The sequence below is a fragment of the Pusillimonas sp. genome, from assembly GCF_044464525.1.
Classification (GTDB): domain Bacteria; phylum Pseudomonadota; class Gammaproteobacteria; order Burkholderiales; family Burkholderiaceae_B; genus Pusillimonas.
Genome location: NZ_JBIQLE010000008.1, coordinates 1 through 115,343, shown reverse-complemented (window position 1 = coordinate 115,343; position 115,343 = coordinate 1). Strand labels below are relative to the sequence as shown.

Annotated in this window: 93 protein-coding genes and 3 tRNA genes (1 of these 96 running past the window's edge); 21 read left to right on the top strand and 75 right to left on the bottom strand. The window is 59.7% G+C overall.

Going from position 1 to position 115,343, the window contains the following annotated elements; all coding sequences use genetic code 11:
• The 7 genes from ACIY1O_RS06650 to ACIY1O_RS06620 form a co-directional block, all read right to left on the bottom strand.
• On the bottom strand, window positions 1-2,227 hold the start of the coding sequence (locus ACIY1O_RS06650) for a YadA-like family protein (protein ID WP_397474319.1). 3,893 nt of this gene lie to the left of the window's left edge; the window shows 2,227 of its 6,120 coding nt (coding positions 1-2,227); the start codon lies at window positions 2,225-2,227; its stop codon lies off the left edge, out of view.
• A gap of 97 nt (window positions 2,228-2,324) precedes the next feature.
• Window positions 2,325-3,116 (bottom strand): helix-turn-helix domain-containing protein, encoded by a 792-nt coding sequence (locus tag ACIY1O_RS06645; RefSeq protein WP_397474302.1) that lies wholly within the window; start codon window positions 3,114-3,116, stop codon window positions 2,325-2,327.
• A gap of 252 nt (window positions 3,117-3,368) precedes the next feature.
• The gene (locus ACIY1O_RS06640) at window positions 3,369-5,465 is read right to left on the bottom strand and encodes a site-2 protease family protein (RefSeq protein WP_397474318.1); all 2,097 of its coding nucleotides are present in this window, start codon (window positions 5,463-5,465) and stop codon (window positions 3,369-3,371) included.
• The gene (locus tag ACIY1O_RS06635) at window positions 5,465-7,078 is read right to left on the bottom strand and encodes an efflux RND transporter periplasmic adaptor subunit (RefSeq protein WP_397474301.1); all 1,614 of its coding nucleotides are present in this window, start codon (window positions 7,076-7,078) and stop codon (window positions 5,465-5,467) included. Before ACIY1O_RS06635 ends, ACIY1O_RS06640 begins: the two co-directional genes overlap by 1 nt.
• Before the next feature lie 28 nt (window positions 7,079-7,106).
• The gene (locus ACIY1O_RS06630) at window positions 7,107-7,988 is read right to left on the bottom strand and encodes an efflux RND transporter periplasmic adaptor subunit (RefSeq protein WP_397474300.1); all 882 of its coding nucleotides are present in this window, start codon (window positions 7,986-7,988) and stop codon (window positions 7,107-7,109) included.
• Window positions 7,985-9,595, bottom strand: coding sequence for a TolC family protein (locus ACIY1O_RS06625; RefSeq protein ID WP_397474299.1), 1,611 nt, complete (start codon window positions 9,593-9,595; stop codon window positions 7,985-7,987). The genes ACIY1O_RS06630 and ACIY1O_RS06625 overlap by 4 nt, the downstream gene beginning before the upstream one ends.
• Before the next feature lie 89 nt (window positions 9,596-9,684).
• Window positions 9,685-22,377 carry a cadherin-like domain-containing protein gene (locus tag ACIY1O_RS06620; protein WP_397474298.1) on the bottom strand — a complete coding sequence of 4,231 codons (12,693 nt, stop codon included), beginning with the start codon at window positions 22,375-22,377 and terminating at the stop codon, window positions 9,685-9,687.
• Between the two features lie 280 nt (window positions 22,378-22,657).
• On the opposite strand from ACIY1O_RS06620, the gene ACIY1O_RS06615 reads away from it, so the two are divergent.
• A tRNA-Ser gene (locus ACIY1O_RS06615) sits at window positions 22,658-22,747 on the top strand.
• A gap of 7 nt (window positions 22,748-22,754) precedes the next feature.
• Here the strand turns inward: ACIY1O_RS06615 and ACIY1O_RS06610 are convergent.
• Window positions 22,755-23,108, bottom strand: a complete 354-nt coding sequence (locus ACIY1O_RS06610; protein ID WP_397474297.1) for a hypothetical protein — start codon at window positions 23,106-23,108, stop codon at window positions 22,755-22,757.
• Window positions 23,109-23,111: 3 nt separating this feature from the next.
• On the opposite strand from ACIY1O_RS06610, the gene ACIY1O_RS06605 reads away from it, so the two are divergent.
• Window positions 23,112-23,199: transfer RNA gene (locus tag ACIY1O_RS06605), tRNA-Leu, on the top strand.
• Between the two features lie 291 nt (window positions 23,200-23,490).
• Here the strand turns inward: ACIY1O_RS06605 and ACIY1O_RS06600 are convergent.
• Complete coding sequence (locus tag ACIY1O_RS06600; RefSeq protein WP_397474317.1) at window positions 23,491-23,751, bottom strand: helix-turn-helix domain-containing protein; 261 nt, start codon at window positions 23,749-23,751, stop codon at window positions 23,491-23,493.
• A gap of 141 nt (window positions 23,752-23,892) precedes the next feature.
• Between ACIY1O_RS06600 and ACIY1O_RS06595 the strand changes: the two genes are divergently transcribed.
• The 3 genes from ACIY1O_RS06595 to ACIY1O_RS06585 all read left to right on the top strand — a co-directional run bounded on the left by ACIY1O_RS06595 (window position 23,893) and on the right by ACIY1O_RS06585 (window position 24,913).
• Window positions 23,893-24,072, top strand: coding sequence for a CsbD family protein (locus tag ACIY1O_RS06595; RefSeq protein ID WP_397474296.1), 180 nt, complete (start codon window positions 23,893-23,895; stop codon window positions 24,070-24,072).
• An 8-nt stretch (window positions 24,073-24,080) separates the two neighbouring features.
• Window positions 24,081-24,455 carry a hypothetical protein gene (locus ACIY1O_RS06590; protein ID WP_397474295.1) on the top strand — a complete coding sequence of 125 codons (375 nt, stop codon included), beginning with the start codon at window positions 24,081-24,083 and terminating at the stop codon, window positions 24,453-24,455.
• 119 nt (window positions 24,456-24,574) lie between these two features.
• Window positions 24,575-24,913: a hypothetical protein gene (locus ACIY1O_RS06585; protein ID WP_397474294.1), complete on the top strand. Its 339-nt coding sequence runs from the start codon at window positions 24,575-24,577 to the stop codon at window positions 24,911-24,913.
• A 164-nt stretch (window positions 24,914-25,077) separates the two neighbouring features.
• Here the strand turns inward: ACIY1O_RS06585 and bcsC are convergent, their stop codons facing one another.
• The 7 genes from bcsC to rpsO form a co-directional block, all read right to left on the bottom strand.
• Entirely contained in the window at window positions 25,078-28,563 is a 3,486-nt protein-coding gene (bcsC, locus tag ACIY1O_RS06580) for a cellulose synthase complex outer membrane protein BcsC (RefSeq protein ID WP_397474293.1), read from the bottom strand.
• Complete coding sequence (bcsZ, locus tag ACIY1O_RS06575) at window positions 28,560-29,633, bottom strand: cellulose synthase complex periplasmic endoglucanase BcsZ (RefSeq protein ID WP_397474292.1); 1,074 nt, start codon at window positions 29,631-29,633, stop codon at window positions 28,560-28,562. The genes bcsC and bcsZ (ACIY1O_RS06575) overlap by 4 nt, the downstream gene beginning before the upstream one ends.
• Before the next feature lie 28 nt (window positions 29,634-29,661).
• Window positions 29,662-31,863, bottom strand: a complete 2,202-nt coding sequence (bcsB, locus tag ACIY1O_RS06570; protein WP_397474291.1) for a cellulose biosynthesis cyclic di-GMP-binding regulatory protein BcsB — start codon at window positions 31,861-31,863, stop codon at window positions 29,662-29,664.
• 87 nt (window positions 31,864-31,950) lie between these two features.
• Complete coding sequence (gene bcsA / locus ACIY1O_RS06565; RefSeq protein WP_397474290.1) at window positions 31,951-34,557, bottom strand: UDP-forming cellulose synthase catalytic subunit; 2,607 nt, start codon at window positions 34,555-34,557, stop codon at window positions 31,951-31,953.
• 117 nt (window positions 34,558-34,674) lie between these two features.
• Window positions 34,675-36,312, bottom strand: coding sequence for a cellulose biosynthesis protein BcsG (gene bcsG, locus ACIY1O_RS06560; RefSeq protein WP_397474289.1), 1,638 nt, complete (start codon window positions 36,310-36,312; stop codon window positions 34,675-34,677).
• 294 nt (window positions 36,313-36,606) lie between these two features.
• Window positions 36,607-38,757, bottom strand: coding sequence for a polyribonucleotide nucleotidyltransferase (gene pnp, locus ACIY1O_RS06555; RefSeq protein ID WP_397474288.1), 2,151 nt, complete (start codon window positions 38,755-38,757; stop codon window positions 36,607-36,609).
• Between the two features lie 92 nt (window positions 38,758-38,849).
• Entirely contained in the window at window positions 38,850-39,119 is a 270-nt protein-coding gene (gene rpsO, locus ACIY1O_RS06550; RefSeq protein WP_017522651.1) for a 30S ribosomal protein S15, read from the bottom strand.
• 146 nt (window positions 39,120-39,265) lie between these two features.
• Here rpsO and ACIY1O_RS06545 point away from each other — a divergent pair, with 146 nt between their 5' ends.
• On the top strand, window positions 39,266-39,787 hold the full coding sequence (locus tag ACIY1O_RS06545; protein WP_397474287.1) for a hypothetical protein: 522 nt from the start codon (window positions 39,266-39,268) through the stop codon (window positions 39,785-39,787).
• A 42-nt stretch (window positions 39,788-39,829) separates the two neighbouring features.
• Here ACIY1O_RS06545 and pssA read toward each other — a convergent pair whose 3' ends face one another.
• The 5 genes from pssA to ACIY1O_RS06520 form a co-directional block, all read right to left on the bottom strand.
• Entirely contained in the window at window positions 39,830-40,672 is an 843-nt protein-coding gene (gene pssA / locus ACIY1O_RS06540) for a CDP-diacylglycerol--serine O-phosphatidyltransferase (protein WP_397474286.1), read from the bottom strand.
• A 25-nt stretch (window positions 40,673-40,697) separates the two neighbouring features.
• Window positions 40,698-41,372, bottom strand: coding sequence for a phosphatidylserine decarboxylase (locus ACIY1O_RS06535; RefSeq protein WP_397474285.1), 675 nt, complete (start codon window positions 41,370-41,372; stop codon window positions 40,698-40,700).
• Window positions 41,373-41,620: 248 nt separating this feature from the next.
• Window positions 41,621-42,637 (bottom strand): ketol-acid reductoisomerase, encoded by a 1,017-nt coding sequence (gene ilvC / locus ACIY1O_RS06530; RefSeq protein WP_397474284.1) that lies wholly within the window; start codon window positions 42,635-42,637, stop codon window positions 41,621-41,623.
• A 118-nt stretch (window positions 42,638-42,755) separates the two neighbouring features.
• Window positions 42,756-43,247, bottom strand: coding sequence for an acetolactate synthase small subunit (ilvN, locus tag ACIY1O_RS06525; RefSeq protein ID WP_397474283.1), 492 nt, complete (start codon window positions 43,245-43,247; stop codon window positions 42,756-42,758).
• A 16-nt stretch (window positions 43,248-43,263) separates the two neighbouring features.
• Window positions 43,264-44,985 carry an acetolactate synthase 3 catalytic subunit gene (locus ACIY1O_RS06520; protein ID WP_397474282.1) on the bottom strand — a complete coding sequence of 574 codons (1,722 nt, stop codon included), beginning with the start codon at window positions 44,983-44,985 and terminating at the stop codon, window positions 43,264-43,266.
• A 429-nt stretch (window positions 44,986-45,414) separates the two neighbouring features.
• On the opposite strand from ACIY1O_RS06520, the gene ACIY1O_RS06515 reads away from it, so the two are divergent.
• On the top strand, window positions 45,415-46,278 hold the full coding sequence (locus ACIY1O_RS06515; protein ID WP_397474281.1) for a polysaccharide deacetylase family protein: 864 nt from the start codon (window positions 45,415-45,417) through the stop codon (window positions 46,276-46,278).
• Between the two features lie 36 nt (window positions 46,279-46,314).
• Here ACIY1O_RS06515 and ACIY1O_RS06510 read toward each other — a convergent pair whose 3' ends face one another.
• Genes ACIY1O_RS06510 through bcsD form a run of 13 tightly spaced genes read right to left on the bottom strand, consistent with a single transcriptional unit; the run spans window position 46,315 to window position 66,341 of the window.
• Window positions 46,315-46,986, bottom strand: a complete 672-nt coding sequence (locus ACIY1O_RS06510) for an SGNH/GDSL hydrolase family protein (protein ID WP_397474280.1) — start codon at window positions 46,984-46,986, stop codon at window positions 46,315-46,317.
• Window positions 46,987-47,040: 54 nt separating this feature from the next.
• Window positions 47,041-48,273, bottom strand: coding sequence for an alginate O-acetyltransferase AlgX-related protein (locus ACIY1O_RS06505; protein WP_397474279.1), 1,233 nt, complete (start codon window positions 48,271-48,273; stop codon window positions 47,041-47,043).
• 10 nt (window positions 48,274-48,283) lie between these two features.
• A complete protein-coding gene (locus ACIY1O_RS06500; protein ID WP_397474278.1) occupies window positions 48,284-49,690 on the bottom strand; it encodes an MBOAT family O-acyltransferase in 1,407 nt (468 codons plus the stop codon).
• A 7-nt stretch (window positions 49,691-49,697) separates the two neighbouring features.
• On the bottom strand, window positions 49,698-50,369 hold the full coding sequence (locus ACIY1O_RS06495; protein ID WP_397474277.1) for a cell division protein FtsQ: 672 nt from the start codon (window positions 50,367-50,369) through the stop codon (window positions 49,698-49,700).
• Entirely contained in the window at window positions 50,366-52,642 is a 2,277-nt protein-coding gene (locus ACIY1O_RS06490; RefSeq protein ID WP_397474276.1) for a tetratricopeptide repeat protein, read from the bottom strand. The genes ACIY1O_RS06495 and ACIY1O_RS06490 overlap by 4 nt, the downstream gene beginning before the upstream one ends.
• Window positions 52,643-52,645: 3 nt before the next feature.
• The gene (locus ACIY1O_RS06485) at window positions 52,646-56,632 is read right to left on the bottom strand and encodes a cellulose synthase subunit BcsC-related outer membrane protein (protein ID WP_397474275.1); all 3,987 of its coding nucleotides are present in this window, start codon (window positions 56,630-56,632) and stop codon (window positions 52,646-52,648) included.
• Complete coding sequence (gene bcsZ / locus ACIY1O_RS06480) at window positions 56,611-57,780, bottom strand: cellulose synthase complex periplasmic endoglucanase BcsZ (RefSeq protein WP_397474274.1); 1,170 nt, start codon at window positions 57,778-57,780, stop codon at window positions 56,611-56,613. The genes ACIY1O_RS06485 and bcsZ (ACIY1O_RS06480) overlap by 22 nt, the downstream gene beginning before the upstream one ends.
• Before the next feature lie 46 nt (window positions 57,781-57,826).
• Window positions 57,827-60,160: a cellulose biosynthesis cyclic di-GMP-binding regulatory protein BcsB gene (bcsB, locus tag ACIY1O_RS06475; protein ID WP_397474273.1), complete on the bottom strand. Its 2,334-nt coding sequence runs from the start codon at window positions 60,158-60,160 to the stop codon at window positions 57,827-57,829.
• An 18-nt stretch (window positions 60,161-60,178) separates the two neighbouring features.
• Window positions 60,179-62,413, bottom strand: coding sequence for a cellulose biosynthesis cyclic di-GMP-binding regulatory protein BcsB (gene bcsB / locus ACIY1O_RS06470; RefSeq protein WP_397474272.1), 2,235 nt, complete (start codon window positions 62,411-62,413; stop codon window positions 60,179-60,181).
• On the bottom strand, window positions 62,410-64,593 hold the full coding sequence (gene bcsA / locus ACIY1O_RS06465) for a UDP-forming cellulose synthase catalytic subunit (protein WP_397474271.1): 2,184 nt from the start codon (window positions 64,591-64,593) through the stop codon (window positions 62,410-62,412). The genes bcsB (ACIY1O_RS06470) and bcsA (ACIY1O_RS06465) overlap by 4 nt, the downstream gene beginning before the upstream one ends.
• Window positions 64,590-65,357, bottom strand: coding sequence for a cellulose biosynthesis protein BcsQ (gene bcsQ, locus ACIY1O_RS06460; RefSeq protein ID WP_397474270.1), 768 nt, complete (start codon window positions 65,355-65,357; stop codon window positions 64,590-64,592). The genes bcsA (ACIY1O_RS06465) and bcsQ overlap by 4 nt, the downstream gene beginning before the upstream one ends.
• Window positions 65,354-65,812 carry a hypothetical protein gene (locus tag ACIY1O_RS06455; protein WP_397474269.1) on the bottom strand — a complete coding sequence of 153 codons (459 nt, stop codon included), beginning with the start codon at window positions 65,810-65,812 and terminating at the stop codon, window positions 65,354-65,356. Before ACIY1O_RS06455 ends, bcsQ begins: the two co-directional genes overlap by 4 nt.
• A 55-nt stretch (window positions 65,813-65,867) precedes the next feature.
• Entirely contained in the window at window positions 65,868-66,341 is a 474-nt protein-coding gene (gene bcsD, locus ACIY1O_RS06450; protein WP_397474268.1) for a cellulose biosynthesis protein BcsD, read from the bottom strand.
• A gap of 528 nt (window positions 66,342-66,869) precedes the next feature.
• Here bcsD and ACIY1O_RS06445 point away from each other — a divergent pair.
• Complete coding sequence (locus tag ACIY1O_RS06445; RefSeq protein WP_397474267.1) at window positions 66,870-69,125, top strand: FUSC family protein; 2,256 nt, start codon at window positions 66,870-66,872, stop codon at window positions 69,123-69,125.
• Here ACIY1O_RS06445 and ACIY1O_RS06440 read toward each other — a convergent pair.
• The 6 genes from ACIY1O_RS06440 to ACIY1O_RS06415 form a co-directional block, all read right to left on the bottom strand.
• Window positions 69,093-70,331, bottom strand: coding sequence for an MFS transporter (locus ACIY1O_RS06440; protein ID WP_397474266.1), 1,239 nt, complete (start codon window positions 70,329-70,331; stop codon window positions 69,093-69,095). The genes ACIY1O_RS06445 and ACIY1O_RS06440 overlap by 33 nt on opposite strands.
• 53 nt (window positions 70,332-70,384) lie before the next feature.
• Window positions 70,385-71,161 carry a peroxide stress protein YaaA gene (yaaA, locus tag ACIY1O_RS06435; RefSeq protein WP_397474265.1) on the bottom strand — a complete coding sequence of 259 codons (777 nt, stop codon included), beginning with the start codon at window positions 71,159-71,161 and terminating at the stop codon, window positions 70,385-70,387.
• 62 nt (window positions 71,162-71,223) lie between these two features.
• On the bottom strand, window positions 71,224-72,006 hold the full coding sequence (locus ACIY1O_RS06430) for a 3-hydroxybutyrate dehydrogenase (protein WP_397474264.1): 783 nt from the start codon (window positions 72,004-72,006) through the stop codon (window positions 71,224-71,226).
• Between the two features lie 134 nt (window positions 72,007-72,140).
• A complete protein-coding gene (locus tag ACIY1O_RS06425) occupies window positions 72,141-73,247 on the bottom strand; it encodes an acetamidase/formamidase family protein (RefSeq protein WP_397474263.1) in 1,107 nt (368 codons plus the stop codon).
• Window positions 73,248-73,520: 273 nt separating this feature from the next.
• Window positions 73,521-73,611 (bottom strand) — tRNA-Ser (locus ACIY1O_RS06420).
• 20 nt (window positions 73,612-73,631) lie between these two features.
• Window positions 73,632-75,158, bottom strand: a complete 1,527-nt coding sequence (locus tag ACIY1O_RS06415) for an MDR family MFS transporter (RefSeq protein WP_397474262.1) — start codon at window positions 75,156-75,158, stop codon at window positions 73,632-73,634.
• Between the two features lie 289 nt (window positions 75,159-75,447).
• Here ACIY1O_RS06415 and ACIY1O_RS06410 point away from each other — a divergent pair, with 289 nt between their 5' ends.
• A complete protein-coding gene (locus ACIY1O_RS06410; protein ID WP_397474261.1) occupies window positions 75,448-75,795 on the top strand; it encodes a hypothetical protein in 348 nt (115 codons plus the stop codon).
• Here the strand turns inward: ACIY1O_RS06410 and serS are convergent.
• The 4 genes from serS to ACIY1O_RS06390 form a co-directional block, all read right to left on the bottom strand.
• Window positions 75,792-77,135 (bottom strand): serine--tRNA ligase, encoded by a 1,344-nt coding sequence (gene serS / locus ACIY1O_RS06405; protein ID WP_397474260.1) that lies wholly within the window; start codon window positions 77,133-77,135, stop codon window positions 75,792-75,794. The two genes, ACIY1O_RS06410 and serS, sit on opposite strands and share 4 nt — an antisense overlap.
• Before the next feature lie 186 nt (window positions 77,136-77,321).
• A complete protein-coding gene (locus ACIY1O_RS06400) occupies window positions 77,322-78,635 on the bottom strand; it encodes a replication-associated recombination protein A (RefSeq protein ID WP_397474259.1) in 1,314 nt (437 codons plus the stop codon).
• A gap of 5 nt (window positions 78,636-78,640) precedes the next feature.
• Window positions 78,641-79,369: an outer membrane lipoprotein chaperone LolA gene (gene lolA, locus ACIY1O_RS06395; RefSeq protein WP_397474258.1), complete on the bottom strand. Its 729-nt coding sequence runs from the start codon at window positions 79,367-79,369 to the stop codon at window positions 78,641-78,643.
• Window positions 79,359-81,716, bottom strand: a complete 2,358-nt coding sequence (locus ACIY1O_RS06390) for a DNA translocase FtsK (protein WP_397474257.1) — start codon at window positions 81,714-81,716, stop codon at window positions 79,359-79,361. Before ACIY1O_RS06390 ends, lolA begins: the two co-directional genes overlap by 11 nt.
• Window positions 81,717-81,761: 45 nt before the next feature.
• Between ACIY1O_RS06390 and trxB the strand changes: the two genes are divergently transcribed.
• The 3 genes from trxB to ACIY1O_RS06375 all read left to right on the top strand — a co-directional run bounded on the left by trxB (window position 81,762) and on the right by ACIY1O_RS06375 (window position 84,944).
• The gene (trxB, locus tag ACIY1O_RS06385; protein ID WP_397474256.1) at window positions 81,762-82,721 is read left to right on the top strand and encodes a thioredoxin-disulfide reductase; all 960 of its coding nucleotides are present in this window, start codon (window positions 81,762-81,764) and stop codon (window positions 82,719-82,721) included.
• On the top strand, window positions 82,708-83,484 hold the full coding sequence (locus ACIY1O_RS06380) for a Smr/MutS family protein (RefSeq protein WP_397474255.1): 777 nt from the start codon (window positions 82,708-82,710) through the stop codon (window positions 83,482-83,484). Before trxB ends, ACIY1O_RS06380 begins: the two co-directional genes overlap by 14 nt.
• A 491-nt stretch (window positions 83,485-83,975) precedes the next feature.
• A complete protein-coding gene (locus ACIY1O_RS06375) occupies window positions 83,976-84,944 on the top strand; it encodes an alpha/beta hydrolase (RefSeq protein ID WP_397474254.1) in 969 nt (322 codons plus the stop codon).
• 45 nt (window positions 84,945-84,989) lie between these two features.
• Here the strand turns inward: ACIY1O_RS06375 and ACIY1O_RS06370 are convergent, their stop codons facing one another.
• Window positions 84,990-85,259 (bottom strand): acylphosphatase, encoded by a 270-nt coding sequence (locus tag ACIY1O_RS06370; protein WP_397474253.1) that lies wholly within the window; start codon window positions 85,257-85,259, stop codon window positions 84,990-84,992.
• Window positions 85,260-85,697: 438 nt separating this feature from the next.
• Between ACIY1O_RS06370 and ACIY1O_RS06365 the strand changes: the two genes are divergently transcribed.
• The 4 genes from ACIY1O_RS06365 to ACIY1O_RS06350 all read left to right on the top strand — a co-directional run bounded on the left by ACIY1O_RS06365 (window position 85,698) and on the right by ACIY1O_RS06350 (window position 87,929).
• A complete protein-coding gene (locus ACIY1O_RS06365) occupies window positions 85,698-86,219 on the top strand; it encodes a cytochrome b (protein WP_397474252.1) in 522 nt (173 codons plus the stop codon).
• A gap of 141 nt (window positions 86,220-86,360) precedes the next feature.
• A complete protein-coding gene (locus ACIY1O_RS06360) occupies window positions 86,361-87,047 on the top strand; it encodes a DUF502 domain-containing protein (RefSeq protein WP_397474251.1) in 687 nt (228 codons plus the stop codon).
• A gap of 84 nt (window positions 87,048-87,131) precedes the next feature.
• Window positions 87,132-87,443, top strand: a complete 312-nt coding sequence (locus ACIY1O_RS06355; RefSeq protein WP_397474250.1) for a DUF1488 family protein — start codon at window positions 87,132-87,134, stop codon at window positions 87,441-87,443.
• A 141-nt stretch (window positions 87,444-87,584) separates the two neighbouring features.
• Window positions 87,585-87,929, top strand: coding sequence for a DMT family transporter (locus tag ACIY1O_RS06350; RefSeq protein ID WP_397474249.1), 345 nt, complete (start codon window positions 87,585-87,587; stop codon window positions 87,927-87,929).
• A 126-nt stretch (window positions 87,930-88,055) separates the two neighbouring features.
• Here the strand turns inward: ACIY1O_RS06350 and ACIY1O_RS06345 are convergent, their stop codons facing one another.
• The 12 genes from ACIY1O_RS06345 to ACIY1O_RS06290 form a co-directional block, all read right to left on the bottom strand.
• Window positions 88,056-88,871: a siderophore-interacting protein gene (locus ACIY1O_RS06345; protein ID WP_397474248.1), complete on the bottom strand. Its 816-nt coding sequence runs from the start codon at window positions 88,869-88,871 to the stop codon at window positions 88,056-88,058.
• Window positions 88,872-88,998: 127 nt separating this feature from the next.
• On the bottom strand, window positions 88,999-89,586 hold the full coding sequence (locus ACIY1O_RS06340) for a PadR family transcriptional regulator (RefSeq protein ID WP_397474247.1): 588 nt from the start codon (window positions 89,584-89,586) through the stop codon (window positions 88,999-89,001).
• 76 nt (window positions 89,587-89,662) lie between these two features.
• Window positions 89,663-90,481 (bottom strand): ABC transporter ATP-binding protein, encoded by an 819-nt coding sequence (locus ACIY1O_RS06335; protein ID WP_397474246.1) that lies wholly within the window; start codon window positions 90,479-90,481, stop codon window positions 89,663-89,665.
• Window positions 90,482-90,495: 14 nt separating this feature from the next.
• Window positions 90,496-91,566, bottom strand: coding sequence for a FecCD family ABC transporter permease (locus tag ACIY1O_RS06330; RefSeq protein ID WP_397474245.1), 1,071 nt, complete (start codon window positions 91,564-91,566; stop codon window positions 90,496-90,498).
• 6 nt (window positions 91,567-91,572) lie between these two features.
• Complete coding sequence (locus ACIY1O_RS06325) at window positions 91,573-92,556, bottom strand: FecCD family ABC transporter permease (protein ID WP_397474244.1); 984 nt, start codon at window positions 92,554-92,556, stop codon at window positions 91,573-91,575.
• A 32-nt stretch (window positions 92,557-92,588) separates the two neighbouring features.
• Entirely contained in the window at window positions 92,589-93,545 is a 957-nt protein-coding gene (locus ACIY1O_RS06320; protein WP_397474243.1) for an ABC transporter substrate-binding protein, read from the bottom strand.
• 96 nt (window positions 93,546-93,641) lie between these two features.
• Complete coding sequence (gene tehB / locus ACIY1O_RS06315; RefSeq protein WP_397474242.1) at window positions 93,642-94,208, bottom strand: tellurite resistance methyltransferase TehB; 567 nt, start codon at window positions 94,206-94,208, stop codon at window positions 93,642-93,644.
• A gap of 278 nt (window positions 94,209-94,486) precedes the next feature.
• Window positions 94,487-95,818, bottom strand: a complete 1,332-nt coding sequence (locus ACIY1O_RS06310; RefSeq protein ID WP_397474241.1) for a TRAP transporter large permease — start codon at window positions 95,816-95,818, stop codon at window positions 94,487-94,489.
• Entirely contained in the window at window positions 95,815-96,333 is a 519-nt protein-coding gene (locus ACIY1O_RS06305; RefSeq protein ID WP_397474240.1) for a TRAP transporter small permease subunit, read from the bottom strand. Before ACIY1O_RS06305 ends, ACIY1O_RS06310 begins: the two co-directional genes overlap by 4 nt.
• Window positions 96,334-96,445: 112 nt before the next feature.
• Complete coding sequence (locus tag ACIY1O_RS06300; RefSeq protein ID WP_397474239.1) at window positions 96,446-97,510, bottom strand: TRAP transporter substrate-binding protein; 1,065 nt, start codon at window positions 97,508-97,510, stop codon at window positions 96,446-96,448.
• A 160-nt stretch (window positions 97,511-97,670) separates the two neighbouring features.
• The gene (locus ACIY1O_RS06295) at window positions 97,671-98,060 is read right to left on the bottom strand and encodes a RidA family protein (RefSeq protein WP_397474238.1); all 390 of its coding nucleotides are present in this window, start codon (window positions 98,058-98,060) and stop codon (window positions 97,671-97,673) included.
• A 32-nt stretch (window positions 98,061-98,092) separates the two neighbouring features.
• A complete protein-coding gene (locus tag ACIY1O_RS06290) occupies window positions 98,093-98,707 on the bottom strand; it encodes a DUF1989 domain-containing protein (protein WP_397474237.1) in 615 nt (204 codons plus the stop codon).
• Window positions 98,708-99,039: 332 nt separating this feature from the next.
• Between ACIY1O_RS06290 and ACIY1O_RS06285 the strand changes: the two genes are divergently transcribed.
• On the top strand, window positions 99,040-99,738 hold the full coding sequence (locus ACIY1O_RS06285; RefSeq protein ID WP_397474236.1) for a GntR family transcriptional regulator: 699 nt from the start codon (window positions 99,040-99,042) through the stop codon (window positions 99,736-99,738).
• Window positions 99,739-100,131: 393 nt separating this feature from the next.
• Here ACIY1O_RS06285 and ACIY1O_RS06280 read toward each other — a convergent pair whose 3' ends face one another.
• Entirely contained in the window at window positions 100,132-100,692 is a 561-nt protein-coding gene (locus ACIY1O_RS06280; RefSeq protein WP_397474235.1) for a hypothetical protein, read from the bottom strand.
• Between the two features lie 617 nt (window positions 100,693-101,309).
• Between ACIY1O_RS06280 and ACIY1O_RS06275 the strand changes: the two genes are divergently transcribed.
• Window positions 101,310-102,131 (top strand): DUF2569 family protein, encoded by an 822-nt coding sequence (locus ACIY1O_RS06275; RefSeq protein WP_397474234.1) that lies wholly within the window; start codon window positions 101,310-101,312, stop codon window positions 102,129-102,131.
• Window positions 102,132-102,183: 52 nt separating this feature from the next.
• A complete protein-coding gene (locus tag ACIY1O_RS06270) occupies window positions 102,184-103,017 on the top strand; it encodes a DUF7946 domain-containing protein (RefSeq protein WP_397474233.1) in 834 nt (277 codons plus the stop codon).
• A 177-nt stretch (window positions 103,018-103,194) separates the two neighbouring features.
• On the opposite strand, the gene ACIY1O_RS06265 is transcribed toward ACIY1O_RS06270, so the two are convergent.
• Window positions 103,195-105,582 (bottom strand): glycoside hydrolase family 24 protein, encoded by a 2,388-nt coding sequence (locus tag ACIY1O_RS06265; RefSeq protein WP_397474232.1) that lies wholly within the window; start codon window positions 105,580-105,582, stop codon window positions 103,195-103,197.
• Window positions 105,582-107,075, bottom strand: a complete 1,494-nt coding sequence (locus tag ACIY1O_RS06260; protein ID WP_397474231.1) for a hypothetical protein — start codon at window positions 107,073-107,075, stop codon at window positions 105,582-105,584. Before ACIY1O_RS06260 ends, ACIY1O_RS06265 begins: the two co-directional genes overlap by 1 nt.
• 105 nt (window positions 107,076-107,180) lie before the next feature.
• On the opposite strand from ACIY1O_RS06260, the gene ACIY1O_RS06255 reads away from it, so the two are divergent.
• Together ACIY1O_RS06255 and ACIY1O_RS06250 are read left to right on the top strand one after the other, a co-directional pair.
• Window positions 107,181-107,444 (top strand): Arc family DNA-binding protein, encoded by a 264-nt coding sequence (locus tag ACIY1O_RS06255; protein ID WP_397474230.1) that lies wholly within the window; start codon window positions 107,181-107,183, stop codon window positions 107,442-107,444.
• 105 nt (window positions 107,445-107,549) lie between these two features.
• A complete protein-coding gene (locus ACIY1O_RS06250) occupies window positions 107,550-108,047 on the top strand; it encodes a hypothetical protein (protein WP_397474229.1) in 498 nt (165 codons plus the stop codon).
• Between the two features lie 30 nt (window positions 108,048-108,077).
• Here ACIY1O_RS06250 and ACIY1O_RS06245 read toward each other — a convergent pair whose 3' ends face one another.
• The 15 genes from ACIY1O_RS06245 to ACIY1O_RS06175 form a co-directional block, all read right to left on the bottom strand.
• A complete protein-coding gene (locus tag ACIY1O_RS06245; protein WP_397474228.1) occupies window positions 108,078-108,308 on the bottom strand; it encodes a hypothetical protein in 231 nt (76 codons plus the stop codon).
• Between the two features lie 9 nt (window positions 108,309-108,317).
• On the bottom strand, window positions 108,318-108,659 hold the full coding sequence (locus tag ACIY1O_RS06240) for a single-stranded DNA-binding protein (protein WP_397474227.1): 342 nt from the start codon (window positions 108,657-108,659) through the stop codon (window positions 108,318-108,320).
• The gene (locus ACIY1O_RS06235) at window positions 108,652-108,951 is read right to left on the bottom strand and encodes a hypothetical protein (RefSeq protein ID WP_397474226.1); all 300 of its coding nucleotides are present in this window, start codon (window positions 108,949-108,951) and stop codon (window positions 108,652-108,654) included. The genes ACIY1O_RS06240 and ACIY1O_RS06235 overlap by 8 nt, the downstream gene beginning before the upstream one ends.
• Window positions 108,948-109,310, bottom strand: coding sequence for a hypothetical protein (locus ACIY1O_RS06230; RefSeq protein WP_397474225.1), 363 nt, complete (start codon window positions 109,308-109,310; stop codon window positions 108,948-108,950). Before ACIY1O_RS06230 ends, ACIY1O_RS06235 begins: the two co-directional genes overlap by 4 nt.
• On the bottom strand, window positions 109,307-111,091 hold the full coding sequence (locus ACIY1O_RS06225) for a DUF927 domain-containing protein (RefSeq protein ID WP_397474224.1): 1,785 nt from the start codon (window positions 111,089-111,091) through the stop codon (window positions 109,307-109,309). Before ACIY1O_RS06225 ends, ACIY1O_RS06230 begins: the two co-directional genes overlap by 4 nt.
• Window positions 111,088-112,038 (bottom strand): DUF7146 domain-containing protein, encoded by a 951-nt coding sequence (locus ACIY1O_RS06220; protein WP_397474223.1) that lies wholly within the window; start codon window positions 112,036-112,038, stop codon window positions 111,088-111,090. Before ACIY1O_RS06220 ends, ACIY1O_RS06225 begins: the two co-directional genes overlap by 4 nt.
• Window positions 112,031-112,300: a hypothetical protein gene (locus tag ACIY1O_RS06215; RefSeq protein WP_397474222.1), complete on the bottom strand. Its 270-nt coding sequence runs from the start codon at window positions 112,298-112,300 to the stop codon at window positions 112,031-112,033. The genes ACIY1O_RS06220 and ACIY1O_RS06215 overlap by 8 nt, the downstream gene beginning before the upstream one ends.
• A complete protein-coding gene (locus ACIY1O_RS06210) occupies window positions 112,297-112,524 on the bottom strand; it encodes a hypothetical protein (protein ID WP_397474221.1) in 228 nt (75 codons plus the stop codon). The genes ACIY1O_RS06215 and ACIY1O_RS06210 overlap by 4 nt, the downstream gene beginning before the upstream one ends.
• Window positions 112,521-112,847 (bottom strand): helix-turn-helix domain-containing protein, encoded by a 327-nt coding sequence (locus ACIY1O_RS06205; protein ID WP_397474220.1) that lies wholly within the window; start codon window positions 112,845-112,847, stop codon window positions 112,521-112,523. Before ACIY1O_RS06205 ends, ACIY1O_RS06210 begins: the two co-directional genes overlap by 4 nt.
• Window positions 112,847-113,143 (bottom strand): helix-turn-helix transcriptional regulator, encoded by a 297-nt coding sequence (locus tag ACIY1O_RS06200; RefSeq protein ID WP_397474219.1) that lies wholly within the window; start codon window positions 113,141-113,143, stop codon window positions 112,847-112,849. The genes ACIY1O_RS06205 and ACIY1O_RS06200 overlap by 1 nt, the downstream gene beginning before the upstream one ends.
• A gap of 131 nt (window positions 113,144-113,274) precedes the next feature.
• A complete protein-coding gene (locus ACIY1O_RS06195) occupies window positions 113,275-114,108 on the bottom strand; it encodes a hypothetical protein (RefSeq protein ID WP_397474218.1) in 834 nt (277 codons plus the stop codon).
• Between the two features lie 113 nt (window positions 114,109-114,221).
• On the bottom strand, window positions 114,222-114,500 hold the full coding sequence (locus ACIY1O_RS06190; RefSeq protein ID WP_397474217.1) for a hypothetical protein: 279 nt from the start codon (window positions 114,498-114,500) through the stop codon (window positions 114,222-114,224).
• The gene (locus tag ACIY1O_RS06185) at window positions 114,487-114,780 is read right to left on the bottom strand and encodes a hypothetical protein (RefSeq protein WP_397474216.1); all 294 of its coding nucleotides are present in this window, start codon (window positions 114,778-114,780) and stop codon (window positions 114,487-114,489) included. Before ACIY1O_RS06185 ends, ACIY1O_RS06190 begins: the two co-directional genes overlap by 14 nt.
• A gap of 2 nt (window positions 114,781-114,782) precedes the next feature.
• Window positions 114,783-115,073, bottom strand: coding sequence for a hypothetical protein (locus ACIY1O_RS06180; RefSeq protein ID WP_397474215.1), 291 nt, complete (start codon window positions 115,071-115,073; stop codon window positions 114,783-114,785).
• A gap of 78 nt (window positions 115,074-115,151) precedes the next feature.
• On the bottom strand, window positions 115,152-115,343 hold a 192-nt coding region (locus ACIY1O_RS06175; protein WP_397474214.1), incomplete at its 5' end, for a hypothetical protein.

The window sequence follows — 115,343 nt, the reverse complement described above, 5'->3', positions numbered from 1 at the left end:
CTGCCGTTGCTTCAGCTTTATCGCCTTGGGCAATGCCCCTGGCTGCATTAACAAGAGATTCCCTGCCGATGACAATGCCTTCGCGAGCCGTCGACTTGGACTCAGTGCCGATGACAATCGAGTTATGAACAACAGGGCCGTCCTGATCGTCCGACTCCGAATCGCGACCAATAACAATGGAGTTCAGCCCACGGCTTTGTACGTTCGTGCCAATGGCCACACCGCTTACGTCGCGTGCTTCCGTACGACTATTGCCAATCGTGGTCGTGTTAAGCGCCCATGATTTAACATCGTGACCCAGCGCAACTGAAGAAGCGCCGGCAGCGTCCACCTCTGATCCAATCGCCGACGAGTTGGTACCGGTAGAGGTAGCGTCCGGACCGATGGCAATTGAATAATCTGCAAGAGCACCATCGTTGTTTCTGTTTCCTTTCGACACGCCGCCATCGTTGGTGGAAACGTATTTGCTTTTGGCGTCGGCAATCTGCTCTGCAAAACTACCATCTACTTTTTCAGCCAGCTCGTCATAATCGATGGGACCGCCAAACTTTTCTGCGTCTTCTATTGCGGTCAGCAACTGACGCACGTTTACCGCGTCAGTCTCATTTGCGCCATCTTCCACATTGACGATACGTCGCGTAAACTCGCTTCCTGCCACACTGCTCCCCACAGAAACAGCAGTTCCGCCAACAAATTCACGACCAGTAAACGCGCTGAGTTTGGTCTCGTCAACGTCGCTGGCGACCGCGCGAGAGCCCGCGCCCAAAGCGACAAAGCTGCTGATCGCCGAAGCATTAGCACCGACAGCAACCCCTGAGGCCCCAGTGTTTGCGCCAAGTCCGAGCGCCACGCCATTGATTCCAGCGGCAGAAGCCAAATGACCAATGGCAATGCCATCGGTTCCCGCCCGAGAGTCTTGTCCGATGCCGATGGCTCGATCCACATTACCGGCAGACTGGTTTGCAAAAATACCAATGCTGATGTTGCTATCACCACTCAGAGCACTACCTGCTCTCTCACCAAAAGCAATATTGTCGTTGCCTTCAATGCTGCTGCCGGCCTGTTTTCCCATTGCCACGTTGCGCTGGCCGATCACGTATTGGCCAGCCCTATCGCCAATGGCAATATTATTGACTTGGTCGCCTGCGGTAACACCACCCGTACCCACGCCAGCGGCATTACCGATCGAGACATTATTGGCTGCCCCAGCCAGGGCGCCCTCGCCTAACGCAATGCCGTTGCCACCAGAGGCCATGGCGCCGTCACCCAAGGCTATGGCGCCAGCCCCCGAAGCCGTTGCTTTCCGGCCAATGGCTGTGCTTGCCACACCGCTGCTTGCGCTATCCTGCCCAATGGCAATGGCCGCAGTCGGATCACTTTGATCCGCCGGCTTCGACACTGTGGCGCGGTGACCCAACGCAATCGAGCTCGATCCGTCCGCAATGGCGCCGGCACCCGCAGCGAAGCTGTTATCTTCGAGTGCCTGTGCGCCGTCGCCGGCGGCAAAGCTGCTGTCGCCTTCGGCCACCGTATTGGGACCGATCGCGATGGATTCCTGGCCACTCGCTTGCGAGTCGGGCTCTTTGGAATTTGCGTGGAAATACCTTACTCCGCCCGCTCCCTCTTCAATAAAGAGGTTATGGATTTGCCGACCGGTGATGGCATCGGTGCTGGCCGCGCCAATGTCGCCGTCCGCCAGTCCGGTGATCTTGTTGTCACCCATGTTCAGCTCTGCGCCCACTGTGACACCCGAGCTTGACGCAACGAGAACGTCGCCGGCAACAGTCAGGCTGTTGGTCGTGATCGAAGTACCAAGATCGGCAACCTGGCCTTGAAGCGCATTAACGTTCGCATTCGTCGCGCTCAAGGCTGTTGTCGTTGCGATGTCCCTGGCGTTAAAAAGGGTGCCGCCAAGCGTAAGCTGGCTGGCGGACAACCCCCCAGTGACGGCCAAGCTTGACAAGCCGCTAATGCTGCCGCCGCTTCCAAAATCGATGCTTCCGCCCGGTGAGGTGAAAGTGATGGCGTTTCCGCCAGGACCGTCTTCCACAAGTACCTGCGCAATCGCGCTGCCCACGAAGAGCACACTCGAAGCAATCATCGCAGCCAACTTGCCTGCGGTACCCACTCGGCTCGAAGCCCGCTTGCCGCGCGCCTTTACGTTCTCTGCCACGGCAACAAAAGTACCGGTACTTTCGTTGTATATGCTTTTATAGGCTTTATTCATCATGTTCTCCGATGGGTGCTTAATCTAATCGGAGGCGAGTTTGATTGAACGCGATCAGCCTTGCTTTTTAATTCATACGTAAATCTTTGATTGAAAACTAATCAAAGTTTAAAGTTACCGAATTGACACTCCTTGACGCTCTGAGCGACGGGCTCTGTGCCCGGTACTGCACCGGAGTCAACCCAACCGCGCTTTTGAATGCCGTGGAAAAGTTCGCCGCGCTTGAGTAACCCACGTCGTGCGCGATCTGCGTCACAGGCAGCCGAGTCTTTGAAAGCAGGTCCTTCGCCTTGTCTATTTTGAACGCTCTCGTATAAGCGGATGCAGTCTTCTTGAAATGGGTCCGAAATGCCCGGTCTATATCTTTTTGCCCTCTGCCCACGAGAAGCGATAAATCGCTAAGGCTTGCGATTGACGCGGTGTGCTTTTCAAGATGCCAAAGGGCGTTTTTAAGAATCACCCGGTCTTCAACCGGATAAATACCCTCAAGATCATATTCGGGCTCGCGCTCCTCATAAGCGGCCGAATTCAAGTGGATCCGAACTCGAGCCTCAAGCTCTCTGCCCAAGAAGGGATAAATCAGATAATCGTTGGCTCCCGCTTCCAGCGCTGTGATTCCGCTTTCTCCACTGCCCTCGTCGACGATCACCAAAATGATCGTCTTGCCATAGATTTCTATGCTTTTTAATTGGCGGACGCTCTTGGCAATATCCAACTCGCCGTCAGCATTGTCTATCACGATCAGCCGGGGGCTGAACTTCAACTGCGGGGCCAGGAGTGAGGCAAGGTCGGAAAAAAACAAAAAATTGGTGGTGAGCGATTGCAAGTTCACAGTGCAACGCGAGATTCTCTCGGGCACCTTGCTGACTATGACAAATGAACCTTCCATATTTGTGGACTCAGATCTACCCAGAATGTGATTGCCGACGGCGCGGCAATAGCTGGCTGCCGCGCCCGGTCTTGCGTCACCCAGTCTGAACCAACTCTAACGCTCACACCTTTGGAACACACTCTGGAATATTTGAATTCACCGAAATAAAAACTGAAAGTTACATTATTGACAAGGCTTAACTTATGAACACGGTCAAAAATAATTGCATTCTTTTACTTTTTCTGGCGCATCAGTACTGACCACGACGAATCAGAAACCGCTTTCCCGTATCAGCACAGAGGCCACGCGCTGCGCGCCCTGCCACAACAGGCTGCGCCTCTCGCCCTCGATGGCCACGCGGCCACGCGTTTCGCGCAGGCCCGGCAAGGGCTCTTCCAGGCGCAGGCGCACCCGGTAGACGGCATCCACCGGCATGCCTTCCTGCTGGCCGGCCTGGGTGGGAATGGGCCCGCCGTGATTGCCATCAAGCATGACATGGGCCAGCCGCTGGCTACGCGCCGGGTCAATGAATTCCACTTGCGCCGCCACACCGCCGCTTTCACCGGAAAAATAAAACCGCGCTTGCGCGCCCGGCTGCAGGCGGGCGACGTCGCGCTGGTCGACATAGGCTTCCACCACCCATTCGCCCGCGTCCACCAGTACCCCCAGCGGCGTGCGCGCATCGACCCAACTGCCCGGGCCCAGCATGGGGTCGACATCCAGCCAGTCGCCGTCGAACGCGGCGCGCACACTCAGGCGGGCGCGCTCTTCATCAATGGCGGCCAGTTCGGCCCGCTGCTCGCCCAATTGCCGCAACAAGGCGCCGCGATGCGCCATGCCGGCGTCGTCGGCCATCAGCCCGGCCAGACGGCGCTCCAGGGCGTTGATGGCCGCGCTTATGCGTCGGCCGCGATCATTGAGCTCGGGTACCGTGAACACGGCCAGGTTCTGGCCGGCCGTTACCCGGGCCGGCTCCCGCAGGGCGGTTACCTGGGCCGGCATGGGCCCGAATACGATTTGCTGGCGCACGGGCTGCGCCACGGCCGGCGCGCGCACGTCCAGCTTCCAGGGCACGGCCAGCAGCAACAGCACCGCCAGCAACACGCCCCACAGCTTGGCCTTGCGGCTGCGGGCCACCTCGGGCCAACGTTCATGCCACACTTTCAGCTCCTGCCAGATTGGCCGCAATACAAACCATAGAATCTCCACCACCAGCAAAAAAATACCCAGCACCTTGAAGAACATGGCATACACCGCCCAGGCGATGCCCAGGAACACCACCAGCCGGTACAGCCAGGTCAGCAAGGCGAAAACGATCAGCGTGCGGCGCACGCGCGGCACGACCACTTCGGGATAGGGATCGGGCAGGCCCAGCACGCCGCGCCGCAGCCAAGTGCGCGCCATCGCGCCCGCACGCTCGTGCAGGTTCGGGTAGTTCAGCACGTCGGACAATATGAAATAGCCGTCGAAGCGCATGAAGGGGCTGACATTAAGCGCCAGCGACAGCACCCAGGCGGTGGTGGCCAGGTACAGCATCGACTGGCGCAGCATGCCGTCGTCCAGCACCGCCCAGGCCAGGGTCGCCATGCCGGCCAGCGCCAGCTCGACACTGACGCCCGCCACCGAAATGGCCAGCCGCTGCCGATGCGAGCGCAGCCGCCACGACTCGCCCGTGTCGGTATACAGCATGGGCCACAGCACCACGAAAGCCACCCCCATGTGGGCCACCCGCAGCCCCTGGCGCGTCGCCACCAGGGCGTGCCCCATTTCATGCAGGGTCTTGGACACCACCATGGCCAGCACGAAACCGGCGATGCCCGCCGGGCTGATCAGGTCCATCACGCTATGCGTGAAGCTGTCCCACTGCCGCATCACCAGCGCCAGGCCCAGCAGGGTCGCCATTATCAGCAATATCAGGGCGGTGCGGGTAAACAGCGGTTCGACCCACGGCAGCAGGCGGGCCAGGAAACGATGCGGGCGCACCAGCGGCACCCTCACGAACAGATAGTGGTGCAGCCACCATTTCCAGTGCCGCCAGCCCGGCGCGTTGGCCTGCTGCTTCAGCCGCTGCAAACCCTCGGGCGAGGGCCGCACCAGGCGGTTCTGCTCGAGAAACTCGGCGAACTCCAGGACATGGCCGGCATCCACCTGCAAGGTGGTGCGGGCCGCGATGTCGGCCGCGATCCGGGCGGGGTCTCCGGGCCAGCGCAGCAGGCATTCGTATTCGAACCAGCCCACGCGATAGAAGCGGTTGGTGACCGGGTCTTGGATAACCCAGCATGGCCCGCCGTCGCGGTCGGGCGCGGTTTCATATAAACGCAGGTCTTCCCGCAGCGGCAAAGGCGCCGGCGGCTGGCCGGGCATCATCACCAGCCCGTCCACTCGCGCGCGGCCGCCAATGGCCTGCGCATCAAGTAATAGGCCAGCACCACGCTTTCACCGTACAGCTTGGCGGTGCCGCGCAAACCGATGCGCGCCTGGCCCTGGCCCGCCTCATCGTCGTCGAACACGGCGCGCAAGCGATAGCTTGCAATGCCGTCGGGCGACTGCGTGGCCTGATAGCTGGTTTCAGTCAGGCGGCCCGACAAGGGCTCCAGCGGCCGCACCGTCAGGAACAGCTTTACCTCGGCGCCCGGCTCGAGCGACATGGCGTCCGCCACGGGCAGGTGGATCAGCATGCCGGGGTCTTGCGGATCGGCCAGCAGCATGATGCGCTCGCCGGTGCTTACCGGCCTTCCCAGCCAATCGTCCGGGTCGCTGAACACGGCCACGCCGTCTTCGTCGGCCGCCACGTTGACGCGGCTCAGTTGCGAACGCACGGCCTCCAGCTCGGCCCGCCGCTCGTGCGCGCGCCCGGTCAGCATGGCGATTTCACTTTGGCCGGCCGAGTCCTGGAACACGCGCTGCGACGCGGCGATCAGCTCGGCGTCGGCCACCGCCACCGATTCGCGCGCCACTTCGTAGCGGTTGCGCAAGGTGGTGTCGTCCAGGGAAAACAGCAGGTCGCCCGCCTTGACCGCCTGATTGGGGCGCACGTGCACCGTCTTGATCACGCCGTCCAGCGGCGCCGCCACGACGCGCGCATCCAGCGAGATGACTTCTGCGGGCGCCAGCACGGTCTGGCGTATGGGAATCAGGAAGGCCGCCACCAGCACGGCCAGCAGAATCAGGCGTGCGGGCTTGCCCCACGACTTCCAGCGGTCGACCCAGCGCCTGCGGCGACCCGCCCCGCCCAGCATTTCCCAGCAATAGCCCCAGCTTGCCGCCAGGCGCTCCAGCGCCTTCACCTGCCACTCGGCCGGAGGCGCCTCCAGCAAGAACACCACCCAGCCCAGCGCCCTGCCCGTCCTGGCCCGCAAAGGCATGACCAGCACGCCCTCTGTCCACCATTCGCGCCAGCCGTCCGCGACGGCGTCGGGCATGGGCACGGCTGGATCAGGCACGAACCAGCCCGGCTTTTCGGCCACCTGAGGCTGAAGCCAGGGCCAGGCGCGGCGCAGCCACACCAGATAGGGGCTGTCCTCGCTAGGCTTGGCAAGGCCCGACACCGTCATAAGACGGGCCGAGGGGCCTTCACCGCGCAGCACCAGGGCCTGGCGGAATCTAAACAAGCCATGGGTTTCGTTGGCGATGGAAAAGCCCAGCTCGGACACCGACTCGGCTGCCCGCGCCCGCGCCTCCAGGCCCGCCAGCACACTGTCCAGCGAAGGGCCTTTGGCCGCTGAAGTAGACCGGCGCGGCTCGGCGGCCGGCTGGCCAACTTTGGGCGAGGCGGCGGACGGACGGCCGCGTCTGGCCGGTGCGGCGGACGAGGCGCTGGATGCCGCCGCCATGGGCGACACGCCGGCCGCCTTCGACAGCACCGGAGCGGCGGGCTTGGAGGCGCCCGCCGGGCCCGAGCGGGCCGAGGCCCGCCCCGCTTTCACTACCATGCGGCGGTTTCCCGCCGGTGGAACGTCTTTCTTCTGTGCTTCGCTCATACCGCCTGCTTGGACACGGCCCGGCCCCTCAAGGCTGCTCTATGAAGCGGGCCACGCCGCTCATGCCGGGCAGAAGCTCGGGCGGCACGTCGGCCAGGATGGCTTCCAGTTCAATGGTCTGCGCCACGGCATCGACCCGCGCGTTGATGGCCGACACTTCGGCAAGATAGCTGCGGCCGGTTTCCATGATGTCGACCTCGATGGGCGACCCCACCTTCACGCTGCGCAGCAGGCGCGAGGGCACGTTCATGCGCAGCTTGAGCGGCCCTTCGCTGACCAGCTCAAGCAATGGCGCGCCCACGTTGACGCCCTGATGCCGCTTGACGTGCACCTTGACGATGCGGCCGTCGAACGGCGCCTCGATCTTGCAATGCGCCAGTTGCGCCTCGGCAACGCCGATGGCCGCGGCGCTTCGCTGCACGTCGATGCGAGCCAGGGTAACTTCGGTTTCGCCGGCCGCATCCAGCTTGCGCAGGCGCTGCTTGACGCCCAATGTTTCGCGCGCGGCGGCCGATTCGGCCTGCGCCATTTTCAGGCGGGCCTCGGTTTCGTCACAATCGAACCGCAGCAACAGGTCGCCCTCTTTGACCCGTGCTCCCAAACCGGCCTGCAGCTCGGCAATGCGCCCAACCACCTGCGCGGCCAGCGTGGTTTCCAGTTCGGGGCTCAAAAGCACCCGGATCGCGTTCGGGTCTTCCTCTACCCGGGAAGGCGCCGGGGCGGGCTCACCGGCCAAGGCGGCGTTCGGCAAAGCCGGCACCGGCGGCAAATCGCTTTGAGCGGGGCTTTGCGCGTGGGCCGCCGCGGCCAGTAACAAGCCGCCGCCCAGGGCAGCGGCTTGCAGCCAGGCCAGGGGCCGGCGAGCACGACGCGCCGGCTTATCGCCCCAGACCACTACCGCGTTCGTCATTGCGCTGCTTCCCGCATGCTGACGACGGCCTTCACCGGCAGGGCGGGAGCGGAGTCGTCGGCGGGTTCATCAGCCGGCAGGGCCGCCACAGACTCAGCGCCCATCACCTCGGCCCGCCATTGGCGGGTGGTGTCAGCGATGGAACGCGCCAAAGTCTCTACGTCGTGACCCTCGATCACCTCGGGCAGGACATCCAGGCCCACCGAGTTGTACAGCCGGCCCCAGGCGGCCTGGGCGTTGGAGTACGACGCGTAGCGCTGGTATTCGGCCAGCAGCGCGCGAGCCTCGGCGCGGATCACCTCCAGCTCGGATTGATAGCGGCTTTGGCTGGAAGCCTCGGCGTAATGCAGCAGTTGCTGGTCGACGCGGGCGCTTTCCTGGGCGAACTCAAGCTCGGCCAGCGACAAGCCGTAGCGCTGCACGCCAACGCGCACCTGGGTCAGCACCGCCATCGACAGGGCCATGCGGCGCATGTCGTCGGTCTGGTTCTGGAAATCGTGGGCGCGCTGCAAGGCCGGGAATTGCGCCAGGCGCAGAATATTCCACGACAAGCGCACACCGAAGTCGGCCCAGTTGGCGTTGTAGTTGTACTTGTTCGAATCGTAGTGCAGGCCGGCGTCGAAATTCAGGTTGGGGAACACCATCAGCTTGGCCGCCTTGATGTCATTCTCGGTAACCCGCTTGCGATACCACTCTTCCATGATCTCGGGGCGGCGTTGCAGCGCCAGGGTTTCCAGCGCCTGCAGGTTGGTGGGCACGGGCGGCAAGGCTTCCTCGGCCTCGTCGGCCAGCGTGTAGGGCGTGCCCGGTGCGATGGACATCAGCGCGCTTAGTTCGGCGCGCGACAGTTCCAGATCTTGGCGGCGCAGGGTAAGCAGGCTGACGGCATCAAGCAAAGCCCGCTGGTAAGCCAGCACTTCCTGGCGCGGCATCAGGCCGTCGCGCTCGATTTCCTTGGCGCGCACCAGCGCCTCGTTCACACGCTCGAGCAGGCCATCTACACGGCCCAGCAGCTTTTGCGCACCCAAGGCGCGCCAGTAGCTGTTGCGCACGTCCTGCAGCACGTTCTGCACCACCTTGCGGCGGCGCTCTTCGGCCATAAGGACCTGATCGGCTTTTTGCTGCGCGCGATAATACGACACGCCGAAATCCAGGATATTCCACGAAAGCGACAAATCGGCCAGGCGGCGGCTGCGCTCTTGCGAGGTGGAGGGGCGCAGGGTTTCAACGCGGTCCTCGATGCCGATGGAGCGGCCGCCCGAATCGTTGTTGCGGTTGACGTAGCCCGCGCTGGCCACCAGTTGCGGCAGCATCTCGTGGGTGGACACGTCGTGCAGGTTGCTCGCCAGGGCGTGCTCCATCAGCTTGAGCTTGTAGTCCAGGTTGTACTTCAGCGCGCGCGCCGCCGCCCCGTGAAAATCGATGGGCGCCGTAATGGGCTCTTGGTCGGCATACATCTGCACGCGGTCCTGCTCGACTCGCTCTTTGATCTCGTCGTCGGTAAACGGCTTGGGCTGAATAGCGCCGCAGCCCACCAAGGCCAGCGTCAGGCAGGACAGTGCCAATAGGCGCACGGGCGAGTTTTTGGCGATTTTCGTCACGGACATGGGCTTCTCTCTTTTCACTTTCTTGATGTTGTGTAAGGGTTGCAGCCGGCCTGCCTGGGCAGACGGCCTGGAGCTTTTCAACAAAAGGGTCATACGGTGCCCCCATCGATCGGGGCGCGCAAGGCGCTGGGCAGATGGCCGCTGCCGCTTTGCAACTGTGCGGTGAACGACGGCGCGCCAACCGGCATGGATTGTGCATCGTCGTCGAACGCCTCGCCATCGGGTGCCGCACCATCGGGTGCCGCCTCAAATACGATGTCGTTCGCAGCGGCGCCGGTGCTGGGCATGCTCGATAAGGCCGCCGACTCGGCAATCGCCTGATCGGATTCACCTTCAGTCTGCCCCCGGGCCGCTTGACCCGGATCGCCATCGGGCTGGTCCTGCGCCGACGGGTTGGCCTCTTCTTGCGCCTGGCGCATGGCCTCGCGCACCGAGGACGGCAGCGACGGCATCACCGGCGCATACAGCCCCGGCGTGGGCAAGCGGCCATCGCCGGTAAGGTGGGTGCGCGTTGGATGCCCCTCCACCTGGGCCGAGAAGTAGCGCGACTGCCACACCGATTCGCCCACCGCCTCCTGCACATAAAGAATGTGCTGCATGGCGACGCGCTGGCTGACCAGGCGCGCCTCAAGCAAGGCCAGCTCCACGTAATCGGTATTGCCGCCGCCCTGGCGCAAGTCGCTCCATGCGCGTATCTGCTGCGCCAACTGCACCTCGCGGTTCACGTACACGATGGGGTGGAAAGGCACATCCATGCGCGGCAGCTTGTTGAAGACGTCGCCATAGAAGAACACACTGGGCTCGCCCACGACACTGTTGCGAATCGGGTCGCGCACATCAGGCGCCGGCGTCCAACTGCTTGGGAAGCCCGGCGCCACCTCGCCCGGATTGTCGGGCATGACCTCGACCGTAACCGTGGTGGTCTCGGTGACCCCGCCGCTGGTAACGGTGTAGGTAAACGTATCCGTACCCGACATGCCCGAATCCGGCGTGTAGATGATCTTGCCATCCGGCGTGATTTCCACCTTGCCGAACTTGCCTTGAGTCACTTCCGTGATCTTGGCGTCGGGGTTGCTGAACTTGTCGTTCTCCAGCGGGTCGATGGTTACCGGCGTGCTGGACTCGGTCTTGGTGTGGTCGGGTATGGCGTCCACCACCGGCGTCACAGTGATGTCCAGCGTGGACTTCGCCTCACCGCCGGGATAGCCGTCGCTGACGGTATAGCCGATGGTGGGCACCTTACCGTTCCAGTCGGGCACCGGCACAAAGCGGTAGTTGCCGTCCTTGTCGATGGTGATGGTACCCACACCGGGAATATCGGCCGTTTCACCCGGCTTGTAGGTTTTACCCTCCACCGTGAACTCCGTCAGCTCGAACGGATGCTTGTCGCCATCCAGCATGCCGCCACCACCGGGCGTGCCGTCATTCGTTAGCACATTGCCCGTGGCCGGCGTGTCTTCAGGCACCGTCTTCACGTCCGCCTGCGGAACCGGCGGCACGTTGGTGACGTGGATCGTCACCGTCGTGGTCTCTGTCACGCCGCCGCTGGTGACCGTGTAGGTGTAGGTGTCCGTGCCCACGAACTTGTCGTTCGGCATGTAAGTGATGCTGCCGTCGGGGTTGACGGTGACCGTGCCGTTGGCCGGCCCGTCGCCGCCCTCTACCGTAACCACGGGGTTTTCACCCTCGAAGGTGTCGTTGCCGAGTACCGGCGTGGTTACTGGGTAGCCGGCGATGGTTGTGTCGGTGTCGGGGGTGATGTCCACCACCGGCGTGACGGTGATTTTCAGCACCGCGGTGTCTTCGCGGTCTACGCCGTCGTGGATGGTGTAGGTGATGTCGGGCACCTCGCCATGCCAGTCGGGCACCGGCACGAAAGTGTAGGAGCCGTCAGAGCCTATGGTGAGCTTGCCTTTGCCTTCGATGGTGACTTCGAGGGGCGTGGCGGGGTCGGTGGGAACCGTATAGGTTTCGGGCGTGCCGTCGCCGTTGGTGTCTACTTCGATCTTGGTCAGGGTGACGTCGTCGAGGTCTCCATCGCCATCGGCTTGGTCGCCGTCGCCTTCGCCGGTGATGACGTTACCGGAAACGGGGGTGTCTTCAGGCGTGACGCGAATGTCAGGCTGCGCGCCGGGAGGCGTGTTGCCCCAGATGGTGATTTTCAGCTCGGCGGTATGCGTGTCGCCATCGGCGTCGGTGATGGTGTAGTGGAAGGTATCGACTATGGACTCGCCGCCGAGCAGGTCGGCCACTGTCGTATTGGTGACGTTGAGGACGTAAGTGTAATCACCGTTGGCGTCCAGAACCAGCGTACCGAACTTGCCAGTGACGTTCGAGTCAATGCTGCCCGGCACCACCACATCGTCCAGGGCAGCGCCCGGCTCACGCGGCGCAACGCCTGTTACCGGACCGGAGGCCGAAGCGCCATCCGCACCGATCGTGTCATTAGTGTAGACATTGCCAGTGGCTTGGTTAACGATGCCTCCATCAGGAGGAGGAGGAGTGACGCCACGATGAATCTCTGCGTCGTCGTTACGGGCCTTGGGCGCGTCGTCGACGATCTTGATGTTCAGCGTCTTCGTATCACTATCTTTGCCAGGAGCGGCATCCTTATCTTGCGCCACGATCGTGAACGCATCAGACGTGTCATCACCGTCAACATCAGGCGCCGTCGTCAATGTATACGTGTAGCCCACCGTAATCGTGCCGTTGGCCGGGCTCGACGGATCCGTGTTCTGGCTAAAACCATTCAGCACCAGCGTACCGTACTGCGTCGTCAACATCACCGACGTCGTAGACAAGCCTTCCAACTCTAGCTGCGTCAACGTGCGAGTCGCCGAATTGCCATCCTTGTCCGTATAAACAATCGCCACCGCCTCAGTCGGGTCAACGCCATCCAGGGCCACAATCGTAAAGCTGGACTCAACCCGCAGATCGTCAGCACTATCAGGGGAGCCTGCCGTCGTACCACCCGGCAGAGCGCTCTCGAACACCACGTGATCGGTCACGTTGCCGTCCGGCGTCGTAGCGTCATGATCTTCCGGCACCGTCACCGTCACATCGTCGTCCGTGCCGGTAATCGTGATCGTCAACGTCGTCGTCGACTGGTCACCATCGCCATCCGTGATCGTGTAAGTGAAAGTCTCCGTCAGCGTCTCGCCCGCACTCAGGCCCTGCACCGCAAGATTGGTGTTATCCAGCGTATAGGTGTAATTGCCGTCCTTATCGATGGTGATCCCACCGTACGAGCCAGCAATGTCCGTATCCACGCCACCAACAGCCACATGCTCCGCCGGTGCGGTCAGCGTACCGAACTGGAAGCCCGTCACCTCGGCGCCGTCCGCACCCTTCGTGTCCCCGTCGCCGCCATCGGGCGTGCCAATCATCACGTTGCCGCCAACCGACGCCGCGCCTTCGGCAATCTCATTCTCGTCAGCCCGCGCTATGGGCGCGTCGTCAACGATCTTGATGTTCAGCGTCTTCGTATCACTGTCTTTGCCAGAATCGGCATCCTTATCTTGCGCCACGATCGTGAACGTATCCATCGTGTCCACACCGCCAACCTCGGGCGCCGTCGTCAGAGTGTACGTATAGCCAATCGTGATCAGGCCGTAATCGGGATCGCCCGATGGCTTCTGCTCGTAGCTATGCAGCACCAACTCGCCGTACTGAGTCGTGATCGCCACCGACGAGGTCTCGGTCAGCCCTTCCAACACCGTCCGGCTGATGGTTTCCGTAGCCGTGATCGGGTCGCCAGCACCGTCAAGGCCCGTCACGTAGGTGATCTGAATCGCCGCCGTATCATCCAGACCGTCCAAGGCCTCAACCGTAAAGCTGGACTCAACCCGCAGATCGTCAGCACTATCAGGGGAGCCTGCCGTCGTACCACCCGGCAGAGCGCTCTCGAACACCACGTGATCGGTCACGTTGCCGTCCGGCGTCGTAGCGTCATGATCTTCCGGCACCGTCACCGTCACATCGTCGTCCGTGCCGGTAATCGTGATCGTCAACGTCGTCGTCGACTGGTCACCATCGCCATCCGTGATCGTGTAAGTGAAAATCTCCGTCAGCGTCTGGCCCTCACTCAGGCCCTGAACCGCAAGATTGGTGTTATCCAAAGTGTAGGTATACGCCCCATCAGCACCAATGGTCAGCGAACCGTAATCGCCCACAATCGGCGAAGTCAAAACCGTATCGGAAACGTGCTCTTGGCCAGTCGGCAGCCCACCCTTCATGACTCCGGTCAATGTAGCGCCATCTGCTCCTTCGGTGTCTTCGGCATCACCAGTCGAACCGCCGGTCATCACATTGCCGCCTACCGACGCCCCGTCCTCCGCAATTGCATTGGTATCGGCTACAGCCGTGGGCGCATCATCAACGATGTAGACCCTCAAGATGCCACTCGTGCCCTTGTCGTTGACGTCAACGGCACGCAGCGTGATGTTGTCGCCCAGGCCCTCATCGAGCCCCTCCGGGGCGTTATTACCCGTCTTTGTCAGCTCGTAGGTATAGGTCAGGGTGATTTCCTGCGGAGCAGTGTCGTCGCCCTTATCGAAATCAACATTTGTTATCCGCAGAACGCCATACGCGGTATCGACCACAAGCGGGCTGGCCGGCGTTGCCCCTTGCAATTCGGCTAGGGTAAACGTCTTGGCATCCTCACCGCTGCCTATCTCCAGGGTCTTCAGGCCGGTCGATATGTTGACCTTGATTTCTCCGTTTTCATGGAACTCCTTATCGGTTGCCGCTTCGCTGCCGGTGGCATCAACCGTGCCCAGGCCCGACTCGTAAACCGTTGCGTGGCCGGTGCTGGCTGCATTACCAGGATCATCAGCACCGTTGTCATCCCTGGGCACAATGGTCAAGACTGGCGTATCGCCTGTGATGGTAATAACCAGCAACGCCGTATCCGTGCCTTCGGCCGCCCCCTCGACGCCGTCGCTTAAGGTGTACTCAAACCTTTCCACCAGCGATGCGCCATCGTCCAGGCCATAGACCTCGGGCTTGTCGGCATCCAGCACATAGGCATAGCTACCGTCTTTGAAGATGGTCAGCGTGCCGTACACACCTTCGATCTCGACCGAGTCTTCTGTGCCGAAATCAATCTTGGCTCCTGTAGGGTTTCCGTCCGCATCGGCACGTTGAATGCCCGTGACCTCTAGATCGCTGTCCACGTTATCGACGTCGCCGTCTTTACCCTGATTGCCGTAGCCTGCATCTGAAGCAGAGCTATCCGGCTGCAGACGATTGCCCGCGATCACGTTGCCTTTAACTTCGGCATGGGTATTGAGCATTTCATGCTCATCGTCCACTGCGTCCGGCGCATCGTTGACCGCAGTAATCGTAATGCTGCCTGTGATTTCAGCCTTCAGAGGGTCGGGGCCGCCCGAGTTGCCGCCTGCTTGTTCGTTGTCGCCGTCGTCAAGCTCTACAGTGAAATTCACCGTTGTTCTTGGCGTACCCGAAAGTATATTGGTCGGGTCATCGCTGTTATGGGTAAAGGTAATGGCCTCGAGGATTTTCTCGACTTGCTCCCGGGTTGCCGCCTCGGTCAGCGTAATGACCAGCTCTCCACTAGCAGAATCATATTCAACGCGCTCAACGGCCGCCGCGTAAGCAGCATTGTCAGGATCAAAAACGATTTCATCGCCGGTGATCCAATGCTCAAAAGCGACGGTAATCGAACCCGCGCCAAAGATATCGGCCGCGATGTCGCCAGTACCCAAGTCGGGATCACCTACCGTAACGCCCGCAAGTAGCGCCACGGGCTCAAACGCTGGTTCGTCTTCAGTTAGATCGTCTTTTTCTATGACGGTGATATTAATGCGGCCGCCGTCTTCTGCATCTTGATTGGATGAGCTCAGAGTGGGCCTGTCGTTGACTGGCGTGATCACAATACCAACCGTGCCGCTATCAGCGGACCAGGGGTGAGTGTCGCCCAAGACGCTGCTGATGTCTTGCACCCCGACCTGCTCATTCCAGGTTTCATCGGCGCCGCGCACGGTCAACCCGCCCGGAGTACCGTTGTAATTTTCAACCGGAACAAAACGAATTTGATGGTCACTGTCACTTACATCAAGCACGATGGCATTGCCGTTCCCCACATCGACCGGCACCGCGATCCAGTCAGCACCATTCAGCGTGTAATACCATGTGCCCTCATTGGCAGGGTCAGCGGCATTACCGACAATGGCGATGGCTGTAAGGTCTGTCGAGGCATCCTCGCCACCTGCCACCCCGCCTTCTTCTGCGTCGAGACTGACATCGTCCGTCGCATCGCTATAGGTCAGTTGGCCGGCAATCTGCCCGGCTGTCATGGCGGCGCTGTGCTCAACGTCCTCTTCGGCGTCGGCAAGCGTCGCCTCGCCGGTCAACGAAGGCGCATCATTGACGTTCTCAACTTCGATAACCAGATCGAGCGGATCGCTGAAACGGCTGGTATCGTCGAAGTCAATGCTGCCCTGGTCGTCGATGAATTTACCCGACACAACTAAATCGGGATCCGTAGTCGTGTCGTCGTCATTGTCGTTGGTTTCGATGAGGCGAACAGTCAGCTTGCCCGGGTCGCCGTGGAAGTCGGGTTTGGGGTTAAAGCGTATGCTGGCGTCGGCGGCCAGGACAAGTGCGCCGTTAGCGCCAAGATTAATAACCGTCCAATCTCCGTCAGGCAGTTTGTATTCCCATGTACCCTGACCTTCTATGGACTCGTCACCCACGACGATGACGCCCCAGAAGGTGTCCGGCTCGCTGGCCGCTTCATCGTCTGTTGGGTCGTCGTTATCCACCTCTATCAAGTCGTCATTGGCATCGGAAAAGCGATCCCCGAATAGGTTGGCTACCGTTTCGCCATTGTTGGCGGCGGTGTCCATATCCTCTTTCACGGACATTTCCACATCGGCGTCGGCCGCGCCCTCGGTGTCAGGGTTGACAAGGACGGGCTTGTCGTTGACCGGGTTGACGATGAAGGTCAGCTCGCGCGTGGTGATCAGTGCGTTGTTGATGGGGTTTTCGGGATCGTCTGGGTAGGCGAAACCAAAGTCTCCGACGTCTTGACCTTCCTCGATATCATCGGGATATTCATAATCCTCGAAAGCATCCTCTGCGGGCCTTGTGCCCTGGTTGCCGTTATCGTTGACTTCGATAACGACCTTGAAGCTGCCATGCCAATGTTCGGCGGGCAGACCATCAGTATCATCCGGCAGATTGATCACAATCTGATTGAGGCGGCTGTTGATTTCGGCCAGGGTGCCCGTTAGCGTTACCGTCTTGCTTTCATTTGCGACAAAGCCATCGGCAAGGTCACCGCCGGTACCACCGACGCTATGTATCGTAAAGTCTCCGTCCTGGGGCAGGCTAACCGTAATTGTCAGCTTGTCGTTGGGCAAGGCGTCGGAATCCGTTATGGTCAGGCCCGTAAGGGTAACCGTGCCCTGATCGTTTTCCGCTGCTTGTTCGATGTCTCCCCTGATGAAGGCCGGGTCGTTGATGGACGATACGAACAGTTCGCGGGTGTCGCTGACGACGTTGAAGACGTTGTAGCCTTCGTCCCCGGACACGGCAGTGCCCGGCGTTGTATCTTCTCCGGCCACCACACTATAGACCTGGAAATTGTCTGTATCGGGAATCGCTCCCAGATCGTCGCCATTGGGCTGGTTCTGCGTTCCTCCGTTGGCCTGAACAATATTATTATCTTCGCCGACCGTTACGCGCTTCAAGGAACCGTCGGTGTCGCGTATACGATCATCGACTATGATTTCCAGCAGCAGGTGCTGGTCGACGTTGGCGTTTTCAGCCTCGGTGAAAGCAACTTGCAAGCCGGCCAGGTAGGCGTTGATTTCTGCCAGGGTGCCGCGCAGGATCAGCGCGGAATGGGCTACATCGGGATCATAAGCCGACGCACCGGTCGAAACGCCGTTCGCTCCTGCTCCGGGCCTAAGCGCTTCCGCGCCGGAAGTCGCCTCGTTCAGCGATAAAAACTCAACGCCGAGTTCCGCATATCTATCCAAGCTCCAGGCATCGGCCGGAACGTATTTTCCGTCCACGACAATGGGCGCTCCGCTCTCGTCTCTGGCAACGTCCAGCAAACGCACAATGACCTGGATGGTGCCGTCTTCTTCATTTTCTTCGAGGCCGGCCTCCGTGACGTAATCATTGTCGCCATCCACGTCGCCGATGACGATGCCATCAATGGGAACGGCGCCGCTGCCGGCAACCCTGATCAGGCTGTCCTGCTCTGAACCATCCGGGCCGGCATCGACTGTCGGCGCGTCGTTGACGGGGATGATGGTTACGGCAAGTTCATGCGTAATGGACGCGTTGCCTCCGGCTGGGGGAATACCGAGATCCGAACCATTGTCCTCACCCTCAGGCGCCGCATCGGTCAGGGTGAATGTAAGCGTTACGTCGCCATTGGCCCCTTCATTCATGTCGTGGTTGGCGTCGGCGGGCGAGGTATAAAACAGGCCGCCGGTGAACATCCCATTCGCTTTGTGGCTATCGTTCAACAAAGCCTGGATATCGGACGCTCGCCCGGTCAATATCAACAAGCCTGAGCCGTTACCTTGCACGGAGACGGAACGCGGTACGTAATCGGAATCATCCGAACTACTGTCAATCGGCGTGATGCTGAAGTTAAGGGTTGAACCCGACTCCCCAATGTGCAGCGCACCTTGGCCAACACCCGCCTGGATGAATAGCTGCACTTCAGTATCGAAGGCTTCCGACTCTTTGTCGTACACCTTGAACGAGTCTTCACCATCGGGGTCAAACTCTATGCGCGTGCGCACGTCTTCATATACCGATGCCGCGGCGGGGGCTTCCAGTTCCGGCGCATCGTTGGTTCGGGATGACCACAGTTCGACGGTTCTGGAAACGATGTTGCCCCGGCTCGCAGCCTCCAGCCCCGCTACTGTCGTGGTCGCCGAAGACCAGTCGTACTCTGTATCAAGAATATCGACGGGATCGTCTCCGGGCGCGGTACCCTGGTTCACCCCGCCACCGTTGGCGCCGGCGGTCAAATCGCCATCGCTATCGCGCAAGCGGTCGTCGGCGATAACCTCAAGCGTATAGATGGCATTTTTGTCAGTATTAAACGCCACCGTCAGGCCCGCCAGGGCGGCGTTGACCTGCTCGCGGGTGCCTTGCAGCACGAGCAAGCCGTTCTCATCGACGTTATTCTTGAAGCCCCAGTTACCGTCGACAGAACCAGGTGTAGTGAAGTCATAGACGAATTCACTTCCCGGTACGACAACAGGGGTTTCACCGCTATCGTCTATGAGGCGCACCGTCACCTGGATGAAGTTTTCTTCGCCACGATCGAGTTGCGTCGCGCCCCCGGCTATCGTCCAATCGGTATCGCCGACGCTGACGCCCACAATTTTATTGACGCCATCGTCTCCGGTTTTTTGGGGAACGCTGGGCACGGCCACGGTGGGTGGATCGTTAGCGGGAGTGACACGGATCCAGAACTCGTTGCCCGTCTGCTCTTGATCGCCGTCGGATAGGGTGAACTTGAAATGGTCGTTATACGATTCGCTGGTCTCTGCTACATCGCGTCCCCGGTGGACATAAGTTACGAGGCCGGCGTCCACATCCGCTTGCGTGAACGAAGAGCCAACACCCAACTTCTTGCCGCTCAGCAAGATGTCGCCGTATTTGGTCGCCTGGGTGATCTTGTATTGAACCTGCCGGCTGGTGCTGTCGCTGTCGATAGCCTGCAATTCGGCCTTAGTGATAGCTACCTTCTGGCCTTCGTGGACAGTGACAGGATTATTCGCGGACTGATTGAGCCCAATATTGCTGTCCGAACCGTTGTACACATCCGGCGCATAGGGGTCGTCCAAATCAGGAGTCTGCGCAATAAGCGGCCCGTCGTTGACGTTGGTAATCTGGATATTGACCGTTGCCTCTTCTTCGGATTCGCCATTCCAACGATCTATGGCTTTGACAGTAATCGATGCACTGCGGTCTTCTGAACCATTATGCACAAAACGCAGGCCCGAAGCGCCGCCGTCGCTGGCGGTTTTAAGCAAGTTGGAATCGAGCGTGTCGCCGACCTGTAGTTCAACCCACGCCCCTTCGCCGTCATTGGCATCTGCGTCCCAATATTCCCAGGCGCCGGTGCCGGTAAGGCCAGTAATTTCGATCAATAGAGGGTTATCGTCGTCGTGGTCGACGGCAAAGTTGTCGACGCCGTCGCGCAGCACTTCGTCCTTATCCAGAACCGTGCCGGTAGAACCGTCTCCGCCTTCTGACCCCCACAACTCACTGTTGCTGGCGGCGTCGTCCGGGTCGGAAACCCCCAGCCATTGGTCGGTAATGTAGACTGTTTCGCCTTCTTTAATGACCAGGCCATCTGAACCGGTGACGACCGGCAGGTCGTTGGTAGGCGTGATGTAAAAGATGAACTCGGGGTTCCAGGTGCTTTGTTCCCAAGTATCGCCCGCACGCACCATGACGCCCGCCGACACCGTGAACAAGGCCGTGCTGGCGAACTTCTCGCTGTCGCCATCGTGCTTGAAGCGGATCTTGCCGTCGTTGAGGTCGGCCTGGGTAAAGGAGTCGTAATGGTTCAGCGTGCGCCAGTTGTCCTCGCCGATCTTTATTTGCAGTTCGCCGGCCTGGCTGGAACTGCCGCCCTCATTGGAAAACCCGCCAAACGTATAGACGACGTCCTCAGGCTCAACGCCCTTGGCTTCATAGGACAGATAAGGATCATCACCTTCGTGATCCGTTCCCCCCAAGATCACGAAACCACCCTCTACCAACTCGCCGTTACCGCTGCTGTCGCCGGGCTTGTGCCCTGCGTGCGTACTATCTTCGTTTTGTGGGTTGCGAACCAGACCGTCCCAATTGCGACCATCATTGCTCGGCATGTGGTTCGTCAGCTTGATGGTGAAATCGTGGTCTTTCAGCGGCGAGTTTTTATCAGCGGGATAGTCATATATGCCGCCGATGCGTTCATAGATTGAACCATCGGTATCCCAACGCATGGCATTGGTGCTGTCCACAACCTTGAATCTAAAGGTGTCGACATCACCCTCGCTCGCATTCGTGGTTTGTACGTAGCGAACGCGTCCTTTATCGATCTCGTACATGGACACCGACTCGCCGGCGGGCAGGTTGTACCAAGTGCCGCCGTTCTCAGTGCCGCCCTCCTCCGCTATCCAAAGCTGAAGATGGCCATGACTGAGGACGGTACTGTCGTAATCGACGATGAAACGGATGTTTCGATTATTGGTATCGACATCGCTCGCGCCTATCATTTCAGGCGTCAGTACAACGGCGTGGCCCGCTTCATTCGCTGCATCGGGAACAGCAGCCTCTAGGGTGGCCGCCGGATCCAGGATGGGGTCATCGTCAATTGGCAATACTGTTAGATCGACTATGCCGCTTTGGGTTACATGAGTGTCGGTGCCGCCGCCCTGGTCGGTGATGCTAACACCGAAGCTGTCGCTGGTCGCACCTTCATCGCCGATGATGCCGCCTGTTCGCTCGTAGCTTAAGCCGTCTTTTTCCGAGTATAGGAAAGTGAAGCCGGCTGTAATATCGGCCGCGGTAATCTCCTTTTCTACTACGGTCTGGGAGACGCCCTCGTCATTGGTGAAGGTACCCGTAAAATACAACTTGCCCCCGCCTGGCAACGACGTGATTCGAACAACAGAGTTTTCCAAGTCGTCGCCCGGGTCTCCGCCCGTGCTGCCGATAATGTATTGGCCTACATTGCCTGTGCCTTGGGCATTGCGGGGCTGGCCTTCATATACAACCCCGGAGCCGCCGATGCTTGGCGGCTGATTGACCGGGTCTATGTCCAACGTAATAACGGCAGTGTCGGACTCACCAATAGGCGTAGCGCCGTCATTGATGCGCAAAGTGAAGCTGTCCTGGGCGTTTTGTTGATCGGTGCCGCCGGCAGTATGAACATAGCGCAACTTGCCTTGTTCAATATCCTCTTGCGTAAAGATGGAGCCTTCGCCCAAGCGCACGTTATTTAGGGTCAGATAGCCGTGCGTCGGGCCTGTCTGCAAGCTGTAGATCAGTTGGCTGCTGTCTTGGGTTCCGATGACGACTTCCGGGTCGACGGGCTCGATGTCTGTAGCGGAAAATTCATACGTGTCACCTTCGGTAACGGTAACTGTAGCGTCAGCTAAGGTTGCCGGGTCGTTGCTGGGCGTGATGGTAATGGTACGCGTTGCAGTCGCATCACTATCGCCATTGAGCGTTGCCGTAACAACTACCGTCAAGGCGTCATTACCAAGCTCCACATCAGCAGGAGTAAAAACAAGGCTGTTCAGCCATTGCTCGACCTCCGCTGCCGTGCCTGTGTATTCCGTTGCAATCGACTCACCCGCTTTCAGCGAACCGGCTGCTTCATTGTCCAGGGAAACGGTTACAGTCACAGTGCCTTCACCGCTCAGTTTCCAGCCGTCTACGTTAACTGTGTCTATATTTACTGTACCGTCAACCTGCGAGATGGGCTCGGCCACGCTCAGTTCATCAGCGCTACCGTCAACGCTCACTGACACGTCGCCGGCAGACATCACCCCCACCGACATCGCCCCAAACAAGCTTTGCACCACCGCATCCTGCTGATCATCCTGGCTCTGCGGCACGTACTCGGGCACGTCGCCCGTATCGCCGTCAAACGCGTCCGCCCCCGCCACGGCGGCGGCGCCGTCGAATAGAATGCGGGTTTCGAGCGCCAGGCGGCTGTTGCGCGGGGCAAAGGCCTTTTTGGCTTCGGACGAGCGGGGGGAAGGACGCGAGCCGGCGAGCTTGGTCATATCGGGTACCTACGGGAAAAAATGGTGGACTACACAGATAGGGAAAGAGCTTTACTTTTCTCTGTTTTCGTGGTCACTCAAACCTGGACGAGTGTAACGTACACTGAAAACATTAAAAACATCGAATTACATTTTCAGGGCCTATAATCGTCGATCTCCTTACATTTTGACGGAGTTTCATTGCTTTCTTGACACTATTTGACGTTTATACGCACCTGCGGCCCACCCAGCGTTGTTGTATGACAAGTATGCCGCCATGCGTTAAACTGCCAAGCCTTGTGGAAGCGTGCCAGAGTGGTTGAATGGACCGGTCTTGAAAACCGGCGACGGGGCAACCCGTCCGTGAGTTCGAATCTCACCGCTTCCGCCACTGGTTTTTAGGTCTTCAGTTCTTGGCTCTTCCGGCCCTTCCCCGCTTCGGCAGGTCGATCACGGGGTAAGCGCTCCCCGTCAAAGAAGCCCTCAAGCGTCTTGAGTCCCTGTGCTCCGACGAAGAACTGCGCCTGATCGCCGAACGGCGCGAACAGGCGCTGGTCGATGCCGAAGACATGATTGATTATGCGGAACAGAAGGGGCTGGAGCGAGGGCTCGAGCAAGGATTGACACAAGGGCGGGTGCTTGATGCACGACGCATTGAGGATGTCTTTATTTGAAGATGTCTTTATCTCGACAGCCAGAAGCCGCGCGCTAGAAGCTGGTAATATGTCGCCTGCTTCAAAAGGCGCAAGCATATTGCCCGGGTGGTGGAATAGGTAGACACAAGGGACTTAAAATCCCTCGCTCATTGCGAGCGTACCGGTTCGATTCCGGTCCCGGGCACCAATTTGGAAGCCGTCCCTGCTTTTGTAGGGGCGGCTTTTTTACGATAATAGCTATCTATTTCCGATTCTGTGGCGGTTGATGCCAACTATGGGAAGCTTCTTGAACAGTCGCTTCCACTTGGTTATGCCGGGCGACGTGTCACTAACCTCGATTTCTTGCAGCAGGCGCTCGATCTGCGTTCCGCTCAGACCGCGCTCGGTATCGGCCAGCACACGACAGGCGACTTCAAGATGTTATGAGCTGAAAGGAGCAATCCGAGTCACCAATGCCTGTCTCCTTCGTCGTCAGGTATCAGATGATGGCCTGTAAGCCCTTGTCGGCGATGACATTGAGCAGCTTGAGGGCTGGCCCCGTGGGATGGGTATCGCCTTGCTCCCACTTGCGCACGGTCGAGGCCGACGTGTGCAAATGAAGAGCGAACACAGGTTGGCTGAACTTCAACGCTTCGCGCAGGCGCTTGATGTCGGCAGCGCTGAACTCCCGCACCGGCGGCGGGCAGATCGCGTCGAACTCGCGCATCGTTACATCGATTTTCGCATTTGAAGAAATCAACCCGCCACCGAGCGGGCCCGCGCCGGCCGGTTTCTTTTGTCTGCCAGGCACGCCACTTGCTATTCCCTAACCGAGCGATGCTCGAAGGCGGTCCTTAGGGTTACCCGGGCTTATCGCCAATTTCGAAAAGAAGGAATACGTATGGACAAGGATAAAGTCAAAGGCGCCGCAAAAGAGGTCAAAGGCACCGTAAAAGAAGCCGCAGGCAAGGTTAGCGGCAGCAAGCAAACCGAGCTCGAAGGCAAGGTCGAGAAAAATGTGGGTACCGCCCAGCGTAAGGTGGGTGAAGCCAAAGACGCAGTTCGCGACAAAGTAAAATAAGGAATCATATGTTGAACATCAAAAACCTGAAGTATTTAATCGCTATTGGCGCCACCCCCCTGCTGATGGCTTTCGCCGTCTCGGCGACTGCTAATCAGGTGATGACATCCGATCAAATCAGCGCCCAATACGATGCGGCAATGAAACACTGCGACAGCATGAGCGGGAATGAGAAGGATGTTTGCGAGCAGCAGGCAAAGTCTCAACGCGACTCTGCCAAGGCCGATGCCAAGGCCGGCAAGAAATCGGCCGAGGCACAGCATGATGCCGTAAAGGAAAAGCGCGACGCCGACTATGACGTCGCCAAGGAGAAATGCGATGCTCTGTCTGGCGACGCCAAAGATCAGTGCATTGCTGAAGCTAAAACCAAGTACGGAAAATAAGCCTAGCGTTTTCCCGCCCATGCAAGTCGGGCACGTTAACTGCTTGTCTAAGTGCTCCGGCTGCTGCTTCCGGCAGCGCTTTTCGGCGCAGCGTCAGCACAGCTCTTCAGGAGAGCACCATGAAGCACTTCATCACACTTTCGCTTGCCACGCTGGCTTTGGCGTGGACAGTGCCCGGGCTAGCGCAGCAAGTTAGTCCTGCGCCGGAAGCTGCTACAGGCAGCGCCACTCTTCCGGGCAGCAGTGCGGCTACGACGGGAATTACCGGCAATGACGGTAGCGGGGCCGACTCCGACGGCGCGGATAGCCGGTCGGACGACACCTCGACACCAGATTACGAAGAAAGGAAACCCACCGGGAAGGAAACCGGCGACAAAGATGACTTCAGCGGCAACGAAGGCACGGATACGGAAAGCGCCGGCACCGATCAAGGCACGTCTAATAAAGAAAAACGCTGACACGTCCAAGCAGGCACATGACTCTGGAGGCAGCGGCCAATCAGATAATTCGGCGCCCAGTACGGTCGGCCTGGCTCGGGCAGTTGATCGGCAGTATCCTCGTCCCCTAGTATTAGAAGGACACCGCGGTTCATCCCGAGAGCTACGATTTTCCCTCTCAGAGTTCACTTAAAATCCGCATACGGAATCATGGGGTTGGGTGCAAGCGGTAAATCTCCCTGCCACGGCTTGAAGGCATAGCGCAGGTACAGCATGAAACGGCTGGGCGAATAGTCTTTGCTGCGCCGGAAATCAATGCCGGCGCCCAATACCCAATGGTCGCTCAAGCGGCGTTCAACAAAGCCGGCCACGCGGTAGCCGGTGCCGGCGCTGCGGCTGGTGTCTGCTTCGCTGACACTTCGTGCAAATGATCGCGACACCGAACCCTCGAACAAGAATGACCAGTTAGATGTGCGTCGCGCATAGCTGATGGGCAGCGACACCGAGGTGTAGCGTTGAGGGCTGTAGTAACCCCCCTGCCCCAGCGAGTAATCGCCCAAGTCCTTGTTGTAGCGCCAATACATAAGGTTGACGCCCGCCGAAAGCATTTCGTTGTTCTTATTGATCAGGCGCCGATAATACCCGCCCATCAGGCGGGTTCTATGGTTGTCGGCTACATTTTTACCGGAGAGCCGATGGTGGCTGATGTCGGCCCATACCCCATTTTCCTCCCCCTGATCCCAGCTTAAGCTCAGCGACCCGCCGGTAGCCATGACGCCGCCCCATTCCACCCCGGTGGAAGGATCGCGCGCGCCGGCGAACGACAGCAGTGAATTTGACATGGGGCGCCGCGAGGCCGTCAGCCGCCAGCCGGTTGCCCCCAGCTTGCCGGCGTAGCTGACCCCTCCTGTCCAGTTCGTAACCGCGAAGCCCAAGGGGGTGGTTCCCAAGTCGAACGAAAGGCGGTCGCCGTGCCAGCCTATGGCCAGGCTGGTGCCGGTGGCTCGCTGTTTAAGGCCATTAGTGCAGGCGGGCGCAGGCTGCCAGCCTGCGGGCGTATTGGACGCCGCAAACGAACAACTGCCAAACTCGCCTCGATACACGCCGTCGGCATCCGTCTCTAAAGTGCCGGCATCCATGCGGACATGATCCGCCCGAAGAAAGCCCTTGCCCTGGAACAGCGGATAATTCAGTTGCACCATCGTGGTGTCTGCGTGCAGCCGCGACAAACCGGGCGTGCCGTCGCGACGCCACCAGCGATCATTGTGCACGGTAATAGTCGGGTTCCGGCGCTCGTATAGCTCGTGTGCCTCGCGGCGCACACCGCGCTCCAGCCAGCCGTCTTCATCGTTGGCGCGCATGGCACGTGTAAACGTCACGTCATCACGCTGAAACTGTAGCGCCTGGCGGGGAAGCATATCAGCATCGCTCATGGCCCGAGCATATAAATCCAGCGCCTGTTGCGGGTCTGAAGCCGTGGTAAGGCGCGCCAAATCACGATAAAGCAAGGGCTCGCGTTCGGTCCCCGCCATCTGGGCCGACCGCTGCTGCAAAACATCCCGCGCCCGATCGGTATCTCCCAGGGCAACCCATAAGTCGGCGACCCGTCTATGGACACCCGTGGATTCATTCTGAAAATCGAAGTCCGCCCGCGACAAAGCTGCTTGGACGGCCGCCGCCTTGCCTTGAGCCTGCCATACTTCCATTTGCCCAAGGCGCGCATCAAGGTTGGCGCCATCCATGCGCAAAACGGCGTTGTAGTTCGCCAGGGCTTTAGAGTAATCGCCATCATCGTACGACCAACGCGCAACATGCATGCGGGCGTTCGTGGAGTCGGGCCGCTCCTCAAGCAAGGCAATTGCGGCGGAAGCCTGGCCCGCCTCACGATACGCCGAGGCCCGGGCAATCAACTGCGTCTCGGCCACGCGCGCCTCCAGCTGCGTCATGCGGTCATCCCACGAGGTTCGCGGCACTGCCGCCAAGGTGTCCAAAGCGGCCTGTTCTTGTCCAACTGCGGCCAGCAACAAGCCATGTGCATAGTGGCTGCCAGACGCACCCTGGTTACGGCTCAGATGTGTCTCGAATGCACGCAGCCCTTCGTCTGCCCGCCCTTGTTCTCGCATGGCGCGCGCCAGGCCATAGCTTAGCCACGGGTCATCCGGGTCTAGTTGCTGAGCCTGCAGCAAGGCAGTTTCGGCATCCGCCCAACGCTGCTCTTCCGTCGCCCGGTCCGCCCGCAGCGTCAGCAGGCGCAGCGTCACTTGCGCATGCAAGTTCGCCAAGGCCGATGATCGGCCGGCGGGAATCTCTTCAAGCAAGGCAAGCGCTCTTTCAGGAGGCTGGTTTTCAAGGTATCTTGCCACTCCCCGCTGCACTACGCCAGAGTGCGGATCAAGCTGCAAGGCCTGCCGAAAATGACGCCAGGCCGCCTCGTCCTGGCCAAGCTCCGCCGCCGCGCCCGCCAGGCCAATAAGAGCAAAAGGGCTTTCAGGCTGAAGCGGCAACGCCTGTTGATATAGGCTTTTTGCACGCTTCCAGTTTCGCGCCTCTTCTGCCTGATTCGCCTCCTCGAGCAGCAGCCAGTATTGCGTGGAACGAATCAGGCTGACCCATCGATAGGTATGGTCGACGCGAGGCTCTTTGTCTTTGGCCAACTCAAAGTAATGCAGCGCCTGGCGACGGTTTCCAGTACGCAGATAAGCGACTCCGAGCGCACCCAGGTAATCCACATCATCAGGGTAGGCAGCCACCGCCTGTTGAAGGCGATGCAGGGCTTCGGCGCCCTTACCCGATTCAATCATATCAATGCCCTGCCTGCCCCCCTGCCAGGCAGGGTCGTTCAGTTTGGCATCGAACCGCGCCAGCTCGATTCGCCCCCGCGCGCCCGCGTCCAGGTCAGCATAGGTTCCGACAAAACCACGCCAAAGCTCACGACTCTCGGAACTGATCGGCAGGGTGGTCAGGTAATCGTATTCTCGATTGGCTGCGCTGCTGCGAAAGGCGTCCAACTTTGCGAGCTTGCGAAGATAACGGCGCGCTTCGTCAGGCCTTTCTTCGCTGAACAAAAGGTTGGCCACGGCGGTAAGCATCGGGCCATGGCTGGGATAAATCTCCAGCGACGCTTGCAACTGCTGTATGGCAGCCGCGCGGTGACCAGGCTGGCGGGCGTACAACTGCCAATATTCCAAAGCCAGGTCCGCCGTGGGGTATACACCCTCAAGCAGGGCATCGTATGCCTGAATGGCTTCGTCGACCCGCCCCACCGCCGAGTAAAGCCGCGCCTGTGTAAGTGCGGCAATGGCGTCGGGCTCGGTAAGCTTGACCAACACCCGGCCTGTACGGGCTTCCAACGATTGCGGGGCAAGGCGCTCTAATCTATCGCGCAAACGTTGCGCCTCTGCTTGCTGTTCCAGCCGTGTGGCGATGCGCAACCGGGCAAGTATGCCCTGAAGGTGGTTTTCGTGGATACGATCCAGCTTGTTGGCGGCATCGATCACGATATCGTCTCGATACAGGGTCTCGCCCAAACGTATCTGTTGCAGCAGCAGGGCCTCGCCGCTTTGCACAGCGCGGTTATCGTCCGCGGCCAACGACTGCGCCAGCACAATTGACGCAAAATTTGGCGCCCCAATCGCCAAAGACAGGCATAACCGCCAAGCAACATATCTCATGGACACCTCCGCCAGGCAGGTATGACATATCCATTCGCATCAAAAACGTAGCGCCGTTCATCCCAACCAATGCCAAACAAACGCAAGACACGGCTGTAGTAACCTGCTTCTGAAGCCGGCGCCACGGCCAACCGCAAACGTTGCTCCCGGCCGAACTCGGTGTCTGCAAAAAGCGGCAGCATGGCGGCCGAGAACCCAATGGGCCCCCCGGCAGACGCACTGCCGTCCAGAACATCGACCCGCTCGGCGGGCACGCCACCCACGTCCAGATATCGCAAGGCCTGCCGAAAATGCGCTTTCAGGCGTCGAGCGCCCACAGCCTCGTCGTGCAGCATTCCGGTCCACAAATACACCCTGATGGCGTTGTAGCTGCCTACTCGGCCTTCGGTGGTGGGCTCAATCTCGCCATGGTGCAGGTCGACCCAATCGGGCGCCAGGCCCAAGGGAGCCGTATCGATCAAAAACTCTACCGAGCTTTCAAGCAGCGGCCCCCAAAGCGAGTTGGGTTGTGCCTGACTCGCACGCGCCAGAAGCTGCGGCGGCACATAACTAGGATTGAGCCGCACACTGGTTTCGGAAAGAAAGCCGCGCTTGCCTGGAATCAGCGCAAGGCCGAACGGCGCTACCGCCCTTACCTCTTCTTTAGCGATGCGTTGCAGCATCAAGCTGCCCAGAACGGTATAACTATGCTCGTTCCATAGGCGGCCCGCTTCAAGCAATGCGTAGGCAATCCACAGATTGGAATCCGAAGCGGAATTCTCATCAAGCACTCCCCATTCGCCGTTGGCATTGCGCCCCCACAACCAGGCGGGCAGATGCGCCGTCAGGTCTCCTTGGGCAAGATGGCGCTCGGTCCAGCGCAGCAGCCGCCGGAACAATACTTGATCGTTATCGACCAGAGCAAAGAACAATGCGTAGCTCTGCCCTTCGGAAGTGGTAATTTCCCGGTCATCCGACAGGTCGACGACGCGCCCCTCTGGGCGGATGAGATCACGCTGGAAAGCGTGCCAGTCTTCCCACGCACCTGGATCGCATCGTGCGCAAGACGCGTTGCCCTGCAGCAGGGCCATTGTCAGCCCCGCCAATAGAATGCCTCGCCTAATCCACATGACGCAGGCGCCGACGCGCCACCCGGTAAAGGCCTATCCACAGCAAGACCGCTAATACGATGACCACCAGCAGCGAGCCCAGCGTCAGAGCCACGGGCTGATCGGAAAGGACAAACCAAACCTTCTGCCACCACGGCAGGTGGCCCACGTAATAGTGAGGGCCGACCATTTCAGAGGCCACGCCGGATTCCCGGATAAGCACCACCGAGCCTCGCATGGCCGCGCGCTTGCCCGAGTCGGCCAGGGCGTCGCGTAATAATTCGAAGTCTTCGTCGGTCGAACCCAGCAGCGCCACCACGCTGCGCTGCGGATAGTAGGCGGACTGCATACCCACCACAACCGCCATCGGAGCCAATGACTGAACCATGACACGGCTGGTGGCCTCCCGTTCGGGCAGCAAGCCGGCCAATTGGATGGCGCCGGCGGCAGTCGCACTTGTGTATCGTGCTTGGCGAGGCTGATGCAACGCCGCTTGCGCGTCAAGCAGCAGCAAACGCGCGTCGGGCCGGGCCCGCAGGTTTTCCGGCATCGAACCGATCAGCAGAAGGTCGGCATCTTCGGATTGCGCGACATTCCAGTCATGAACCACACGAACCCCCAGGGCGGGGTATCCGACCTGAGAACCGATGCCGGCCAGCATCTCAAACAAAGCCGTTGTCTGCGCCACACTGGGCCTGGGCGGCACGACCACGATGGTCTCGGAAAGATCGGCCATTTTGCTGAACGGAAACCCGCTGCCGGCAAAGCTTCGCAAATTCGGCATTTCCAGATAGTGATGAAACCCCGAAAAATCGATGGTCGACTGATCGTCGATGGCAGCGCGCACGTCGGTGTTCAGCACCGACTGGCATTGATCTCGCTGAGCACTGCCCACGCCACCAGCAAACGAGAAATCAAAACGAAGCTGGTTTTCTCCGCCAAGCTTCAAAGCGGGCATGACAATTCGTTCTTGGTCGCTGATGTTCTCGCTGCTTCGAATAGCCAGGCGCAAGCGGGTTGCCGCAGACGCGCTCTCTTCGGGCTGCAGCAGGTAACTGTCTACAAAACGCCCATTCAGGCTCAGGCTCAGGCGCGAATCGTCGGCGCTGCGGGGTGACGAATAGCGGTACCGTATCGCCGTGGGTATGCCGCTGTTCCTCCAGACGAAAAGATCAGGCGGAAGGTTCAAAGACACCAGAATCGGTTTGGGATACAAGCCGGACACATCAAGTTGCTCCGGATAGTCGAGCAATTCTGAAAAAGCGATGGGCCGGTCCACCGGCGCCCAGTTCGGCGCATCGTAGGGCTTGCGCGGAGCCATCTGCTGCATCTGCCCCACCCGCACGCTCTGCCCTCGGAATATCGTGTTGCCGACGGCCAAGGCCGATGCCGCGGCGACCAGATCATTGGTGTCGCGCCCCAGCACCAGCAGCATCTTCAGGTAGGCGCTATCGGGATGGCTGACCATATCCACGGTGGGCCCTTCAACCATCGGATAGTCGGAAAGAAAATGCGGGCGCGCATCGTTCGTGGCAAAGACCACGACGTGGGAATGGGGCAACGCATCGTAATGCACCGGAAACTGCGCGCGGCGCCATCTGGACAAACTTCCGAAATATGACGAAAGAATCGCCCCTGCCCGCAATTCGTTGGTTGAAGGGGCGGCCGCAAAAACGATGGGAATGCTCTGCGCCGTCATGTCTTGCGTGTCGAAGAACGGCTCGGGAAAATAAGCCAGATCGTTCACGACCGGCAGCATTTGCTGAACCAGTCGAATATGGGTTTCACGACTGATGTCCAGCCATAAGGCGCTGTGACTTTCGTCCTGACACACATCGGTGTAATGGCCGATGAACTCAAGCCGCACCCGATTGAATCTAGTCATGAAACGGGGGTCCAGGGCAATATTCTTTTGTTGCCGCACGCCCGGCTTCTCGGAGTCAAGTGGAATCACCCCCATCAGTTCGTCGTTCAAGTACACCCTCAGATGTGACATGCGGGGCAGCAGAACAGGTGACGGAGTAAAGACCAGGTTCAGTTCAGCAGCTTCAACAACGCGATCGCGACGCAACGTAAATTCGAGCGACTGGGTATTGCGTCGTCCCAACATTTGGAAAACGTCCCCGTATGCCAGGTCGGGCATATTCAGGACCTGGGTCGTGCGAGGTGAATTCTGATCCGCGGGGGCAAGCAAGGGCGATGCATTCGACATGCCGGCGCTTGTTTTCGCCGCTGTATCGCCGCAAGCTATTACCAAGCACAGCGCCGCGAGCCATTTGCAATATGAGTAATGCATGGTTCAGAGTCTCTTTTGATGCAGCAGTGGTGTGCGCGGCACGAATGACCACAACCACTTCATGACAAAGTGCGGGCCATTGACCAGACGCAAGAATAAGGAAGGCAAACTGGCAAGCATGCGCCAGTAGCCGCTAAGGCCAATGCGAGCAACCCCCAACCCGCTTTTCAAGGGTTGATCGGATAGATAGTTATGGCTGTTCACCCAGACGTCGCCACGCCCGAACGTGCAACGCAAGAACTCAATCTGTTGTCGAGGCGTTTGAAGGTCGAGTCCGACTCCCAGCTGTGTGCCTTTGCACGAGCTGACATGCGCGGGAAAACTGAACACTTTGTCTTTTTGTGTCAGTCGCACGAACACAGGCTCTCGCGGCGGGAGCTCATGCGGGTTTTGCAAACACACTCCGACTCCGCCACAGGAGAAATCCGTGAGCTTTCCAGGAAACTGCCGTCCATCCAAAGTTTGCAACGCGGCAGACATTGAGGCGGCCACCCTATGGCTCCGGCGAATCTGCCGGCTTTCGGCCGCCACCGCTATGGCGCCGCCCAGCAACACCAGGTTGTACAGGGTCCACAACATGGTCAACACCACGGTGCCGACTTCGGCTGAGGGGCCGGCCGACAGGCGCCAGATCCCGAAACCCAAGCCGCCGACATTTGCCACAGCCAGCACGATATATGGGCTTGCCATTTTCCAGTCGAAATACGGCCGTTCAATCAACCCGCCTTTCGCGGTGACGTTGAACGCTCCTTTTGAGGGCCAGAATAAGGCGACGGTGGTGGGCCTTGCTATGTACCACGACAATACCGTTTCGTAGATCTCGCCCCAGAAAGTACGCCGATATGCTCCTTGCATGCGAGAGTTCGCCACGCTTGCGTGCATCATATGAGGCAGGACAAACAGCACCACCATCAGCGCCGGGGCGTAAATTATGTAGGCGTGCGCCATCAAGAACGCCAAGGGCGCAACCAGGTAGATTAGACGGGGAATGCCGGCCAGGAAGTGCAGCATGGCATTGACATAGCACAGACGCTGCGCCACAGACAGACCAGGGCCGAACAGAGGATTATCCGTGCGAAATATCTGGATCATGCCCCGCGCCCAGCGTACGCGCTGGCCAATATGCGCGGACAGACTCTCAGTGGCAAGCCCGGCTGCCAGCGGAATACGCAAGTAAGCCGAGCGATAGCCGCGCCGATGCAGCCGCAAGGCCGTATGGGCGTCCTCGGTTACTGTCTGTACCGCAAAGCCGCCAATATCCTCCAGCGCGCTGCGGCGCAATACCGCGCAAGAGCCGCAAAAGAATGCTGCATTCCAAAGGTCGTTTCCGTCCTGAATCAGCCCGTAGAACAAGGTGTTCTCGTTCGGCTGCTTGCCGAAGTGATCAAGATTGCGCTCAAATGGATCTGGCGAGAAAAAATGATGGGGTGTCTGTACCAGGGCCAGCTTAGGGTCGACCAGGAACTCGCCCACCGTCATTTTCAGAAAAGATTGAGAAGGCACATGGTCGCAATCAAAAACGGCAATCAGCTCGCTATCGGTCACTTGCAACGAGTAATTCAAATTACCCGCCTTGGCGTGCTGTCGGTCGGGGCGCGCTATGTAGTTCACCCCCGCCATTCGCGCAAACTCCCTTACTTCAGGACGGTTCCCATCATCCAGCAAATGAATGCGCAGTTTGCCGACCGGCCAATCCATGCCGGCGGCGGCATAGACGGTTGGCCTTACAACAGCCAAGTCTTCGTTGTATGTGGGTATGAACACATCGACGGTGGGCCAGGTATTTTCAGCCGATGGCAATGGCTTCAACGTGCGCCGCAGCGGCCAGGCTGTTTGCAGGTAGCCCAGCACCAGCACTGTCCACGAATATGTTTCGGCTGCCAGAAGGGTGAGGCCGAAGATGGTGTCTTGCGGCGTGTTCCAGTGCAGCGTAGCGGTGTATCGCCACCAGATATAACGTCCTGACGCGACCAGCGAAAGCACGATAAGCACCAGAATCGCCAGACGGCCCGGAATACGCCTCATGATCAGCGCAACCGCAAACAACAAGGCGACGAACAAGGCCTGCGCATGGGGCTCCAAAGGCTGGGTCACCACCAGGGAAAAGAATACAAAGGTAAGCAATAGCACTGCTATTGCCACAGCACGACGCGGCAGCGGGCCAGGTCCGTCCAAGCCACGAATGTGATGTTGCATGAGGCGATGCAGGTGTGCCGATGCGCGTCTGGCGTTTCGCACGGCAAGCGCCCTCAGTATTCGAGCCCGGCGAAGCGCCCACCGATACACGCGGGGATGCGTCGTTTCGTGCCCGTCCAGGCGCAGCAGCAATAACGCACCGATCACCCACACAGCCTGAAAAAAATAACGCACTGGGTCCGCGAATTGATAAGGCCTCTGCTCAAGGTGGGCGAACCATGGCTTCGAGCGCCGGCGCCAGCGTTGCCACGCCTCGCCTTCCAAAGGAAAGAGTGCATGCGCCAAAGCGACCAGGCCAAGTACCGTGACGGCAACCAAGGCTCCCATTTGCCGCTCTCGACGCAAACGACTGTAGCGACGCTGGGCCATCGCGTACACATCTGGTGCGAGCAGCAAACGTAACCCCTGGCCCATGCCTTTCCCCTTGGTTATGCAAACCACAAACCCGCGCGGCTTGCTCTATTGCTCTATTGCTCTATTGCTCTATTGCTCTATTGCCTATTGCCTATGGCCTTGTTGCCTTGTTGCCCGTCATTGACGATATTGAATCCAGTCCCGCTGTCCAAGACGAACATACGGTATGCCGTTATGAGCCATCAGCACCGTGCCCGAGTTCTCTGACACGGACGGAGTCAATGGGAGGTCCGCCGTCAGGTCATCCCAGTCGACAGCCTCTTCAAATACAGGCCGCTGCACCAAACGCGCCAATAGCTCGGACAAGGCGAGATAGCTCGTGGCGCCCGAAACACGTCGGCCGCCGGGCTCCGCTTTTACTGGATGGCCGATCAGCTTCAAGCCGACTGGTATATGAGTAATGTTGGGTGTGGGAATCTCGCGCATGCCGGCGATCTGCATCACGTCGCCCTCCAGCGCAGCGCCGTGCTCGGGTATGAGTACGACAATGACACGCCGGCCGCTGCTTTCAAGTTGTTTTATGAAGTGATGCAGATCGTCCAGCAAAGCCTTGCCGCGAGCCGCATAGGGCGCAGAGCGTCCTCCCCCGTCCGCCGTGGCTTCGCGATTGCCATCGTGCAAGGTGACGGAGTTGTACAAAACCGCCGTGGGCGTCGCGCTCTGTTGCCGCGCCTGCCACCAGTATTTCAGTGTCTCCAGGTCGCCCCAGATAGGAGACCCATCGAAGGCCGTCCACCGGGGCTGCAGCGCTTCCGGTATGATCGGCGCGCCCAAGCTCGGATGTATCGACAGATCGCCAATGAAATCCTGAAACTTTCCATTGTGGTTCAGTACCGCCTCGGTCTGGAAACCCAGTTGCCTGAGATTTTCGAATAGATGGCATTGCGATGGCGAGCTGTCGTATAAGGCCGAATGTGAGGGTTGCCCGCAACTGGCTCTCAGCAGCCGCCGTACTGCGGGGCCGCTATATGAAGTTGCCGCGTTGAATTCGTCAAAAACGACATCCATGCTCTTGATCAGCGGATGCTGGTCAAGCTGTGCCGAGGACAGGTCAGACCACGACAGCGAGCAAATGCTCAAGAAAACAATGTCGAAATCGACTGTTTCGGCGGGAGTAGCGAACGCCGCGGTTCGTGTGGCCTCGGCCTCGTAAAAGGCAGACAAATCTGCGTTAAGCGTGTCTGTTATCGATTTTTTCGGTTCTGCGGGAACGGTCTGGATTGGTCCGTCGACAAGGGTGGTTCTTGCGTGCACGTCGATGCCGGTCGAATACTCTGCATGCAGGTTCTGCAGAAGCTCACGCCCTCCATAGCCGTCGGGAATTGCGCAAATTACCAGTGCACTCACGCTCAAGACAGTTACTCGTATCCATTGCGACAAAAACAGGCACGCGACAAGCACCAGGACTCCGGCACCGATCATGTTCCAATTAATGAAACGGTTCAACAGCTCTAGAAGATAGGGTGCGGAAAACTGCAGTACTTCAGGCTGCTCCAGCAGTCGGCGAAAAGGCGGAAGCCAAGAATCGTAATACAACAGCCCAATGCCGACGGGCACGGCCAAAACGTGGCGCAACCTGTGCAGCTTCAACGGCGGCAACGGCAAAAGCAGAATCGACGCAAATACCAGGTTGTAAAAGGCATGAAAGTTCGAATAGCCGGACCAAAACAAGATCAGCTTGGCAATAAAATAAACATTCCATAGCCCCAAACCACGCCAGTAGGTGCGTACGCCTGCATCGGAATCGCTTGTCATGTTTAAATTCCAGCAAATCAGACGACCAGGCCAAGGGCAACATCCCTCCGGTTAGACCAAAAGTAATTGAATCCGACAGTTTTCAACAATTATCAATAAAGCGGTAGCCGTATAGCTTAGGGAGTAGGTCGTAGGGCATAAGGCGTTCATCCAAAACGCCAAGGCCCCTAGACGTGGCAAAACAAAAACAACCCCTTTGGGCCAGGCCCAAAGGGGTTGTTTTTAAGGAAGCAAGCTGCGCAGGACCGTCGTGAAGGAACGACGGCCCTGAGCGGCCTTTTCAGCGCAAAGCGATCAGGCTTCGGGCGCAGCTACGGGCGCCGAAGTGGGCCCACCCTGTGCCTCAATGCCGCCGATCACCTTCATGGACAGGCGCAGACGGCCTTTGTCGTCAGCTTCAATAACCTTGATGCGCACCACCTGACCCACCTTCAAGACATCGTTGATGTTGTTGATGCGGTAGTTGGCGATCTCGGAAATGTGCAGCAAGCCGTCGCGACCGGGCAGCACCTGGACGATGGCGCCGAAATCCAGCAAACGCAGCACAGGGCCTTCGTACTCTTGGCCCACCTCGACGTCGGCGGTAAGTTCCTTGATGCGTCGCTCGGCGTCGCGAGCCTTGTCCAGGTCGGCGCTGGCGATGGTGATGAGGCCATCGTCGCCAATGTCGATCTGGGTGCCGGTTTCTTCGGTAAGGGCACGTATAGTGGCGCCGCCTTTGCCGATCACGTCACGGATCTTTTCGGGGTTGATCTTGACGGTTAGCATGCGGGGGGCGAACTCGGATAGCTCGGTGCGCGAGCCCTCGAGCGCCGTGCGCATCTCGTTCAGAATGTGCAGGCGGCCTTCGCGGGCCTGGGCCAGCGCAACTTGCATGATCTCTTTGGTGATGCCCTGAATCTTGATATCCATCTGCAGGGCGGTGATGCCGTTTTCAGTACCGGCAACCTTGAAATCCATGTCGCCCAGGTGATCTTCATCGCCCAAGATGTCGGTAAGCACTGCAAACTTGGCGCCTTCCTTGATAAGACCCATGGCCACACCGGCCACGTGATCCTTGATGGGCACGCCGGCGTCCATCATGGCCAGCGAGCTTCCGCAAACCGAAGCCATCGACGACGAGCCGTTCGACTCGGTGATTTCGGAAACGACACGAATGGTGTACTGGAAATCTTGGGGTTCGGGCAACAGCGCGATAAGCGCACGCTTGGCCAGGCGGCCATGGCCGATTTCGCGGCGCTTGGGCACACCAAAGCGACCGGTTTCACCGGTGGAGAACGGCGGAAAGTTATAGTGCAGCATGAAGCGATCGCGATACTCGCCCATGATGGAATCAATGATCTGCTCGTCTTGTTTTGTACCCAGCGTGGCTACCACCAAAGCTTGGGTTTCGCCACGGGTGAACAGGGCGCTGCCGTGCGCACGAGGCAGCACGCCCAAGCGGATGCTGATCGGGCGAACCGTGCGGGTATCGCGGCCGTCAATACGCGGCTCGCCGCTAAGAATCTGGCTGCGAACGATCTGCGATTCGATATCGAACAGGATGTTCTCGATCTCGACGTTGTCGGGAGCGGCTTCGCCACGCGCTGTGGCGTGCTCGAGCATCTTGGCCTTGACGTCGGTATAGACATCACGCAGTTGCGCCGTACGTTGCTGCTTCTGGCGAACACTGTAGGCCGCTTGCAGGCCTTCTTGCGCGGCGGCTTTTACAGCGGTGTGCAGGGCCTCGTTCTTGGGCGCGGGCTGCCAATCCCATTCGGGCTTGCCCGCTTCGGCAACCAATTCGTGGATGGCGTTGATGGCGGCCTGCATCTGCTCGTGGCCGAACACCACACCGCCCAGCATCACTTCTTCAGACAGCTCGTTCGCTTCCGACTCGACCATCAGCACGGCGGCCTCGGTTCCGGCCACGACCAAGTTCAGCTGCGATTCTTTAAGCTGGCTGGACAAGGGATTGAGCACGTACTCGCCGTTCAGGTAGCCGACCCGCGCGGCGCCGATGGGGCCGTTGAAGGGAATGCCCGAAATGGCCAGCGCAGCCGAGGCGCCGATCATGGCGGCGATATCGGAATCGATTTCAGGATCGACCGACACAGTATGGATGATGACCTGGACTTCGTTGTAGAAGCCCTCGGGGAACAGCGGGCGCAACGGACGATCGATTAGACGGGAGGTAAGCGTTTCTTTTTCGGAAGGCCTGCCTTCGCGCTTGAAGAAGCCGCCCGGAATTCGGCCGGCCGCGTAGGTTTTTTCAACGTAATCAACAGTAAGGGGGAAAAAATCTTGCCCTGGTTTGGCCTGCTTTGCCGCCACTACAGTGGCCAATACGACGGTGTCTCCGATCGAAGCCAGCACTGCGCCTGACGCTTGGCGCGCAATTTCGCCGGTTTCGAGAACCACCGTATGTTGACCATACTGAAAAGTTTTGGTCACTTTATTAAACATTACGGATTTTCCTTACAATAAAAAAACCGTGCACACGGCGACGATGGTCGCAGTGTGCACGGTCGTACATAGTGGGGTGCCTGCCCCGGGTATCACTTACGCAGACCGAGCTTTTCGATCAGAGCGCGATATGCGTCGGGGTTACGGCCTTTGAGGTAATCAAGCAACTTGCGGCGACGGCTGACCATGCGCAGCAACCCGCGGCGCGAATGATGGTCTTTCATGTGAGCTTTGAAGTGACCGGTAAGTTCGTTGATGCGCGCCGTAAGCAGGGCAACTTGCACTTCGGGGGAACCGGTATCGCCTTGAGCGCGCTGAAATTGCGCAACGATATCGGATTTTTTTATGTCAGCAACAGACATTTATAGCCTCGTAAACATGCGTCAGGGCCGAGGTGCCCGGACGTGATTGATTAACAATATACATTTGCATCGAAAGGGTCACAGCATGCCGTTGGAGCATGCGGTAATCTTACGATTCCAGCATTATAACGGATTTGGTGCACGTCATGATTCCTTCCTTCTTGCGCCGTGCCTGCCTGGCCGCCCTACTGCCCCTCGCCCTGCTTTATGGCTGCGCCTCGATGACCAGCGTACCGCCCGGCACACCGCTTGCGCAGGTTGAATCGCAGTTCGGCCGCCATAATTATTCATGCCCGCTGCCCGGCGGCGGCCAGCGGGTCATCTGGAGCCGCCAGCCCTTTGGCCAGTTCGCCTGGGGGGCCAACGTCGATGCTCAGGGACGAGTCGGCGAAGTTACTCAGTTACTCACCGATCAGCACTTTGCCGTACTAAGCCAGGGAAACTGGACAGACGAGCAGGTGCTGTGCGAGTTTGGCCCGCCCGCCGAAATCGACGCCGTGGGCTTGCCCTCGGTACGCCAGGTTGTATGGAGCTACCGCTACTTGCAAAGCGGCGTATGGAACTCGCTGATGTACGTATACATGGGCCCCGACGGCAAGCAAGTGACGCGCTTCCATCCCGGCCCCGACCCCATGCATGACCCCGACCGTTTCCTGCCTTTTTTCTAGTTCCACGTTCTTGCACGTGGGCTCTTTCGGGCGCCGTCGTTACTATGGACGGTGATCGGGGTCATCGCCACGTGTAGCATCGATGGTATGGGGCGCCGGATCGGCGCTTGCCGCAGCCTCGCCCGCGCCCTCTTGGCGCATGCGGCTTAGCTGACGCGCGCGCCGCCAGCGCCACAACATGATGCCCCAACCCGACAAGCCGTAGATCATGAACAGGCCGAACAGCATCAGCGGCGGGTCGCTTGATACGAAAACAAATACGGCCACCAGCACCAGCATCACCCAGAAGGGAACACTGTGGCCCAGAGCAAACGACTTGCCGCTGTAAAAAGGCGTGTTGGTGACCATGGCGATGCCCGCGTACACCGTGATGACGAACGCAAGCCATGAAATGGTGGCCGAACCGAACTGCAGGCGGTTGTCGATGGCCACCCAGATGAAGCCGGCCAGCAAGGCCGCCGCCGCCGGACTGGGCAGGCCCTGGAAGAAACGTTTGTCGACCACCGCGATATTGGTGTTGAATCGAGCAAGCCGCAATGCCGCCCCCACCACGTAGATGAAAGCCGCCAGCCAGCCCCAACGGCCAAGGTCTTGCAAAACCCACTGGTACATGACCAGCGCCGGGGCAATGCCGAAGGAGGTCATGTCGGAGAGTGAATCGTACTGTTCTCCAAACGCGGACTGGGTATTGGTAAGGCGCGCCACCCGGCCATCCATGCCATCGAAAATCATGGCCACGAAAATCGCAATGGCCGCGATCTCGAAGCGGCCGTTGATGGCTTGCACTACGGCATAGAAGCCGGCAAAGAGGTTTGCTGTGGTAAAGACGTTGGGGAGCAGATAAATACTGCGCCGGCGCCTGCTTTCTTCTGAAAAGTTTGGCATGTTGTCTTTCCTTCGCGCTGTGGGGTCAAGCGCCCGGATCGGATTCAATCGGCGGCAACTCGGCAAGAACCGTGCTGGTGGCACTTACCTTGTCACCGATGGCAACTCGGGGCCGCGAACCCATGGGCAGGTACACGTCAACCCTCGAGCCAAAACGAATAAAGCCGTAGCGCTGCCCATGATGCAGGACATCGCCGGCCTTGGCATAACAAAGAATGCGCTTGGCCACCAGGCCCGCCACCTGCACAGCGGTAACGATATGGCCTTGTTTGGTACGCAACACCATGGCGTTGCGTTCGTTTTCAAGCGAGGCCTTGTCCAGCGCCGCATTGAAGAACTTGCCGCCGAAATACTCAGTGGCCAGCACCTCGGCGTCGACCGGTGAGCGGTTCGAGTGGACATTGAATACGTTCATGAAAACGCTGATTTTAAGAGCATCGCGATTACCATGATACGGGTCTTGAGTTTCTTGCACGACCACGATGCGGCCGTCGGCCGGGCTAAGCACATTAAGCTCGCCGTCGGGGGCCACGCGGGCAGGGTCCCGAAAAAACTGCAACACGAAGATCGACAACAGCCACAACGGTACGCTGGCCCACCCGAACCAGAATGTGACAATGATCGAAATGATGACGATGCCTGCCAGGAACGGCCAGCCTTCGCGCGCAATGATGGGATGTGGATAAGAAGGTTTATTCATCGTGCTAAGAATAACTGAAAACACCGATAATACCCCCACGCTGCGCCTTCGGCTTGCTGCCCCCCGAGGGGGCTTTTTTACCTTGGGGCGGCCCGGCGGTGGTGATACCCCCACGCTGCGCCTTCGGCTTGCTGCCCCCCGAGGGGGCTTTTTTACCTTGGGGCGGCCCGGCGGTAAAAAAACACCCCGCACGGGCCGAAACATTGCTTCGGCGTGCAGGGTGTTTAAAGAACGATCGAAAATATCGATTAGTTCTTGCTCTGGTCGACGAGCTTGTTCGCGGCGATCCAGGGCATCATGCCGCGCAGTTGGCTGCCGACCTGCTCGATCTGCGACTCGGCGTTCAGGCGGCGACGCGACGTGATGCTGGGGGCGCCGGCGGCGTTTTCAAGGATGAAGTTCTTGGCATACTCGCCTGACTGAATGTCAGCCAGCACTTCGCGCATGGCTTTCTTGGTCTCGTCGGTGACAATGCGAGGGCCCGTCACGTACTCGCCATACTCGGCGTTGTTCGAGATGGAGTAGTTCATGTTTGCAATGCCGCCCTCGTAGATAAGGTCGACAATCAGTTTGAGCTCATGCAGACACTCGAAGTAGGCCATTTCGGGCGCATAGCCGGCGTCGACCAGGGTTTCGAAACCCGCCTTGATCAGCTCGACGGTACCGCCGCACAGCACGGCCTGCTCGCCGAACAGGTCAGTTTCGGTTTCTTCGCGGAAGTTGGTCTCGATGATGCCGGCGCGGCCGCCGCCGTTGGCCATGGCGTACGAGAGCGCCAGGTCGCGTGCCTTGCCGGACACGTCTTGATGGACGGCGATCAGGTGTGGCACGCCGCCGCCTTGGCTATAGGTGCCGCGAACGGTGTGGCCAGGCGCCTTCGGAGCCACCATGATGACGTCGACGTCGGCGCGGGGCTGGACCTGGCCGTAATGCACGTTGAAGCCGTGGGCGAAGGCCAGCGCTGCGCCGGGCTTCAAATTAGCCTCGACGTGATCGCGATACACCTTGGCAATGCTCTCGTCGGGCAACAGGATCATGACCACGTCGGCCGACTTGACGGCCTCTGCCACTTCCTGCACCTTCAGGCCGGCATTCTCGGCCTTGCTCCACGAAGCACCACCCTTGCGCAAGCCGACGGTAACGTTGACGCCCGACTCATGCAGGTTGAGTGCATGCGCATGACCCTGCGAACCGTAGCCGATGATGGCAACCGTCTTGCCCTTGATCAGGGACAGGTCGCAGTCTTTGTCGTAGAAAACTTTCATTGATAGTGCTCCAAACTAAGCAAATTTATAGTGGGCCGGACAAATCCGGCCCAGATTGGATGAATGAATCCGAGAATAGAGTTCGGGCTGTATACCGCCGCCGAACCCACGATTTTAATTACAATTTCAAAACGCGTTCGCCGCGGCCAATACCAGAGACGCCGGTACGCACGGTTTCAAGGATGGCGCTGCGGTCAAGCGCACCTAAAAATGCTTCGATTTTTCCCTGGTCGCCCGTAAGCTCGATGGTGTAGGCCTTGTCGGTCACGTCGATGATGCGGCCGCGGAAAATGTCGGCCATGCGCTTGAGCTCGTCGCGCTCTTTGCCCACCGCCCTTACCTTGACCATCATCAGCTCGCGCTCGATGTGCGCGCCTTCGGACAAGTCGACCACCTTGACCACGTCGATAAGGCGATTAAGGTGCTTGGTAATCTGTTCGATGACGTCTTCGGAACCTTCGGTGACGATCGTCATGCGCGAAAGTGTGGTGTCTTCGGTGGGCGCCACGGTAAGCGTTTCGATATTGTAGGCGCGCGCCGAAAACAGGCCGACCACGCGCGACAATGCGCCAGGCTCGTTCTCCAGAAGGATGGAAATCACATGTTTCATTGTTCTGTCCTTATCCTTATAGATCTTCAGCGCCGAGCAGCATTTCGGTTAGCCCGCGGCCGGCTTTGACCATGGGCCACACGTTCTCGGTCTGGTCGGTGATGAAGTCCAGAAACACCAGCCGGTCCTTGTGTTTGCCGAACGCCTCGCGCAAGGCGGGCTCGACATCGGCAGGATTCTCGATACGAAGCCCCACGTGGCCGTAGCTTTCGGCCAGCTTGACGAAGTCGGGCAGCGCGTCAACGTACGATTCTGAATACCGCGAACCGTAGTCGATCTGCTGCCATTGGCGCACCATGCCCAGGTAACGGTTGTTGAGGCACACAATCTTCGGCGACAGATGATATTGCTTGCAAGTAGAGAGCTCTTGGATGTTCATCTGTATGGAGCCTTCGCCGGTAATGACGGCCACATCGGCCTCCGGGTGGGCCATCTGCACACCCATCGCGTACGGCAGGCCCACGCCCATCGTGCCCAGGCCACCCGAATTGATCCAGCGGCGCGGCTGATTGAAGCGGTAATACTGGGCCGCCCACATTTGGTGCTGGCCCACGTCTGAGGTTACGAAGGCGTTGCCGCCGGTTACTTCCCACAGCTTCTCGACCACGTATTGAGGCTTGATGAGAGTGTCGGAACCTGCGTATTCAAGACATTTTTTCCCGCGCCATGTCTCGACCTGCTGCCACCACTTGGCCAAAGCGGCCTTGTTCGGCTCGGTTTCCACCGCCGCCTGCATGTACAGGGCGTTGAGATCTTGCAGCACGTCTTTGACATTGCCCACGATGGGCACGTCGACGCGCACGCGCTTGGAGATCGAAGACGGGTCGATATCAATGTGGATGATCTTGCGCTGGTTTTGCGCAAAGTGGCGCGGATTGCCAATGACCCGGTCGTCAAAGCGCGCACCCACGGCGACCAGTACGTCGCAGTTCTGCATGGCCATATTGGCCTCGTAGGTGCCGTGCATGCCGGGCATGCCGACAAAGCGAGCGTCATCGGCGGGAAAACCGCCCAGACCCATCAATGTGTTGGTGCAAGGCGCGCCCACCAGCTCGACAAGCTGACGCAGCTCTTCGGCCGCGTCGGACAAAATCACGCCGCCGCCCGAGTAGATCATGGGGCGCTCGGCCGCCAGCAGCATCTGGACGGCCTTCTTGATCTGACCGTGATGCCCCTTGACGACGGGCGTGTACGAACGCATCGACACTTCGCCCTTCTTGGCGGTGAATTTGTATTTGGCGACGGTGATGTCTTTGGGAATGTCGACCAGCACCGGGCCGGGCCGGCCTGTTTGCGCGATATAGAAAGCTCGGCGCATGGTTTCGGCCAGGTCCTTGATGTCGCGCACCAGGAAGTTGTGCTTGACGCAGGGGCGGGTGATGCCGACCGTGTCGCACTCCTGGAAGGCGTCAGAGCCGATTGCGGTCGTGGGCACCTGGCCGCTCAGGATGACCATGGGGATGGAATCCATGTAAGCGGTGGCGATGCCGGTAACGGCGTTGGTCAGCCCCGGGCCGCTGGTGACCAGGGCCACCCCGACCTTGTTCGACGAGCGCGAGTACGCGTCGGCGGCGTGCACAGCTGCCTGCTCGTGGCGAACGAGAATATGTTTGAATGAATCTTGTTGGTAGATAGCATCGTAGATGTACAGCACTGCGCCGCCAGGGTAGCCAAAAACGTGCTCCACTCCCTGTTCGGCCAGGCATCGTACGACGATGTCGGCGCCATTGATTTCCATGTTGTAGTCCTTTCGTAACCGGTACGGGAGCCTCGACTGGCCTAAACAGGCCCGAGCTGCGCCGGACGCGGCATGATGCTCTGAGGCTTGATGGTTCACGGAACCACTCCACCCAGATACCGTGCCGTACCGATGCCCACTCGTCGAAACACCGTACGAGCGTTCATGGTGAACGCAAGAGGTAGAAACGGATGCCACGGCGACACACGCTTGTGACGCGGCCCTTGGCTAAATGATAAAGGCGCAAAAAACGGGCGGATGGCCCGAACGATAGTGCCCATAGGACCGAGCTGAGGATAATACGCTCGGCCAAGTACACAACTTTACTGCATTGCACAAGACAAGGCAATCGGCCAGGCTCCCAAAAGCGGAAAATGTCGCGGCAAACCGACGAAGCGGTTCGAAGCCGGAACGTATAATTCCTAGACCATGACCTTCGCCCCTACACCCCGCCGCTCGCTGCACCGCGTAGGCTCCCTTTGGCTTGCCGGCGCCTTGCTGCTTGCCGCACAGGCCGGCGCGTGTTGGGCGCAAAGCATCGCCTTCACCTTCGACGACGGATTCGACGTCGCAAGCAGCGGGCCGAGGGCCGTGTCGGACAACGCGGCGATGCTCGACACACTGAAGCGGCACGCGGTGCGCGCCATACTCTTTCCGTCGGGGGTGGCCCTGGGCGATCCCGCCAATCTCGCCCTGGTGCGCGCCTGGGGCGAGAACGGCCATGCCATCGGCAATCACACCTACAGCCACGAAGCCTTGAGCCATTCGGACACGACGCAATACCTGGCCGACGTGCAGCGCGCCCACGATCTGCTGCGGGTCCTGCCCGGCTGGTGCCCAAGACTGCGCTTCCCCTACCTGGACGAAGGCGGCACCCCCGCCCAGCACGACCAGGTCATGGCATGGCTTGCCGGACACGGCTATGGCGTGGCAGCGACGACTGTCTCCATGCCTGACTGGCAATGGGAAAAGCAATACCTGAATCTGCTGCAAACAGGCACGCCCGCCCAGGCGGATGCGTTGCGGCAGGATTACGTCAGGCAGCTATTGGCGCAGGCGCGGGCGCAAGACAGCCGCTGGACGCAGCGGCTCAAGCGCAGCCCGGCCCACGTGCTTCTGCTGCATACCACCCAGTTGAACGCGGCCGCGCTGCCCGAACTGCTGCAAGAACTGAAAGCCGCCGGCTGGACCTTCATTGACCCATCGCAGGCGCTGGCGGATCCGATCTATCAGCGCAGCCATTCCGGTCCCGGCGGAACCACCCTTACGCTGCCCGTCCCAACCTGTCGTTGAACCCGGTGTTTCCACCGCCCAGGCCGTTCCGGCTTGTCATGGGGCCTTCTTTTTCTTGAGTTCCTCGATCATGGGCAACTGCGAGACCTCGCTCACGATGGCCTTGCTCCACGCCGCATAGCCGTCGGCCGCAAAGTGCTGCCCGTCGAACGTTCGCCATTGACCTGGATTGGCGAACTTGAGCGAGTCGATATACACGCAGGGATTGACGTTGGTGGACAGGAAGCGGCTGATCCGCTCGACCCGATCATCGCGCTTGTTGTATTTGCCGCCCGCGCGGCCATAGGCCGGCCCCACCCAGACGCAGGCGGCGCCGGCGCCGGCGATTTCCTTGGTCAGGCTGGACACCCCCTGCCAAGCCCAGGCCTTGGGAAAGGTCTCGTTGTCGTAAGAGCCCATCGTGTCGCCGATGATCAGGACCACCACATCGGGCTTGTCCGCGGCGATCAATTGCTTGATGGCCTGCGTCTGCATGCCCGACTTGTTGATGCTGGCCGGCTCCTTGCCCTTTTTCTCCTGGCCGCAATCCACCTGCCTGGGCTTGACCCAGTCGATGGCGCTCGCCCCGCAGGCGCCCACTGAATGCACGTAGGCCGCCCCCTGGGCGCTCAGGTCCGCATGAAGGGATTCAGGCAGTTCGTACAACATGTGGCTTTCGCCGATAACGAGAAAACTAAGGCCTGCCAATGCCGCTGCCGCCGATGCCATATCCGGTGCTCCTTGTCGTTGACGTATGGTTCCATACGGAATCGTTGAACTATATTAATCGATCGTTCGGTCGTTACGGGCAGGGGCCTTCAGCCCCTGCATCCATGCCTTCTCTTCCGGCGCGAGGGGCATCTGCAGGACGCGCTCGGGCATCTCCCAGATCACCAGCCGCGGCGGCGTCTCGCGAAACTCGGCAGACGCCAGGTAGGTTTTCGCCGCGCCCCAGAAGTCGCCGCCGTCCTGGGCGAAGCTGGGCACCGGCGTGCTCAAAGCCGCCTCCAGAAACGGCACAAAGGAAGACGTGCGCGAATACGAGGTGCCGATCAACGCCACCGTGGGCAGGCTGGCATCGCCGAACAAATCATCGGCGGCATCGCCCGCGGCGGCGGACGCCGAAGCATCATCGGAATGGGGCGACGCGCCCTGCTGATCCGGCGCCAGCGGGCTGAGTCGCACGGTCGCCACCCTGTCGGGAGGCGGCAACAGCGACGCAGGCAGCCAATCGACGCCAGCCAGCCGCAGCAGGTCGCCTTGCCGGTCGCGCGGCTCGCCCGGCTCGAGCCGGTATTGCTGATGAGGAGTCAGGGCCAGGCCGGCTTGGCGGACCACCCGAGCCAGGGCGTCCGCCGCGGCGCGCGCGCCGGCTTCGGTCCAATGCGTATCGATCGTGAGAAAAGGCTGGGCTTCGCCGCCGCGCTTGACCTCATCGAGCGCGGGCAGCAAGGCGGCCTGCGGGATGCCGTGCCGCGCCAGTCCCGCCTCCCATTGGCTGAGGCGATCGGCCGAGGAAACCGGCCGGTACAGCCCGCAAAGCTGCTCGTGCTGCACACGGCTTTTATCCGGCACGGTGGCCACCACCAGTTCGGCGCCCCGGCGGCGCAGCAGCTCGCGCACCAGCGCGACGGCCGCCAGGCGCTCCTGGGCGTTGCGCCCGGCATCAAGGTGGACCGCCAGCTCGTCATTCAGGAATAGCCACGGGTCGCAGCCGCGCCGCACGCGCGGCCCGAGCGAACCCGCCACCAGCCATGAAGCCGCTCTTTCGGCATCCGCAAGCGCAACGGGCAGCGGCGTCCGCGCCAGTTCGGCCGCCAGGCCCCGGGCCGTTTCGCCGCTCATGATCGAACTGCGCGTCCATGCGTCGGAAGCCAGGCTTATCCGGCCGGCCGCCATGCTCCATACGATCGACGCCGCGCCGGCAAGCATGGCGGCGATGAAGGCGCAGCCCGCCACGGCCCTGGCCACCCGCGAAGGCTGGTTGAACGATTGCACGGGATCAGCCAACGCCACATCGTTCTCCTTAGAATTGGAAGTACAGGAACGGCACCGCCTTGCGGCTCGCCACCAAGGCCATCGCGAACACGAAGCCGAACACGGGCCACAGGTCGGCGGCGGCCAGCACGCACACCGGCATGCGCCGCCGCACGGGCTCACGCAACAAGGGCGCCACGATGCAGGCAAGCCCCAGTCCTATCGCCGCCAGGTGAGAAGGCTGCAGCGCCACCCGCAGCGCGTCTCCGAGCGCCCAGCCGCGCAGCCCCAACTGCCCCAGGTACAACGACCATGCCGTGTCGAAATCCGCCGCGCGGAAAACCACCCACGCCATGCATACGAAGACCAGGGTGGCCGCCCTGGACGGCAGGGTGGGAACAGGCGGCAGCTCCGACCGGCTCCAGGCCCGCGCCACTGCCAGTGCCGCGCCATGCATCAGGCCCCACAACAGGAAATTCCAGTTGTCGCTACCATGCCACATGCCGGCGATGGCCATGGCAAGGACAAGGTTGACGTAGGTACGAACGGCGCCCCTGCGGTTGCCACCGAACGGGATGTAAAGGTAATCGCGTATCCAGGTGGACAGCGAAATATGCCAGCGCCGCCAGAAATCCTGAATACTGCGCGCCAGATACGGGTGATTGAAGTTCTCGGGAAAATGAAAGCCCAGCATCTGCCCCAGACCGATGGCCATGGCGCTGTAGCCCGCAAAATCGAAGAACAACTGCAAAGAATACGCCAGGCAGGCCAGCCAGGCATCGAGAAAGCTCGGCCCGGGCACGGCGAACGCGGTTTCGACCAGCGGCGACAAGGTGTCGGCCACCAGCACCTTCATGCACATGCCCACCATGAAACGCCGCCCGCCGGCCGAAAAATCCATCCAGGTAAAGCGCCGCCTGGCCAGCTCGCGCTCGACCCATTCGTAGCGCAGGATGGGCCCGGCGATCAATTGGCCGAACATGGCGAGGTAGGCCGCGAACCAGACGAAGCGGCGCTGTGGGCGCACGTCGCCGCGATACACGTCCACCAGGTACGAGATGGCCTGCAAGATGATGAAGGACAAGCCTATGGGCAGGACCACGCGTTGCCAATCGGCCGGCATGGCGCCCCCGACGAACGGCAGCCCGGCCAGGGTTTCGACGAGAATGTTGACATACTTGAACCAGAACAGCGTGCCCGCGTTGGCGACCAGCAGGACGGCCAGCAGGCTCTTGCGCCGGCGCCCCGCGGGCAAGGCGCCCAGCGCCAGCCCTCCGACCCAGGCCAGCACCGTCAGGCCCACGAACAACAACAGGAAGGCCGGGCTCCACCAGCCGTAGAACACCCAGCTTCCCGCCAGCAGGACCGCATTGCGCCGCGCTTCGGGCGCCAGCGCATACACCAGCAGGAACGCCGGCAGAAACAGCGTCAGGAACTCAATCGAAGTGAAGATCATGCAAGGCTCAGAAAGCGAGCTCGTCCTTTACATGGAAGAATTGCTGCGCCGGGTCGCCAGGCGCCAGGAACAGGCTGTGGCGCTCGCCCGCTCCCAAGGTGCCGAGGTCCAGCGGCCCGCCCACCGGCCGGCCGTCGCAGAGCAGTTGAACGCTCAATGGAACCGGGTTGACCTGGCGGCGCACCCACTTGCCGGTCTCGACATTCTCGAACAGCGACACGGATCGCCCGACGACCTGCACGCCGGCATCGCGGCATGAGTCGTTCAAGTCGTAAAAGGCGATGGAAGCCCGGACCGCAGTGAAATCGTCCGCTTCCTCATGCAGGGTGTGCACCTGCAAACCCTCGTCCGTCTTGATTCCCAGCACCGTGACGAACTCACCCGGCATGACGTCGACCGACACCGCCCGCTTGTCCTGGCCCTGGGCCAGTTCGCCCTGGATGGTAGTTTTCCCGGCCACAGGCATGTAGGGGCTGGACCGGAAGGAGGCGCCCAGTTCAAGAGCCAGCTGCGAGCCGGGGGCCGTCACGCGCAACCCGGACCCGCCGCCGTCCACGAAGCGCACGAAGGCGGAATCTTCGGCCGGCCCGGTGGGGTAGAGCTTGATTTCGATGCCGTGGGCCAGGTTGCCGGCCAAGGCGACCGCCAGGGAGCATATTGCGAGAAGAAGGGATTTCATTTCTGTCCAGGGTTCCTTGTATCGGGCGCCGCACCGCGCAGATCGAGCCTGGCCGCTCTTTCAAGCAGCTTGGCCGCATCGGCGGTCCTGCCCAGTTGCTGGTGCACTTGCGCCGCCCGGGTCAATACATCGACATTGGCGGGTGCCAGGTCCGCCGCGGTGTCCGCCTCGCGCCGGGCGCGGCGCTGGTCGCCCATCTGCAGCGCGGCCTCGGCTAGGCCCATGCGTATACGCGCATTGTCCGGATGAGACTGCCGCAGCGACTCGTAGATCTCCAGCGCCCGGCTGGCCTGACCCGCCAAGGTGTACGAGCGCGCCAGCGAGTTCAAGGCCTCGGGATCATCCGGCCGTTTGGCAAGCACCCGCGCCAATGCATCCTGCGCCGCCGCGGCCTCGCCCCGTTCCATCAGTGAATTGGCCCGGCGAACAATGTGCACGTCGGACAGCGCATCCACCCGGGCGCGCTGGGCGTCCGTCAGGTTTTGCTGCTCGAGATGGCGCAATATGACGGCTGCCTCGACGTCCTGGCCCGACTCCAGCAGCAAGCCCACGTATGCGATCGACGCACCGGTGCCGCGCTCGTGGCCCTGGGTTCGCAGCGGCCCCAGCAAGGCAAGCCCCCGCGCCGCCGCGCCCATATCGACGTAGGCTTCGGCCACGGCATTGAGCACGTCGAAATTGCTGCCCGCTTCGGCCCTGACGTCGCCCAGCAACTGAAGCGCCTCGGCCTTCTTGCCGGCCCTTGCAAGGGTTTGCGCCTCGGCAAGCCGAAGCCTGAGGTCGGCCGTTGCACGCAGATGGCGCATGGGTGGCGTGCGCTGGTCAAGGGGGATCTGCGCAAGCCCGTCGCGCACGGCCTCCCAGTTTCCGGCGTCCGCGGCCAGCGCAGCGTTGGCGTAGAGCACTTCCGGATCGTAGGGATGCTGTCTTAGCAGCTCGTCGAGCATGGCCCGCGCCTCGGCGTCCCTGCCTTCCTGCTGGTAAAGCCGCGCCAGCCGGAAGCGCAGTTCGGCATCGTCGGGGCGGCGTCCCAGGGCTTCGCGGTAGATCGCTATCGCTCCCTTCGCCTCACCTTGAGCTACCAGGATCTCCGCCAGCAGATCCTTGGCGGCGGCCTCGTTCGAATTGCGCTTGACCAGGCTATCGGCCAACGTGCGGGCCTCGGCGATCTTGCCCTGTTGCACCAGGCCTCGCGCCCGCTCGACGTCCACCCAGTACTGCGCGATGGAAAGCGAGGACTGCCATGCGGCATTGCCCCGCCGCGCCCGAACGAGATAATCGTGGGCCTGCCCCCAGTTGCCTTCGCGCATCGACAGCACGCCCATGCCTCCCAGGGCTTCCGAATCGTTAGGCCGTTGCGCCAATACCGCCTGGAATTCGACCCGGGCGCGGGCGGGATTTCCGGACTCGATCAGCTTCATGGCCGCGTCGGTGCGCAGGCGCAGCGGATCGGGCTTGGGCGGAGCACCGGCCGCCTGCGTTCCCGCCTGGGACGCCCGCTGGAGCAACGCGCGTATTTCCTCGTCATGGGGATACAGTTCGACGTAGGTAGCGTATAGAGGCCTGTGTTCGGCCGTGGGCTTGCCCAGCCACAGCAGCGCGTCGCGCCAGCTCTCGGTGGCTTCGCTGCCCACGTCATAGTTCGTCGACAGGCGGGCAAGGCGGCCTATCGCTTCGAGACGGGTCGGCTCGTTACGTGCCAGGTGGCGGGCCAGGGCCAACTGCAACAAGGGATCGCGCGGGGTTTGGGCCTCGAGGCGCCGCAAGCCGTCGATCGCCTCGAGCAGGCCGCCCTCGGTATAGCCCAGGCGATGGTAGTAATCGCGCCCCACCTCGCCGACCGGCAGGCGGTCTCCGAGCGCATCCCGGTATTTTTTGGCCGCTTCGTCGACGTCCGACTCCGCCACCGCCTGGCGCGCCTGCGCCAGCAGGGCTTTGTTCCGCTCGGAACTGAGCAGGAGGTCCTGCTCGAGCTGGGCGACCAGTGGATGACCGGAGTGCGCCTGTTCCAAGCGCCGTAGATAATCCCTTGCGGGCTCGATGCGCCCGGCCTTCAGCTCGATGGTCGCCAGGCCGTACAGGGCCTCGGGGTGGTCTGGGCTGATCAGAAACAGCTTGTTCCAGACCTCGGCGGCGCGCTTGCCGTCGTCGCGCTCCAACCAGAAATGGCCCTGCTTGACCAGTATCTCGTGCGAATCATCTGCTTGCGCCTCCGTCGCATGAAGCAACATCGACGCAAGCAGTCCACATACTAGCCAGTGATATTCACGCATCCCTCACCGACCGAAGGTGTCGCCATTGGTTGTACGATGGGGCTTGATGGGCAGGTCCAGCAAACCGCTCTGGGGATGGAAGTAATAGCGTAAGTAGACGCCGCCCATCCATTGCTTGTAGTCGCTGGCGTTATCGGCCCCGATTGTCGCGCCCAGCGCAAGCTTGGGGTCCACCCGGTACTCGGCCGTGGCCTTGACGTTGTAGCTGACGCCGGTCTTGCTCTGACCGCGGTAAACGCCCTCTTGCATGCCGTAGATTCCCGGCAGATCCGCGCCGACGGCCTGCACCTGGGCCTGGAGATCGGAGCGCGTCGGGAATACCGCCGCATCGTCCTGCTTGAAGGTCTGCAGGCCTATCGAGCCATCCACGCGGTAACTGAACTTGCCCGAACGCTGCGCCCAGGTAACAGGGACGCTAAGCGCATAGTAATGCTTCGGGCTGAAGTACCCGCCGTGGCCGTAGGTGTAGTAGCTGAGGTTCTTGTCGTAGAAAGCCGCGTTCACGTTGACGCCGGTAGTCAGCTTGCTGTCCAGCTCGTCAATCACATGGAAGTACGCGCCGGCGTTGAACTCCTTGCGGTTATTGGACGCCACGTTGTTGCCGCGCAGGGTGTGCCAGGCGACGGCGCCATAGATGCCGGCGTCGCCGAAGTCCTTGGACAGCGTCGCCCGCGCGCCGGTGGCCGATACCCCGCCCCACTCCAGGTCTTCACTGCGATGGCGGCGTCCGGCGAAGGACAGCACGCTGTCCGTAACCGGACGGCGCGACACGTCGACGCGGTAGCCGACCGTGCCGGCGTCGTCAAGCGTGCCCTGCACCAAGGCGCCGCCCGTAAAATCGGTGTGCTGGAAGCCCAGGGGCGTGACCCCCGCGTCCAGCTCGAATCCCCGGCCCTCATAGCCGACCGAAAAGCCCACGCCATTCTGCGTATCGTTGTCGATCGCATAGGGATTCAGGTTGGCGATCTCCATGCCCGCCGGAGGCGGCGTCAAGGCCGCATGGGCGCCCTGCGAGCCCGAACTGATCGAGACGGGGGTGGCGCGCAGGTTCACGCGTCCGTTGCCGGCCGGAAAGCTGACTTCCAGCGGCAATTGCAGTTCATCGAGCTTGCCGGTGCCCGCTTCGCCACTGCGACTGCGGAACTCGGCGCCGCCCGAAAAATGCCCGCTGCGCTCCTGCATGATGGCGTCGAGCTCACTGCCCAGCGCCGACTGCGGTGCATAGGCCACCTGGCCGGCCGAGGCAAACGGGTTGCCGGCCTGGCCGGCCGGCATGGGCACGGCCCCGTAAGCGCCCGGGGCGGCGGCCTGCGCCGGCACGAACGGCATGGCGCCGGCGGGAATCGTTGGCTGATACGGTATCGGCGCCGCCTGCTGCACCGGAGGCGGCACAGCGGCCGAATAGGCCTGCTGCGCGGCGGGCGGTTGGGCCGCCGCACCGTAAGACTGGCCATTGACGGGGATCGGAACCGCGCCGGCATATGGCTGCGCGGCCGCCGGCATCGGCGCCGGCGGGCGGCCTTGCCCTCCATCGAGCGATGAATTGCTGCGCTGGCCGGGAAGCCCCACGAAAGGATTGGCCGACGACGAGGCCGCGGGGCCGGCCGCATACTGTCCATAGGCCAGGGGAGACCCGCGCGACTCCAGGGCCATGGCCCTTTGGATGAGCTTGGCCGCCTCGCTCGTGTCGCCGGACAGGCGGTACACCTGCGCAGCGCCAGTCAGCACGTCGATGTCTTCGGGCGCGAGCGACACCGCGATGTCGGCTTCATTGCGCGCTTGGCGATGGTTCTTCAGTTGCTGGGACACCTGGGCGAGACCGAGGTGCAGATGAGGATTGTTGGGATCGTTGCGCAAGACTGTTTCGTACAACTGCAGCGCCTGCTGGCCCTGGCCGGCGGCGGCATACATGCGCGCGAGCGACGCCATGGCGTCCGGCTGGTTGGGCTGGCGGGCGAGCACCGGCGCCACCATGTCGTAGGCGGCGACCAGGTCGCCCCGCTCGACCAGCACGTCGGCCTGGCGGACTCGATAGGAATCCGTCAGGTCCTCGAGAGACGCGCGCTGCGCGCCCGTCAGGTTCTGCGTGTGCAGATGGCGCAGGACGACGGACGCTTCGACGTCCTGATTCGAAGCCAGCAGCAGGCCGACATAGGCGATCGATGCATCGGCGCTGCGCGCCTGCCCTTGCGCTCGCAAGGGCTGCAGCAGGGCGGCGCCGCGAGCGGTTTCGCCCATTTGTACGTAGGCCTGCGCCACCGCGTTGATGACGTCGAAATCGTTGCCCGCGGCGGATTGCACCTGCGCGAGCCAGTTCAGCGCCTCTGTCTTGCGTCCGGCCTTGGCCAGGCGCCCGGCCTCGGCGATCTGCGCCTGCAGGTTGGCCCTGGCGTACAGCTCGTTCATGGCCGCCGTGCGCTGCGAGGTCGGGATGCGCTCGAGCGTGTCGCGCGTCGCCTGCCACTGCTGGCTGTCGGAAGCCAGCAAGGCGCTGACGTACAAGGCGTCGGGGTCGTTAGGGTGGGTCATCAGCAGGCCATCGACCAGGCCGCGGGCCTCGGTCTTGTAGCCCGCGTCCTGGTACAGCAGGGCCAGTTGGTACCGCAGCCAGGGATTGTCGGGATCTTGCGCCAATGCGTCTTCGAGCATGCGGCGCGACGCGGCGTAATCGCCCGACATGCGGGCAACCTGCCCCAGGCCCTGCAGCGCCTGCGGATCGCCCGGCCTGCGCTCCAGCACGTCGCGATACGCCTTGGTCGCCTGGGCGGTCTTGCCCTCTTCGAGCAGAATGTCGGCCAGCAGCACCTCGGCCGCCACCTCTTTAGGAGCCCGCTTGGCCGCGCGATCGGCGACCTTGCGCGCTTCGGCCAGCTTGCCCGAACGCAGCAGCGCGCGCGCCTGGTCGACCTCAACCCAGTACTGCACGCTGTCGAGCGTGGCCTGCCACGCCGAATTGCCCTTGCGGGCTCGCGTCAGGTAGTCTTTGGCCTGCTGCCAGTTGCCGGTCCGCATGGCCACGATGCCCAGCCCGCCCAAGGCTTCGGAATCGTTGGCACGCTGCTTCAGCACCGCCTCGAACTCTGCCTGCGCGCGCACCGTGTCGCCCGCATTGAGCCATTTCATGGCCGCATCGGTACGCTCGCGCAAGGGATCGCTGCGCGGCGCGCTGGCTTGGCTGATCCGCGCCGCCTGCTGGCGAACCTGTTTCACGCCTTGCTGCAATTGCTCGTTGATTCCCGCATCGTCGGGATGCTTCTTCAAATAACTGGTGAGCAGAGCCTGTTCGGCCGAGCTGGACGCGCTCAGCCAGGTCAGGGCCTCGCGCCAGCTATGCGTCGCCTCAGCCCCCACGTCGGGATGGACGGAGAGCGCCTCGAGGCCGCCCACGCCTTCGATGCGCGTCTGTTCGTTGCGGGCAAGGTGGCGCGCCAGCGCCAGTTTCACCTGCGCGTCGTTGGGCGACTGTTCAGCCAGGCGCCGTAGGCCCGCAATGGCTTCGCCAAGGCCACCCTGCGTATAGCCTAGATTGGTGTAGTATTCGCGCCCGAGATCGCCGACCGGCTGCTGGTTGCCGAGAACCTGCCGGTACTTGGCGACGGCCTCGTCCAGCTCGCCCGCTCTGGCCAGCCGGCGCGCCTCGGCAATCGAAGCCGCGCCGCTGCTGGAGCCCAGGGAGATTTCCTGCTCGAGCTTGGCGATCAGGGGGCTGTCGGGCCGGACCTGTTTCAGGCGCTCGAGGTACACCCGGGCCTGCGGGATGCGCTGGGCGTTCAATTCCACTTTCGCAAGGCCGTACAAGGCATCGGGACTATTGGGGCTGGTCAGTAGCAGCTTGTTCCAGGCCTCGGTCGCGCGCTTGGCATCATTGCGTTCAAGCCAGAAGTTGCCCTGGTCGATCAGCACCTTGCTGGCATCGTCCTGATTCGCCCATCCTGCATGGTGCAGCAAAGCCACCAGCAAGCCACACATTAACCTGTTGTAGCGCCGCATTGGGTCTCCCACGATAAAGATAAGGTACCGTCCGCCCGGAAGCGGTACAAGCCGTCCAGCCAGCCAAGTCCGAACAGGCTGAGCACGTAGTCGTAATAAGAAGGCTGCCCCTGGGCCAGGGTTTCGGGCTGGGTCGAATGGCGCAGCATGGCCCGGACTTTGAGAGTTTGCCGCTCGAGCAGCAAGGCTTGGCCTTTGGCCTTGAAATAGGGAATCAGGGCGGCGGAAAATCCGAACGGCCCCTGGCCGGAAACTTCGCCGCTTTGGGTGTCGACCTTCTCGGGCGGCGTACCCTTCCCGGCGTCGCGCGTGGCCTCGACCATGCCGTCCAGCGCCTCGAGCATTGGTCCGAACGCCGGGTCTTCGACGGAAGTCATGCCCGCCCAGAGATAATTGCGTATGGCATCGTAGCTGCCCACCGGCCCCTTGTCGGGATCGACGATGAAGGACGCAGTCTGGCCTTCCTTGGCCTGGTAGGCCGTCCAGTCGGGCGCAAAGCCTCGCGGCGCCACGGCCCTGACCATGGCTACCGTATTATCCGCGACGGCCTGCCACGGACCTTCGGGCGATTCCTGCGCCAAGCGCCGCAGCATGGGGATAGGCAGGTAGCTGGGATTGAACCGCCACGTGCGGGCCTCTTCATCGACGAAGCCCTCTTTGCCCGGCAGTAGCATCAGGCCCAGCCCCGGCAGCTCGGCGAGTTCGTGGCTTTCGACCAGAGCCAGCAGGCTGTGCGCCTGGCGCGTGTACTCGGGCTCGTTCCACAAGCGGCCGGCTTCCAGCAAGGCATAGACGAACCAGAGGTCGGCATCCGAGGCGGAATTGGCATCGATGATGCGCCAGGCGCCGTCTTCGGCCTTGCCCCATATCCATGCCGGCAGGCCCGACTCGACCGAACCGCCGCCCAGATTGTCTTTCGTCCAGAACCACAGCTTGTCGAAGGTCGCGCGGTCTCCGGCCGCCAGCGCAAAGAACATGCCGTAGGACTGCCCTTCGGAAGAGCTGTGGTTCATTTCGGTGCTGGCATCCAGGACGCGCCCGCTGTCCTGAACGAAGTATGTCTGGAAGTCGTCCCACAAGGGCCATTGCGCCGCCTCGCACGCGGGGGCGGATGCCGCGCCGGTCGAATACGACAGGGACAAGGCCATGGCGCAGAGACACAGGAATCTTTTCGTGCGGCGGTGCAATGTCATGTCAAGCCTTGCGCGGTTTGCGCCTGATGCGCCGGAGCAGCGCCCAGATCAGGATCACCGCCAGCACCGGCAACAGCCAGCGCAGCCACCATGGCGTTGCGCCGGGCCAGTGCTGCGCGAGTTTCCATTCGATGCCGCGCCAGAATCCCAACTGGCCGATCGAATACGTATACGTGGCCGCCAGGGGCCGTATCTGGCCTTCGCGCACCACGGCCAGGCTGCCTTGCAGCGTATCTTCGCCGAAGCTGTCTGCATTGAGAAGCGCATCCACGGCGAGGACCTGGCCTTGCGGCTGGCTGCTGGAAATAAGCACCACGCTGCGCCCGGCCGACACCGGCGACTCGAAGCCCACGAACATGGCTGTCTCTCCGTCGCTGGAATAGGCCAGGTCGGCCCGCACAGGCTGCTGCGACTCGCGCGGATCGGGAGTGACCCAGCGGTCCGTCTTGAACACGAGGTCGGAGGTGCCGAAGCGCTTGCTCTGCCCCGCCAGCGCGGCCGGCATGTAGCGAGCCCACTCCGCAAGCCACGATTGCTCGCCCGATGCGATGACGACAAGGTCCTTGTCGGCCGCCTCAAGGCCCGCCTCGCCGAAGACCACCGACACCTGCGTCGCCGGGTAGCCCGTCGACTCGCCGAAGCGGCCCATCAAGGCCAGATAGGTCGAGATGTCCTGGGCTGCCGGGGTACGGGACAGCACCACCGCGGTTTCCGAGAGATCGGCCAGGCGCGTGAAGGGAAACCCGCTGTCGCCGAAGGCGGCCAGATTGGGCAGCGGCATGAAGTGCGGATAGCGGCTGAGGTCTATGGTCGAGTCGGGATCGATGCGCCCGCGCACGTTGTCGACGATGGTGTCCCGGCACTGCCCCTCTTTGATGTAGTCGTACATGAAGCGGAACTCCAGCTCGGAGCGCTCCAGCAGGCGGTTCAGCGGGATGTTCATGCGGGCCCGGACCGGCAGCAATTCGTTGTCGCGCAATGCCTTCAGCCAGGACTCATCCTTGATCTGGTCGATAGACAGCAAGGGGAAGGACTTGAGGAACTGCCGGTTGGCGCTGATCAGCAGCGAAGAATTCGCCTGGCCGGGCTGGGGCGTGTAGCGGTAGCGCAGGTCGACCGGCACGGGCTTTTCGCGCCAGCCAAACAGGTCGGGCGGCAGGCGCAGGTCGAGGCGAACCGGGGCGCCGTTGTAGCCAATGGAGTCCAGTGCCTCTTGCGGCGCGATTTCGCCGAACTTGACGGGACGGTCGGTGCGCAGCCACCGGGGCGCATCATAGGGCCGGCGCGGCTTGAGCTGTTCCAGGCGGTCGACCACCGCCGACTGGCCCATCAGGGCGACGCCGCTGGTAACCAGCGCCTGCGCGGCGCGCTTGAGCTCTTCAGCATCGCGGCCCATGATCCACAAGAGCTTGCCCTTCGGATCGTTGGGGTTGGCGGTGATGGAAAGCGTGGGGCCCGACAGCCCCGTCTGGCCGGCGCCGGCGCCCTGGGACAGCACCACGGCATTGCCTTCCAGCGGATAATCGCCGTCCCAATGAACCGGAAACTCGGCGCCGCGGTATCCCGCCATGGCGCCAAACCACGAGGCGACCATTCCCGCCGACTCGAGGCTTGCCGCGCCGCGGTCATTGGCGAACACCATGGGCAGGGTCAGGCGCCGCGCATCGCGACGATCGAAAAACGGCAGGGGCAGAACGGACAGGTCGTCGGCCAGCGGCAGGTGCCGGACATCGAGCGTCAGTTCGCTTTGGTTGCTGACGTTGGCCCACAGGCTGGTGTGCAGCGGGTCCTCGCACTCGAGCGTGTAATGGCCGATCAGCTGCAGCCGCAGGCGATTGAATTCGGTGACCAGGTGCACGGGCAGGTCGAGCGAGCGCTGCAGGCTCTTGCCCGCTTCTTCGCGGGGCACGGGCAAGCTGGCGGCAACGACGTCGTTGACCATCACGTTGATGTGCGACAGGTCGCTGAGCAAAGCGGGCGAATAGCTGTATGTCAGATCGAGCTTCGCGCCGACCACCACTTCGTCGGCGCGCACGTTGAACGGCACGCTGTCGCTGCCGTCTATGCCGCGCAGGTTGAACGGATAGCGCGCGCCCAGCTCTTCGAGCGTGTAGCGGTGCCGGGGCCTGAAAACAGCGCTGGTCGACTCGGCGGCGGCGTCTCCGCGCTGCGTAAAGCCCGTTGCCTGGGCAAGCGCGCCGATTTCAGACACCAGGGCCGGCGGCGCCTCGGCGCCCGGACTCTGCGCCAACGCGGTGCCCAGTACGGCCCATGACATGAACAGGGTTCCCAACAACGGCAGTACCGAGCGAAAACACAGGAAGGGATATTTCATCAGCTAAGCTCTTTTCGTTTACCGCGAATCGGGACGTCCGACCCGCAGACGCCTCTGGGCTCGCGCACGCAGTGACAGATACAGAACGATTGCGATCAAGACCGCAGCCAACAGGTAAAGCACAAACAATATCAAGGGATGCGAGGACAAGAACCAGGAAACGGTCTGATAAGGCCCCATATTGCCCACGTGATAGCTCTTGGCATCCGACAGCGATTCGATGCGGCCGTCGCGCACCACGGCCAGGCCGCCTTGCAGCCGGCTTTTCTGTTCTTCATCGAAGATCAGCAGATCGACCGCGCTGAGCAGGCTGCGGCCGTCGGCCCCGGCAAACACCACGACGCTGCGGCCCCGGCTGACGGGCGACTCGAAACCCGCCAGATAGGCCCCGCCGGCGGGCGCCGCCACAGAGCCGGCGGACGCGCCCCGATGCGTCATTCGGCCGACCCAGTCGGCGAACGTGGACACCCATGCCGCAAAGCTGTCGCTGTCGGCCGAGAAAGAACGCGCCCGCTGCGCCACAGGCAGGCGTCCGGCCCATTGGGACAGCAGGTCGGAGCGTCCGCCCGCCTCAAGCAAGAGCACGTCCTTGTCGTGGAGCTCTTCCGCATCCCGGACGACGCTGAGGTCTGTGGCCGGATAGCCGGTAACCTGCCCCATCTTGCCCAGCAGCGACAAGAAGGCCGAGAGTTCGTGCTCGCCCGGCGAAGCCGGCAGGACCACCACGGTATCCGACAAATCGGCCATGCGCGTGAACGGGAAGCCCGAGGTGCCGAAGGCCGCCAGGTCGGGCATGGCCTTGTGATGGGGCAGGCCCGACAGGTCGATGGTGGAGCGCGGATCGATGGCGCTGCGCCGGACATCGATGTAGGCGCCCCGGCATTCGGCCTGCACGGGAGGGGGATACAGGAACTGGAACTGCAAGCCGGCCTGCGATTCGAGCATCGACAAGGGCAGCGGTATGGTCCTGTTCACGGCCGAGTCGTCGGTCTCGAACGCCCGGCGCACGTCTTCGTCGTTGGACGCCAGGTCGATGCGCCGGACGCGTTGCTGGTTGACCATCACGTCGAGCGTGCCCTGGCCGGCCTCGCTCGCGGAGTGCCGGTACCAGAGCTTCAGGGGCACGGTCTTGGTGCGCCAGTCGGATAGGTCGGGCGGCAGGCGCAGGCCCAAGGTGATGGGCGACGGCTCGTATCCCGACACCGTGAATTCGCGCACGGGCAGCAGCTCTCCCAGCGCAACCGGCCGGTCGGTGGGCAGCCAGTTGGGTGCGTCGTAGGGCTTGCGCGGCGTTACCACGGCTTCCTGCACCGTGGCGGTCGGACCCGACAAGGCTTCCGCGCCCAGGGTCAGCGTTACCGCGGCGCTGCGGATCTCGTCGTCGCTGCGGCCGGTGATGATAAGCAGTTTGCTCGACGAATCGTTGGGATTCGAGCGCATGGCGATGGTCGGACCGGCGGGCACGGGAAGATCCAGGCCGGGAAGGGATTCGTTCGCTCCCAGGATCACGACCGCGTTGCCCCGCTGGGGCAAGGCATCGGTGCCCGCATTGAAGCGCGCGCCGCGATAGCCGGCAAGGGCTCCCAGCCAGGAGGCCATTACACCGGCCGCCTCGAGCCGGGTGTCGGAGAGACGCCCCAGCACGAAGGAAAGCTCGAGCCCGCGCACGTCGCGTGGATCGAAGAAAGGCACGGGCAGCATGCCCAGCTCGTTGGGCTGGGCGAGCTTTTCTACGTCGAACAGCAACCGGCTGGACTTGTCTATGCGAACCCACAAGTCGGGATGCAGCGGATTCTCGCAACCCATTGTGTAGTGGCCGATCGACTGCAGCTCGAGGTTGTTGTACGGTCGCAGACGCGAAGTGGGCAGCGTGACCTTCGCATGGCCGGACGACTCGCCCTGCTGCGCCGACATGGGCAGCGAGGCAACGACTTCGCCATTGAGCAGCACGTTGAGATGCGACAGTTCGTCGAGCAGGTTCGGCGAGTGGCTATAGGCCAGGTCGAGTTCCAGGTCCTGGATGCGCTCGTCCTCTCGAAGGCCAAACACGATGCCTGCGCGTCCGTCCACGCCGCGCAGGCGCCACTGGGCGTAGCGGTTGTACTGTTCGAGGCTGACGGCGTAGGCGTCCGACGAAGCGTCGGCCGCCGAATGAACGGGAACAGGCTGGGCCCACGCCATGCAGGCAAAAACCCCCAGCAGGCCGGCTGCGCAAGCTCGAAGCGACCGAAGAAAACATCCACGACGCATCATATCCGCGAAGCCCCTCGCCTGAAAAACCGTGCGCGCCGACCGAAAGCCTTGCCTGTTTCGCGGAACAGGACGAAAAAGCCCCGCACGCCTATCCGGCCGATCTGCTTGATGGCCGTCAATGGCGCGTCGGGCACCGATGCGTTCCATGCCGCCGCCCAGATGTCGGCACGCCCGAAAGTCATTTGCGCCAGCTCGACCTGCTGATCGATGGTCAGTTCGCGAAACCGCAAGCCGATTTTTTTATCCTGGACGAAGCGTATCTCGGCGGGGAAGACGCGTTCTTCCTCGCCCCGGAACAGGGACACCTGCACCTGGTCGCCCAGCTGGACCCCGAGGGGCGTTTTCATCACCAGCCCCAGGCCCTCGGCCGAGAAGTCGCTGGTTTCGCACACGACGCGGTGTCCCGAGGATAATCCCAGCGTTGCCGGCAGCACGCCTTCGACCCGTGGCGAAGCACGCACCTGGCGCTGCTCGCCGGCCACCGCCACGCTGGCGCTGCAGATGACGATGTTATGCAGGGTCCAGGCCATGTTGAAGGCCGCCGTGTACATCAAGCCGCTGTTGCCGCCGCTATTGAGCAACATCCAGATGCCCACCACCATGCCCGCCAGGTTCAGGCCCAGCAGCACGATGTAGGGGCGCGCCAGCGTCCAGTCGAAGTAGGACTCGGTGGTGGTGCCGCCCTTGGCCGTGACGTTGAAGGTGGCGCTGTCGGGCTTGAACAGCGTGGCCAGCGTCGGCCGCATGATATACCAGGCCAGGACCGATTCGTACACTTCGTTCCAGAACGAGTGGCGGAACCTGCCCTGCACGCGGTGGTTGGTCAGTTGGGCATGCAGGATGTGCGGCAGGGCGTAGGCCAGGATCATCAGCGCCGACGCCTGGAACACGTGGGCTCCGAAAAACAAGTAGGCCAGGGGCGCCGTCAGGAAAACGAGCCGAGGCAGCCCATAGAAGAAGTGCAGCGACGCGCTGATGTAGCAGATCCGCTGCCCGAAGTTCAGGCCCTTGGCCAGCAAGGGGTTGTGGCTGCGCATGATCTGCGCCATGCCACGCGCCCAGCGGATGCGCTGGCCGATGTGGCGTGACAGGCTCTCGGTCGCCAGGCCGGCCGCCTGGGGCAACGCCAGATAGGCGGTGTTGAGGCCCACGCGGTTCATCTTGAGCGCGGTCAGTGCGTCTTCGGTGACGCTTTCAGTGGCTACGCCGCCAATTTGCAGCAGGTGCTCGCGCCGCAGCACGGCGCACGATCCGCAAAAGAAAGTGGCGTTCCAGAGGTCGTTGCCATCTTGCGTAAGGCCGTAGAAAAGCTGGCCTTCATTGGGCACGCTGTGGAACACGTCCAGATTCTGCTCCATGGGGTCGGGCGAGAAGAAAACGTGCGGCGTCTGCAGCATGGCCAGCTTGGGGTCCTTCATGAACCAGCCCATGCAGATCTGCAGGAAAGAGCGGGTCGGAATGTGGTCGCAATCAAAAATGGCGATGAACTCGCCGTCAGTGTGCTCGAGCGCCGCATTGATGTTGCCGGCCTTGGCGTGCTTGTTGTCGGGCCGGGTCAGGTAGCCCACGCCGGCTTCCTGGCAGAACGCCCGGAACTCATCGCGGCGGCCATCGTCCAGCACATAGATGTTCAGGCGATCGGCGGGCCAGTCCTGGGCCTTGGCCGTCAACACAGTATGGCGCACGACGCTCAGCGGCTCGTTATACGTGGGGATGTAGACATCGACGCTGGGCCAGGACGAGACGTCGTCGGGCATCAATATGGGTTTGCGGCGCAAAGGCCACGCCGATTGGAAGTAGCTGAGGAACAGCGTCAGCAGCGCATAGAGCTCGGCCATCAGCAGGCCGTAGCCGAACAGCGCGTCGAGCCAGTGCTCGAAGCCCAGGGTTTCCGTCAGCCGCCAGTACATGTAGCGCAAGGTGGCGACCGAGGAGATCGTCATGAGCACCAGCACGGTAAGCCTCGCGCGCGACACACGGGTCAGGAAGTAGGCCGTCGCGAACGAAACAATACCGAACAGAACCTGGTGTTCCAGGCTGAGGGGCGTGATGATCACGCTGATGAAAAACACGAAGGAAACGATCAGTGCGAACACGCGGAAGGGGCGGCTGGCCCAGACAGGCAGGTCGATCAGCCAGCTGCCGATGCGGGCGACCAGGTTTCCTGGCGAGAATGTCATTGGCCGGCTCCAATGGTGGAAAGGCGTTCGCTGATCCATCTGGCGCACGACCGGACGTCCTGGGCGCCCTCGCTGTGGGGGGCGTACTGAAGCACGCTTTGCCCGAAGGCCAGCGCCTCGCTGATGGCCTGGTCCTGGTGGATGCGGCCGACGACACGTTCGCCGAACGAGGCGCGCAGCATGGATGCGACGTCCCGGCTGAGCATGCGGCTCTGGTCGATCTGGTTCACGACGAAACCATAATCCTGAAAGCCCGGCCGGCCTATGCAGTAGGACTCGAACAAAGATCTCATCTGCGGCAGGGTCACGTACGAACCCGCGTCGGGCAATACGACGGCCAGGGCGAGCGACGCGGCGGTCAGCGCCTGCGTCATGTAGGCTGACGGGCCGGGCGGAGTATCCAGCACGACCACAGCCTCGTCAGGCAGATCAAGGCTCTCCAGGCGGTTCGCCAGCCAGGACCGATCCTGCGCCAAGCGGCTTTCGAATGCCCGCCGCCGCGCTTCGTCGCATTCCCCGTACGCCAGCAGGGCAACGCCCGATGGTGTGGCCTCGATCAGGCGCTCGAAGCTCGAGCTGTCGGCATGCGCCAGGCCCGGCCCGGCGCCCGCCTCGAAGGAAAAATGGAACCGGAGCCCGTTCTGCGGATCCAGATCGATGGCCAGGACCGGATGGCCCAACTCGTGCAATGCGACCGACAGGTTCGCCGCCACCGTGCTTTTGCCCACTCCGCCTTTGGCCGACACCACCGACAATACATTCATGGTCGGCTTAGGCGGTTGAACAGCGAACGGATCGAGCCGGACGACTGCTCGGGCTGGGCAACGGGCGCGGCCGCCGGCGCTTCGACCGGCTCTTGGGCGGAACCTTCCAACCGCTTGAATAGAGTATGCAGGTTGCCGCCGCCTTCCGCGGGAGCGGGAACCGGCGCCGCCGGACGGGACTCGGGCGCGGCGGTTGGCGCACGCTCGACGTCGGCTGGACTATGGCGGCGTGCGACGCCGGCCAGCGCGGCCATGGCGTTGCTGCGCGCAGGTGCCGAAACGAAAGGCTCGGGCGCCGTCCCGTCTTGCTCGGAACCGAAGCGAATACGCTGGAACACCGGCCAGCGATCGTGGGTCGCGCGGTTTTGGTCGGCTTCGTATACCTCGTAATATTGATCGGCCTTTTTCTCACCAAACATGGCAAAGAGTTTGGTCACGTCCTCCGATTCTTTCATCCTGCTTCACCTTGAAAAATTGGCTTTCTGCAATCAACTTGCGGTAGATAGGCGCTCATCCCGCCAGACGATACAAAAAAACACCATCTTCGGCGCTTTGGTACTGCCGAACCTGTAACTGCGCGCCGGCCCCAACGGATACGAACCACTGCTGGTACACGCCCTCTAGAAAATCGGCCAAGCCCAGTTGGACCGGCGAATCGGCGGGTGCGTATTCGTGGCTGATGTCCAGACTGTCCCGGCGCTCGGTAAAACTGACGACTCCCCAGCCCAGGCGCGCCCAATGCCTGTTGGCCTCGATTTCCATCTGCCCGACCGAATCGCACTGCGGCAGCGTCATCTCGCGCGCCGCCCTCATGCCGGCCTTGACCATCAAGTGGCGTGACTCGTCGCGCCCCAGCGCCGAAGACGCTTCGTGAACGAACGACTGAAGCAGGGGCCCCCATTGGGCATCGCGCCGTTGGCTTTCAAGATAGGAAATCAGCTTGCTTTGCACGTTAAATATCCAGATCAAAAGGTGGGTGGACACAGGGGCGTCCAGCTAGGGAAGCCATTATCTTATCCACCAGGGGAGTGAAATGCAGTCGACGCGCGCATGTTACTCGCGAACCGTGGTATGGCCGAGACACCCGCGCGAATGAACGCCTTGGGGAATCGCGGCAATAGCTCGGAAAATGTATCGACTTCGAGAAAACCCGGTACCCGGAACGCCTGATGGGCGAACGCGACCGGCATGCTCGAACGATGAAAACCACAAGCCATGACAACAAGGACAAGTAGTTCGGCAAGGCGGAGCTACGAGCTTCTGGCCCGTATTCTTGAAGCATGACCTTGCGTCTGGACGAGAGCAGGCCAGCTGCAAATATTTCGGCCCTTAGAGCCAAATGTATCTGCGCTGCAACCAAATCGCTTCCATCTGCACGCAATTCTAACCAAATATTAAGAGACATCCAACCGCATGCCGTTGCTTATTTGCACTGTTTGACGATTGCACGGCCGGCGGCACGGCTCAGGTAAGATACAGGGCAACGACACACTCTTGCGCCTCACGGGCTCCATGGCAACGCGTATTTCGCAATTGCAGCGCTTCTTCTACAGCCACTATTTCTTTGGCGGACTGCGCCAGGCCATCGGTGTAATGCTGCCGGCCTTGCTGGTCGGCGGCTTGTGGCAAACATACGACATCGGCATGATCGCGGCCATCGGCGCGGCCTGCGTCGCCGTCATCGACCAGCCTGGCAGCCCCCGGCGCTACAGCGTCAACACCATGCTCGGCGCCGTACTATTAGGCACCCTTACGGTGGCCATCACAGGGCTCGTCTCCAGCCACGCCTTGGCCATGTGGCTAACCATACCCCTGCTGGGCTTCGCGTTTTCGATGTTGTCGGTCTACGGGCAGCAAGGCGGCCTGATGGCCTTTGCCTGCCTGCTGATCATGACATTGACCATGCGTTCCCCGGTGCACGGCCAACAGTTGCTGCTGCATGTGGTGTACTCGCTTGCCGGCGGCCTATTCTATTTCGCGTACAGCTCGCTGGTGCGCCGTGTATTCTGGCTGCGCGAAGAGCAGCAGGCGCTGTCCGTGGCGCTATTCGCCACGGCCGACTACATCTTGGCCCGTTCCCGTTTTTATGATTCGCACACCGACCTGGATACCAGCTATCGGCAACTGATCCAGGCGCAGTCGAGCATGATCGACAAGCAGCAGGCCGCACGCAACACTGTGTTGCGCGAACTGCCCAAGGGTAAAAAACGCGGCGATCGGCAACGCATGAAGGCGCTGAATTTATTCATTGACATGGTTTCGTTGCTGGACACCCTGATAGCGACCCATACCGATTACGCCACCTTGCATCGCAAGATACCCGACAGCGACGTACTGGTTTTTGCCCGCGACACCCTGGTAAAGCTGTCTGACAATATGGGGCAGATCGCCTTATGCACCGCGCGCAACCAGGTCGTGGCAGGCCGACACAGCGCCAAGGCCGAGCTTCGCGCCATCGAATACGAGCTGCAGCAATACCGGCAAAGCGGGTTTGCCGAAAGCAACCCAGAGGTCTACGCTTTGCTGGTACAAGTGTTAAGGCGCTTGCGCAACGGTTCACGCATCGTCGACCGCATGGCCGCCCACACCCAGTCGGACGCCGGCGCCGAGCTTGTCGACCAGCGCCTGGACAACGCCCTGGGGCGGTTCGTCTCGCGCACCGAATTGCGTTTCGGCATGATCACCTCGAACCTGCGCATGGATTCGCCCCACTTCAGGTATGCCCTGCGTGTCGCAATCGCGATCCTGATTACGCTGTTCACGGTCACCTTGCTTAATTACGGCCTGGCCCGGCAAGACATGGTGCCGTCCATCGAGCTGCATGGCTACTGGGTGATCCTGACCGTCATCGTGATCATGAAACCGGGCTTCGCCCTGACACGGCAGCGCAACGGCCTTCGGCTGGCCGGCACGGCCGTCGGCTGCCTGGCCGCGCTTGGCCTGTTCACGCTGACCAACCGGCCAGACCTGCTGCTGGCCGCATTGATCGTAAGTTGCGTGCTTGGCTACAGTCTGATCCAGGTCAGCTTCATGGGCACAGCCATATTCAAGACCATCATGGTGCTGCTGGCCTTTCATTTGCTGGAGCCCTCCACCAACGCCTTGATCGGTGAGCGCCTGGTCGACACGGTTATCGGCTGCGCCATCGCTTTGTTGTGCAGCCACATATTGCCCTGGTGGGAGCACAGCTTCATGGGGTCGCTGGCCAAGGCGCTGCGCACCGCAAACCATCGCTATTTCCAGGCTGGATTGCACTACGCCGGGCTGGTTCGCGCTTTGCGCGCGAAAACCGGTGAAGGCACAAGCAGCGACGCCGAACTGCTCGAGGCGGACATGGCCTGGAGGCTGGCTAGAAAAAGCGTATACATCGCCTTCAGCAATTACGCCGCAGCGTTTTATCGCATGGCGGCAGAGCCCGCCCGACGCCAGAAAAACGTGCCGGAACTTAACAACCTGTTGAGCCAGAACCACATACTGACGTCGCAAGTAAGCGCCGCTGTTCCGTTGCTTGCCGCCTTGCCTTCGTTGCCCTCAGGCATACGCCAGGCGCTGGAGGCCGTCGATGCCCTGCTGCAGGGCCAGAACGCCGAACTGCCCTCCTCGCTCGAAACAGACGGAGAGCTGGCTACGCTGGCCTACCCCTTGAGGCAAATGATGAATGCGGCACAGCTTATTCATCACGAAATGCGCGCGCTGGAGCCGGCACGCCCCGACGATCAGAGCGGGGACATTACGTCAGGCCGCCTCGGCTTGCGCGCGAGCGCGTGAACCGCTGGGCCAAAAATACCAGACGGCAGACACCACTTGCAAGGTCAATAGGCACACCCAGGCGACAAGATGGGCCTGAGCCGGATAAACGCCCGGTGCAAGCGGCTCCCAGCGCTCGACGATCCAGCCTATCGCAACCTGGACCGCAAAGGTCATGAAGAACACCTGCATATTGAAGGTGGTATTGACACGCCCCCATACAGAAGCCGGGTAGCGAGAGACGAAGATGGCAAAGACCAATACGCAGCAGGCGCCGAAGATTCCGAAGCATGACCACATCAAGGCTCGCGGCAGCGGCGCATCCAGCACGATAAGCACCTGAAACACGACGAAAAACGCGATGCACAAGCCGCAATACACTGTCAGGCTCATGCCCATGCGTTCGACCCGGCGGGCCAGCGCTCCGGACAATAGGCTTCCGGCCACCGCCGCCAGCCCCACCATCGAGACCAAACCATCTGTCTGCGCCTGGCCCGCCTGGTTTACATCCAGCAGATAGGGCTTCATCCACAAAGATTGCACCGCGTAGAACATGCCGGCGCTTATTGACGGAAACAAAGTCAGTTTCCAGAACGGTGCGCTGCAAAGCAGCTCCCAGGTACCTTGGAACTGAGCCCATACTGTCGGCCGTTTGCCTGGGCGAGCCTTCACCGGAGCGTCCACCGCCCCGAACCAGATCAGCCCGGCGGCCACCACGGTAAGGACCGCCATGGCCATGCTGATGGCACGCCAGGTGGCGACATCCAGCAGCAAGGCCAGCGGCGTACCCACCAAGGCGCCGCCCAGCCCGCCGATGGCGATGAAAGCTCCATTTAGCACAGGCACTCGATGAGCGGGAAAATGCTGTGCCAAGGCCTGCAGGCCCGCCCCCATGCACACGGCTACGCCCGCCCCGATCAGTAAGCGCCCCAGCATTAGCGCCGGCAGGCTTTCGGCCTGGGCAAACACCGCCGAGCCCAGCGCGGCGGCAAGCATCAACACGGCGTTGACACGTCGCGGCCCCCATGTGTCGAGCGCCGCCCCCGCGGGAATCTGAGCCAGGGCAAAGCCCAGGAAATACAAGCTTGTCAGCATGCCAAGGTCGGCCGCCGTCAAGTCCATTTCGTGGATTAAAAAGGGTGCGAAGCCGATGTTCAGCCCTCGAAACACGTACGAGGCAAGATAACCGACTGCAAAAAAACAAAATACGCGAATCGCTGCGTTCATGCATGCCACTTCAAGAAAAGCGGGCCATTGGCCCGCCTTGTTCAATTACTCAATTACGCAGCCAGATCACGCCTGAACACAAGGCGGTTGCCGGTTGATTCTTTTGCATCGTGGGCATAGCCCCCCGAGGTGAAACCCTTCAAGGCAGCCGGGTCGGTAACCTTGTTTTCTATTGCAAAGCGCGCCATAAGGCCGCGTGCACGTTTTGCATGAAAACTGATGATCTTCCAGCTACCGTTCTTGTAGTCCTGGAACACGCATTGAACCACCTGGGCGTTGAGTGTTTTTAGGTCTACCGCCTTGAAATACTCTTCGGAAGCCAAGTTGAGCACCCAGGGCTTTTTGGTGCTTTCGAGCCGCTCGTTCAGATATTGTGCGATTTGCGAGCCCCAGTAATCGTATAGCGTTTTGCCTTGCGAGGTAGCCAGGCGCGTACCCATCTCGAGGCGATACGGCTGCATCAGGTCGAGCGGCCGCAAAACGCCGTACAAGCCACTGAGAATGGCCACGTGCTCTTGTGCCCACTTTAGCTGGGAATCAGAAAGCGACGGCGCATCCAGGCCCTCATAGACGTCGCCATTGAATGCCAGCACAGCCTGGCGCGAGTTGGTCTGGGTGAACTTTGGTTTCCAGGCCGCATAACGTTCAACATTGAGCTTGGCCAATGTCTCGCTAAGCTTCATCAGCGAAGCGATTTCGCTGGCCGATTTTTCTTTAAGCACGTCGATCAGGCCCTTCGCCTGTTTGACGAACAAAGGCTGAGTATGCAGCGTCGTTCTGACCGGAGAGTCGTAATCGAGCTTTTTCGCGGGGGACAATAGCAACAACATGGTTATTAAATACCTTGATCGAAAAATCCGCGGCGCGCCGCCGCACTAAGAGGACGCCTCGGCTAGCGGGCCGTCCATCCACCGTCGATGGGCATGGATGCGCCCGTAATCTGATCAGCGGCCTCGGACGCCAGGAAAACGGCCATGCCGCCAATTTGCTTGGGCGTCACGAACTGCAACGAAGGTTGCTTTTCTCCTAATAGCTGACGTGCCGCCTCTTCAAGATCGACTTGCTGCGCCTTTGCGATGGCCTCGATTTGCTGTTCGACCAGGGGCGTGCGCACCCAGCCGGGACAAATGGCATTGGCTGTAATGCCGTTGCCTGCGTTCTCGAGCGCGGTCACTTTGGTAAGACCCACTACTCCGTGCTTGGCGGCCACGTAGGCTGATTTCGCTGGCGAGGCCACCAAGCCGTGAGCCGAGGCAATATTGATGATGCGGCCCCAGCCCTGTTTCTTCATGTGAGGAAGCGCCGCAGCGGTACCGTGAAACACCGCCGACAAGTTCAAGGCGATGATGGCGTCCCAACGCACGATGGGGAAGTCTTCGATCAGGTCGGTATGTTGCACGCCGGCGTTGTTGACAAGGATATCAATGCCTCCCAGCACACGGGCCGCATCGTCTATAAAGCTGCGCGTGGCGTCGGCTTGGCTAAGGTCGGCGTTGATGTAATGCGCTTTCACCGCAAACTCGAGCTCTATATTGACCCGCTCTATTTCGATGGCGCCCGGATCGCCAAAACCGTTGATCACCACGTCAGCCCCGTTCGAGGCCAGCTCGCGTGCAATACCCAGCCCTATTCCGCTGGTAGACCCTGTAATCACTGCGCGTTTACCGTCGAGCATGTTGTATCCCTAATGTGCGTCGTTCGTATGCGCGCCAGACCCGGCGGGCCGGCGCTATGCTGTAGTTTAAACGCATGGCGCCCACGCATGGCGCCGCGCTTTTCAAACACATGAAGGCGCGGCGCAGGGGTGAATCAACCGAAGATCGCCTCGGGCAACACGGCGGAAACCACATAGTTGGGAACATCGACCGCATTGCTGATGCGCAGGTCGGCGGCAACGCTGCAGATAACGTAAGCCTGTTGCTGGCTGAAGCCGCGCTCTTGCAGCAGGTGCATCATGTTCAGCACCGCGTTGCGGGCGGCAAGATTAAGGTTCTCGCCCTCGCAATCGCCATCGGGGTGCAGGGGCATGCCCATGACCCCGAGCATCTGCCTTGAAAGCTTTGAAAGCGGATCGGGAGCAGGCTCGGTATAAGTGAACACAGGGCCTTCGAACTTGCGCTGCAAAGCCAGCCCCGCGTGACGCTTGAAGCGAACGGCCACGGTGGCGCCCATCTCGATTGCATTGACGCACACTTCGCCATCACCCTGTGCGAAGTGCCCGTCTCCGGTGGAGAACAATCCGCCGTCGACATATACCGGCAAGAATAGCTTCGCCCCTTTGGTTAGCTGCTTGACGTCGAAGTTGCCGCCGTTTTCTCGGGGCGGCAAGGTTCTAAGCCCATGCACGCCGCATGCGCCGCCCGCCGGAATGGCGCCCGCCGGATCGGGCATCATGACCATGCCGCCGAGCTCGGCTATTTTTTGTTCCCGCCTCGTCCATTCTTCGACCTTTTGAAGCGAAGGCGCCACAGCCGAGATGCCCATGAACGGAGCGCCCGGAATACGCACCCCCGGCACCTGCTCTGAAGTGGCCCATCCGTCGCTAAGCGTCCAGTGCGCAAGAAAAGGGTCGGTCATCATGTCGCGCAAGAAGCCCAGGCCGGGCAAGATGCAGGTAAAGCCGGTAGGCTGCGGCAAGACGTCAAGGAACTCAATTTCAAGAACGTCGCCCGCTTTTACGCCCTTGACATAAACCGGCCCGGTCAGCGGGTGAAGCGACCCAGTGTCGATCTTGGCAAAATCGGCCACCGTTGAATCGGGCGTGATCTGGCCATCGACCGCATCACGTGTTTCAAGCACGACCTCTTCGCCCTCGTTGACCTCAAGCAATGGCTCGATGTCGGGATGATAGCGGTTGTGCCCGCAATGCGGTTCCTCGAACAGCTTCTTGCTTCGATCGATACGTATCGCGTGCATGCAAGTGTCTCCTTGGGTAGTTTTATTCTAGTCAGGCCATGCCAACGTTTGGACGGGGCCTTTGCCCCTGTCGGCCTGATACTACCTTCTTGCCTCCAGCGGGGCAATGCGCCCTGGGCGCGGGGCCCGTGGTTTCTTATTGCCCCAAAGCCCCGCGCCCGATCCCAGCCATAAAAAAAACGGCAACCCCGGATTGTGTCCTGGATGCCGTTCTTGTTGGCGCCGCCGTGATGCTGCAACGCCCTTGCTACCTATGCCAATGCTGTGAATTCCTGGCGGAGAGGGTGGGATTCGAACCCACGGTACGGGGTTACCGTACGCCTGATTTCGAGTCAGGTACATTCGACCACTCTGCCACCTCTCCTGGTATTGCGGTCAAGCCAGCTATTCTAGCATAGAAGAAGGACGGCGCGGAACCACCAAGACAAGAACCAAGGCCAGCACCGCCCCCCAGACCATGCCCGAATAAACGTGGTGAGTAGCTGTCTCGAACGCCAAGCGCAGGTATTCGGCGCCGGCGGGTGCGAGCGTGTCTGACTGCAATACGCGAACCACCGAGCTGACGTCGGGCAATGCGCCCGCGACATCCGAAGGCGCATCCCTTAGCTGACTGATCATCGCCGAGTTGAACAACGCACCCGCGATTGCAGCGCCCAGGCTTTGCCCGAGGTAACGCGACCACATATTGGTGCTGGTGGCAACGCCCCGCTGATGCCAGGGCACGATCGACTGAAGGCCGACGAGCAACGGCGTGGCAATTAATCCGAAACCTGCGCCAAGCACCACCTGGTCCGCCACCACCAGCCATAATGAGGGTCGTTCAGGCAATAAAGCAAAGCCCGCAACGCCGGCCAGCATCAACGCTGCGCCGAGCAGGGCCGTGTCGCGAAAGCCGATGCGCAAATATAAGTGGGCCGACCACGACGAGGACGCCACCCAGCCCACGCTCATGCTGGCAAGAACCAGCCCTGCCGCGATCGGGCCAAGGCCCAACACCGTCTGTGCGAAGACGGGCAAATAGGCGCCGGGCGCCATCATCACCAAGCCCATGCCAAGCATGGCCAGATTGGAACCAAGCATTACCCGATTGCGCCAGACCCAACCGGGCATGATGGGCTCGGCCGCCATGCGTTCGCGCACGATGGTGGCAATGATCAGCACGAAAACCAAGCCGAAGGTCCACAGACTGGGCGGTGACAGCCATGCCCAGGCATTGCCTCCTTGCAGCAGTCCGAACACGCCGACGGAGCCTGCCAGCATCATCAGGATGGCGCCGATGTAATCTATGGAATGATGTCTGGCAGGGGCTTTTTCGTGCAAGAAGCGAACGATCAAGAACAGCGCGGCCAGCCCGATGGGAAGATTGATCAGAAACACCCAACGCCAGGTGGCGTACTGGGCGAATGCTCCACCCAATGTCGGGCCCAGGATGGCCGCAACGCCCCACACGCTGGATAACCAGCCTTGTACCTTGCCCCGTTCGCGAACCGAATACAGGTCTCCGGCCAGGGTATTGACCGTGGCCATGATCGACCCGGCGCCCAGGCCCTGAATGCCGCGAAAAACTATCAACGCAAGCATGTCCCAAGCAAGCGCGCACGCGGCGGAGCCCACGAGGAACAAGGCTGTGCCACCGATGAGGACCGGCTTGCGTCCGTATAGATCAGCCAGTTTGCCATAAATGGGAATGGTAACGGTCTGGGCCAGCAAGTAGATTGAAAACAACCAACTGAAGCGCTCGAAGCCACCCAGGTCTCCGACGATCTGCGGGACGGCGGTGGCCACAATCGTGATGTCCATGGCTGCCAGCGCCACGGTCAGCATCAGGGCAGCCAATATCCATCCTCGACCGGCAATGGCCGGCGCTTCTGGCTGCGCAGCGGTGGGGCTGGATGGGGCTATTTGGTTCATGGCGTTATCATGGCAATGCCAAATCTTAACGCGGCGGGGCCGCCAAAGCGTCAGGCAAGCGCAGCAAGAATACGTCGGCAAGCCACGGCCTGGGCCCGCGCCGCGAGACCGACCAAATATATGCGCCTCCGGCTGAAGGAGCGCCCGCCTTGAAACCACCCCTTCAAAGGCATATAGTAACTATTGAAACAGTGTTTGTGACACACGGCGGCAATTGGGGGAACGATGGCCACCCCATCCTTCCCATGTGGTCCGGCTTAAGCCGAACGCCTCATCAACGGAGGTTGTCATGTGGATCGAATCGTTCAATCTCGTGCTCGACGCCAACAACGACGGCGCCATCAGCCCGGCTGAAGCCTGGCATGTCTTTAAGTGGCTTTATCAGTTGCCCGGCAACTTGGTCATCGAACTGCTTGGCAATATTCCACCGGTAGCCCATCTCTTGCATATCAGCGCCTCGGCCGACACCGGCTACGGCAGCCTGGGCGGCGGGTTGGCAACCGTCTTGTCCTTGCTGATCTGGCTGCTTGTACTGATACAGTGCTCCAGCCTGCGCGAGCGATGGAAGGCGAAGCATTCGAGCACAACCGCCCATAAACTTGCAGATCACTTCAGGCGCCCCGCCGGCAAAGCTTAGCCGCTCAGTCGCTCCAGGCCGCCCATATAAGGCCGCAACACCTCGGGCACAATAACGCTGCCATCGGGCTGCTGGTAGTTTTCAAGCACGGCCACCAGGGCGCGCCCCACGGCCAGCCCTGATCCATTCAGGGTATGCAGATACTCGGGCTTGCCCTTTTCAGGACGATAGCGTGCCTGCATGCGGCGCGCCTGGAAGGCCTCGCAATTTGACACCGACGAAATCTCACGCCAGGTATTCTGTGCCGGCAGCCAAACTTCAAGATCATAGGTTTTGGTGGCGCCAAAACCCATGTCGCCGCCGCACAGCAGCACAACGCGGTAAGGCAGGCCCAAGCGCTGCAACACGGTCTCGGCGTGCCGCACCATTTCTTCGTGGGCGCGATAAGAATCCTCGGGGTGCACAATCTGCACCATTTCCACCTTGTCGAATTGATGCTGGCGGATAACGCCGCGCGTGTCCCGCCCGCCGCTGCCGGCCTCTGAACGGAAGCACGGCGTGTGGGCGGTCAGGCGGATGGGCAAATCGGCCATAGGCAAAATGGAATCGCGCACTGAACCGGTCAGGGTGATTTCAGAAGTGGAAATCAGGTAGAGGTCTTCACGCTCGACAAGGTTGCCCTGCTCGTCGCGCTGCTCTTCGTCATCGCCGCCCTTGGTCACCCAAAACATGTCGTCCTTGAACTTGGGCAACTGGCCCGTTCCGAACAGGGTCGAGCTGTTGACAATATAAGGGGTATAGCACTCTTCATAGCCATGTTCGCCTGTTTGCAGATCAAGCATGAACTGCGCCAAAGCGCGGTGCAGGCGCGCGATGGGGCCGCGCAGCATCATGAAGCGGGCGCCCGACAGCTTGCGGGCGGCTTCGAAATCAAGGCCCAGGGGCTCACCCAGGCTGACATGGTCTTTGGGCTCGAAGCCTAAAGAAGGCGGGTTGCCGTCGCTGCCGGCTTCGCCGGGAAGCCAGCGCCTTACCTCGACGTTGTCAGCTTCGGATGCTCCGGCCGGCACGCTTTCGTGAGGCAGGTTCGGCACCGTGGCGAGCCAGCCATTCAGCTCTTCCTGAACCTGCGATAAATCGTTTTCAAGCTCTTTGAGGCGCGCAGGTATGGCTTGCGATTCGGCCATTTCGGCCGTGGCGTCTTCGCCTTGGGATTTGAGCTGGCCAATCAACTTGGAAACCGCGTTGCGCCTTGCCTGCAAGGTTTCGGTTTCAACCTGGACGGCTTTGCGACGCGCCTCTAGCGCGTTGAATCGCTCGACGTCGAAGGAAATGCCGCGGCGCTGAAGCGCGCTCACCACAGAAGGAAGGTCTTTACGTAGCTGATTGGGATCTAGCATGTCGGCAGGAAAATAAATGGATGAAAAACGCGTTGTGGACCATTCGGCATTACTGGCCCGCACGCATTCGCAATGCATGCCGGCCAAGCCGATCGAAAGGCAAAGCAACTTGCCAGTGGGCAAGCAAACAGATTGGATTTTACCCGTACGGCAAGGTAGCCCTTATGACGGGGCTTGGCCGTCTGCTCAAACCCCGCCCTTCCCGCCCGCTTCGTCGTCCAGGGTCTTCAAGAAAGCCAGCTTGTCGGCGATTTTTGATTCCAGGCCGCGCGCAACAGGCTGGTACCAACCGGGCTCGGGCATGCCTTCGGGCAGATAGCTTTCGCCGGCGGCATAGCCGTGCGGCTCATCGTGCGCGTAGCGGTAGGCCCGCCCATGGCCCAATTCTTTCATGAGCTTGGTGGGTGCATTACGCAAATGCACCGGCACCTCACGGCTTTTGTCTTTTTTGATGAAGCCCCTAGCCTGGTTGTAGGCCATGTAGCCGGCATTGCTCTTGGCGGCGACGGCCAGGTAGATGACAGCCTGGGCCAAGGCCAGCTCGCCCTCGGGTGAGCCGAGGCGCTCGTAGGTTTGCGCGGCATCGTTGGCTATCTGCAATGCCCTGGGGTCGGCCAGCCCGATGTCTTCCCAAGCCATGCGAATGATGCGTCGAGACAAATAGCGCGGATCGGCCCCGCCGTCCAGCATGCGGCACAACCAATACAGCGAGGCGTCGGGGTCGGAACCCCTTACCGACTTATGCAGGGCCGAAATCTGATCGTAGAAATTATCGCCGCCCTTGTCGAAACGCCGCGCATTAAGCGTAAGGGCGTTTTCAATGAATGCGGCGTCGATGTGGCTGACGCCGCTGGCGTGGGCAGCCGTGCCGGATTGCTCGAGCAGGTTGAGAAAGCGCCGGGCGTCACCATCGGCATAACCGATCAGCGTATCGACGGCGACCTCGTCGAACGTGAGGTCTTCAAAAGCGTGTTTGGCGGCTTTGTCAAAGAGCTGCCGAAGCTCGTCTTCGCTTAGCGATTGCAGCACATAGACCTGGGCACGCGACAGCAGAGCCGAATTCACCTCGAAAGAAGGGTTTTCGGTGGTGGCCCCGATGAATGTCACCAGCCCTGATTCGGCATAGGGCAGCAATGCATCTTGCTGGGATTTATTGAAGCGGTGGATTTCATCCACGAAAAGTATCGTGTGTTTGCCCAAGGACAGGTTGTGCTGGGCCTGCTCCATGGCGGCCCGGATATCCTTTACACCCGAGAACACCGCCGACAAGGCAATGAACTCGCAATCGAAAGCCTGAGCGGTAAGGCGCGCCAACGTGGTCTTTCCCACGCCCGGAGGGCCCCACAAGATCATGGAATGCGGCTTGCCCGACTGAAATGCAAGCCTTAAAGGCTTGCCCTGCCCCAGTAGCTGCGGCTGCCCAATTACGTCGTCCAGGGTCCGGGGCCGCAGCGCCTCTGCAAGCGGCGCAATGGGCTCTTGTGAAAAAAGATCGGCCATGCCCTTTACTGCATCCTTACGACGTCAACGTCGTCGGGCGGCGTGAATTCGAACTGCGACGCGGGCAATTGAGGGTTGCTTTGAATATTGAACAAGTCGATACGTGTCGTCTGGCCAAATGCGTCAAGCAACAAAAGCCGGGCCGGCAACTCGTTGCGAAGACCAATGTCGACGTGGGTGAAGCCCGCATCGGGGCCGCGCGGCGTGGCTCTTAGCCATTGCAAGCCGTCGTCGTCGGGCAGCGGCTGAACATCGAAAGATTCATCCAGAGACCCCGAGCCGAACAAAATGGCCGCCGGCGAGGCGCCGATGGATTGATCCACCGTGCGCTGGGTGACCTGGGCCAGGTCGGGGTCGTACTGCAATACGTTTTCGCCGTTGGAAACGATGAGCTGCTCGTATGGCTTTTTTACGTGCCAGCGAAACTTGCCCGGCCTCTGGAACGAGAACTGGCCAGACTGCTCGGGCCGGCTCTGAGCCTGACCTCCGGTGGTTTGTTGGGTGAAATCGCCGGTTGCCGAAGCCACATTGGACACAAAGCTGTTCAATTGCGCAGGCGCGTCGGCGGCAGACGCAAGCACGGGGGCAAGCGCCAAAGCGGCAAACGCCACAAAACGCCGCAGACAACGCGACGAATTGCTCAACGCGCCGCAGAGAGAACGCTGTTCAAGGGCGCTGCGCGCAGTTTCCACCTGTGGGGCGCCTGGGTTGTTCAAACTTCTTTCAATCCGCATTGGATGAGTCTCCGGCCGGTACGAGAATCTCGCGATTGCCATTGGCCTGCATGGCGGACACCAGGCCGGCCTGCTCCATCTGCTCGAGCAGACGCGCCGCCCGGTTGTAGCCTATGCGCAAATGCCGCTGAACCGACGAAATGGAAGCACGGCGATTCTTGAGAATGACTTCTACTGCCTGGTCGTATAGCGGGTCGGACTCGGCGTCGGCAAAACCCGTGACACTGCCCAGGCCGTCGCCGGTTTCGCCTTCGAGTGCGCCTTCAAGCAGGCCTTCGATATAGTTGGGCTCGCCCTGCTCTTTAAGGTAGTCGACCACGCGGTGCACTTCGTCATCGTGCACAAACGCGCCATGCACACGCGTGGGCAGGCCGGTGCCGGGGGGCATGTAAAGCATGTCGCCCTGGCCCAGCAAGGTTTCAGCCCCCATTTGATCAAGAATGGTGCGCGAATCGATTTTGGATGACACCTGGAAAGCGATGCGGGTGGGAATATTGGCCTTGATAAGCCCCGTTATGACATCAACGCTGGGCCTTTGCGTCGCCAGGATAAGGTGTATGCCGGCCGCGCGCGCCTTTTGCGCCAACCGGGCGATAAGCTCTTCTATTTTCTTGCCCACGACCATCATCAGGTCGGCCAGCTCGTCGATGACGACGACGATGGTGGGCAGGGCTTCGAGCGGCTCGGGCGCGTCGGGAGTTAAAGAGAACGGGTTGGGAATGGGCTCTTCGCGCTTGATGGCGTCGCGAATCTTGGTGTTGTAACCCGCCAGGTTGCGCACCCCCATCTTGCTCATCAGGCGGTAGCGCTTTTCCATTTCGCCCACGCACCAGTTAAGGGCGTTGGCGGCATGGCGCATGTCGGTGACCACCGGGGCGAGCAGGTGCGGAATACCTTCGTAGATGCTCATTTCGAGCATTTTGGGGTCGATGAGGATAAGTCGGGTTTGCGTGGCATCGGCCTTGTACAACAGCGACAGGATCATGGCGTTGATGCCCACCGATTTGCCCGAGCCCGTGGTGCCGGCCACCAGCAGGTGGGGCATCTTGGCCAGGTCGGCCACCACGGGGTTGCCGGCGATGTCCTTGCCCAGCGCCATGGTCAGCACCGAGGGCGCGGCGTAGTAGGTTTGCGAACCGACGATCTCGGACAGCTTGACCATCTGGCGGCGTGGATTGGGCAGTTCGAGCCCCATCAGGTTTTTGCCGGGTATGGTTTCGACCACCCGAATGCTGACCAGGCTTAGCGCCCGAGCCAGGTCTTTGGCCAGATTGACGATCTGGCTGCCCTTGACGCCGGTGGCCGGCTCGATTTCGTAGCGGGTAATGACAGGCCCGGCCTGGGCCGACACAACGACCACCTTTACTCCGAAATCAGAAAGCTTTTTCTCGATGAGGCGTGAGGTGAACTCGATGGTTTCGGGCGACACCGTTTCAATGTGCTCGGTAACCGGGTCTAGGAGGCTGATGGCGGGCAGGTCGCCCCCGCCGCCGGGTATGGCCGGGGCGCTGAACAATGTTTTCTGCTTTTCTTTTTCGACCCGCACCGACTTGGGCACTGATACGATGGCCGGCTCGATGCGTACGGGCTGCTCGTGTACAAGCTGCTCTTGCTTGGCGACCACGCTTTCTTCGCGCTCGGCCTTTTTAGCCACGCCGACCTTGCGGTCTTCGCGAGCAGCTTTAAGCTCAAGCAGGCGGCGCACACTGGTTTCTATGGCGCCCCCGATACGCTCGGCAACGTGCAGCCACGAAAACCCGAAGAACAGGCTAGCGCCCACTGCCATGAAGACTAGCAGCAACAAGGCGCAGCCGGTAGAGCCAAACACGGTGGACATGCCGCTGGCCAGCAGTTTGCCCAGCTCGCCCCCGGCCCCGCCGGGCAGATGGGCGCCCAAATGGGCGTTTTGCATGGCTTCAAGGCCCATGGCGCCAATGAACAACAGTGCAAAGCCCACCGCAACTTCCCAGCGCACGCGGGGAAGGATTTCGGCCTTGGAGTCGGGAAGCAAGACGCTGGTCAAGCGGTAAAAGCCCACAAATACGCGGTGAGCCAGCAAGACCACCCACAACCAGGCCGAATAACCGAACAGGAACAACAAAAGATCGGACACATAGGCGCCGAGCACGCCACCGCCGTTGGCGATGGACGATGCTTGCACAGAATGCGACCAAGCAGGGTCGACAGGAGACCAGGTGGCAAGCACCAGGCCTAGCCAGGCCGCCAGCGCGGCGAAGAGAATCCAACGGGCTTCGCGCGCCAGCCCGGAAAGACGAGTTTGCAACGGCGAAGGGCCGTTACGCACGTTACGCGAAGAGCGGGAAGGAGCAGCGGGTAATCTAGCCATGGACTCATTATAATTGGCAGGATGTCTTTTTACGGATTTTCTACGATGACCACACCCAAACACGTCAAAGTACTCATTCTTGGCTCGGGGCCGGCCGGCTACAGCGCAGCGGTTTACGCGGCGCGCGCCAACCTGGAACCGGTCTTGGTCACGGGTATCGAGCAAGGCGGTCAGCTTATGACCACCACCGACGTGGACAACTGGCCCGCCGACGCCCAGGGCGTTCAGGGCCCCGACCTTATGCTGCGCTTTCAGGCTCATGCCGAGCGGTTTGGCACCGAGCTCATCCACGACCAGATCGTCAGTGTCGACTTTTCCAAGCGCCCCTTTACTCTAACAGGCGATACGGGTGCAATCTACACCTGCGACGCCCTCATCATCGCCACGGGCGCCTCGGCCCAATACCTTGGCCTGCCTTCCGAACAAGAGTTCATGGGGCGGGGCGTGTCCGCCTGCGCGACCTGCGACGGGTTTTTCTATAAAAAACAGGATGTCATCGTGGTGGGCGGCGGCAACACGGCTGTTGAAGAGGCTCTTTATCTATCAAACATCTGCTCCACGGTCACACTGGTGCATCGCCGCGACAAATTCCGCGCCGAGCCCATCCTGGTCGACAAGCTAATGGATAAAGTCGCCAACGGCAACATGAAACTGAAGCTGTTTTACGAGCTTGAAGAGGTCCTGGGCGACGCATCCGGTGTCACGGGCGCCCGGCTGCGCAACAACCAAAGCGGTGATACCCTCGACATGGCCGTCTCCGGCGTGTTCATCGCCATCGGCCACAAGCCCAATACCGGCATCTTCGAAGGCCAGCTCAATATGGAAGACGGCTATATCGTCACCCGCAGCGGGCTGCAGGGCCTGGCCACCATGACATCCGTACCGGGGGTATTTGCCGCCGGCGACGTTCAAGACCATGTCTATCGCCAGGCGATCACCAGCGCCGGCACCGGCTGCATGGCGGCCCTGGATGCACAGCGCTGGCTGGAGAATGCAGACCAGTAACAAGCGCAAGCCGGGCTTGGCCGACCTGAAACAGCTGCGGCAACAGGCCGAAGCCGCCAGCACGCCCGCCCCGGCCCCGCCCAAGCGCAAACGCCGCAATTTTGCCGCGAGCGGCAAAACGGCTGTGCCTGAAGCAAAAGAACCGGGCACAAACAACCCGGCCGGCAAGGCAGCCTTGCCGGTCGCCGCCTCGCCCCTAACTGCGGAAGACAAAGCCCTGTTTCGCCGGGCGGTTGAATCGGTCCAGCCCCTGGCGCCGCCAAACCGCGTGATCTTGCCGCCGGTGCCAAGGGCGCCCCGCTCGATCTTGAAGCAAAAGCGGCTGGCCGCCACAGGCCTTGAAGTTGTCGTGCCGGCGGCCGTATCCGACCACTACGCCCCGGCCCGGCTGGCCGCCGACGCATCCCATTTTGCACAGGCCGGCCACGGCCCCGATCTAGTGAAAAAGCTTGCCCAGGGAAAATGGCCCATTGGGGCCAGTCTCGATCTGCATGGCTCCACCCTGGAAGAAGCGCGCCTGCGCATGGACGGCTTTTTACGCTCGTGCCTGCAACACAGCATAAGATGCGTGCGCATCGTGCACGGCAAGGGCCATGGCTCCAAGAACAACGCACCCGTGCTGAAGGAAACTGTCAGGCGCTGGCTGACTCAGCTTGAAGACGTGATGGCCTATACGGAATGCGCCGAACGCGACGGCGGCGCGGGGGCGGTGCTGGTATTGCTTAGGGCGGACGAAGACCAGGGGTCGGAGCCGCAACGGTAGCCCGGCCAAATTCCGTGTGCTTGGATGTGCTTGGGTGGGCCTGATAAATGCTTATCCCCCCGATATGCAGTGAGTATTGACACCCTCACTTCAGGGCACCTGATGCCGTGTGTCTTCACGTAGGGGCGTCCATTCCCATTGAAAACGGGTAGAGCCGATTTCGTCAGCGGGCGCTTTTCCTGCCATGGCAAGAAGAACAGCGAACCAAAACACCAAGGCCGGCGATAAATCGCCGGCCTTGGTGTGGTTTCTATTTTTTATGGGTACTGCGTATGTGCATTGTTGTATGCCGTAAACCCGGCGTGCCCATGCAGGGCTTTGTCTCCTCACCTGCATGAACAGCATTCTGCACCATTCTCTTACATTGCACACCTAGGGAATGCACCTATATTGGGCAACACACCGTAATTGAATTGATTTATCATGCCTTCAACCAGCCTTCAACCCGTAATCGCCTTATAGTCGCAGAAACAAATACGAGGAGAAACCGCATGGCCCCGCCTTTTGAAACCATAAACCAGGAACGCCGCCATCTCATGGGCACCGGACTGGCCACCACGGCACTGGCTGTGGCCGGCTCGGCCTCGGCGGCCGACGGCAAAGTGTGGCTGGACTACGACCAGACAACCCTGGACAAAGTGTACGACCAGGCCAACTACGCGCCCAACATCCAGACCGTGCTGGGCCGCTATGCCAGCAACAGCGACATCACCCGCGCCAGACTGGGCGCGCCCAAGCGCCTGGCCTATGGAAAGTCAAAAACCGAAGCTCTAGACCTGTACCCCGCCTCTGAGCCGAACGCGCCCATTCATATTTTCATCCACGGCGGGGCCTGGCGCGTCGGCGCGGCCGAAAGCTACGGCTTCGTGGCCGACCCCTTCGTGGCGCGGGGCGCGCATACGCTCATTCCCGACTTTACCAACGTCCTGGAACAAGACGGCGACCTCATGCCCATGGCCCGGCAGGTGCTGAACTCCATCGCCTGGGCATACAAGAATGCCGAATCCTTCGGCGGCGACAAAAACCGCATTTATCTGTCGGGCCATTCGTCAGGCGGCCATTTGGGCGGCGTCGCGGTCACCGCCGACTGGGAGAGCGATTACGATGTGCCGGCGGATATCATCAAGGGCGCGGTGCTGGTCAGCGGCATGTTCGACCTGAAGCCCGTGCGCTTGTCTTCGCGCAGCAATTACGTGGCCTTTACCGACGAAATGGAGCAGGCCCTTAGCCCCCAGCGGCGCCTCGACAGGCTGAACACCCCGCTGCTGCTGGTCTACGGCGACCAGGAAACGCCGGAATTCATGCGCCAGTCGAAAGACTTTGCCGCCGAAGTCGAAAAAGCCGGCAAACCCGTGCAATTGCTGGAAGGCAAGGGCTACAACCATTTCGAGATACTGGAAACCCTGGCCAACCCGTTCGGCATCGCCGGCGAACCCGCGCTGAAGCTGATGAACCTCTAGCCGTCAGGATCGCAGCACGTCCAGCCACCAGGCCGCGTGGCACCGCTATATCTGCTGGAAATTGTCGAAGTAGCGCTCGGTATCGTTCGGGTTGTGCTTTACTTCGGCCACTTTGGCCGAGGGCGGCCCGCGATGCAGCCACGACAGCATCTGGTCGACCTGCTCGGGCTCGCCCTGGATCAGCGCTTCAACCGAACCGTCGGCCGCATTGCGCACCCAGCCCGTTACACCCAGAAGGTGCGCCTGCCTGACCGCAGCGGCGCGAAAACCAACGCCCTGGACACGGCCGGTGATGCGCACGTCCAGAGTTTCCATTCCGTGATTCGAACCTAAGGTTTTCATAGCGGCAGTTTAACGAATTTCCGCACACGCCCCACAGGTTGGCGACACGGCCAACTTTTGGGGGCGCTTCACAACCAGAACGCCACGGCAAAAGCGCTGAAGCCGAAGAACCCGGGCTTAAAACTTAAAATTGCCTTTTTTGTTGACAAAACGCAAGAAAACGCTGCTTTCATCCCGCTATAGTGAAAGTGCCTGGTCGACATAACGACGGCTGGGCAAGCTCTTTCATATGCTCTGGTAGTACCTTTACGGGCCGCAAGGCCCGTTTTTTTTCGTCCCTGCCAAGCGTGCTCGCCCAGCCTTGCCGCTCTTTGGAAAGCATTGCCTGGCGCGGCCAAGCCCGGTAGCATAACCATGCCGGGGCATGGCCCAACAAGACCGATACGATTTTCTGATGGAGTATCTTGTCCAATGATCCACGATTCAAAACAACGCTATGGCAGTATTTCGCGCATTTTTCACTGGACAATGGCCGTATTGATCGGCTGGCAGGTCTTGAAGTTCTTTGATCGCATCGACGACGGTGAGCACTGGGTCGGTGAAACGCTGGTGCCTTGGCATATCTCCATCGGGGTCACGCTATTGGTGCTGGTTGTACTTCGCCTGCTCTGGGTGGCCAGGCAAAAAGGGAATCGCCCCGAGCAAGATCCGGCCACCGTCGTGCTTGTCAGGTTGGGCCACGGCTTGATGTATGCCGCCATGCTGCTGATGCCCATCACCGGCATCCTGACCATGATCGGCAACGGCTACGGCCTTACCCCGTTTGGCATTGCGCTGGCCGCCAAGGGAGAAGAAATCCCCTGGATGGCCAGCTTGGGCAGCCTGCACTCGCCCATCGCCTGGATACTGCTCATCCTTATCCTGGGACACATCGGTATCGCGCTGTTTCACGGCCTGGTAAAAAAAGACGGGGTCCTCCAACGCATGTTCTAAATCCGGCGCGCCGGCGGCTCGCACGGCTTGCCGTTTTGAAGGCCCGCAGTCTGCGGGCCTTCGTTCGTAATTCCAAGTAAAATCAGATCATCACCAGCGATTACTCCCACATCAGCTCTCCGCGCCAGGAGCACCCGCCCCATGAAAAACCTCTCAAAATACTTCATACGCGGGCTGATCGCCATCCTGCCTGTGGCGCTTACCTTGTATTTGTTGTTCATATTTCTGTCATGGAGCGAAACCCTGGCCTATACGCTGCTGGGGCCCATCATCGGCGACATCTACATACCGGGCATGGGGCTGGCCGTTGCAGTGCTTTTTATTATCGCCCTGGGCTACCTGCTTTCAATGCGGCGAGTCCGCGGCATGGTATCCATTTTTGAACTGCCGTTCAACAACATCCCGGTCATAAAAAGCATCTATTCCTCGGTGAAGAGTTTTGCAGAGTATTTTTCGCCGGGCGGGGGTTCGCAGGGCGGCCAGCAAGTCGTATTGCTGCGGTTTCCCGGCCAGCCCATCGAGATTGTGGGGCTAATCACCCGCAAGGGTGTTGATGACTTGCCCGACGGCTTCACCAGGGGTGACAGGGTGGCCGTTTATTTACCCATGGGCTACATGATAGGCGGCTACACCGTTTTCGTTCCGGCCGAATGGGTGCAACCCATCGAGATGTCGGTCGAAGAAGCCATGCGTTCGTCGCTTATCGCCTGGATGGCTCGTTCGGCGCCGGCCAAGCCAGACGCTGAAGAAGCCGAAGAAGCCGACCCAAACCAGTCGGAAACGACAGGCTCCAATCCGGTCGGGCCCCGCCCTTCCGGTCGGCCGTAACACCCTCTTGCAAGCGCGTACTCTTGGCTTCTGCCAAAGGCACTACCATGAAGAATGTGTCCACAGTAATGCAAGGAGGCTGCAATGGGTGAATTCGCCAAGATGACCGGGGCCAAATATCAAGACGGCTATATTCGTTTCTCGTGGGGCGACGGTGTCGGCAAGCGCAAATATGAAATCTCCGGAGACGCGTTGCTGCAGGCGTTCGACGCAGAAAACGGCGACCCTGCCGAGCTGCTGGACGCTTTTGAAAAAGGCCGGCAGCACATCATCCGCGCAGCGGAAGATGCACGCAACACACCCACCGACGGCATCATAGAGCTGGGCAGCGGCGATTTCGAACCCAAGAACAACCGGGGAGGCATCTCGCCGGGCGAGTCGGGCGGCCCTGGCTGAGGCTTAGAAGACACAAGGCCAGGCTCAAGCCGATGCAGATGAAGTCGGCGCCGTCGGAAACGGCACCCCGGATACGTTCCGGCGCGATGGGCGCACGGAACTCAGGGCATAATTCGTGTATTGCCAACCATCAAGACACTCATGAAACCGATCATTGCGGCGTACGGCGCCCTGGGCGTGGCCATCGTCCTGGAAGTAATAGGCACGACCATGCTGCAAAAATCAGAGCAGTTCACGCGCCTGTTTCCCACCTTGACGATGGCCGTTTGCTACTTGGCCGCCTTCTATTTTCTGTCCATCGTGCTCAAGACCATGCCTGTGGGGCTGGCCTACGCCATCTGGAGCGGCCTGGGCATCGTATTGATTTCAATCATAGGTTACGTGCTGTTCGGCCAGAAGCTCGACCTGGCCGCGTTGATCGGCCTCGGATTCATCATCGTCGGCGTGGTGATCGTCAACGGATTCTCGAAATCGATCGGACATTGACACCCGTCTGGCCCCGCTTTTTCCGGCCAAGATGAAACACATTCCTGCCGGGCAGGTGTTCGCCGCCGCTCTCGACCCGCCCCGCGGGATGAAGAGGCGGGCGCCGCTTAGCCCGGCAAGCGGTGCTCATTCAAAGTTGACGTGGGTGGCGGGGGCTTCTTTGCGCCAGTAGCTGGCCGCGCGGATACGGCCTTTGTCGATGCCGCGCTCTTTGACCAGGTGTTCGCGCACTTTCTGGATGGGAGAGTATTCACCCGCGGCCCAGATATAGCCCTCGCCTTCGGGCAGCTCAAGTGCGCGCACGGCGCGCTCGAGTGGATCCATGCCGTCGGCCGGCGCGGAAGCGTCGTCGGACACCCACTGGGTGCGCAGATTGCAGCCCGCGTGGAAATCGATGCGCGACGCTTCGTCGCGCGTCTTGACGATGACCAGCGCCTGGACGCCCTGCGGCAATTCTTCGAGCCTGCGCCCGATGGCGGGCATGGCGGTTTCATCTCCGATCAGCAAGTGCCAGTCGAAGCCCGTGGGAATGACGAAAGAGCCGCGCGGCCCGCCCACTCCCAGCTCATCGCCGACCGACGCCGCCGCAGCCCAATCGGTGGCTGGACCACTGTGTTGCAGGACGAAATCGATATCCAGCTCTTGCTTTGCCGGGTCGTACCGGCGCGGCGTGTAGTCGCGCATAACGGGGCGCGGGGCATCGTCGGCGTACTGCATGCCGTTGGGCCCGGTTGTAGGCAGGATCAGCTCAGCACCCGGCTCGGCGGGAAAGAACAATTTGGCGTGATCATCGAAAGACGCCGAATAAAAGCCTTCCAGCTCATCGCCCACCAGAGTGATGCGGCGCATGGAAGGCGTCAGTTCGGTGATGCGGCCGACTTTCAGCCGGCGCAGCTTGATGGTGTGCCGTAATTTTTGTACGGTCAGATCGACTTGGGTCATGGAGTATTCACTTTTCTGAAAACGTTTGCGCTTGAAGCGGTCGCCCTTTTCGGGCCAACGGAACAGGAATGCCTGCGCGGGCGAATAAATATCGACAGGCCCTGAGGTTGCCGTTGGATGGTGGAGTTCAACAGGAATTATCCTGCGGCAGCGAATGAGGTTTGGCCGGCGCCGGCGATACGGAATGGCCTTCGATCTCGGCCACGGCACGGTTCAGGATATCGACCAGGCGGCGCTGGTCGCGATGGTCGGCATCGCTGCCGGCAAGCATGGCTGTTCGCAGTGCCGCCCTGGCATTGACGAACTCGGGCAACCACCCCGTTGCCTGCGCCGCAGCCTCGGGATCCATGCGCTGGCTGATCCACAGCATTTTCTTTGCCGCGTGGCGCAACCGCGCAAAAAGCTGTTCCACCACCTGGGCCTGCGCGTCGAGATGTTGACGCCCTTTAGCGGACAGCATGTAGCATTTGCGCTTGCCGTCGGCTTCGGCCACAACGTGGCCCTGTTTTACCATCTGGCCCAACACAGGATACAAAGCACCGGGGCTCGGACTGTAAAAACCAAGCGACATTGCTTTGAGCTCTTTGATGATCTCGTAGCCGTGTCGCGATTCACGCCCCAACAACTCGAGCGCCATCAGGTACAGTTCGGGCCCCGTGAACTTGCGTCCGCGGGTAATGGAACCAGCTTCATCCGGCGATGTTTCCATACTCATGGCTAGCCTTTAAACATATCTTACGATATATCTTAAGATTTATTTAAATTAAAATCAAGCTTTTCCCAAGCAGCCGTCACACTCGGCTCAGGCCCGCGATAATGGGCGTGCCGGTACAAGGGTCGGGCACCAGCGTGCATCGCACCCCATACAGCCGTTCCACAAGCTGCGGCGTAACGATGTCTGCGGGCCGGCCTTCGGCCACGATGGCGCCGCCGCGCATGGCGACAAGATGGTCGGCATAGCGGCAGGCGCTGGAAAGATCGTGCACCACCATCACCACCGTCTTGCCTTGCCGGGCCAGGCCTCGTATCAGCTCGAAGACCTCGATCTGGTGGCCCAGCTCCAGCGCCGAAGTGGGCTCGTCCAGCAGCAGCAGCGGCGTTGCCTGGGCAACAGCCATGGCGATCCAGGCGCGCTGGCGCTGGCCGCCGGACATGGCTTCCAGCGGCCGATCGGCCAAATCAAGCAGATCGGTCGCCCGCAGCGCGGCATCGACGATGTCTTCATCCTCTTTCGACCACTGGCGCAGCAGCCCCTGGTGGGGCTGGCGCCCAAAACGGATCAGTTCGGACACAGTCATGCCGTCCGGCGCGATGGCGTCCTGGGGCAACAGCGCAAGCTTGCGCGCCACGTCACGGGACGAGCAGCTTGAAATCGCCCGCCCGTCCAGCAAAATCGCTCCGCCAAAAGGCTTGCGCAACCGTGAAAGGCCCGCCAGAAGCGTCGACTTGCCGCAGCCGTTGGGGCCGACAATGGCCGTGACCAGCCCATCGGGTATGGCGACGGACAGGTCTTGGATGATGGTGGTTTTTTCGTAGCCCAGCGCCACGTGGCTGGCCCGCAGGCGCGAGACGTTGCCATGGCCGCTTGCGGCATCGGAATTATCGTGCAAGAGAGGCTCCTTCTTCATGCCATGCCCCTGCCGGGCTTGCGCAGCAGTATCCACAGCAGATAGGGCCCGCCAACGACGGCCGTAATGACGCCGACGGGAATTTCGATCGGGGCGAACAAGGTGCGGCCCACCCAGTCGGCGGTGATCATCATCAAAGCGCCCGCCAGGCCCGATAGCATCACCGGCACACCCCGGTTTCCGGCCAGATGGCGGGCGGCCTCGGGCGCGGCAAGCGCGATTAAACCCACCGGCCCCGCCACTGCAACCGCCAGTCCGGTCAGCACCACAGTCAAGATCAACACCACCGCCCGGGTTCTGGCAAGGTTCGCGCCCAAGCCGATGGCCACCGCGTCCGACAGCCTCAGTTGGTTAAGGGCGCGGGCAACGTACTTGGCCGCCGGCAGGCATAGGGCCACGCCGCTCGCCAGCAGCCACACTGACAAGGCGGGCCTGGCATTTAGGCTGCCGACCGTCCAGGGATAGGCCTGGTTCGCGCTGTCTATTCCCGTGCGTGCCAGCATCAGATTGGTGATCGCGCCGAACAGCACGCCCACCGCGATCCCCACCACAATGAAACGATAGCCGCGGGCGCCGGCGCCGGCCGAAAGCGCAAAGACCAGTACGGCCGCGGTCGCCGCCCCCCACAGAGCCAGCGCAGAGGGCGCCAGGGACGTGGGCACGGCCACGATCGAAGCGACGGCGAAGGCGCTTGCGCCGTCATCGATGCCGATGATGCTGGGCGTTGCAAGCCGGTTGCGGGCCAAGGTTTGCAGCAGGCAGCCGCCGACACCGAAAGCGAAGCCGCTTAGCACGCCCGCCGCCCAACGCGGCAGGCGCAAGTGCTGGATAAGAAAGACCTGCATGTCCGGCCCGACTCCGAAAGCCGCCATGACGGCTTCGACGGGCGACATGCCCGCCGATCCAGTCGAGAGGCTGACTGCCGACAAGATCAGCAAAGCGGCGCCCAGCAGCAGTGCGGCCCACACACTGCGCCGATAGACCAGCACGTGCAGACCGCCTGCTTGCAGCAAGGCATAGCCATTGGGCGCGCTGCGGGCGGCGGAGGATGAAGAAAGGGCGCTCATGATTCTTCAAAGGTTTGGAAGACGCCGGCTGCGCACAATGGCGACCAGGCAAGGCGCACCCACGAAAGCCGTGACCACGCCTATCGGCAGTTCGTAGGGCCTGATCAGCAGGCGGGAAATAATGTCAGTGAACAGGACCAGGGCCGGCCCCACCAGCAACGACAGGACCAGGGCGCGGCGGATATCCGTGCCCACCAGGCGCCGGGCCACGAAAGGCACGACCAGACCGACGAAGGCGATGGGGCCCGCCGCCGCGGTGGCGGTGCCCACAAGGATGGCCACCGAAGCCAATGCCCAGATGCGGGTGGCGCGCGGCCGATGGCCGAGCCCGGTGGCCAGGTTCTCACCCAGAGCCAACGCCGCCAGCGGCCGTAGTACGGGCGCCAGCAGCAGCAAGCCCACAATGGTTCCCCCCACGCTCCAGCTCAAGGCTTCGGCCGGACGGCCGCCCAGGGCACCGATGATCCAGAAGCGGATCTCGTCCGCCGTGCGCTGGTCGTAGAGCAGGATCAGGGCGCTAAGCGACATCAGAATGCCGCTGAACGCGGCACCCGCCAGCACCAGACGAACCGGATCGTCGCCCACGTCCCGCATCTGGGTCACGAGCAGGACCAGGAAACAACCCACCATCGCGCCCAGAATGGCCACGCCCAAGTTGAGCGTGGCCGCTCCTGCGCCCAAGCCAATGGCCAATACCACGGCAAACGAAGCGCCGGCGCTGACACCCAGCAACCCCGGCTCGGCCAGCGGATTGCGCGTGGCGGCCTGAAGCACCGCCCCGGCGGCGCCCAGGCATACGCCTACGACAAGGCCCAGCAGGGTGCGGGGCCAACGCAACTGGCCCACCACGAATTGCGCATCGGGATCGTCGGACATGCCGGCCAGCACACGCAGCGCATCGAGCGGGGACACGGCGCCCGCGCCCCAGGCAAGGCTGGCCACCACCAGTACGGCCACGACGATGGACGCGACAAAAGCCGCGCGGCCCAAAGAAGGGACCGGATTCCGCCTGGTCGAGCCCATCAGTTAAGGAAGGTTTTTTCGATGTCGTCAAGAATTAGGCCAGCGGCCAGCACACCGGTCGCGCTGCTCCAGATTTGGCCGTCGACGGTGGAGACGTTGCCTTCCCGGACCGCGCCCAGGCGAGTGAAGGCCGGCTGGCGCTTCGTGGCCTCGAGAGTTTCGGCGCCCTCTTTATTCAGCGTGGCCAGAAAGAGCCAGTCTGAATCGAGTCCGCCCAGGTTTTCGAGGCTGAGCACATCGCTGTGAGGCCTGTCGCCCTGTTTGTCCGCAAGCTCGGGCGTCTTGAAGCCCAAAGCATGGAGCAACTGGCCGGTGAACACTTTACTTGACATGATCATGGGCCCTTGCGGCATCCAGCGCACGACGGACACAGTGCGGGGTTCGCCCAGACGTTCACGTAATTGGCCGATACGGGTATCGAGCCCCTGATAGGCCTCTTCGACCTGCTCTTCGCGGCCCAAGGCCTGCGCGTAGGTCGAGACCATCAGGCGCCAGTCGTCGGAAAAACTGGCGGCGGGAACAATGGTGGGCGCCATCAGGCTGAGCTTGTTATAGATGTCGCTGGACAGCGCCTGAGGCGCAAGGATGAGATCGGGCTGCAAGGCCAGGATGGCTTCCAGGTTGTACTCGCGCGCCGTACCGACGATGCCGATCTTGCCCGCGCGCGCACGCAGGTATTCGGAGACCGAGTTGCTGCCGCGCGTGGCAACCGTGCCGACCGGCTGGATTCCAGTGGCCAGCGCCGTATCCAGGGCGCTTTCGCTGAGGGTGACTACGCGTTGAGGCGTGCCTTCGACTTGAACGATGCCTTTGGCGGTCTGGATGTCCCGGGCATGCGCGGCGGAAGAAGCGCCGGCAGCCAAGGCAAGACTGATTCCAATAGCCTGCGCAAAGCGCGCAAATCGACTTGTGAAGTTACCGCGAACTGTGGAGAAACTGTTAGTGGGGATATGCATATCAACCTAAAAAATGGCCAGGCACCCCCTCCCGTAATGCAAATTGTTATTATTTCGGAAATTATAGCTGATTTGAAAAATGGCTACTGAAGCCCATTAAGCGGCCTTGCGCGCCAACAGGGTCGCAAATTGCAGCCTGGCGCCATTGTGCATGGTTCCCACGTCTTCGTTGTATTTGACCAGTTCCCAGCCCTTGTATTCGGCGCTTAACTGGCTCGGCCCAAAAGTAAACGGGAAATTCATTGGGCAGGGATACTCGGGGGTGTCCATGGCGCAAACGATCAGGTTATACCCCCCTGGCCGGGTGTGTTGCTGCATGTCGGCCAGCACAGCCTTGACCCTTGATGGATCGATGAACATCAGGGTCACCGTGCAAGCAATGAAATCGTAATCGGCGTCGAGGCTTGCGTCACTGATGTCATACAGGCGCGGCCTGATTGTATCGATGCCTTCCTGGCTGATGATGGACTGCAATTGTTCAAGCGCAGCGGGATTGTGATCTACCGCTGTGACAACGAAACCACGCTCGCCAAGGTATAGCGCATTACGTCCGTTAGAGCACCCCATATCAAGAACATCGCCAGGGCTGACGACCTGACAGGCCGCAACGACTTCGCTATGCGCGGGGTTCAATCCGTATTTTTGGTTCAAATCTGCTGGCATTTGTGCTCCTTATCACTTGCGCCCTATCTGGCTGGGCCTTAGTGTAGGACAAGCATGCCGCGTCAAAGCTAATAACCATGTTGCCGTCATCGCGTGCCGTGGCGGTGTTGCGGCACTTGGCTTCACCCGACGCCAGTGGCTCGGGGTGCCGCCAAGGCGCGCGTGATCGAGGCAAAGCTATGAATGGTCCGCGCCTAGCGAACACTGCGGGTTACCGGCAAGCTTTAACACCCCGGCCAGGGCCTGAATGCCGGCCCCGACCAGGGTGTAGAAAACGCCTAACGAAGCATGAGAGTGGGCAGCCAAAGCACGATTTGGGGGAACACCATCACCAAGACAAAAACAATCAATTGCAAGCCAATGAACGGCATTACGCTTTTATAGAGGTCCATCATCAGAAAGTCCGGCGGTGCGATGGCCCTGAAATAGAAGATCGACAAAGCAAAGGGTGGCGTAAGGTAGCCAAGCTGCAGGAACAAGATCACCAGCATTGCATACCACACCGGATCAAAGCCCAGCTCCAGCGCAATTGGCGTAAAGAGCGGTACAACCAGGTACACAATGCCGATCCAGTCAAGAAACATGGTCAGGATCGTAATCACGACCAGCATCAGAATCAGTATGCCCCAGGGCCCCAAAGGGATATCCAGCACCAGATTCTTGACAACCGCGTGTCCGCCCACCGAGGCAAATGTTGAAATGAATGTGACCGCACCCACCGTCATCGTCAAAATCATGCACGTCGTCTTCAATGTCGACGTCAACGATTCGGACATCTTCTCGAAACTAAGTGTGCGATAACACAGACCCAGCAACAGCGCCGCCAACACCCCAACCGCGGCTGCCTCTGTAGGCGTAGCAATGCCAAAAAATATCGTTCCCAGGACGGCAAGAACAATCAGCACGGGTGGGACAATGGCGAAGATCAGACCGCCAAGCCCGACGCGCTCGATTTCCGCTTTTCGGTCTTCGACACTGATCGGCGGACCCAGCTCTGGATTCAGAAAACACCGGACAAGCACATAGATGGTGTACACGAGTGAAAGAAGCAGGCCGGGAACGATAGCAGCCATGAACAAGCTTCCTACCGACACACCCGCAACGGGCCCGTACACGACAATCAGAATGCTGGGCGGTATGAGTACGCCAAGGCCTCCTCCGGCACAAATGACGCCTGCCGAAAGCTTTCTGTCGTACTTGCGCTCAAGCAATGCGGGCAAACTGAGCGTACCGACGGTTACAACCGACGCGCCGACGACGCCGGTCACTGTGGCAAATATTGTCGCCAATGCATTGGTCGCAATCAGCAAGCCGCCTCGCAGCCGACCAAACAACACATAGAGACTGCTGAATATACGGTCGCCGGCCCCGGTATGCTGCATGATGTTTCCCATTAATATGAATAATGGAATTGCAAGCAGCACACTATTTGTCATCGTGCTGAAAATGCTATTTATCAGCACACCGATATAACGATCGCCAACCAAAATCACACCAAAAACCAACCCCACGGTGGTAAGAATAAAGGCAAGGTAATACCCAAGGGTGATGCCAACGACGACTGACAAGAACATCAGCGCAATAGTAATCTCCGGAGTAAGAAAGCTCATTCAGCCGTCTCCTGTTCTTTGGCCGTCAATACCTTCAAATCCTTGCAAAGCTCGGATAGGCCTTGCAATAAAAGTAGCGCAACAGCGATTAGAATTATGGTTTTCAAAGGGTAGATAGGTGGTAGCCAAAAGCTGCCGCTTGCTTTTTCCTGGCGTTCCCACGACCTTATTACCCAGGGAATCAGCTTGTACAAAAGAACACTGAAGGCAGGAAAGAACAATAAAAGAGAAAGAATTACGTCTAATAAAGCCTGCGTTTTACGGCTCCAGTGGATATAAACCACGTCGACCCGTACATGAGCTTTTGTGAGCAGCGCATAACCAATGCCCAAAACAAAAAACGAACCACCCAGCATATAACTGATGTCATAGGCCCATATGGTTGGCTTGCCAAACACGTAGCGCATTACCACCTCATAGCAATTTACGAAGGCAAGCACCAAAACAATCCACTTAACCAGACTGGCCACCCAATTAGTTAATGGGTCCACTACCCGGGGTATTATCGTGAGCACGGTCTGTCGCTCCTTGACACCATGTCAATAAGAATGGGTTCGCACTGATGCAAACTCACTGGATAAGAAAGGGAAGCCGGCCATGGCTTCCCTTTTCAAGCTGAGTTACGCATCAATACTTGATTTCCATATACTTCTGGAGGTGTTCGAACTTCGCCTTGTACTCCATTTGAGAGTCATAAATTTTCTTGAACAACGGGTTTTCCGCACTTTTTTCTTCGTAAAGCTTGTGCGCCAATGCGGCAATTTCCTGCATGATCTCGGGGGAGAGGCGTCTGATTTCCGTGCCATATTCTTCAAGCTTCGTCAGCGCTTCGGCATCCTTGGTCAATGTGTGTCCCAGCCCCTCCAGCACTGACGCTTTCGCGGCCTCTTCAACAATGGCTTTCAGATCGTCCGGCAACGCTTCCCAGGAGTCCTTGTTGATAATCAACTCCATCATTGATGTTGGCTGGTGAATGCCGGGAACGTAGGCGTACTTCGCAACCTCGTGCATGCCTGAACCGAAATCACCTTCGGGATTGGCAAATTCGGCGGCATCAATGACGCCGCGCTCAAGGGCGCCATAGATCTCGGCGCCCGGCAGCGTCACGACCGATGCACCAAGGTTGGTAAGGATTTCACCCCAATAGCCAACGGTACGGAATTTCAGGCCTTTGAAATCGTCCAGACTGTCAAGAGGCTTGTTGGTCCACGCGAAGATTTCCGTGTTGTTGATGCCGGCTGCGCCCACCCAGCCAAAGTTGTAGTCGGCGTAAGCCTCCTTCCAGTATTCCAGGCCGGGGCCGTGATACAGCCACATGATGTACTCCAGCACGGTCAGCCCCGCGGGAACCGCAGCGAAAAATGGCGCCACCGGCTGATTGCCGACCCAATAGAAAGCCGCCGAATATGAGGCATCGATCACCCCATCTTCAACAGCGTCAAAGACTTGCAAACCGGCAACGATGGATCCCGAGGGCAAGCTGTTGATGACTAGCCGGCCATTGCTCATTTTTTCGACTTTTTTAGCGAACTCATCAATCTGTCGCTGAATTTCAAGCCCAGGAACCCACGTAGACTGCAGCGTCCAGCGGATGACCTCGTCAGATTTTTGTGCCCACGCGCTGCCGCTCAAGGCCAGTGCTCCACCCAGAAATGCGGTGCACACCCACTTTTTCATGCTTGTTCCGAACATGATTTGCTCTCCTATTTTTTGATAATAAGTACCGCAAAAACATTAATTGTCTGTACTAGCTTTTCTCTGTGGAAAGTGTGTCCTGGCAAACCTCTTGACACTGCGTTGAAGACGCACAAAGGCGTGCGCGGCCCTGCTCTGTACGAGCCGGAACCGCTTCTTACTTACTGCCGCCGATATAGCCGCTGCAGTTGATTTCGATTCGCATCGGCGGATAGACACTTGGCGAACCGACGCGAGAAACCTCGATAAGTGTGGAGCAGGGATAATCGCCGGTGAAGAATTCGCGGCGTGCACGCCAAACCTCGGTATTCTCGTTCAAGTTATTGACGAAGATTTGCAGCGACATGATGTCGTCCATTGTGCCGCCTGCTTCTTCAATTATGAGTTTGATTGCACTGAGCACTTTCTTGGCCTGCTCATACATACTTTCGCCTTCAGCTATTATTCCGGCGACATAAAAATGGCCATTGTTGTGAACTTTAATGTTTGACCAAGTATTGGCCGGAGGCAGAGGCAAATCTTTTGGGTTGTAAACTTTGTAAGACATGCTGATTTCCTGAGTTTGAAATTAACAATAAGTCAGGCGGGCTGGAAAATTCGAATTTTTATATCTGTAATCTTTGAGCCGCCTATCGGGTTCAAATCCATCGGACACGCTGAAACGGCTGCAATAACATCCTTGAGACTCTCCAGCAGGATGTAATCTCCAGCTTTGGTGCCGCAGGGCATTTGCACCAATGCGCCATCCGGATCAATATGCGTTCTCTGAAAGAAATTGACCGGATCCGGAAACAGCTCGCGCCCTATACCGAAAGGCCTCAGTACTTCCTCGATATTCGCCACACAACTCCGATGCCCGCTTACTCCGTAATCGAGCAAGTAGCGTTGCTCATCACATGCCGGAATCAGCAAGTCATGTGAAGGTGAGGTGTCTTCAATGACTTTGAGCATGGGATAACGCAAGCTGCTGCGAATTTCGTCGCCGACGCGCAGCGCCAACGATCTGAGCGAAATGCGAGTGTGTGACGGCGAAGAACACTCGTGATGATCAAGCTCATTGAAGGCAAAGAAATCAGCGACTTGCTGACCTTCGACATCAGTGACTTGAAGCAGATGCCCTTGCCTGACTTGAAATGCACGAGCATGTCCACCAGGAATCACAAATTCCGACACTAGCTTGGCACCTTTCAACATGTCTCTCTTCCAATGATGGTGACTGTCAATAAGTCGCCGCGCCTGTTGCAGTATTCACTTCAAAGCACGGCCGAGGATTTTTATTTTGTATACAAACTTGACTTTATGTGATCTTAACAAGCTGCCTCGTACTGGAAATAGGTGTTATCCCTGGTGAACACTAGTAGATGCACCCCATCGGTACTTGGCAAATTTATTGACTACTTCACATCCTACGCTTGCCGGCCTCAGTCTTGATCCGAAGCTTTAACGGCTAGTTCAATTTGTATACAATCATTGTTCATAAGAAAAATATACAATATAAAGCTTAAGAATTTGAGAATTGCCTCCTCATGATCGACTTCGATGCCGACAACACCATCACTCTGCCAACCGTCATCTACGAACAGTTGCAAGCCGCCATCCTTAATGGTGTGTTCAAGCCCGGCCAGGTTCTTCGCCAGGAAGACATTGCCGCCCACTTGGGCGTCAGTCGCAGCCCATTGCGCGAAGCCCTGTCAAGACTCGAAGCCGACGGCATCGTCACGTCCCGTCCACATCGCGGCTACGCCGTTGTGGAACTGGAGTCCCGGCAAATAGAAGAAGCATTCGACCTACGCAGCCTGCTCGAGGCCGAACTCGCGCGGCGAGCGATCAGGACACGGACCGAGGCCCACGTGGCCGAGGTCTATCACATAGCGCATGAAATGTCGGTTGCACCGGATGTCACCGATCTCGACAGCCTTTCACATTGGCACAACCTGCACACCTCCTTCCATCTGGCCTTGCTCGAACCTTCAGACTGTCCCCAGCACTTGCGCGCTTGGCGACACTCCTACAATCTGGTCGAGCTTTATACGCGTACCGAAAGCCGTCTGACGGGCAACGTGCAAAAGCCGCAGGCAGAGCACGTGCAACTGGCTCAGGCTTTTGCGTTGGGAAATGAAGAGAGGTTTGTAACGCTGACGCTTCATCATTCACGTCACACTCGCGAACGGCTCATGAGCAAGCTGACGGCCCCGGCCACACTAGCCGGTGAAGCGCTGGAATGAAAAAGCCCGCACAGCCAATGGCCATGCGGGCTTATAGTCTTTAGCAGACTGCTATGGACGGTATCGATCATTCTGTGTAATTTTCGCGCAAAACATCTATTTGCGCTAACAGTCAGTTCTATGGGTCACGATATACCTCGCTATATACCTCACTTCCCGCCAGCTACCCCGGTTAACACGGCCTCTCGTTGCTCCACCGCGTCGGCCGCCCACGAAAGGTGCTTCTCGGCTTTGGAATACTTCAAGCCGAATGTCGCCACCAATCCCTCAGCAAGGGCCTCAATGTCGTTTCGGAATCGAGCCTGCACTAACTCTTTATGTAAGTCTGTCATTTGATTTGTAGTTATACCCGTACAAATGCCTGCCTCCTTGTGCACACCGATTCAAACCGCTCTACGTTTCCTTCCGACCAGGTAAAGACTCAAGAAAAAAACGTAGGCCATAGTTCCGTTGCAGGATGCTGGGCGTTTCAGCGAGGGTCTTTTTCATGTCCACGGTATCAATAGGGTCGCACATGCCTCCCGGCCACTCCGCGAACCCATGAACGATAATGGCCGCTTGCGGTTCAATTTCTCCACTCTTGTAGTAATCGCGATGTAACGCATGTCGCTCCCGTCCCAGACTCAAGCATACGTAAAACTGGTGCCTCCAATACTCCTCGTGCTCTTCGCATAGGAGTCTATGGGTTTTAGCCCAAAATATCTTGTCTTTGATCATCCTGTAGCGAACAATATGCCGCGCCGCAGTCAGCCAGTTCAGCCGGTCAGCTGCCGGCGGCGAAGCCTTCTGCCCTTTATCGGTAAGAGCCTCATATGCCCGCTCGAGCGACTTCACAGCCTGCTCCAGCAATAACTGATTCCGTTGATACCACCAAGGAACGAAAACAGCCGCAACAGCGATAAAGACCGCAACAATCGCGATGATCTCGGCCGCTCCAAAACTAAATGCATCCATGTTTTCCTCCTCCGTATACGGTTTGGGGTCGGGTTACCGCTTAATATACGTATACGGTTTGGGGTCGGGTTATCACCTTAGCAAAGACGGCAATAGCAAGCCTTTTTCCTTGTACAGTTTGTGGTACCCGTTACCGCTTAATATATTGTACGGTTTGGGGTGGGGGTTATCGACCTGAAAAGCGCCGCTGCCCGGCACAACCTCTCGTTGGTAAGAAGCGGTCAAGGACGTTGCCGCCATCGCCACTAAAGCGCAGTACTTTAGTGACACGACCGCTCATAAAGCTATGAACCATAGGGCCTGCCATGCTACTTCGGGCTACTTTAGCCTGCCCTTGTTTTTCCTGGGGAACATGGGAAACAGGGGTAACAGCCTTTATCCATGCGGGTTTGCGCGTTACCCAGGCTCGCAGGTAACAGGTAACCGGGGTAACACGCAGGGGCCGATTGATTTACTTTGATTGTTTTCGATACTGGGCCTGTCCCGTCGCTCTTTTTATGGACTGCTAAATTTCCCCCATCATGCGCGTGTGCGTATTGGTACCGAAACTCCGGGCCAAGTGGATTAGAATGTCTCAAAAAGTTTATTTTGATTTAAAAATATAAAAAGGTGCTTGAATGGATGCCACGGAAGGGGTAAGCCGCATCGCCAAATTAATCTCTGGGACTGCTTGGGTCATTTTGCTACTTGGCATTGTGTTTTTTGCTTATGTCGCTCTTTTTGAGGCGCGCCCAGAATGGGGTGCATTGTTTGGGCTTTTAGCTGTAGTCACAGTCATCTTTGCTCTAATGCAGAGCGTCGTATGGGTGATTGATGGCTTTATTGGCAACAAGGACATGGGCCGCAATTTCTTGTGGCCATACAAGCGGAAAGCTTTGCGGGCGAAAAAGCTAGCAGCTCCGGGCAAGGCATCTAGACAAGTAGCAAAAAACGCCGACCTCAAGGGTGTACACGGATGGCTTTTCTTTTTTGTCCTGACGCTGATGGTGTTCAGTCCACTTCGCACACTAGGGGAAACCGCACGGAATATTTCTGATGCCGAGCGAGCGTACCCCACCATAGTGGATCTGGCCCAATGGGGGAACTACAAAACTGCGATCTGGATGGCAGTGCTAGCTTATAGCATTGCCCTAGTTTGGGCCGGATGGTCATTGATGCGGCACTTTATCCCCTCATCAGTCAGCGCGGCAATAGCAGTTATGTGGATTTGCCCTATAGCCCTGCTCGCCATAGACATGTACGCGTCCATAACCTTCCTGGAGATGGAAGCATCCGAATATTTTTCCACTGAAATTATCGGCGGCATGATGGGCGGCCTTGTGTATGCCGGAATTTGGACGGCATACCTTAAATTATCAAGACGAGTAAAAAACACGTACTACGCTGACTGGACAACCTTCTCTAATGCAAGGCAAGAAAGATCGGAACCGACCCTATAGGCTCAACCAACAATTATTTTAGTTTGATGTGGGGATGTGAGGAGGATTGGATTTGAATGATTTAGTGGAGTCTGAAAAAGGCTCGGAGTATTCGATTCGGTACGATGGCTTGGATGCGGAAGCGCATAAAATCGACTTGAGCCAGTTGGGCATTTCTTTGCAGGGGTTCGCGCGAGTCCTTGCTGTTTTCGCCCATTTCGCCTACACCGGGAACTATAATAAGCAGTACGATGCCCTATCGGTGAAGGTCTTTGCCACCCCGACCAAAGATCACCACTGTTATGAGGTTAGCGCATGGATTGCTAGAGTTGCCAGCTCCGAATACCTCTGGTCTGGAACAGGCGGGGCTTTGCTTGTTGCTCTAATGAATTATTTTTTCGGAAAAAGGAGGGCAGAGGAATTGAAATACCTAAATGACGCCCTTCAGCTCGCCATGGGGCAGAACAAGGAAACGACTCAGCAATTACTTGCAACGATACAGAAGATGATGGACTCCCTGCGTCCCTCTGGCCGCCAGGCGCTGGCACCTATTGACGAAAGCTGCGCGACCATTTCCGTATTTAGAGATTCCGAGGAATATGTCACTTTAGACAAGGCCGCAAAAGCGCGATTCTCTGATAACTCAATAAACACCATTGAGCCGAGCAGAAAATTTACAGGCGTGATTTCCGAAATGGATATGGAGAGCGGCACATGCAAAGTCCTCTTGGATGGCTCTGATACAGGCCGCCGCACATTGGCTACCATCACCGACCCTATTGGCAAAAGGCCCGGCAATCCATATGTCGTTTCAATGAGCCAATTATCGTCTATTTCATTCGATGCCAAGCCAGAGGTCGATACTGACGGAAACGTGGTCAGGTTGCATATATCTGATATTGCATAACCACAACTTCCCCCATCCCCCAACCCGGACCCGCGCCGGGTTTTCTTTTGCCCTATTGAACTAATCGCATCCTCGTGCGGCTTGCAAATTCATCATCGCTGATCGACGGCCTCACTAGATTAAAGGAAGATGCCCTTGAACTGCAGGGCATCCCTTCCTGAAGCGCCAGCACAACCACTACTGCGCCCCCATCACCGGCGCTGCACGATACCCTGTAGTTTCCAATGCCCTCAAGGCGGCCGCCAGTGCCTGCATCTTAGGTGTGGCCATCGTGGACGGCGCCATAAGGTCAACCGCGCTCCTAGGGTTCATCAACGCCTCGGCAAGCTGTGCAGTCATCTGCTTATTAGCGCCTCCATATACGGCCTGGCCGCCTCGCTCAAGCAAGCTCCCGACAACTCCTGCCGGCCCGAAGTTTCGTATAGCGCTCGGGATACCCGCCTGATTGAGCATGTTGCTGAAGGCCAGTTTCTGCACCGTGTCAGAGCCTACCCGATTTGAACTATTGGCGAAATCTAGCCTGGCCAGGTCGTCTTTGATTGCGTTGAGCTTGGACAATTGCTCGCTGGTAAGGACGCCCGCAAGGTCGTGGTCCCTGAGCGCCCGGGCAAGCGCGTTCGGGTAAAGCGTTTCCCGCAAAGGGTTGATACTTCGCTTGGCAATATCCTGGATGGCGTCCATTTGGTTAATGGGCTTGCTCATTTCCGAGAACGTTGCACGCGCCTCCCGGTAAGCAGGTGATACACCCTCCATAAAGGAGACCAGGCGATCACGCGCCGTGGTGATGCCCCGCGCCTTATTCGCCTCGGCAGCCGTGCCGCCTAGCAACTTGCTGATCTGATCGTCCATGGCAAGCTTGGCCTCGTGCAGCCCTCGCAAGCTTCCGGATGGATTTGCAATATCCACTCCGGCGTTCGCCGCATTGATGCGGGCTTGCTTTAGAGCCTCTTGGATGGCCGGCATGCTCATGAGCCGGTTTATTTCCTCGAGCTGGGCCGGCACAAGGTTATCCATGCTGACCCTGAACGCGTCATCATAGAGCTCGTTTGCGGCTGTCTTTCGCGCCTGGTCGTAGAACTCACGCTGTCCTTGTGTGCCGGCCATGTCTTCCAAAGCCGTGACCCGGGCGGAGTTATTCGCGGCTTGCCGGGCAGCCATCTCGTTCATGGCGCCAGGCTCAATCTGGGTCGCCGTCTTTTGAAGGGCAGCAATACCGGGGTTCTGGGCCAATTCCGCTGCTGTTGGCTGCGTGCCTGGAACCAGAGTCTGGCCTTGGCGCAGATGGCGCACCACATCATCGGCCTGGCCTCCTGCCGAGTCACGCAAGAGCCTGCCAAGGATCTGATTTCGCCCACTTTGATATAGAGGTTCGAGTAACGCCTTCCCAGGCCCTGCAATGGCGCTTGCCCCGAGCGGAAATAAGGCCCCAATAGCAGCGCCTGCCGCAGTCTGATCCGGATCGACTAGGCTTGCGGCTGCCCCTCCTGTGATTCCGCCCCCAGCCATCCGTATGCCCATGTTAGCGGCGCCACCGCCTGCGCCGGCCCGCATGCCGCCTGTTCGAAGTGCATTGCCGAGAGCCTGCGCGTAGGGCGCTGCCCTTCCTAGCACGGGCGCAATTGCTTTTACCCCAGCGCCAAGCGGCCCGCCTACTGGAAGCGTTGCGGCAATCTCGCCCCCCAGCTTGCCTATTGAGGTCGCCGTTGGCGCAGACTGGGCATAAGGTGCGACTTGCTGCCCTAGCGACTCTCTGCCCTGCGCAGCATCATTTACGAGCCATTGTCCCGCCTGATCTGCGCCAAGGGCTTCCATGCCTTTACCGAGCCAATGCTGCGCCCCCAGCGCAATCGTGCCTACCCCTTGCCCGATGCCTGCGCCAAGCCCGGCAGCGGCATCTAAGGCGCTATCGAAAAATGAGCCTTCGGTCTGTCCAGCAGAGGGTGCTGATGTCGGCATGGGCGCGGGCGCGGTGAAGATATCCGCGTACCGATCCTGCTCGGTGTTGTTCGTAAACGCCATTGAGCCTGGCTCTGGTGGGGCCGCAAAGATGTCAGCATACGGGTCGGCCGATCCTTCTGCGGCCTGCGCCGCGGGAAATACCATTTCTGATGCCTTATTCAACGCGTTGGCAATAAACCCATCGGAGCGCTTGGGTTGCGCATAGGGACTGCTCGGTAGGCTTGCCCAGGTCGTGCCCGATTTCTTGACGGCGGTATCAAAGTCGCCTGCCAACAGCGGCTCAAGCGCACCGTTTCTGCGTAGCAACTCCACCGCCGCGATATCCTGAGACTGCGGCCCGAAGTCGGTCAGACCAAGCTTGCCCGCTACATCGTCCCAGGTGCCTTGCAGGAATTGATACCGCCCTGCCGCGCTGGTTTTATTGGCTTTTCCGTCGGTTTGTGTGAAATCGTGCAATTTGCGTGGGTGGTCGTCCAGGGATGCAATGGTGCCGCCCCCAAACGCCGTGTCGTAGCCCGTCGTGCCCTCGGCTTGCGATATGACGTCGAGAAACTGGCGAACATTGGGGTTCTGCGCGTAGGCGTATAGCTCTTTTGCCGTTGCCATTATTTCTTACTCCCGAATAAAGGATATTTAGCAGACCACTCAGACAATCGCCGTGTAAACCCAGCATCGAGCCGGCCGTTGTTGCGCTCACGGTATGCATCGGCCATGCGGGCAACCTGCACCTCTCGATGTGCGAGGGCCCGATACGTTTGTATGATCGTTTTGCGTCCGGCAGATGTTTGGCTTAACTGAGGCGACATGGTGAGCAGGAACTGCCGATCAGAGTCAGACATTGCGCCCGGCATCTGGTTTGCGCCGCCAGCATTTTTGAGCTTGAGCGCCATTTCGTTCATGAGCGCCCCAGCTGCCTGCTTATCGCCCAATTTCGGATCAAGGTTAATCCCCAGGGAGTTCGCAATCTCTGCCGCAGCCATGGCCGTACCTGTCAGCTTGCCGCCGTCAAAATCACCGATTAGCTGCTCGACCCTATCAAGCTTGGCAAGCATGGTGGGCGCCTCCATGCCCATAGTCGTGATCTGGTCGCTCAATTCCGAGTAACGCTTGGCCTGGGCTTCGTCATAGGCGGCATTGGCGCTGCTGGGCGCTGACTGATAGTTGCCTTGCACCACTTGCGACCGGGGCACGAACCGCTTGCCGCCATTCTCATCAATTACCTCGACCAGATCCATCTCTGCCTTGGCCTTTTCCTGCGCTTGAGCTTCTGCACCCTGTACAGCCGCGTTCGCATCGGCATACCCAGGAACAACTGAGGATTGTGGCCCGTTAGGTCCGTAGGTGGTTTGTACGCCGTTTTGCGGTGCTGAGAACGTGGGCTGATTGGTCTGCGGATCAATGAGCGTGGTGCCAGGCGATGCCGACACTGGTGCAACATAACCGCCCTTGAAATTAACCCTGGCCATGGCTTCGTTCCATTCTTGTGTGCCAGGCTGGACGCCCTGGGCGATCAGATCACGTTGGGCGTCAGTGGGTGCGCGCTGCTGAGAAACCAGCTTCATGTATTCGTGTGGGCCCAGATACTGAAATGTCTGAAACGACTCCTGCGCTGACCGCCCTGGCAGTAATGGCATTTGCGGTTGCTGCGTCTGAGGTGCGGGGGCGCTTGGCATCGCCTGGCCATTCTGAGCCAGCGCCTGGCCTAGTTGCTGTGGTGTGGGGCTATCAGCGCCGCTCGGTAAATTATCACCGCTCGTTTGCTGTGGTGAATTACTGGATGCAAGGACAGCGCCAAAGTCCTGCGGCGTTGGGCCGCCTAGACCAAACTGACCGGCCCAGTACTTTTGCTCGTCCTGCTGCAGCTTGGCAGCCTGGTCTGGCAAATCACGCATGGACTTGTGTCCCATGTACTGCTTGAGCCCGTGCGCTAAGTGCTGCGTCCAGCTCGGCGCCACGTAATGGCCGGATACCATCTGGCCTTGTGGTGCCTCGGATTGCATGAGCTGTTGCGCCAGCGCCTGGTTATATTCAAGCTGACGGCGTTTTTTCTGAAGATCCGGCGCTAGTACTGGAGCGATAAATTGATTGGTGGTAGCCATGACATTCCCTATAATTCGCCATCAAAATAAAGGCATAATGCTATTATCCCATGCCTTCAAATTGAAGGCAATGTATAAACGGTTTCATTTCAGGAGTGTGTTCTTATGGCTACCCAAGACGACTACATCAAGACTGCATTACGTCTGCCGCGTCAACTGCATGGGCAGCTTTTAGCCTCAGCCCAACAGACGGGCAAATCCATGAATGCAGAGATACTGACCCGGCTAGCTGCCAGTTTTGAAGCGAAGGAAGATGCACCAAAGAGCCAACTCAGCAGCCTAGAGGCCCGGCAAGAAAGTCTGCAAAAGATCGTGGAGGGCCTGCAGGAAACGGTGCAAAGGTTCGCCCAGCAGAGCGCCAGGAAATAGAACCCGGCCGTAGCCCAGCCTATGCGCGGGACTAAGTTGCCCCGTCTGCCAGCGTATCAAGCGGCAACGTTACCTCTTGATTATCTTTTCGATAGGATCAACGACATGCATGAAAGCAACGATAGTAAGAAAAGGGCAAATGTTGCTCTGACAATCACCGCCCTCATATTTGTAGCGTCATTTTTGGCTGCGGTCGTCTTTTCAGATGGGGGCGCTTATGGGCTCGCAATCGCCGCCTTTATTGCAGGGTTCGGCCTATATTGCGTTGAATATTTGGGGCTGAAGGTCGGCGGGTCGCAAATCACGCTAGAGCGGCAAATTCATAAAGCGGAAGTAGAGAATCAACGCCTAAAGGACGCGACAGAAGCACTACTACGCTCGTACTACGTGCTGCTCGACAGTACGCAGTACGTCACCATGGGCGGGCCTTCCATCGCGCACCTAAAGATGATTGACGAATGCCTAGCTCCAGTGCGAGACCTTTTCCCGGATGGCCTACAAGAAGAAATGCTTGAGAAGGCGGCCACCCTCGTGGAGCAGTACTCCGAAGCGGAAGCCACAATGACCCCTTTGCAAAGACAGCAAGTATCAGGACTACTGTAGCCCACTGACCATACTAATGGCTGCCGATTATCAAAACCGTTTCTTTCGCTTTGCAAGCTCGTCCTGAGTCCAGTAATCGGGGCGACGCGCCGCCTCACCCAACAGCAATCGCTCCAGTGTTCGGCCGCCGCATTCGTACGGCTTACGCTCCCGCTGGAGTAACGCCACCATATCAGCACAAACATATACAGACAGACGCTTAAAGCCGGCATCATTCATTTTGTCCTTGTATTTCTTCAAGCGCTGCGCATTTGATGTCATTTTTGCCTCCTACGCATCGTTTTCGCCCCCGCTGAGCGCCTGGCGTTTACGCTTAACGTGGTACGCCGTCAGAACAACATGCGCCACCATATCGAGGCCAGGGCGGTATTCGCCATCCTTGGCTTGAAACACCTTTGGCGTCAACGTTCCAGATAGTGCAATACTGTCACCATCAGACATTGCTAAGAGAGCCGTCTGGGCCACGTCATCAAAAGCGATCACGCCACACAGTAAGGTTTCGCCGTTGCCAGCGGCTGCCTTAACCTTTGCTGTCGTATAGGTGTTTCCGCTTTTCCCCGTACCTAGTTTTGGGCTGCCATATAGCCGGCCCGCTATCAACGCATCAATCATTGCTATTCACCTCATGCTGTAGCATCCAATCAAATCCCTTCTCAACCAGCTCACGGGCAACGCCCTCAGAAAACGGTACCAGTTCTGTCCAGGCGCGAATCTCGACCATAAGCTGGTCTATTTCAGACTTCTTGCTTTGCTGTTTACCTTTGACGATCCAGCTGCCTGCTATGGTTGCGCCTGCTTGGACATACGCCTCAAGCAACGCGTATGCTGAACCATGCGCGTCCTCGTTTTTAAGTACATTGTGCCCCGCGAATCGCGCCAAGTTCTGATACGGGTTGTATGTCATAAGCCCACCGCCGAAAAACCCTGGCATCGATGCAGTACCTCAATGCCGCCCCCACCGAATGGCTGGCGCCGTACCATGCAATTGCCGTACTCGAAGTTGGTGCATTCCGCGCAGCTGCGCCGATCATCCCATCGCTCGTCACGCTCAAGCAGGCGTATAGCAAGCACTTGCGCATCGTCCTTTGATACTCCCTTGGCGATAAACATCTGGCACCGTGAATCGTGCAGAGGGCTGCCTTGCGTTGTCGTCATCTGTGCATCAGCAGAAGGGCTGCTGCCGCCTACAGGCTTCTTTTCGCCCATGTCAGCGAGCCAAGCATGCATGCCGCTAAGAACGAGGCTAGGCTTTAGAGTGCTCATTGCAGCGCCTCCTGCAGCTTTTCCGGATCAATCACATAGAGCTTTTGCGTACCACCCTTTGGCACTCGTTTGGTCTTGGCGTACTTGCCCGTGTCCTTTTCTGCCAGCGCACCTACGCTATCCAGCACCCGGTTGACCTTGCCAATGTCATAACCCTTGGCCGCTTCTCGCAGGCCAGCTGGCAAAAACATATAGAGCGGAGCGCCGCCATCGGTTGATATGAAGCCAGCCCGATTCACCACCGTCCGGGCCTCGCCGCCTTGGAAGTCTTCAAACCGACTATTTCCATGGGTGCCAATAAAATCATCAACAGCGCGAAGGATGGCAACATCTTCGGCATTGCGGCCTGCCGCGCCTCGGTGCTCACGCCATAAACCAAACCCTTTCACGGCGGCATCTACAGCCACACCTGCGTTCCAAGGCAAAAGGCCAGAACTCGCCGCAAGCTCACCTGCCAACGCACAGATAGCAAAGACCCTGGCAGCTCGTGTTTCTTGCCCGTCGTTTGCGCGAAAGGCTCCAAGGACCGCATCAAGCTCTGCCGCCAGATCCAGGCCCCCGCCTTTTTCCTGCTCGATAAGAAAGCGCACAAAGGCGCCCCCCGCGTGGCCATAGTGCTCTGCTGTCTTGCTACGCAACGCGTCAGAGAATGCCGCGCCAGAGTGAAGCCCATGCAAATTATCAAACGCGCCGTGGGTGCCGCTTATCGGTATATCAAGCAATCGCAGTCCTTGCCCTGCTTTTGCCTCCAGTCCGCCTGTTGCCAATCTGGATGAAACAGTGACCTCGCCTGTCGAGAGCAGAAACACCCGCCACCGGTTTACCTGGCGTGCTTCACCCCGAGCGTTTGCGCGGGTTTTGCCATGGCCATTCATCAAGGCATACACAGCCTCATATAGCTCTCTCGGGTTAACTTCCCCGATTTCATCAAGCGCCAGCAATGTGCTGCTATGCATCTTTGCCGCGCCCTCCAAGCCGTTCGCTGTACTACGCCATGTGCGTCGAAAAGGAGCGCCGCCCCATACCGAAATAGCGGCCATCAGCACGGTGGTTTTGCCGGCGCTAGAGTCACCAAAGATATGCAGGCCGCCCCCGTCTACCCCTAGACGATCAAGCAGGCAACCAGCCAACGCCGCAGAGATTGCCAATATAAGCATGGGATTGCCAATAGCCTTGGCCGCAACGTGCTCCTGCCAGCCATCCAGCGTCCCGGCCACGCTATAGGGGGCGGTACGCTCAGAGGCCTGATACCAAATATTGTCGGCGCCAATCACTTGATCGGGCAGAACAAACGCACTGCCGTGCCAACCGGTGGTACCCGCTGCCCGTAACCGCTCTTTAGGGTGCTGCGCGTTGATATAGTCCAAGATGCGCATCTTGTTCTTGCGGTCCAAGGCCAGGCCCTCAGCCAATAGGACGCCGAGCACTTCCACTCCATCCCCAGCCAACATTTGCATAGGCATCGACCAGCGCTTCCAATTGCCGCTTACGTTCTGGTATCGCAGTAGCCGGCCGTGATCGGCATCCTCCTGATTGGCGGTCATTGCCACGACATGCAATGGTGCGCATACCCAGTCATTGGAGATTGCAGGGGGCGCGTCACCGTTATTCTTTATCCCATGAAAGTACACGCCTGGCTGCCATTTCTTGCCGCCTCGCTCTATCCAGTCATCGTAACAACGCCAGCATGGACGCTCATTCTCAGACGGAAACGGATCAACCGGGGCGGTGTGCTCATCCACATCCAGGGTAATTTCGTTCTCGATGACTTGCTCTGTCATACCGCCGCCCTCCGTGCCAGTAGTTCGTCGTTCCAGTCGCCCACCGTTTCGGGGGTCAAGATTCGCACCGACAAGCCCATACGGGCCACCCGGTTGCCCAGGTCAGCGGCTGCCTTCTGGCCGGTTTGGCTTTCGTCGTTATCAGCAAAAACATACAGGTGATGTATGTCACGAGGCGGCTCAAATGAAGCAAGGCCATGCGCCGATACACAAGACCAAACAGGCACGCCGGCTAAGATAGTTGCAGCAATGGCGGTTTCTATCCCTTCAGCCACGCCTAGGCCCTGCCGTCCATCGCGCCGCACCGCTGGTTGTCCAAGTTTGATGGATGCCCCCGCCATGGGCCCAGCAGACTTGCATAGCTTCTTGACCGTGGGCACGCGGGCCTTATCACCGCCCTGGTTGAGGTAGGTACGGTGGACATTCACCAGTGCCCCCTCATTATCGGTAACCGCCGCCAGCATGGCCGGGAAACTATCGATCAGCATCGCACCATCCCAGTAGTCCAACTTCGGCATGTATCGCAGCGCATCGGTATTGGGGACCACAAGGCCGCGCCGTTCCAAGTAGGCGCCGGCAGGACATGATGCTGTTAGCGGCTCGGCGTTGTCCCAAAGCCGGACAAGGTACTCTCGGTTAGCTGCCCACTGCACAGCCTGTTCTTGCTGGCGTTCACGCTTGGCTTGCTCCATGAGTTGTCGGTGCCGGTTACGGTCTACATCAGTTAGGGGGCGATCAGTCGATACCCATACGCCCATATCCGATGTTTTCCAGTTCCACCATATGCAGGTAGGTATTTCGTCATCAAAGAGGCGATATGCGCCGCTACGCTTGCTGCCCTTGTCCCCTTCAGCCTTGCACCGTTGCAGGCCACCAGCCGTGATGCTGTCGGGGATAAGGCCACCTGCGCGTAACGCAGCCTCCAATAAGTGGATGTCTTTAATCATCACCGCCACCTTTTTTCCCTTCAATGGCGCCTAAGACTGCTTGCTCAAAACCCGCTGCCCACGCCTCAAGTCGCGCCGGAACGTCGTCGCACCCTCCAATAACGTTTTCAAAATGCGCCATATGTCGGGTGCGCCATAGTGAGAGTGGAAACGTAGCGCGTTCAAGCCAGGCCTGGGCCGCAAGGCCGCCTGCTACATGCGCCAGTTTTTCATTGCTTACGGAGCAATCAGAAAGCTCTGTATCGTTGTCATGTCGGTTCATTGCAGGACCTCCGGGGCATCATGGGTCGATATGGCGCTGGACTTGAGGCTCATAACCAAACTTTCCGCAGTGAAGCCTCGGTATTGAAGCACCGTACCGAGAGCCAGGAAGGCAGCCATGACAGCTTCGCTAGAGTCAACACCCAGTTGGGCGGCATGATCAGAAACAATTGGAAGAAGCGTGTCGAGAATGAATGGCTCATGCTTTTGCATGGGGTTTGTCATTTCGCCCCCTTGTCGGACTTGGCCAAGTGATATCGAGCACACCGAGGGTGCAAATAGCCATCACGGTCGTACAGGCTGACGAGCTCTGTTTGGATGTCATGGCCCATGCGGCGTAACTCGATGACGCGGGCAGGCGCCTGATAGCAACCCATGCGACGTAGGTCGTAGCTGGTTTTAGGGCCCGTGCGCAACGCCTCCAATATCCTGTCGCGCTGCGCTTCCGCCGAGGTGGATTTAGGGCTAAAATGCTTTGGCTGGTTGTCTTTCTTTGCTGCCTCTACGCCCTGTTCCCGCAGGGCGTTGGCTTTTGTGGAGTTGACCATTAGAGGACCTCCGCATTTGCGGCTTGCCATCCATTAGGGTCAGCCAGCCAGGCGCGAAGAACAGTGACATTCCAAGCACTGACGCGGGGCGAAAGCTTTGTGGGACGTGGGAACCTGCCGCTGGCAGCCCACTTCCAGACGGTGGATTTGCCAACACCGCAAATACTAGCCACAACAGGCAGACGGACGTAGCCTGTACTTGGCAGGCTGGCCGCGAAGGCTTCTGGTGTGTCAAGCGAGTGCGCCGGCTTTGTTGACGGTGCGGGATGGCCCGACTTGTGTAAATTGGTTTGCATCGAGAGGTAGCCTCATGTGAATTAACATGATGGCTATGATGCTGTGCGACGCGGTGATGGACGACCGTGTTTAGCCCTTTTCCCCTCAAATACTGGTACGTTTAGTGGGCATACGTACCGATTCAATCCGTTCAGTCACTAGAAGGACGCAATTCGCGATCAATCTCAGCGACAGTGCGGCGCGGGACACCGCTTAGCTCAGACACCTTCTTCCTTTTATCCCCCATGCGTTTGCCTGGGCCGCCGTAGAAAGAAACTTGATCCAATTCATTAAGCTTGGATACGATGTCGGCTTGGAGTTTCTCCCATGACTCGTACCCGTATTTCCTGGCCTTGGCAGCCAATGCTCGTTCGGCGCCCTTTTTCCCATTTTCCTGTTTGTGGAGGCGCTCCCGCTCTTGGAGGCCTCTAATCAGGTCGTGATTTTCTGCGAATGTGAGTAACTCGATACCGAGAGCAACATTATCCATCACCATACTGAAGTGCTCGCGCTGGGCCACATCCTGCGCCGACTTATACAGCATGGCCATGCCAGCAAGCGTCATAAAGTCGATCCTTGACTCTATAACGTCGCCCTCATTAAGGCGAATACAAAACGCATCGTCATACAAATACATCACAAAGCTTGAGGCAAGCTGGCCGGCATAAAAGTTGGTATCAAGATCGGTTGTGATCTGCAGAAATGCTTCTACCCCAGGGTCATCATCTTTATAGATGCCCGAATCTAGCTGTTCCCTGGCTTGCTGCGAGCTCAATGCGCACGCTACCCATAAAGCGCGATAGGCCATATTCAATGCAATCTCAGCATGACGGGCGTCGGCGTACTCACCGTCCAGCCTGGCCATGGCAGCCATCAATTTCATTCCGACTGCTACGCCACACGCTGACGTATCAAAGTACTGGATCTTGTCCAGACCCTTCTGCTTAATTTCGTCAATTGCCCGGCCCAATGCTTCTGGCTGCATGTGAGTACCTCGTTCAACAGTACCGTTCAAATTAAATTAGGTGCCAGCACCAGGCCGGTGAACGTGTCCGGCTTTTCGCCCCGTCGGGCTAGGCGCTGGCGTAAAGTGGAAACTTACCCTTGCCCGTTGTCAAAAGTGATAAATCTGGCAAGCTTGTCATTCGGTACATCATCACTTATTGCCGACATCAGCATGCTGGTCAAGCGAAGCATCCTGCCTGCCATCGCACGCACTATGAAATACTCTTGGTTTTCATCTAGCGTTACCATATCCGGCAATGTGCGGGCTATCTTGTCCAGTTCCCATACGCCCTCAAGGCAAATTGCCTTTCGCTCTTTATTCCAAGTCGTACCGTCCAGTACAAAGCTTTCGGTAGAATCATTGGTAGCCATAGCCATGCCTCCGAAACGGTATAGGGCTGCTTATACACCTCTGCGTAATTTCTTCGGTAGCTCGCTCGCCGCTACCCACCAAATCCATTATTGCGCCATTCAATTCGCCGATTCTTGCTGCCAGCCCGCGAAATAAAACACCCTCAAAGCCTGCGCTAGGTTTATTAGCCTGCTCGATTAAAACACCGCAAAGATGCTCAATTTCATATGTCGCATTCGATGCAACCGATAGGCGGCTTTCATCCATCCAGGGGACAGGGGCTATGGTTTCGGTAATCATGATTACACCTCCTCGATCACGTCACATAGCGCGTCAAGCTCGGTTGCCATACCGCTCAACATATGCCGTATGGTTAGCTGAAAGTCATCGGCCATGCAATTAAAGTCCTCGCCATCGTTCGCCGTGATAAGCAGCGTCAGCGCCTCCATTTCCTCCGCAATTCTCCTGCGCCTGTCATAAATCGACTGGTGGGGAAATTGGACTGTAAGCGTGCTGCCGTTCTCTGTATAAATAGGCCGGCCGTATTTAAACTGAGGTTCGGGGGTAGATTCGATAGAATGCATATCAGCCATCGTTTACTCCTTGGTAGTGATGATGGTCAGGGGGCGCTGGTACTGCAATACCGCCCGCCCCCGCTTTGCCTGATACCGTCAGGCGTCGGTTTGCTTGCCCGGCTTGGGCGGAACTACATAGGTATCGTGCAGGCGCTTGACCTCTTGCGCCATACCCAGGAACTTGGGTACCCAATCAGGTATTGGCACATCGCCGGTCACCCAGCGACTGGGCGTGCTCTTGTTGACGCCGGCCATACGGCAGAAGTCGTTCTGCTTCCAGTTGAGCGA

Coding starts and splice junctions, on each gene's coding strand:
- ACIY1O_RS06515 (WP_397474281.1), top strand. CDS start 45,415: ATGACCTTCGCCCCTACACCCCGCCGCTCGCTGCACCGCGTAGGCTCC.
- ACIY1O_RS06415 (WP_397474262.1), bottom strand. CDS start 75,158: ATGAACCAAATAGCCCCATCCAGCCCCACCGCTGCGCAGCCAGAAGCG.
- ACIY1O_RS06350 (WP_397474249.1), top strand. CDS start 87,585: ATGAAACCGATCATTGCGGCGTACGGCGCCCTGGGCGTGGCCATCGTC.
- trxB (WP_397474256.1), top strand. CDS start 81,762: ATGACCACACCCAAACACGTCAAAGTACTCATTCTTGGCTCGGGGCCG.
- ACIY1O_RS06400 (WP_397474259.1), bottom strand. CDS start 78,635: ATGGCCGATCTTTTTTCACAAGAGCCCATTGCGCCGCTTGCAGAGGCG.
- ACIY1O_RS06630 (WP_397474300.1), bottom strand. CDS start 7,988: ATGACGAACGCGGTAGTGGTCTGGGGCGATAAGCCGGCGCGTCGTGCT.
- ACIY1O_RS06225 (WP_397474224.1), bottom strand. CDS start 111,091: ATGACAGAGCAAGTCATCGAGAACGAAATTACCCTGGATGTGGATGAG.
- ACIY1O_RS06440 (WP_397474266.1), bottom strand. CDS start 70,331: ATGAACGCAGCGATTCGCGTATTTTGTTTTTTTGCAGTCGGTTATCTT.
- ACIY1O_RS06545 (WP_397474287.1), top strand. CDS start 39,266: ATGATTCCTTCCTTCTTGCGCCGTGCCTGCCTGGCCGCCCTACTGCCC.
- rpsO (WP_017522651.1), bottom strand. CDS start 39,119: ATGTCTGTTGCTGACATAAAAAAATCCGATATCGTTGCGCAATTTCAG.
- bcsB (WP_397474273.1), bottom strand. CDS start 60,160: ATGAAATATCCCTTCCTGTGTTTTCGCTCGGTACTGCCGTTGTTGGGA.
- ACIY1O_RS06390 (WP_397474257.1), bottom strand. CDS start 81,716: ATGGCTAGATTACCCGCTGCTCCTTCCCGCTCTTCGCGTAACGTGCGT.
- ACIY1O_RS06240 (WP_397474227.1), bottom strand. CDS start 108,659: ATGATTGATGCGTTGATAGCGGGCCGGCTATATGGCAGCCCAAAACTA.
- ACIY1O_RS06425 (WP_397474263.1), bottom strand. CDS start 73,247: ATGCACGCGATACGTATCGATCGAAGCAAGAAGCTGTTCGAGGAACCG.
- ilvN (WP_397474283.1), bottom strand. CDS start 43,247: ATGAAACATGTGATTTCCATCCTTCTGGAGAACGAGCCTGGCGCATTG.
- ACIY1O_RS06410 (WP_397474261.1), top strand. CDS start 75,448: ATGTGGATCGAATCGTTCAATCTCGTGCTCGACGCCAACAACGACGGC.
- ACIY1O_RS06260 (WP_397474231.1), bottom strand. CDS start 107,075: ATGGCTACCACCAATCAATTTATCGCTCCAGTACTAGCGCCGGATCTT.
- ACIY1O_RS06230 (WP_397474225.1), bottom strand. CDS start 109,310: ATGAGCACTCTAAAGCCTAGCCTCGTTCTTAGCGGCATGCATGCTTGG.
- ACIY1O_RS06290 (WP_397474237.1), bottom strand. CDS start 98,707: ATGTTGAAAGGTGCCAAGCTAGTGTCGGAATTTGTGATTCCTGGTGGA.
- pssA (WP_397474286.1), bottom strand. CDS start 40,672: ATGCCAAACTTTTCAGAAGAAAGCAGGCGCCGGCGCAGTATTTATCTG.
- ACIY1O_RS06635 (WP_397474301.1), bottom strand. CDS start 7,078: ATGAGCGAAGCACAGAAGAAAGACGTTCCACCGGCGGGAAACCGCCGC.
- pnp (WP_397474288.1), bottom strand. CDS start 38,757: ATGTTTAATAAAGTGACCAAAACTTTTCAGTATGGTCAACATACGGTG.
- bcsC (WP_397474293.1), bottom strand. CDS start 28,563: ATGAGATATGTTGCTTGGCGGTTATGCCTGTCTTTGGCGATTGGGGCG.
- ACIY1O_RS06300 (WP_397474239.1), bottom strand. CDS start 97,510: ATGTTCGGAACAAGCATGAAAAAGTGGGTGTGCACCGCATTTCTGGGT.
- ACIY1O_RS06190 (WP_397474217.1), bottom strand. CDS start 114,500: ATGGCTACCAATGATTCTACCGAAAGCTTTGTACTGGACGGTACGACT.
- ACIY1O_RS06265 (WP_397474232.1), bottom strand. CDS start 105,582: ATGGCAACGGCAAAAGAGCTATACGCCTACGCGCAGAACCCCAATGTT.
- tehB (WP_397474242.1), bottom strand. CDS start 94,208: ATGCCAGCAGATTTGAACCAAAAATACGGATTGAACCCCGCGCATAGC.
- lolA (WP_397474258.1), bottom strand. CDS start 79,369: ATGCGGATTGAAAGAAGTTTGAACAACCCAGGCGCCCCACAGGTGGAA.
- bcsG (WP_397474289.1), bottom strand. CDS start 36,312: ATGACAAGCGATTCCGATGCAGGCGTACGCACCTACTGGCGTGGTTTG.
- ACIY1O_RS06520 (WP_397474282.1), bottom strand. CDS start 44,985: ATGGAAATCAATGGCGCCGACATCGTCGTACGATGCCTGGCCGAACAG.
- ACIY1O_RS06255 (WP_397474230.1), top strand. CDS start 107,181: ATGGCTACCCAAGACGACTACATCAAGACTGCATTACGTCTGCCGCGT.
- ACIY1O_RS06195 (WP_397474218.1), bottom strand. CDS start 114,108: ATGCAGCCAGAAGCATTGGGCCGGGCAATTGACGAAATTAAGCAGAAG.
- bcsA (WP_397474290.1), bottom strand. CDS start 34,557: ATGGGCCAGGGGTTACGTTTGCTGCTCGCACCAGATGTGTACGCGATG.
- serS (WP_397474260.1), bottom strand. CDS start 77,135: ATGCTAGATCCCAATCAGCTACGTAAAGACCTTCCTTCTGTGGTGAGC.
- ACIY1O_RS06380 (WP_397474255.1), top strand. CDS start 82,708: ATGCAGACCAGTAACAAGCGCAAGCCGGGCTTGGCCGACCTGAAACAG.
- ACIY1O_RS06485 (WP_397474275.1), bottom strand. CDS start 56,632: ATGCGGCGCTACAACAGGTTAATGTGTGGCTTGCTGGTGGCTTTGCTG.
- ACIY1O_RS06360 (WP_397474251.1), top strand. CDS start 86,361: ATGAAAAACCTCTCAAAATACTTCATACGCGGGCTGATCGCCATCCTG.
- ACIY1O_RS06245 (WP_397474228.1), bottom strand. CDS start 108,308: ATGACATCAAATGCGCAGCGCTTGAAGAAATACAAGGACAAAATGAAT.
- ACIY1O_RS06275 (WP_397474234.1), top strand. CDS start 101,310: ATGGATGCCACGGAAGGGGTAAGCCGCATCGCCAAATTAATCTCTGGG.
- ACIY1O_RS06645 (WP_397474302.1), bottom strand. CDS start 3,116: ATGGAAGGTTCATTTGTCATAGTCAGCAAGGTGCCCGAGAGAATCTCG.
- ACIY1O_RS06310 (WP_397474241.1), bottom strand. CDS start 95,818: ATGAGCTTTCTTACTCCGGAGATTACTATTGCGCTGATGTTCTTGTCA.
- ACIY1O_RS06235 (WP_397474226.1), bottom strand. CDS start 108,951: ATGACATACAACCCGTATCAGAACTTGGCGCGATTCGCGGGGCACAAT.
- bcsZ (WP_397474292.1), bottom strand. CDS start 29,633: ATGGCCCTGCTGCAGGGCAACGCGTCTTGCGCACGATGCGATCCAGGT.
- bcsB (WP_397474272.1), bottom strand. CDS start 62,413: ATGATGCGTCGTGGATGTTTTCTTCGGTCGCTTCGAGCTTGCGCAGCC.
- bcsB (WP_397474291.1), bottom strand. CDS start 31,863: ATGTCGAATGCATCGCCCTTGCTTGCCCCCGCGGATCAGAATTCACCT.
- ACIY1O_RS06295 (WP_397474238.1), bottom strand. CDS start 98,060: ATGTCTTACAAAGTTTACAACCCAAAAGATTTGCCTCTGCCTCCGGCC.
- ACIY1O_RS06205 (WP_397474220.1), bottom strand. CDS start 112,847: ATGGTCAACTCCACAAAAGCCAACGCCCTGCGGGAACAGGGCGTAGAG.
- ACIY1O_RS06200 (WP_397474219.1), bottom strand. CDS start 113,143: ATGCAAACCAATTTACACAAGTCGGGCCATCCCGCACCGTCAACAAAG.
- ilvC (WP_397474284.1), bottom strand. CDS start 42,637: ATGAAAGTTTTCTACGACAAAGACTGCGACCTGTCCCTGATCAAGGGC.
- bcsA (WP_397474271.1), bottom strand. CDS start 64,593: ATGACATTCTCGCCAGGAAACCTGGTCGCCCGCATCGGCAGCTGGCTG.
- ACIY1O_RS06185 (WP_397474216.1), bottom strand. CDS start 114,780: ATGATTACCGAAACCATAGCCCCTGTCCCCTGGATGGATGAAAGCCGC.
- ACIY1O_RS06345 (WP_397474248.1), bottom strand. CDS start 88,871: ATGACCCAAGTCGATCTGACCGTACAAAAATTACGGCACACCATCAAG.
- ACIY1O_RS06210 (WP_397474221.1), bottom strand. CDS start 112,524: ATGACAAACCCCATGCAAAAGCATGAGCCATTCATTCTCGACACGCTT.
- ACIY1O_RS06375 (WP_397474254.1), top strand. CDS start 83,976: ATGGCCCCGCCTTTTGAAACCATAAACCAGGAACGCCGCCATCTCATG.
- ACIY1O_RS06445 (WP_397474267.1), top strand. CDS start 66,870: ATGGCAACGCGTATTTCGCAATTGCAGCGCTTCTTCTACAGCCACTAT.
- ACIY1O_RS06340 (WP_397474247.1), bottom strand. CDS start 89,586: ATGAGTATGGAAACATCGCCGGATGAAGCTGGTTCCATTACCCGCGGA.
- ACIY1O_RS06585 (WP_397474294.1), top strand. CDS start 24,575: ATGAAGCACTTCATCACACTTTCGCTTGCCACGCTGGCTTTGGCGTGG.
- ACIY1O_RS06250 (WP_397474229.1), top strand. CDS start 107,550: ATGCATGAAAGCAACGATAGTAAGAAAAGGGCAAATGTTGCTCTGACA.
- ACIY1O_RS06640 (WP_397474318.1), bottom strand. CDS start 5,465: ATGATGCCCGGCCAGCCGCCGGCGCCTTTGCCGCTGCGGGAAGACCTG.
- ACIY1O_RS06285 (WP_397474236.1), top strand. CDS start 99,040: ATGATCGACTTCGATGCCGACAACACCATCACTCTGCCAACCGTCATC.
- ACIY1O_RS06365 (WP_397474252.1), top strand. CDS start 85,698: ATGATCCACGATTCAAAACAACGCTATGGCAGTATTTCGCGCATTTTT.
- ACIY1O_RS06280 (WP_397474235.1), bottom strand. CDS start 100,692: ATGGATGCATTTAGTTTTGGAGCGGCCGAGATCATCGCGATTGTTGCG.
- ACIY1O_RS06590 (WP_397474295.1), top strand. CDS start 24,081: ATGTTGAACATCAAAAACCTGAAGTATTTAATCGCTATTGGCGCCACC.
- ACIY1O_RS06535 (WP_397474285.1), bottom strand. CDS start 41,372: ATGAATAAACCTTCTTATCCACATCCCATCATTGCGCGCGAAGGCTGG.
- ACIY1O_RS06320 (WP_397474243.1), bottom strand. CDS start 93,545: ATGCATATCCCCACTAACAGTTTCTCCACAGTTCGCGGTAACTTCACA.
- ACIY1O_RS06595 (WP_397474296.1), top strand. CDS start 23,893: ATGGACAAGGATAAAGTCAAAGGCGCCGCAAAAGAGGTCAAAGGCACC.
- ACIY1O_RS06510 (WP_397474280.1), bottom strand. CDS start 46,986: ATGGCATCGGCGGCAGCGGCATTGGCAGGCCTTAGTTTTCTCGTTATC.
- bcsZ (WP_397474274.1), bottom strand. CDS start 57,780: ATGGCCTTGTCCCTGTCGTATTCGACCGGCGCGGCATCCGCCCCCGCG.
- ACIY1O_RS06455 (WP_397474269.1), bottom strand. CDS start 65,812: ATGAAAGAATCGGAGGACGTGACCAAACTCTTTGCCATGTTTGGTGAG.
- ACIY1O_RS06355 (WP_397474250.1), top strand. CDS start 87,132: ATGGGTGAATTCGCCAAGATGACCGGGGCCAAATATCAAGACGGCTAT.
- ACIY1O_RS06370 (WP_397474253.1), bottom strand. CDS start 85,259: ATGGAAACTCTGGACGTGCGCATCACCGGCCGTGTCCAGGGCGTTGGT.
- ACIY1O_RS06490 (WP_397474276.1), bottom strand. CDS start 52,642: ATGCGTGAATATCACTGGCTAGTATGTGGACTGCTTGCGTCGATGTTG.
- ACIY1O_RS06330 (WP_397474245.1), bottom strand. CDS start 91,566: ATGAGCGCCCTTTCTTCATCCTCCGCCGCCCGCAGCGCGCCCAATGGC.
- ACIY1O_RS06180 (WP_397474215.1), bottom strand. CDS start 115,073: ATGGCTGATATGCATTCTATCGAATCTACCCCCGAACCTCAGTTTAAA.
- ACIY1O_RS06500 (WP_397474278.1), bottom strand. CDS start 49,690: ATGATCTTCACTTCGATTGAGTTCCTGACGCTGTTTCTGCCGGCGTTC.
- ACIY1O_RS06220 (WP_397474223.1), bottom strand. CDS start 112,038: ATGATTAAAGACATCCACTTATTGGAGGCTGCGTTACGCGCAGGTGGC.
- ACIY1O_RS06495 (WP_397474277.1), bottom strand. CDS start 50,369: ATGAAATCCCTTCTTCTCGCAATATGCTCCCTGGCGGTCGCCTTGGCC.
- ACIY1O_RS06620 (WP_397474298.1), bottom strand. CDS start 22,377: ATGACCAAGCTCGCCGGCTCGCGTCCTTCCCCCCGCTCGTCCGAAGCC.
- yaaA (WP_397474265.1), bottom strand. CDS start 71,161: ATGTTGTTGCTATTGTCCCCCGCGAAAAAGCTCGATTACGACTCTCCG.
- ACIY1O_RS06625 (WP_397474299.1), bottom strand. CDS start 9,595: ATGTCCGTGACGAAAATCGCCAAAAACTCGCCCGTGCGCCTATTGGCA.
- ACIY1O_RS06215 (WP_397474222.1), bottom strand. CDS start 112,300: ATGAACCGACATGACAACGATACAGAGCTTTCTGATTGCTCCGTAAGC.
- bcsQ (WP_397474270.1), bottom strand. CDS start 65,357: ATGAATGTATTGTCGGTGGTGTCGGCCAAAGGCGGAGTGGGCAAAAGC.
- ACIY1O_RS06610 (WP_397474297.1), bottom strand. CDS start 23,108: ATGCTTGCGCCTTTTGAAGCAGGCGACATATTACCAGCTTCTAGCGCG.
- ACIY1O_RS06430 (WP_397474264.1), bottom strand. CDS start 72,006: ATGCTCGACGGTAAACGCGCAGTGATTACAGGGTCTACCAGCGGAATA.